The 115,343-nt window shown below is 44.2% G+C and carries 105 protein-coding genes, 14 tRNA genes, 9 rRNA genes, 1 other RNA gene and 3 other annotated features (2 of these 132 only partly in view); of the genes, 123 read left to right on the forward strand and 6 right to left on the reverse strand.

The features are described 5' to 3' along the window. On the reverse strand, positions 1–28 hold the beginning of the coding sequence (locus tag M1D98_RS00065) for a YaaC family protein (protein ID WP_268574221.1). 920 nt of this gene lie to the left of the window's left edge; only the first 28 of its 948 coding nucleotides appear in the window; it begins with the start codon at positions 26–28; its stop codon lies off the left edge, out of view. 120 nt (positions 29–148) lie between these two features. Between M1D98_RS00065 and guaB the strand changes: the two genes are divergently transcribed. The 6 genes from guaB to M1D98_RS00095 all read left to right on the forward strand — a co-directional run bounded on the left by guaB (position 149) and on the right by M1D98_RS00095 (position 6,618). Continuing rightward, entirely contained in the window at positions 149–1,615 is a 1,467-nt protein-coding gene (gene guaB / locus M1D98_RS00070) for an IMP dehydrogenase (protein WP_121641660.1), read from the forward strand. A gap of 153 nt (positions 1,616–1,768) precedes the next feature. Continuing rightward, the gene (dacA, locus tag M1D98_RS00075) at positions 1,769–3,100 is read left to right on the forward strand and encodes a D-alanyl-D-alanine carboxypeptidase (RefSeq protein WP_121641661.1); all 1,332 of its coding nucleotides are present in this window, start codon (positions 1,769–1,771) and stop codon (positions 3,098–3,100) included. 196 nt (positions 3,101–3,296) lie between these two features. Continuing rightward, positions 3,297–4,181, forward strand: a complete 885-nt coding sequence (pdxS, locus tag M1D98_RS00080) for a pyridoxal 5'-phosphate synthase lyase subunit PdxS (RefSeq protein ID WP_003225444.1) — start codon at positions 3,297–3,299, stop codon at positions 4,179–4,181. Positions 4,182–4,202: 21 nt separating this feature from the next. Then, entirely contained in the window at positions 4,203–4,793 is a 591-nt protein-coding gene (gene pdxT / locus M1D98_RS00085) for a pyridoxal 5'-phosphate synthase glutaminase subunit PdxT (protein WP_010330216.1), read from the forward strand. A gap of 52 nt (positions 4,794–4,845) precedes the next feature. Continuing rightward, positions 4,846–5,058, forward strand: a binding site (T-box leader). Between the two features lie 54 nt (positions 5,059–5,112). Continuing rightward, positions 5,113–6,390: a serine--tRNA ligase gene (gene serS / locus M1D98_RS00090; protein WP_100741358.1), complete on the forward strand. Its 1,278-nt coding sequence runs from the start codon at positions 5,113–5,115 to the stop codon at positions 6,388–6,390. Positions 6,391–6,525: 135 nt separating this feature from the next. Further along, positions 6,526–6,618 (forward strand) — tRNA-Ser (locus tag M1D98_RS00095). A 111-nt stretch (positions 6,619–6,729) separates the two neighbouring features. Here the strand turns inward: M1D98_RS00095 and dck are convergent. From dck to M1D98_RS00115, 4 genes are all read right to left on the reverse strand, one after another. Continuing rightward, a complete protein-coding gene (gene dck / locus M1D98_RS00100) occupies positions 6,730–7,383 on the reverse strand; it encodes a deoxyadenosine/deoxycytidine kinase (RefSeq protein WP_010330214.1) in 654 nt (217 codons plus the stop codon). Next, a complete protein-coding gene (gene dgk / locus M1D98_RS00105; protein WP_010330213.1) occupies positions 7,380–8,003 on the reverse strand; it encodes a deoxyguanosine kinase in 624 nt (207 codons plus the stop codon). The genes dck and dgk overlap by 4 nt, the downstream gene beginning before the upstream one ends. A gap of 98 nt (positions 8,004–8,101) precedes the next feature. Continuing rightward, complete coding sequence (locus M1D98_RS00110) at positions 8,102–9,385, reverse strand: glycoside hydrolase family 18 protein (RefSeq protein WP_121641663.1); 1,284 nt, start codon at positions 9,383–9,385, stop codon at positions 8,102–8,104. 69 nt (positions 9,386–9,454) lie between these two features. Next, entirely contained in the window at positions 9,455–10,000 is a 546-nt protein-coding gene (locus tag M1D98_RS00115; protein ID WP_121641664.1) for an isochorismatase family cysteine hydrolase, read from the reverse strand. An 85-nt stretch (positions 10,001–10,085) separates the two neighbouring features. Between M1D98_RS00115 and tadA the strand changes: the two genes are divergently transcribed. The 25 genes from tadA to rsmI all read left to right on the forward strand — a co-directional run bounded on the left by tadA (position 10,086) and on the right by rsmI (position 29,023). Continuing rightward, a complete protein-coding gene (gene tadA / locus M1D98_RS00120; protein WP_121641665.1) occupies positions 10,086–10,571 on the forward strand; it encodes a tRNA adenosine(34) deaminase TadA in 486 nt (161 codons plus the stop codon). Between the two features lie 82 nt (positions 10,572–10,653). After that, an RNA gene (gene ffs / locus M1D98_RS00125) (signal recognition particle sRNA large type) lies at positions 10,654–10,918 on the forward strand. A 129-nt stretch (positions 10,919–11,047) separates the two neighbouring features. After that, complete coding sequence (dnaX, locus tag M1D98_RS00130) at positions 11,048–12,739, forward strand: DNA polymerase III subunit gamma/tau (RefSeq protein ID WP_121641666.1); 1,692 nt, start codon at positions 11,048–11,050, stop codon at positions 12,737–12,739. Positions 12,740–12,762: 23 nt separating this feature from the next. Beyond that, positions 12,763–13,086 carry a YbaB/EbfC family nucleoid-associated protein gene (locus M1D98_RS00135; protein ID WP_010330208.1) on the forward strand — a complete coding sequence of 108 codons (324 nt, stop codon included), beginning with the start codon at positions 12,763–12,765 and terminating at the stop codon, positions 13,084–13,086. Between the two features lie 14 nt (positions 13,087–13,100). Beyond that, positions 13,101–13,697, forward strand: coding sequence for a recombination protein RecR (recR, locus tag M1D98_RS00140; protein WP_121641667.1), 597 nt, complete (start codon positions 13,101–13,103; stop codon positions 13,695–13,697). 17 nt (positions 13,698–13,714) lie between these two features. Continuing rightward, on the forward strand, positions 13,715–13,939 hold the full coding sequence (locus M1D98_RS00145) for a YaaL family protein (protein ID WP_010330206.1): 225 nt from the start codon (positions 13,715–13,717) through the stop codon (positions 13,937–13,939). Between the two features lie 66 nt (positions 13,940–14,005). Next, complete coding sequence (bofA, locus tag M1D98_RS00150) at positions 14,006–14,269, forward strand: sigma-K factor-processing regulator BofA (protein ID WP_435576227.1); 264 nt, start codon at positions 14,006–14,008, stop codon at positions 14,267–14,269. Positions 14,270–14,512: 243 nt separating this feature from the next. Further along, positions 14,513–16,062: ribosomal RNA gene (locus M1D98_RS00155) — 16S ribosomal RNA — on the forward strand. A 100-nt stretch (positions 16,063–16,162) separates the two neighbouring features. Further along, a tRNA-Ile gene (locus M1D98_RS00160) sits at positions 16,163–16,239 on the forward strand. 11 nt (positions 16,240–16,250) lie between these two features. Further along, positions 16,251–16,326 (forward strand) — tRNA-Ala (locus tag M1D98_RS00165). A gap of 81 nt (positions 16,327–16,407) precedes the next feature. Beyond that, positions 16,408–19,335 (forward strand): 23S ribosomal RNA (locus M1D98_RS00170). A gap of 127 nt (positions 19,336–19,462) precedes the next feature. Further along, a 5S ribosomal RNA gene (gene rrf, locus M1D98_RS00175) occupies positions 19,463–19,578 on the forward strand. The 16S, 23S and 5S rRNA genes sit together here with 2 tRNA genes alongside, the layout of an rRNA operon. A 177-nt stretch (positions 19,579–19,755) precedes the next feature. Next, positions 19,756–19,950: an anti-sigma-G factor gene (gene csfB / locus M1D98_RS00180; RefSeq protein WP_121641669.1), complete on the forward strand. Its 195-nt coding sequence runs from the start codon at positions 19,756–19,758 to the stop codon at positions 19,948–19,950. 132 nt (positions 19,951–20,082) lie between these two features. Next, the gene (locus M1D98_RS00185) at positions 20,083–20,697 is read left to right on the forward strand and encodes a 5-bromo-4-chloroindolyl phosphate hydrolysis family protein (RefSeq protein ID WP_435576157.1); all 615 of its coding nucleotides are present in this window, start codon (positions 20,083–20,085) and stop codon (positions 20,695–20,697) included. 18 nt (positions 20,698–20,715) lie between these two features. Further along, entirely contained in the window at positions 20,716–21,864 is a 1,149-nt protein-coding gene (locus M1D98_RS00190; protein WP_039076468.1) for a toxic anion resistance protein, read from the forward strand. Positions 21,865–21,945: 81 nt separating this feature from the next. After that, a complete protein-coding gene (locus tag M1D98_RS00195; protein ID WP_039076467.1) occupies positions 21,946–23,385 on the forward strand; it encodes an aminotransferase class I/II-fold pyridoxal phosphate-dependent enzyme in 1,440 nt (479 codons plus the stop codon). Further along, entirely contained in the window at positions 23,382–24,020 is a 639-nt protein-coding gene (gene tmk, locus M1D98_RS00200; protein WP_039076466.1) for a dTMP kinase, read from the forward strand. Before M1D98_RS00195 ends, tmk begins: the two co-directional genes overlap by 4 nt. A 74-nt stretch (positions 24,021–24,094) precedes the next feature. Then, positions 24,095–24,424 carry a cyclic di-AMP receptor DarA gene (gene darA / locus M1D98_RS00205; protein ID WP_003218295.1) on the forward strand — a complete coding sequence of 110 codons (330 nt, stop codon included), beginning with the start codon at positions 24,095–24,097 and terminating at the stop codon, positions 24,422–24,424. A gap of 12 nt (positions 24,425–24,436) precedes the next feature. Next, on the forward strand, positions 24,437–24,877 hold the full coding sequence (locus M1D98_RS00210; RefSeq protein ID WP_039076465.1) for a YaaR family protein: 441 nt from the start codon (positions 24,437–24,439) through the stop codon (positions 24,875–24,877). A gap of 11 nt (positions 24,878–24,888) precedes the next feature. Beyond that, positions 24,889–25,878 carry a DNA polymerase III subunit delta' gene (holB, locus tag M1D98_RS00215; protein WP_121641672.1) on the forward strand — a complete coding sequence of 330 codons (990 nt, stop codon included), beginning with the start codon at positions 24,889–24,891 and terminating at the stop codon, positions 25,876–25,878. A 2-nt stretch (positions 25,879–25,880) separates the two neighbouring features. After that, a complete protein-coding gene (gene ricT, locus M1D98_RS00220; protein WP_003242158.1) occupies positions 25,881–26,708 on the forward strand; it encodes a competence/sporulation regulator complex protein RicT in 828 nt (275 codons plus the stop codon). Between the two features lie 14 nt (positions 26,709–26,722). Further along, positions 26,723–27,082 (forward strand): replication initiation-control protein YabA, encoded by a 360-nt coding sequence (gene yabA, locus M1D98_RS00225; protein WP_039076463.1) that lies wholly within the window; start codon positions 26,723–26,725, stop codon positions 27,080–27,082. A gap of 58 nt (positions 27,083–27,140) precedes the next feature. Beyond that, positions 27,141–27,884, forward strand: a complete 744-nt coding sequence (locus M1D98_RS00230) for a tRNA1(Val) (adenine(37)-N6)-methyltransferase (protein WP_129550828.1) — start codon at positions 27,141–27,143, stop codon at positions 27,882–27,884. Further along, positions 27,871–28,170, forward strand: a complete 300-nt coding sequence (locus M1D98_RS00235; RefSeq protein WP_129550827.1) for a GIY-YIG nuclease family protein — start codon at positions 27,871–27,873, stop codon at positions 28,168–28,170. The genes M1D98_RS00230 and M1D98_RS00235 overlap by 14 nt, the downstream gene beginning before the upstream one ends. Beyond that, positions 28,145–29,023, forward strand: a complete 879-nt coding sequence (rsmI, locus tag M1D98_RS00240; protein WP_121641675.1) for a 16S rRNA (cytidine(1402)-2'-O)-methyltransferase — start codon at positions 28,145–28,147, stop codon at positions 29,021–29,023. Before M1D98_RS00235 ends, rsmI begins: the two co-directional genes overlap by 26 nt. A 48-nt stretch (positions 29,024–29,071) precedes the next feature. On the opposite strand, the gene abrB is transcribed toward rsmI, so the two are convergent. After that, positions 29,072–29,356 (reverse strand): transition state genes transcriptional regulator AbrB, encoded by a 285-nt coding sequence (gene abrB, locus M1D98_RS00245; RefSeq protein WP_039076459.1) that lies wholly within the window; start codon positions 29,354–29,356, stop codon positions 29,072–29,074. Positions 29,357–29,857: 501 nt separating this feature from the next. Here abrB and metG point away from each other — a divergent pair. From metG to fusA, 92 genes are all read left to right on the forward strand, one after another. Beyond that, on the forward strand, positions 29,858–31,852 hold the full coding sequence (metG, locus tag M1D98_RS00250) for a methionine--tRNA ligase (protein WP_121641676.1): 1,995 nt from the start codon (positions 29,858–29,860) through the stop codon (positions 31,850–31,852). 78 nt (positions 31,853–31,930) lie between these two features. Then, positions 31,931–32,698 carry a TatD family hydrolase gene (locus M1D98_RS00255; RefSeq protein ID WP_121641677.1) on the forward strand — a complete coding sequence of 256 codons (768 nt, stop codon included), beginning with the start codon at positions 31,931–31,933 and terminating at the stop codon, positions 32,696–32,698. A 155-nt stretch (positions 32,699–32,853) separates the two neighbouring features. After that, positions 32,854–34,167 carry a ubiquitin-like domain-containing protein gene (locus tag M1D98_RS00260; protein WP_121641678.1) on the forward strand — a complete coding sequence of 438 codons (1,314 nt, stop codon included), beginning with the start codon at positions 32,854–32,856 and terminating at the stop codon, positions 34,165–34,167. 144 nt (positions 34,168–34,311) lie between these two features. After that, positions 34,312–34,872, forward strand: coding sequence for a ribonuclease M5 (gene rnmV, locus M1D98_RS00265; protein ID WP_039076455.1), 561 nt, complete (start codon positions 34,312–34,314; stop codon positions 34,870–34,872). After that, entirely contained in the window at positions 34,865–35,743 is an 879-nt protein-coding gene (rsmA, locus tag M1D98_RS00270) for a 16S rRNA (adenine(1518)-N(6)/adenine(1519)-N(6))-dimethyltransferase RsmA (RefSeq protein WP_268559224.1), read from the forward strand. Before rnmV ends, rsmA begins: the two co-directional genes overlap by 8 nt. Positions 35,744–35,903: 160 nt before the next feature. After that, the gene (prtG, locus tag M1D98_RS00275) at positions 35,904–36,776 is read left to right on the forward strand and encodes a sporulation-specific protease PrtG (RefSeq protein ID WP_252687964.1); all 873 of its coding nucleotides are present in this window, start codon (positions 35,904–35,906) and stop codon (positions 36,774–36,776) included. Between the two features lie 209 nt (positions 36,777–36,985). Beyond that, on the forward strand, positions 36,986–37,246 hold the full coding sequence (veg, locus tag M1D98_RS00280; protein WP_003218330.1) for a biofilm formation stimulator Veg: 261 nt from the start codon (positions 36,986–36,988) through the stop codon (positions 37,244–37,246). A gap of 159 nt (positions 37,247–37,405) precedes the next feature. Then, complete coding sequence (locus M1D98_RS00285; RefSeq protein WP_003218333.1) at positions 37,406–37,591, forward strand: small, acid-soluble spore protein, alpha/beta type; 186 nt, start codon at positions 37,406–37,408, stop codon at positions 37,589–37,591. 146 nt (positions 37,592–37,737) lie between these two features. Then, complete coding sequence (gene ispE / locus M1D98_RS00290; RefSeq protein ID WP_456280210.1) at positions 37,738–38,607, forward strand: 4-(cytidine 5'-diphospho)-2-C-methyl-D-erythritol kinase; 870 nt, start codon at positions 37,738–37,740, stop codon at positions 38,605–38,607. Positions 38,608–38,662: 55 nt separating this feature from the next. Then, positions 38,663–39,520, forward strand: a complete 858-nt coding sequence (purR, locus tag M1D98_RS00295) for a pur operon repressor (protein WP_121641681.1) — start codon at positions 38,663–38,665, stop codon at positions 39,518–39,520. Beyond that, on the forward strand, positions 39,517–39,894 hold the full coding sequence (ridA, locus tag M1D98_RS00300; protein ID WP_039076450.1) for a 2-iminobutanoate/2-iminopropanoate deaminase: 378 nt from the start codon (positions 39,517–39,519) through the stop codon (positions 39,892–39,894). The genes purR and ridA overlap by 4 nt, the downstream gene beginning before the upstream one ends. A 196-nt stretch (positions 39,895–40,090) precedes the next feature. After that, a complete protein-coding gene (spoVG, locus tag M1D98_RS00305; protein ID WP_003218346.1) occupies positions 40,091–40,384 on the forward strand; it encodes a septation regulator SpoVG in 294 nt (97 codons plus the stop codon). 191 nt (positions 40,385–40,575) lie between these two features. Then, a complete protein-coding gene (gene glmU / locus M1D98_RS00310; protein WP_121641684.1) occupies positions 40,576–41,946 on the forward strand; it encodes a bifunctional UDP-N-acetylglucosamine diphosphorylase/glucosamine-1-phosphate N-acetyltransferase GlmU in 1,371 nt (456 codons plus the stop codon). Between the two features lie 21 nt (positions 41,947–41,967). Next, positions 41,968–42,921, forward strand: coding sequence for a ribose-phosphate diphosphokinase (locus M1D98_RS00315; protein ID WP_064814082.1), 954 nt, complete (start codon positions 41,968–41,970; stop codon positions 42,919–42,921). An 84-nt stretch (positions 42,922–43,005) separates the two neighbouring features. Beyond that, positions 43,006–43,623: a 50S ribosomal protein L25/general stress protein Ctc gene (locus tag M1D98_RS00320; RefSeq protein ID WP_129550820.1), complete on the forward strand. Its 618-nt coding sequence runs from the start codon at positions 43,006–43,008 to the stop codon at positions 43,621–43,623. 106 nt (positions 43,624–43,729) lie between these two features. Beyond that, positions 43,730–44,296 carry an aminoacyl-tRNA hydrolase gene (pth, locus tag M1D98_RS00325; RefSeq protein WP_268526564.1) on the forward strand — a complete coding sequence of 189 codons (567 nt, stop codon included), beginning with the start codon at positions 43,730–43,732 and terminating at the stop codon, positions 44,294–44,296. Positions 44,297–44,355: 59 nt separating this feature from the next. Further along, positions 44,356–44,586, forward strand: a complete 231-nt coding sequence (gene fin, locus M1D98_RS00330; RefSeq protein WP_121641687.1) for an anti-sigma-F factor Fin — start codon at positions 44,356–44,358, stop codon at positions 44,584–44,586. Between the two features lie 69 nt (positions 44,587–44,655). Then, positions 44,656–48,189, forward strand: coding sequence for a transcription-repair coupling factor (gene mfd, locus M1D98_RS00335; RefSeq protein WP_121641688.1), 3,534 nt, complete (start codon positions 44,656–44,658; stop codon positions 48,187–48,189). 135 nt (positions 48,190–48,324) lie between these two features. Then, positions 48,325–48,861: a stage V sporulation protein T gene (gene spoVT / locus M1D98_RS00340; RefSeq protein ID WP_039076443.1), complete on the forward strand. Its 537-nt coding sequence runs from the start codon at positions 48,325–48,327 to the stop codon at positions 48,859–48,861. A 181-nt stretch (positions 48,862–49,042) separates the two neighbouring features. Then, positions 49,043–50,641 (forward strand): oligosaccharide flippase family protein, encoded by a 1,599-nt coding sequence (locus M1D98_RS00345; RefSeq protein ID WP_435576161.1) that lies wholly within the window; start codon positions 49,043–49,045, stop codon positions 50,639–50,641. Beyond that, positions 50,631–52,100: a bifunctional methyltransferase/pyrophosphohydrolase YabN gene (gene yabN, locus M1D98_RS00350; protein ID WP_129550816.1), complete on the forward strand. Its 1,470-nt coding sequence runs from the start codon at positions 50,631–50,633 to the stop codon at positions 52,098–52,100. Before M1D98_RS00345 ends, yabN begins: the two co-directional genes overlap by 11 nt. Before the next feature lie 2 nt (positions 52,101–52,102). Then, positions 52,103–52,363, forward strand: a complete 261-nt coding sequence (locus M1D98_RS00355; RefSeq protein WP_039076440.1) for an RNA-binding S4 domain-containing protein — start codon at positions 52,103–52,105, stop codon at positions 52,361–52,363. Between the two features lie 78 nt (positions 52,364–52,441). Then, complete coding sequence (yabP, locus tag M1D98_RS00360; RefSeq protein WP_039076439.1) at positions 52,442–52,744, forward strand: sporulation protein YabP; 303 nt, start codon at positions 52,442–52,444, stop codon at positions 52,742–52,744. After that, complete coding sequence (yabQ, locus tag M1D98_RS00365; protein ID WP_121641692.1) at positions 52,741–53,376, forward strand: spore cortex biosynthesis protein YabQ; 636 nt, start codon at positions 52,741–52,743, stop codon at positions 53,374–53,376. Before yabP ends, yabQ begins: the two co-directional genes overlap by 4 nt. 17 nt (positions 53,377–53,393) lie before the next feature. Continuing rightward, on the forward strand, positions 53,394–53,771 hold the full coding sequence (divIC, locus tag M1D98_RS00370; protein WP_121641693.1) for a cell division protein DivIC: 378 nt from the start codon (positions 53,394–53,396) through the stop codon (positions 53,769–53,771). A gap of 80 nt (positions 53,772–53,851) precedes the next feature. Then, positions 53,852–54,238, forward strand: a complete 387-nt coding sequence (locus tag M1D98_RS00375) for a S1 domain-containing RNA-binding protein (protein WP_003218379.1) — start codon at positions 53,852–53,854, stop codon at positions 54,236–54,238. A 167-nt stretch (positions 54,239–54,405) separates the two neighbouring features. Beyond that, positions 54,406–54,482, forward strand: a tRNA-Met gene (locus M1D98_RS00380). 9 nt (positions 54,483–54,491) lie between these two features. Continuing rightward, a tRNA-Glu gene (locus M1D98_RS00385) sits at positions 54,492–54,563 on the forward strand. 200 nt (positions 54,564–54,763) lie between these two features. Continuing rightward, a complete protein-coding gene (gene spoIIE / locus M1D98_RS00390) occupies positions 54,764–57,247 on the forward strand; it encodes a stage II sporulation protein E (protein WP_129550814.1) in 2,484 nt (827 codons plus the stop codon). An 84-nt stretch (positions 57,248–57,331) separates the two neighbouring features. Continuing rightward, positions 57,332–58,069, forward strand: a complete 738-nt coding sequence (locus M1D98_RS00395; RefSeq protein WP_456279898.1) for a VWA domain-containing protein — start codon at positions 57,332–57,334, stop codon at positions 58,067–58,069. Then, positions 58,035–59,051, forward strand: a complete 1,017-nt coding sequence (locus tag M1D98_RS00400; RefSeq protein WP_121641696.1) for a protein kinase domain-containing protein — start codon at positions 58,035–58,037, stop codon at positions 59,049–59,051. Before M1D98_RS00395 ends, M1D98_RS00400 begins: the two co-directional genes overlap by 35 nt. Positions 59,052–59,154: 103 nt before the next feature. Beyond that, entirely contained in the window at positions 59,155–60,573 is a 1,419-nt protein-coding gene (gene tilS, locus M1D98_RS00405; protein ID WP_456279899.1) for a tRNA lysidine(34) synthetase TilS, read from the forward strand. Then, positions 60,570–61,112: a hypoxanthine phosphoribosyltransferase gene (gene hpt, locus M1D98_RS00410; protein ID WP_019713025.1), complete on the forward strand. Its 543-nt coding sequence runs from the start codon at positions 60,570–60,572 to the stop codon at positions 61,110–61,112. Before tilS ends, hpt begins: the two co-directional genes overlap by 4 nt. A 97-nt stretch (positions 61,113–61,209) precedes the next feature. Further along, entirely contained in the window at positions 61,210–63,123 is a 1,914-nt protein-coding gene (gene ftsH / locus M1D98_RS00415) for an ATP-dependent zinc metalloprotease FtsH (protein ID WP_121641698.1), read from the forward strand. Between the two features lie 192 nt (positions 63,124–63,315). Next, positions 63,316–64,092: a type III pantothenate kinase gene (locus tag M1D98_RS00420; RefSeq protein ID WP_039076431.1), complete on the forward strand. Its 777-nt coding sequence runs from the start codon at positions 63,316–63,318 to the stop codon at positions 64,090–64,092. 11 nt (positions 64,093–64,103) lie between these two features. After that, a complete protein-coding gene (gene hslO, locus M1D98_RS00425; protein ID WP_129550811.1) occupies positions 64,104–64,979 on the forward strand; it encodes a redox-regulated molecular chaperone HslO in 876 nt (291 codons plus the stop codon). A 48-nt stretch (positions 64,980–65,027) separates the two neighbouring features. Beyond that, complete coding sequence (locus M1D98_RS00430) at positions 65,028–65,921, forward strand: peptidyl-prolyl cis-trans isomerase (RefSeq protein ID WP_435576164.1); 894 nt, start codon at positions 65,028–65,030, stop codon at positions 65,919–65,921. A 75-nt stretch (positions 65,922–65,996) separates the two neighbouring features. Further along, complete coding sequence (cysK, locus tag M1D98_RS00435; RefSeq protein ID WP_268522481.1) at positions 65,997–66,923, forward strand: cysteine synthase A; 927 nt, start codon at positions 65,997–65,999, stop codon at positions 66,921–66,923. A gap of 162 nt (positions 66,924–67,085) precedes the next feature. Further along, the gene (locus tag M1D98_RS00440) at positions 67,086–68,516 is read left to right on the forward strand and encodes an anthranilate synthase component I family protein (RefSeq protein ID WP_268529124.1); all 1,431 of its coding nucleotides are present in this window, start codon (positions 67,086–67,088) and stop codon (positions 68,514–68,516) included. After that, a complete protein-coding gene (gene pabA, locus M1D98_RS00445; protein ID WP_121641703.1) occupies positions 68,513–69,097 on the forward strand; it encodes an aminodeoxychorismate/anthranilate synthase component II in 585 nt (194 codons plus the stop codon). Before M1D98_RS00440 ends, pabA begins: the two co-directional genes overlap by 4 nt. After that, entirely contained in the window at positions 69,097–69,978 is an 882-nt protein-coding gene (gene pabC / locus M1D98_RS00450; protein ID WP_456280211.1) for an aminodeoxychorismate lyase, read from the forward strand. The genes pabA and pabC overlap by 1 nt, the downstream gene beginning before the upstream one ends. After that, positions 69,960–70,817 carry a dihydropteroate synthase gene (folP, locus tag M1D98_RS00455; protein WP_129550807.1) on the forward strand — a complete coding sequence of 286 codons (858 nt, stop codon included), beginning with the start codon at positions 69,960–69,962 and terminating at the stop codon, positions 70,815–70,817. The genes pabC and folP overlap by 19 nt, the downstream gene beginning before the upstream one ends. Continuing rightward, positions 70,810–71,172: a dihydroneopterin aldolase gene (gene folB, locus M1D98_RS00460; RefSeq protein WP_039076423.1), complete on the forward strand. Its 363-nt coding sequence runs from the start codon at positions 70,810–70,812 to the stop codon at positions 71,170–71,172. The genes folP and folB overlap by 8 nt, the downstream gene beginning before the upstream one ends. Further along, entirely contained in the window at positions 71,169–71,672 is a 504-nt protein-coding gene (gene folK / locus M1D98_RS00465) for a 2-amino-4-hydroxy-6-hydroxymethyldihydropteridine diphosphokinase (protein WP_456279900.1), read from the forward strand. Before folB ends, folK begins: the two co-directional genes overlap by 4 nt. Continuing rightward, on the forward strand, positions 71,624–71,842 hold the full coding sequence (locus M1D98_RS00470; RefSeq protein WP_039076421.1) for a helix-turn-helix domain-containing protein: 219 nt from the start codon (positions 71,624–71,626) through the stop codon (positions 71,840–71,842). Before folK ends, M1D98_RS00470 begins: the two co-directional genes overlap by 49 nt. Before the next feature lie 16 nt (positions 71,843–71,858). Further along, positions 71,859–72,860 (forward strand): tRNA dihydrouridine synthase DusB, encoded by a 1,002-nt coding sequence (gene dusB / locus M1D98_RS00475; protein WP_100739311.1) that lies wholly within the window; start codon positions 71,859–71,861, stop codon positions 72,858–72,860. 91 nt (positions 72,861–72,951) lie between these two features. Further along, the gene (gene lysS / locus M1D98_RS00480; RefSeq protein WP_121641707.1) at positions 72,952–74,451 is read left to right on the forward strand and encodes a lysine--tRNA ligase; all 1,500 of its coding nucleotides are present in this window, start codon (positions 72,952–72,954) and stop codon (positions 74,449–74,451) included. A gap of 309 nt (positions 74,452–74,760) precedes the next feature. Then, positions 74,761–76,310 (forward strand): 16S ribosomal RNA (locus M1D98_RS00485). 170 nt (positions 76,311–76,480) lie between these two features. Continuing rightward, a 23S ribosomal RNA gene (locus M1D98_RS00490) occupies positions 76,481–79,408 on the forward strand. A gap of 128 nt (positions 79,409–79,536) precedes the next feature. Next, positions 79,537–79,652: ribosomal RNA gene (rrf, locus tag M1D98_RS00495) — 5S ribosomal RNA — on the forward strand. Positions 79,653–79,674: 22 nt separating this feature from the next. Continuing rightward, positions 79,675–79,750, forward strand: a tRNA-Val gene (locus M1D98_RS00500). 4 nt (positions 79,751–79,754) lie between these two features. Beyond that, positions 79,755–79,830: transfer RNA gene (locus M1D98_RS00505), tRNA-Thr, on the forward strand. Positions 79,831–79,867: 37 nt separating this feature from the next. Beyond that, a tRNA-Lys gene (locus M1D98_RS00510) sits at positions 79,868–79,943 on the forward strand. 7 nt (positions 79,944–79,950) lie between these two features. Further along, a tRNA-Leu gene (locus M1D98_RS00515) sits at positions 79,951–80,033 on the forward strand. Between the two features lie 40 nt (positions 80,034–80,073). After that, positions 80,074–80,148, forward strand: a tRNA-Gly gene (locus M1D98_RS00520). 14 nt (positions 80,149–80,162) lie between these two features. Next, positions 80,163–80,248 (forward strand) — tRNA-Leu (locus M1D98_RS00525). A 9-nt stretch (positions 80,249–80,257) separates the two neighbouring features. Then, positions 80,258–80,334 (forward strand) — tRNA-Arg (locus tag M1D98_RS00530). Positions 80,335–80,356: 22 nt separating this feature from the next. Then, positions 80,357–80,433, forward strand: a tRNA-Pro gene (locus tag M1D98_RS00535). Between the two features lie 7 nt (positions 80,434–80,440). Beyond that, positions 80,441–80,516: transfer RNA gene (locus M1D98_RS00540), tRNA-Ala, on the forward strand. Between the two features lie 170 nt (positions 80,517–80,686). Beyond that, positions 80,687–82,236, forward strand: a 16S ribosomal RNA gene (locus M1D98_RS00545). 170 nt (positions 82,237–82,406) lie between these two features. Next, a 23S ribosomal RNA gene (locus tag M1D98_RS00550) occupies positions 82,407–85,334 on the forward strand. 127 nt (positions 85,335–85,461) lie between these two features. Beyond that, a 5S ribosomal RNA gene (gene rrf / locus M1D98_RS00555) occupies positions 85,462–85,577 on the forward strand. A gap of 249 nt (positions 85,578–85,826) precedes the next feature. After that, complete coding sequence (gene ctsR, locus M1D98_RS00560; protein ID WP_010327701.1) at positions 85,827–86,291, forward strand: transcriptional regulator CtsR; 465 nt, start codon at positions 85,827–85,829, stop codon at positions 86,289–86,291. A gap of 13 nt (positions 86,292–86,304) precedes the next feature. Next, positions 86,305–86,862 (forward strand): protein-arginine kinase activator protein McsA, encoded by a 558-nt coding sequence (gene mcsA, locus M1D98_RS00565; RefSeq protein WP_010327702.1) that lies wholly within the window; start codon positions 86,305–86,307, stop codon positions 86,860–86,862. Beyond that, positions 86,862–87,953, forward strand: a complete 1,092-nt coding sequence (locus tag M1D98_RS00570) for a protein arginine kinase (RefSeq protein ID WP_121641708.1) — start codon at positions 86,862–86,864, stop codon at positions 87,951–87,953. Before mcsA ends, M1D98_RS00570 begins: the two co-directional genes overlap by 1 nt. Beyond that, positions 87,950–90,382, forward strand: coding sequence for an ATP-dependent protease ATP-binding subunit ClpC (gene clpC, locus M1D98_RS00575; RefSeq protein ID WP_121641709.1), 2,433 nt, complete (start codon positions 87,950–87,952; stop codon positions 90,380–90,382). The genes M1D98_RS00570 and clpC overlap by 4 nt, the downstream gene beginning before the upstream one ends. 91 nt (positions 90,383–90,473) lie before the next feature. Further along, positions 90,474–91,850, forward strand: a complete 1,377-nt coding sequence (gene radA / locus M1D98_RS00580; protein ID WP_121641710.1) for a DNA repair protein RadA — start codon at positions 90,474–90,476, stop codon at positions 91,848–91,850. 3 nt (positions 91,851–91,853) lie between these two features. Continuing rightward, positions 91,854–92,936, forward strand: a complete 1,083-nt coding sequence (gene disA, locus M1D98_RS00585; protein WP_039076376.1) for a DNA integrity scanning diadenylate cyclase DisA — start codon at positions 91,854–91,856, stop codon at positions 92,934–92,936. Between the two features lie 114 nt (positions 92,937–93,050). Beyond that, entirely contained in the window at positions 93,051–94,151 is a 1,101-nt protein-coding gene (locus M1D98_RS00590; protein ID WP_010327707.1) for a PIN/TRAM domain-containing protein, read from the forward strand. Between the two features lie 14 nt (positions 94,152–94,165). Continuing rightward, positions 94,166–94,864 (forward strand): 2-C-methyl-D-erythritol 4-phosphate cytidylyltransferase, encoded by a 699-nt coding sequence (gene ispD, locus M1D98_RS00595; RefSeq protein ID WP_456279901.1) that lies wholly within the window; start codon positions 94,166–94,168, stop codon positions 94,862–94,864. Then, a complete protein-coding gene (gene ispF, locus M1D98_RS00600) occupies positions 94,857–95,333 on the forward strand; it encodes a 2-C-methyl-D-erythritol 2,4-cyclodiphosphate synthase (RefSeq protein ID WP_010327709.1) in 477 nt (158 codons plus the stop codon). Before ispD ends, ispF begins: the two co-directional genes overlap by 8 nt. 89 nt (positions 95,334–95,422) lie before the next feature. Further along, positions 95,423–96,874 carry a glutamate--tRNA ligase gene (gene gltX / locus M1D98_RS00605; protein WP_456279902.1) on the forward strand — a complete coding sequence of 484 codons (1,452 nt, stop codon included), beginning with the start codon at positions 95,423–95,425 and terminating at the stop codon, positions 96,872–96,874. 2 nt (positions 96,875–96,876) lie between these two features. Continuing rightward, positions 96,877–97,107: a binding site (T-box leader), on the forward strand. A 70-nt stretch (positions 97,108–97,177) separates the two neighbouring features. After that, a complete protein-coding gene (gene cysE / locus M1D98_RS00610) occupies positions 97,178–97,831 on the forward strand; it encodes a serine O-acetyltransferase (protein ID WP_010327711.1) in 654 nt (217 codons plus the stop codon). After that, on the forward strand, positions 97,828–99,228 hold the full coding sequence (cysS, locus tag M1D98_RS00615; RefSeq protein WP_010327712.1) for a cysteine--tRNA ligase: 1,401 nt from the start codon (positions 97,828–97,830) through the stop codon (positions 99,226–99,228). Before cysE ends, cysS begins: the two co-directional genes overlap by 4 nt. Positions 99,229–99,232: 4 nt before the next feature. Next, positions 99,233–99,664, forward strand: a complete 432-nt coding sequence (locus M1D98_RS00620; RefSeq protein WP_010327713.1) for a mini-ribonuclease 3 — start codon at positions 99,233–99,235, stop codon at positions 99,662–99,664. Further along, positions 99,648–100,397, forward strand: a complete 750-nt coding sequence (rlmB, locus tag M1D98_RS00625) for a 23S rRNA (guanosine(2251)-2'-O)-methyltransferase RlmB (RefSeq protein WP_003225755.1) — start codon at positions 99,648–99,650, stop codon at positions 100,395–100,397. The genes M1D98_RS00620 and rlmB overlap by 17 nt, the downstream gene beginning before the upstream one ends. A gap of 6 nt (positions 100,398–100,403) precedes the next feature. After that, positions 100,404–100,916, forward strand: a complete 513-nt coding sequence (rae1, locus tag M1D98_RS00630; protein ID WP_010327714.1) for a ribosome-dependent mRNA decay endonuclease Rae1/YacP — start codon at positions 100,404–100,406, stop codon at positions 100,914–100,916. A gap of 62 nt (positions 100,917–100,978) precedes the next feature. Further along, the gene (gene sigH, locus M1D98_RS00635) at positions 100,979–101,635 is read left to right on the forward strand and encodes an RNA polymerase sporulation sigma factor SigH (protein WP_010327715.1); all 657 of its coding nucleotides are present in this window, start codon (positions 100,979–100,981) and stop codon (positions 101,633–101,635) included. Between the two features lie 93 nt (positions 101,636–101,728). Continuing rightward, a complete protein-coding gene (rpmG, locus tag M1D98_RS00640; RefSeq protein ID WP_003156421.1) occupies positions 101,729–101,878 on the forward strand; it encodes a 50S ribosomal protein L33 in 150 nt (49 codons plus the stop codon). A 32-nt stretch (positions 101,879–101,910) separates the two neighbouring features. Next, on the forward strand, positions 101,911–102,090 hold the full coding sequence (secE, locus tag M1D98_RS00645) for a preprotein translocase subunit SecE (protein WP_010327716.1): 180 nt from the start codon (positions 101,911–101,913) through the stop codon (positions 102,088–102,090). A 176-nt stretch (positions 102,091–102,266) separates the two neighbouring features. Then, on the forward strand, positions 102,267–102,800 hold the full coding sequence (nusG, locus tag M1D98_RS00650; protein ID WP_010327717.1) for a transcription termination/antitermination protein NusG: 534 nt from the start codon (positions 102,267–102,269) through the stop codon (positions 102,798–102,800). Between the two features lie 167 nt (positions 102,801–102,967). Then, positions 102,968–103,393 (forward strand): 50S ribosomal protein L11, encoded by a 426-nt coding sequence (rplK, locus tag M1D98_RS00655; protein ID WP_003156430.1) that lies wholly within the window; start codon positions 102,968–102,970, stop codon positions 103,391–103,393. A gap of 94 nt (positions 103,394–103,487) precedes the next feature. After that, positions 103,488–104,186, forward strand: coding sequence for a 50S ribosomal protein L1 (gene rplA / locus M1D98_RS00660; RefSeq protein WP_010327718.1), 699 nt, complete (start codon positions 103,488–103,490; stop codon positions 104,184–104,186). A gap of 45 nt (positions 104,187–104,231) precedes the next feature. Beyond that, positions 104,232–104,372: a sequence feature (ribosomal protein L10 leader region), on the forward strand. 65 nt (positions 104,373–104,437) lie between these two features. After that, complete coding sequence (gene rplJ / locus M1D98_RS00665; RefSeq protein WP_010327719.1) at positions 104,438–104,938, forward strand: 50S ribosomal protein L10; 501 nt, start codon at positions 104,438–104,440, stop codon at positions 104,936–104,938. Between the two features lie 45 nt (positions 104,939–104,983). Further along, a complete protein-coding gene (gene rplL / locus M1D98_RS00670) occupies positions 104,984–105,355 on the forward strand; it encodes a 50S ribosomal protein L7/L12 (RefSeq protein ID WP_003156436.1) in 372 nt (123 codons plus the stop codon). A gap of 89 nt (positions 105,356–105,444) precedes the next feature. Next, positions 105,445–106,050, forward strand: coding sequence for a class I SAM-dependent methyltransferase (locus M1D98_RS00675; protein ID WP_010327720.1), 606 nt, complete (start codon positions 105,445–105,447; stop codon positions 106,048–106,050). A gap of 245 nt (positions 106,051–106,295) precedes the next feature. After that, a complete protein-coding gene (gene rpoB, locus M1D98_RS00680) occupies positions 106,296–109,877 on the forward strand; it encodes a DNA-directed RNA polymerase subunit beta (protein ID WP_039076386.1) in 3,582 nt (1,193 codons plus the stop codon). A gap of 61 nt (positions 109,878–109,938) precedes the next feature. Continuing rightward, positions 109,939–113,538, forward strand: a complete 3,600-nt coding sequence (rpoC, locus tag M1D98_RS00685) for a DNA-directed RNA polymerase subunit beta' (RefSeq protein WP_039076387.1) — start codon at positions 109,939–109,941, stop codon at positions 113,536–113,538. A gap of 177 nt (positions 113,539–113,715) precedes the next feature. After that, positions 113,716–113,964, forward strand: coding sequence for a 50S ribosomal protein L7ae-like protein (locus M1D98_RS00690; RefSeq protein WP_039076388.1), 249 nt, complete (start codon positions 113,716–113,718; stop codon positions 113,962–113,964). 113 nt (positions 113,965–114,077) lie between these two features. Then, the gene (gene rpsL / locus M1D98_RS00695; RefSeq protein ID WP_003156445.1) at positions 114,078–114,494 is read left to right on the forward strand and encodes a 30S ribosomal protein S12; all 417 of its coding nucleotides are present in this window, start codon (positions 114,078–114,080) and stop codon (positions 114,492–114,494) included. A 41-nt stretch (positions 114,495–114,535) separates the two neighbouring features. After that, the gene (gene rpsG, locus M1D98_RS00700) at positions 114,536–115,006 is read left to right on the forward strand and encodes a 30S ribosomal protein S7 (RefSeq protein WP_003156447.1); all 471 of its coding nucleotides are present in this window, start codon (positions 114,536–114,538) and stop codon (positions 115,004–115,006) included. Between the two features lie 51 nt (positions 115,007–115,057). Next, on the forward strand, positions 115,058–115,343 hold the 5' end (the start) of the coding sequence (gene fusA / locus M1D98_RS00705) for an elongation factor G (RefSeq protein ID WP_039076389.1). Its footprint extends 1,793 nt past the window's final position; 286 of the gene's 2,079 nt are visible here — the first part of the coding sequence; it begins with the start codon at positions 115,058–115,060; its stop codon lies beyond the right edge, outside the window.

Here is a 115,343-nt window from a genome sequence, read left to right on the forward strand (position 1 = left end):
CTAAGTCTTTCCACTTATGATATGTCATATGTATTTCTTTATCCTTTCCATTATCTAAATATTTCAACTCTTTTCCGCTTCCTTGACATGCTCTTGGCTAGTTGATAATCTACATATAATATTTTGCCGAAAAGAGGGGGATTTACTAATGTGGGAAAGTAAATTTTCAAAAGAAGGCTTAACGTTCGACGATGTGCTGCTTTTGCCAGCCAAGTCAGAGGTGCTTCCGCGTGATGTGGATTTATCTGTAGAACTTACAAAAACGTTAAAGCTGAATATTCCTGTCATCAGCGCAGGTATGGACACTGTAACAGAATCAGCAATGGCGATTGCAATGGCTAGACAGGGCGGCTTGGGCATCATTCATAAAAACATGTCCATTGAACAACAGGCTGAACAAGTTGATAAAGTTAAGCGTTCTGAGCGCGGCGTTATCACAAATCCCTTCTTTTTAACTCCTGATCACCAAGTATATGATGCGGAGCATTTGATGGGGAAATACAGAATTTCCGGTGTTCCGATTGTAAATAACGAAGAAGATCAAAAGCTCGTCGGAATTATTACAAACCGTGATCTTCGTTTTATTTCTGACTACTCTATGAAAATCAGCGATGTCATGACGAAAGAAGAACTCGTCACTGCACCTGTAGGAACGACTTTGGATGAGGCTGAAAAGATTTTGCAGAAACATAAAATTGAAAAGCTTCCTCTCGTTGATGACCAGAATAAATTAAAAGGTCTTATCACAATTAAAGACATTGAAAAAGTTATTGAGTTCCCGAACTCATCTAAAGACGTTCACGGCCGTCTGATCGTTGGTGCAGCAGTTGGCGTAACTGGCGATACAATGACTCGTGTCAAAAAGCTTGTCGAAGCCAATGTTGATGTCATTGTTATCGACACAGCTCACGGACACTCTCAAGGGGTAGTAAACACAGTAACAAAAATTCGTGAAACGTATCCTGAATTAAATATTATTGCTGGAAACGTGGCAACAGCTGAAGCGACAAGAGCTCTTATCGAAGCTGGAGTAGACGTTGTCAAAGTTGGAATCGGACCTGGTTCAATTTGTACTACACGCGTGGTGGCGGGTGTCGGTGTTCCGCAAATTACAGCGATTTATGATTGTGCGACTGAAGCAAGAAAACACGGCAAGACAATCATTGCAGACGGCGGAATTAAATTCTCTGGCGATATCACGAAAGCATTGGCAGCCGGCGGACATGCTGTTATGCTCGGCAGCTTGCTTGCAGGCACGTCAGAAAGTCCTGGGGAAACTGAAATCTACCAAGGCAGAAGATTTAAAGTTTACCGCGGTATGGGATCAGTTGCTGCAATGGAAAAAGGAAGTAAAGACCGTTACTTCCAAGAAGAAAACAAAAAATTTGTTCCTGAAGGAATTGAAGGACGCACACCTTACAAAGGACCAGTTGAAGAAACTGTTTATCAGCTAGTCGGCGGTCTTCGTTCCGGTATGGGATATTGCGGATCCAAAGATCTTCTAGCTTTAAGAGAAGAAGCTCAGTTCATTCGCATGACTGGCGCAGGACTTCGTGAAAGCCATCCGCACGATGTGCAGATTACAAAAGAATCACCGAACTATACAATTTCATAATAAAATGTTACAAATTAAAAACATTTGACAGGGTCTCTGACTCTGTCTATTTTTTTAATCCTGATTATGATAAAATTTATACTGTTGTGCTTTAAAAATGTCCTTTAACGGCTTAATTATAGATGAAGAAAATGAAATACGGAGGTCATACGATTGAACATCATGAAATGTAAACGGATATTGATGTCATTGGTTATATTAACACTATTTGTGACTTGCCTGGCTCCGATGTCAAAAGCAAATGCAGCCAGCGATCCAATTGATATCAATGCATCAGCTGCTATTATGATCGAAGCTTCTTCAGGTAAAATTCTGTACAGTAAAAATGCAGATGAAAGATTGCCAATTGCAAGTATGACAAAAATGATGACAGAGTATCTGTTATTAGAAGCAATTGACCAAGGAAAAGTAAAATGGGACCAAACCTATACGCCTGATGATTATGTGTATGAGATTTCCCAAGATAACAGCTTATCAAACGTTCCTCTTCGTAAGGACGGGAAGTACACAGTAAAAGAACTTTATCAAGCTACAGCAATTTATTCTGCAAATGCCGCTGCTATCGGGATTGCAGAAATCGTTGCGGGTTCTGAAACTGAGTTTGTTAAAAGAATGAATGCAAAAGCGAAAGAACTTGGCTTAACAGATTACAAATTTGTTAACGCAACAGGTCTTGAAAACAAAGATCTTCACGGGCATCAGCCTGAGGGGACAAGCGCAGATGAAGAAAGTGAAGTTTCTGCTAAGGATATGGCGATTCTTGCAGATCATTTGATTACTGACTACCCTGAGGTTTTGGAGACTTCCAGTATCGCCAAAACGAAGTTCAGAGAGGGCACTGATGATGAAATGGACATGCCCAACTGGAACTTCATGCTGAAAGGGCTCGTCAGCGAGTATAAAAAAGCGACTGTGGATGGATTGAAAACAGGTTCTACAGACTCTGCGGGTTCATGCTTCACAGGAACAGCTGAACTCAACGGAATGCGCGTCATTACTGTTGTGTTGAACGCAAAGGGCAACCTTCACACAGGCCGTTTCGATGAGACGAAAAAAATGTTCGATTATGCTTTCGACAATTTCTCCATGAAAGAAATTTACGCTGAAGGCGATCAAGTAAAAGGCCACAAAACGATTTCAGTTGATAAGGGTAAAGAGAAAGAAGTAGGCATTGTGACAAACAAAGCATTCTCTCTTCCTGTCAAGAATGGTGAAGAAAAGAATTACAAGGCGAAGGTCACATTAAATAAAGATACGCTAACCGCTCCTGTGAAAAAAGGAACGAAGGTTGGGAAACTGACTGCTGAATATACAGGTGATGAAAAGGATTACGGATTCCTTAACGGCAATCTGGCTGGTGTAGACCTTGTTACAAAAGAAAAAGTAGAAAAAGCAAACTGGTTTGTTCTGACAATGCGCAGTATCGGCGGATTTTTCGCTGGCATTTGGGGAAGTATTGTTGATACGGTAACCGGCTGGTTTTAATCAATTGAAAGAGCTCTGATTTGTATTAGGGCTCTTTCGCTTAATATACTGAAAAAACCCAATTTTTAATAAAAAATGATTTTCAAAGCGCTAAAAACCGAATAAAATGATATATATCCATATGAATTATTGGATTTCTAGGATACAATAAGGACTAGAAATCATATAACTATACCTTGATTAGGGGGACCAAGAAATGGCTCAAACAGGTACTGAACGTGTAAAACGCGGAATGGCAGAAATGCAAAAGGGCGGCGTCATCATGGACGTCATCAATGCGGAACAAGCGAAAATTGCTGAAGAAGCTGGAGCTGTCGCTGTAATGGCGCTGGAGCGTGTACCAGCTGATATTCGCGCGGCTGGAGGAGTTGCCCGTATGGCTGACCCTACAATCGTGGAAGAAGTAATGAATGCAGTATCTATCCCGGTAATGGCAAAAGCGCGTATCGGACATATTGTTGAAGCGCGTGTGCTGGAAGCTATGGGTGTTGACTATATTGATGAAAGTGAAGTTCTGACTCCGGCTGACGAAGAATTTCATTTAAATAAAAATGAATACACAGTTCCTTTCGTCTGCGGCTGCCGTGATCTTGGTGAAGCAACGCGCCGTATCGCTGAAGGTGCTTCTATGCTTCGTACGAAAGGTGAGCCTGGAACAGGGAACATCGTTGAAGCTGTTCGCCATATGCGCAAAGTAAACGCTCAAGTTCGCAAAGTCGTTGCGATGAGTGAAGATGAACTCATGACAGAAGCGAAAAACTTAGGCGCTCCTTACGAGCTTCTCCTTCAAATTAAAAAAGACGGCAAGCTTCCTGTCGTGAACTTTGCGGCCGGCGGCGTAGCAACTCCTGCTGATGCTGCTCTCATGATGCAGCTTGGTGCTGACGGAGTATTTGTTGGCTCTGGTATTTTTAAATCAGACAACCCTGCTAAATTTGCGAAAGCAATTGTCGAAGCAACAACTCACTACACTGATTACAAATTGATTGCTGAGCTTTCTAAAGAGCTTGGTACTGCAATGAAAGGGATTGAAATCTCAAACTTACTTCCAGAACAGCGTATGCAAGAACGCGGCTGGTAGGAATATAGGAGCGCTGCTGACATGTTAACAATAGGAGTACTAGGACTTCAAGGAGCAGTTAGAGAGCATATCCGTGCAATTGAAGCATGCGGCGTGGCTGGTCTTGTCGTTAAACGTCCGGAGCAGCTGAATGAAGTTGACGGGCTGATTTTGCCTGGTGGAGAAAGCACAACGATGCGCCGTTTGATTGATACGTATCAATTCATGGAGCCTCTTCGTAAATTTGCTGCTCAGGGAAAACCAATGTTTGGAACATGCGCTGGATTAATTATATTAGCAAAAGAAATTGCTGGTTCAGATAATCCTCATTTAGGTCTGCTGAATGTGGTTGTTGAACGCAATTCATTTGGCCGGCAGGTTGACAGTTTTGAAGCTGATTTAACAATCAAGGGGCTGGACAAGCCTTTTACTGGGGTATTCATCCGTGCGCCGCATATTTTAGAAGCTGGTGAAAATGTCGAAGTTCTTTCGGAGCATAATGGCCGTATTGTAGCTGCTAAACAGGATCAATTCTTGGGCTGCTCGTTCCATCCGGAGCTGACAGAAGATCACCGAGTGACACAGCTGTTTGTTCAAATGGTTGAGGAATACAAGCAGAAAGCACTTGTATAAAACAGTTGAAAGCTGTGGAAACTTATAGTACATTATAAGCACAAATAAAGATCGAAAAGCGTTGATTGGAACTAGTAAGAAGCCCCTCTTTCTAAGAGAGCCGATGGTTGGTGCGAATCGGTGAAAGATGCTGTCTGAATCCATCCTTGAGCGAAATGCTGAAATAAGTAGGCATTTACGGGATAACCGTTATGTGTGAAAGTGGAAAACGAGTCTCTGGCTTGTTTTCAATCAGGGTGGCAACGCGAGAGCTCTCGTCCCTTTATGGGGATGAGGGCTCTTTTTATTTTCGACTCATTTTATAAAAGGAGTGTTTCGCATGCTTGATACAAAGATGCTAAGAGCAAATTTTCAAGACATTAAAGCCAAGCTTGTACACAAAGGCGAAGACTTAACTGATTTTGATAAGTTTGAGGCGCTGGACGATAGAAGACGAGAGCTTATCGGTAAAGTTGAAGAGTTAAAAGGAAAACGGAATGAAGTATCTCAGCAGGTTGCTGTACTGAAACGTGAGAAAAAAGACGCGGATCACATCATTAAAGAAATGCGTGAAGTCGGCGAGGACATTAAACAACTTGATGAAGAGTTAAGAACAGTGGAATCGGAGCTTGATCATATCCTTCTTTCTATCCCAAACATTCCGCATGAGTCTGTCCCTGTCGGTGAAACAGAAGACGACAATATAGAAGTTCGTCAATGGGGCGAAAAGCCTTCTTTTGCTTACGAGCCGAAGCCGCACTGGGATATCGCAGACGAGCTGGGGATTCTTGACTTTGAACGTGCAGCAAAAGTAACAGGAAGCCGTTTCGTCTTCTATAAAGGGTTAGGTGCCCGTCTGGAGCGTGCACTGTATAACTTTATGCTTGATCTGCATGTAGATGAGTATAACTATACTGAAGTAATCCCGCCTTATATGGTGAACCGCGCAAGCATGACGGGAACGGGTCAGCTTCCTAAATTCGAAGAGGATGCGTTTAAAATCAGAGAAGAAGATTACTTCTTAATTCCGACAGCGGAAGTACCGATTACAAACATGCATCGTGATGAAATCCTTTCAGGTGACAGCCTGCCTATTAACTATGCGGCATTCAGTGCCTGCTTCCGTTCTGAAGCGGGTTCAGCGGGGCGTGATACACGCGGATTAATCCGTCAGCACCAATTTAATAAAGTTGAGCTTGTGAAGTTTGTGAAGCCTGAAGATTCTTATGATGAATTAGAGAAGCTCACAAACCAAGCAGAACGAGTACTTCAGCTGCTTGAGCTTCCGTACCGTGTCATGAGCATGTGTACGGGTGATCTAGGCTTTACGGCGGCGAAAAAATACGATATCGAAGTTTGGATTCCAAGCCAGGACACGTATCGTGAAATCTCTTCTTGCAGCAACTTCGAAGCATTTCAGGCAAGACGTGCGAACATTCGTTTTAGACGTGAAGCGAAAGGCAAGCCTGAGCATGTACACACACTGAATGGTTCAGGTCTGGCAGTTGGAAGAACAGTTGCCGCTATCCTAGAAAATTATCAGCAGGAAGACGGAAGTGTCGTCATTCCGAAAGTGCTTCGCCCTTATATGGGGAATAAAGAAGTATTGAAACCGTAAATTCCCGAAAAGGTGTGCCTGACAAGGTACGCCTTTTTGCCTGTATAAACAGGACATTTTTATAAAAACAAAAAAAGTTTTTGAAAATGCTTGACCATATAAGAACATTCATGATATAGTAAGTCTTGTCGATACGGAGGAATACCCAAGTCCGGCTGAAGGGATCGGTCTTGAAAACCGACAGGGGTGTCAAAGCCCGCGGGGGTTCGAATCCCTCTTCCTCCGCCATATTGATTTTAATTCTAATGAAACACAAGCATATATTGGAGATTGTTTTATCCATTGCATTCGATGCAATGGATTTTTTATTATAATGAAAAAGTGAATCTCAGTTGAGATTCACTTTATTTGATTTTCAGAAATAACTGAAGCGATTTGATCGACAATGTTTTCAATTGAGCTTTCGTCGTTCAGCAGATCATAATCCTCAATGCGAAGCTTTAAAACAGGGCAGGCGTTAAAACCACTTATCCAGTTTTCATAGCGCGTATGCATTTCTTCCCAATAAGAACGGTTTGTCTGAAGCTCCATTTCACGGCCCCGTTCTTCAATCCGGTTTAAAACGTTGTCCAGATCTCCCTCCAAATAGATCAATACATCTGGATGTGGGAAATACGGTGTCATAACCATTGCTTCGAAAAGGCTTGTGTAGGTTTTGTAATCAATCTTTGACATAGTCCCTTTGTCAGCATGCATTTTCGCGAATATTCCTGTGTCTTCATAAATAGAACGATCCTGTACAAATCCTCCGCCAGCTTCAAAAATCGTTTTCTGTTCTTTGAATCGTTCAGCTAAGAAGTAAATTTGCAGATGAAAACTCCAACGTTCAAAATCATGATAGAACTTTTCTAAGTATGGATTATGATCGACTTCCTCTAAAGAGGTTTTAAATCCAAGCCTTTTAGCCAAAGCTTTTGTTAAAGTCGATTTTCCGACACCTACTGTTCCGGCTACTGTGATAATTGAATTTTTAGGGATATGATGGTCTTTCATATGATAAGCTCCTTTACATGGGCGGCAATGCGTTCAAAGTCGCTCTTATTCAAAACGAAGTCTTTTGAATCACCATCTATCGTTAACACTGTAAGTTCAGGGTCTGCCTCCTGCAGTTGTTTGATGGCGACTTCATAATCTGCGATCAGCTGCTCTAAATAGCTTGTTTCAATTTTTTTCTCAAAGGGACGTCCGCGTTTTTCAATGCGATGTAACAATGTGGGCAGACTAGCCTTTATGTAAATGATGAAATTCGGCTTTGGCAGATCATCTGTTAGCAGGCGATAAATCTTTTTGTATTTTTCCAGCTGATGTTGAGACAGGGTGCGTTCCGCAAAAATGACATTTTTATAAATGTGATAATCAGCTATCACAGGCTGTCCCTTTTTTAAAAAGTGATTACTGGTGTCTTCAAGCTGTTTGTATCTGTGACAGAGAAAAAACATCTCAAGCTGGAAACTCCATTCCTCGATATTGTCATAAAACTTATCAAGGTACGGGTTATCCTCAACAATCTCATTGATCATAGGGAATCCAAGCTCTTGTGAGAGCATCGTTGCGAGGGTTGTTTTTCCTGCCCCGATAGGACCTTCTATTGCGATAAAAGGGGCTGTATTCATCGGAATCCTCCTTATTTCTGAAAAACGTTCGTCAGTTACCGACCTTCATATTGTATCACAACGCTCGGGTGCCCCTATGAAAAAAAGACGTTTCCAAATTATCGAAACGTCTTTTTGACAATATTGAATTGATCAGACAGCAACAGCCAGTTTTGCGGGAAAGATAGACCAAGCTTCCAATAGCTGATCCCTCTTAAATTCAACTCTTTAATGAGATTAAATTTTGCTTGGATTGAGCGGGCATCCTCAAACCATACCTCGTGTCTTCTGTTTTCTGCATCAGTATAGCGGAAGAAAGGCGCTTGAGCGGTTTGGTCATACTGAATGGCGGCATTATTTTGATTGGCTATGACAATGGCTTGCTGGGGGCTTATCGCTCTTGCTGGAGTTCCCCCTGCTGTATAAGGAAGCGTCCAGTCATACCCATATAAATTCTGGCCCATGACAATTTTATTTGCAGGCATTTCAGTCAAAGCATATTCAATCACATCCCGAACAGGCCCGATTGGAGAAACGGCTTGAGCCGGGCCCCCGCTATATCCCCATTCATATGTCATGAGAACAACAAAGTCTACAATTTGGCCATGTGCCCTGTAATCATGAGCTTCGTACCATCTGCCTTGCTGTGTTGCGCTTGTTTTAGGGGCAAGCGCAGTAGAAATTTCAAAACCTTCTCGATGGAAAAGATCCCTTGCTTCACGGAGAAATTGATTATAGGCTTCTCTATCCTGAGGCCGCAAATATTCAAAGTCAAAATGAATATCATAGAACCCATATCTTCTGGCATTCTCGACTATTTCATTTAAAAGTCTTCTTTTCACAGCATTGTCGTTTAAGATGATCCGGCCGAGCTCATCGCTGAATGCCTGATTTTCAAGGTTCGTTATAATCATCATCAATGTCGTGTTTTGATTCTCCGCAATGCTTCTTAAGTTCGTTAAAGGCGGGGCGACTAAGGTCCCGTCACGCTGTGCCTGAAAACTGAATGCGCCAAGATACGTTAAGTAGGGTGACGCTTCCCGGGCCGCCTGCTGAAGATTTTCGCTGATTTGATTTCCGCGTGGTTCAAGATAAGCATTTGACTCGATGTCTTGTTTAGGAATGGGTGGAATGTATAAACGGAAACCAATCTGCAGCACGGTGTTTAACTGGATGCGGTTAATCCTGGCAAGCTCGGCTGCTGTAGTATTGAACCGCCGCGCGATGGACGTCAGGGTATCACCTTGTTGGACATCATAGAACTGGCCGGCTATTGGAATGACAACGGTTTGTCCGACAACAAGGCTGTCGGGATTCGGTATTTCATTCGTTTCTGCGATCTCATTTACAGTTGTTCTGTAGCGTGAAGCGATACCAGAAAGAGTGTCGCCTTGTTTCACCACATAAATTTGAATGAAAAACGCCTCCTTTCATATCGCTATCAATGTATGAAAGAAAGACGCTGATCATGTTTATTTTTCTGTAATTTGTTCTTCCGTCGTGATTTTTGCCAAAAGAACATTCTCCATCATGGTTAAGGCAAATTCGGTATCTTCGTCACGATTTGAGGCGATGCAATCCTTAGGAATCGTGATATTGTATTCTCTCATGTATGCGTCATTGGCGGTAAACAGCACGCAAATATTACCGGCTATGCCTGTTAAGATAATATGCTTCACTTGTAATTCGGTAAGGAGAGTGTGGAGTGCTGTTTCGTAAAAAGCGGAATGCTTCGGTTTGATTAAAAAATAATCAGCATCATCCGGCGCGACTTTTGTGATGACTTCCTTGCTTCTTTCATTTGTACATTCTCGCTGAATATTTTTGATATCAGCTTGCCAAAGCCCGTAATGATCATTAATGTAAATAATCGGCCAGTCATTTTGTCTCGCATGCTCCTTTAATGATAAAATATGAGGAACGATTTTTTCTGTTTTTTTAGCAAGGCTTTCTCCCATATCAAACTCAAAATTATTGATCATGTCTACAATGAGAAGAGCTGTGTCTGTTTTGGACAATCGACAGTCTCCTTTCCGTTTTCGTTATAGTTAGTATGTAGCCTTTTTTGGCAATGAAAAAACTTTGAAAAGAGAGCTTACCCTTATGACACAAGATGAACTTTATATGAAAGAAGCAATGAAAGAAGCGAAAAAAGCTGAAGAGAAAGGTGAAGTGCCGATTGGCGCTGTGCTTGTCGTCAATGACAAAGTCGTAGCGCGTGCACATAATTTAAGAGAGACGGAGCAGCGGTCAATCGCACATGCGGAAATGCTTGTGATCGATGAAGCGTGTAAGGCACTGGGGACGTGGCGGCTGGAAGAGGCAACTCTCTATGTGACGCTAGAGCCTTGTCCGATGTGTGCTGGTGCCGTCGTGCTTTCGCGAGTGGAAAAAGTGGTATTCGGTGCGTTTGACCCTAAAGGCGGCTGTTCAGGCACACTTATGAACCTTTTGCAGGAAGAGCGCTTTAACCATCAGGCTGAAGTGGTAAGCGGGGTGCTTGAGGAGGAATGCGGAGAAATGCTCAGTTCGTTTTTTAAAGAACTGCGAAAAAAGAAGAAAGCCTTTAGGAAAAACTTGTCTGAGTAGTCCGGTTGCAATTTTTAGGGGGAAACGATATACTTATGTATGCATCACAATAGATGCGATATAAAATTTGATATTTATTTTGCCGTGCTAAGCGGGGAGGTAGCGGTGCCCTGTACCTGCAATCCGCTCTAGCAGGGCCGAATCCCTTCTCGAGGTTCGTTTACTTTAAGGTCTGCCTTAAGTAAGTGGTGTTGACGTTTGGGTCCTGCGCAATGGGAATTCATGAACCATGTCAGGTCCGGAAGGAAGCAGCATTAAGTGAAACCTCTCATGTGCCGCAGGGTTGCCTGGGCTGAGCTAACTGCTTAAGTAACGCTTAGGGTAGCGAATCGACAGAAGGTGCACGGTAAATCAATCATCAAATTTTCAAACTCACCTATTATTAGGTGAGTTTTTTGTTATGTGAAAAGAGCTTTTGGAATCGAAACAAGGTTCATGTATAATGGGAATGATGAATAACGGAGGAGGGCAAACCCGTGAGTTACCAAGCTTTATATCGAGTATTCAGGCCTCAGCGCTTTGAAGATGTGGTGGGACAAGAACACATTACAAAAACGCTGCAAAATGCCCTTTTGCAAAAGAAGTTTTCTCACGCCTATTTGTTTTCCGGGCCGAGGGGAACGGGAAAAACCAGTGCAGCCAAAATATTTGCCAAAGCTGTCAACTGTGAACATGCGCCTGTTGATGAGCCATGCAACGAATGTGCGGCCTGTAAAGGGATAACAAACGGGTCAATATCCGATGTCATAGAAATTGACGCCGCATCCAATAACGGTGTTGATGAGATTCGTGACATACGCGATAAGGTGAAGTTTGCCCCGTCGGCCGTCACATATAAGGTATATATCATAGATGAGGTGCATATGCTTTCTATCGGCGCCTTTAACGCATTGCTAAAAACACTAGAAGAGCCGCCAGAGCATTGTATTTTCATTTTAGCAACAACCGAACCGCACAAAATCCCTTTAACCATTATCTCCAGATGTCAGCGTTTTGATTTTAAACGAATTACGTCCCAAGCGATTGTCGGCCGTATGAACAAAATTGTTGATGCTGAACAGCTGCAAGTGGAGGAAGGATCGCTTGATATTATCGCGAGTGCTGCAGACGGCGGGATGAGAGATGCCCTGAGCCTTCTTGATCAGGCGGTGTCATTTAGCGGCGAGGAGCTCAAAGTCGATGATGCGCTTCTGATTACTGGAGCAGTTTCTCAATTTTATATAGGAAAGCTTGCACAATCCTTGCATGATAAAAACGTTTCTGATGCACTGGAAACATTAAACGAACTGCTGCAGCAAGGGAAAGACCCAGCTAAGCTGATAGAGGATATGATTTTCTATTTTAGGGACATGCTGCTGTACAAAACAGCCCCAGGCTTAGAAGGGGTGCTTGAAAAAGTAAAAGTCGATGAAACGTTCCGGGGACTCAGCGAACAGATTCCGACGCAGGCCATATATGAAATGATTGATATTCTGAACAAGAGTCATCAAGAAATGAAATGGACAAATCATCCCCGTATCTTTTTTGAAGTGGCAGTGGTGAAGATTTGCCAAACGTCTCATCAATCAGCAGCTGAGCTTCCGGAAGTCGATATGCTAATGAATAAAATTCAACAACTCGAGCAGGAAGTGGAGCGGCTCAAAACAACAGGCATTAAAGCGGCGGCGGAAAGCCCGAAAAAAGAAGCACCGCGTGCGCCAAAGGGCGGGAAATCGAATTACAAAGCGCCAGTAGGCAGAATTCATGAAATTTTGAAGGAAGCGACGAGACCGGATCTTGATCAGCTCAAAAACACCTGGGGCAAACTTCTTGCCCATCTCAAACAGCAAAACAAAGTTTCGCATGCGGCTTTGCTGAATGACAGTGAACCTGTGGCTGCAGCCTCAGCGGCATTTGTCCTGAAATTCAAATATGAAATTCATTGTAAAATGGTTGCCGAAGACAACAACGGAGTCCGAACCAATCTTGAGCAGATTTTAGAATCGATGCTCGGAAAAAGAATGGATTTGATTGGCGTTCCAGAAGCACAATGGGGTAAAATAAGAGAAGAATTTTTAGTGGATCATCAGCAGGAAAATGAAGGATCAAATGAACCGGCTGAAGAAGACCCGCTTATTGCCGAGGCGAAAAAGCTTGTCGGAGCGGATTTAATTGAAATAAAAGACTAACAAAATGAAAGAGAGTGAATGCTATGCGTGGTGGAATGGGAAATATGCAAAAAATGATGAAACAAATGCAAAAAATGCAAAAGGATATGGCGAAGGCTCAAGAAGAGCTTGCAGAACAGGTTATTGAAGGGTCTGCGGGCGGCGGTATGGTTACAGTAAAAGCAAACGGCCAAAAAGAAATCCTGGATGTCATCATCAAAGAAGAAGTCGTTGATCCCGAAGATATCGATATGCTTCAGGATTTAGTGCTCGCTGCAACGAATGAAGCTTTGAAAAAAGTTGACGAGATCACAAACGAAACAATGGGTCAATTTACAAAAGGAATGAACATGCCAGGTTTATTCTAGGGGGATAAAAGAACATGCAATATCCTGAACCAATATCAAAGCTGATAGACAGCTTTATGAAATTGCCAGGGATCGGACCGAAAACAGCGGTTCGTCTGGCTTTTTTTGTTCTAGGTATGAAAGAAGATGTGGTATTAGATTTTGCGAAAGCATTAGTAAATGCGAAACGCAATCTGACATATTGTTCAGTTTGCGGGCATATCACAGATCAGGACCCATGCTATATTTGCCAAGATACGCGCAGGGATAAGTCTGTTATCTGTGTTTTGCAAGACCCTAAGGATGTAATCGCTATGGAGAAAATGAAGGAATACAACGGACAGTACCACGTTCTCCACGGCGCCATTTCTCCAATGGACGGCATCGGACCAGAGGATATTAAAATACCAGAATTGTTAAAACGATTACAGGATGATCAAGTGACAGAAGTGATTCTCGCGACAAACCCTAATATAGAAGGGGAAGCAACGGCGATGTATATATCAAGGCTCTTGAAGCCGTCTGGTATTAAACTCTCCCGTATTGCCCATGGACTGCCTGTCGGCGGTGATTTGGAATACGCGGATGAGGTCACTCTTTCTAAAGCACTTGAAGGAAGACGTGAATTGTAAGGAGGAAAAAGCGATCCATGGGTTTTCTTCGCAGGAAAACATTAAGAAGAGAGTTTGATGAAAAACTAATTGAACAGCTTTTTAAACAAAAGGAAGAATGGAACAGGCAGAAAAAGCTGGTTGAAAAAAGCTTAGAACCATCTGATGAAGTGTTGTACGAACTGAAAGTAGCTGAAGCGAAGTATTTTTTTTACCTGAGGGAAGCAAAGCAGCGTAATTTAAAAATCAGCCGGTGGAAGTAAGTGGTCTAAACTCCTGGGTCTTCTCATAAGCTTGTACTAGAATAAGCAAAGGAGATGAGAAGATTCATGGAGCCTATTTTGATTATAGGGATTATTTTAGGACTGGTTGTTCTTCTATTTTTATCAGGTTCATCTGCAAAACCTTTAAAGTGGATTGGCATCACAGCTGTTAAATTTGTGGCGGGCGCTTTGCTGCTGGTTTGTGTAAATATGTTTGGCGGCAGTCTTGGCATTCATGTGCCGATCAACCTTGTCACTACAATGATCAGTGGGATTTTAGGAGTGCCGGGAATAGCGGCATTAGTCGTCATTAAACAATTCATCATTTAATGAAATTATATGTTGACTTTAGTTACCTAAGGTGTTATTCTAATATACGTCGCTGATGACGAAACACTTTTTCGACATTAAGTCATTGAAAAAAGTTATTGACGAAAGCGACAGGAAATGATATGATTATAAAGTCGCTTAAAGAGCGGCAGTAAAGTTCTTTGAAAACTAAACAAGACAAAACGTACCTGTTAATTCAGTTTTAAACAAATCGCACAGCGATGTGCGTAGTCAGTCAAACTTTTATCGGAGAGTTTGATCCTGGCTCAGGACGAACGCTGGCGGCGTGCCTAATACATGCAAGTCGAGCGAACAGATGGGAGCTTGCTCCCTGATGTTAGCGGCGGACGGGTGAGTAACACGTGGGTAACCTGCCTGTAAGACTGGGATAACTCCGGGAAACCGGGGCTAATACCGGATGCTTGTTTGAACCGCATGGTTCAAACATAAAAGGTGGCTTCGGCTACCACTTACAGATGGACCCGCGGCGCATTAGCTAGTTGGTGAGGTAATGGCTCACCAAGGCAACGATGCGTAGCCGACCTGAGAGGGTGATCGGCCACACTGGGACTGAGACACGGCCCAGACTCCTACGGGAGGCAGCAGTAGGGAATCTTCCGCAATGGACGAAAGTCTGACGGAGCAACGCCGCGTGAGTGATGAAGGTTTTCGGATCGTAAAGCTCTGTTGTTAGGGAAGAACAAGTGCCGTTCGAATAGGGCGGCACCTTGACGGTACCTAACCAGAAAGCCACGGCTAACTACGTGCCAGCAGCCGCGGTAATACGTAGGTGGCAAGCGTTGTCCGGAATTATTGGGCGTAAAGGGCTCGCAGGCGGTTTCTTAAGTCTGATGTGAAAGCCCCCGGCTCAACCGGGGAGGGTCATTGGAAACTGGGGAACTTGAGTGCAGAAGAGGAGAGTGGAATTCCACGTGTAGCGGTGAAATGCGTAGAGATGTGGAGGAACACCAGTGGCGAAGGCGACTCTCTGGTCTGTAACTGACGCTGAGGAGCGAAAGCGTGGGGAGCGAACAGGATTAGATACCCTGGTAGTCCACGCCGTAAACGATGAGTGCTAAGTGTTAGGGGGTTTCCGCCCCTTAGTGCTGCAGCTAACGCATTAAGCACTCCGCCTGGGGAGTACGGTCGCAAGACTGAAACTCAAAGGAATTGACGGGGGCCCGCACAAGCGGTGGAGCATGTGGTTTAATTCGAAGCAACGCGAAGAACCTTACCAGGTCTTGACATCCTCTGACAATCCTAGAGATAGGACATCCCCTTCGGGGGCAGAGTGACAGGTGGTGCATGGTTGTCGTCAGCTCGTGTCGTGAGATGTTGGGTTAAGTCCCGCAACGAGCGCAACCCTTGATCTTAGTTGCCAGCATTCAGTTGGGCACTCTAAGGTGACTGCCGGTGACAAACCGGAGGAAGGTGGGGATGACGTCAAATCATCATGCCCCTTATGACCTGGGCTACACACGTGCTACAATGGACAGAACAAAGGGCAGCGAAACCGCGAGGTTAAGCCAATCCCACAAATCTGTTCTCAGTTCGGATCGCAGTCTGCAACTCGACTGCGTGAAGCTGGAATCGCTAGTAATCGCGGATCAGCATGCCGCGGTGAATACGTTCCCGGGCCTTGTACACACCGCCCGTCACACCACGAGAGTTTGTAACACCCGAAGTCGGTGAGGTAACCTTTTAGGAGCCAGCCGCCGAAGGTGGGACAGATGATTGGGGTGAAGTCGTAACAAGGTAGCCGTATCGGAAGGTGCGGCTGGATCACCTCCTTTCTAAGGATATATTACGGAATATAAGACCTTGGGTCTTATAAACAGAACGTTCCCTGTCTTGTTTAGTTTTGAAGGAACTTTGTTCCTTATAAGTTAAGATGGGCCTGTAGCTCAGCTGGTTAGAGCGCACGCCTGATAAGCGTGAGGTCGGTGGTTCGAGTCCACTCAGGCCCACCATCTTAAATATTGGGGCCTTAGCTCAGCTGGGAGAGCGCCTGCTTTGCACGCAGGAGGTCAGCGGTTCGATCCCGCTAGGCTCCACCAACGTGTTCTTTGAAAACTAGATAACAGTAGACATCACATTCAATTAGTAAGACAAGATATCACATAGTGATTCTTTTTAACGGTTAAGTTAGAAAGGGCGCACGGTGGATGCCTTGGCACTAGGAGCCGATGAAGGACGGGACGAACACCGATATGCTTCGGGGAGCTGTAAGCAAGCTTTGATCCGGAGATTTCCGAATGGGGAAACCCACCACTCGTAATGGAGTGGTATCCATATCTGAATTCATAGGATATGAGAAGGCAGACCCGGGGAACTGAAACATCTAAGTACCCGGAGGAAGAGAAAGCAAATGCGATTCCCTGAGTAGCGGCGAGCGAAACGGGATTAGCCCAAACCAAGAGGCTTGCCTCTTGGGGTTGTAGGACACTCTGTACGGAGTTACAAAGGAACGAGGTAGATGAAGAGGTCTGGAAAGGCCCGCCATAGGAGGTAACAGCCCTGTAGTCAAAACTTCGTTCTCTCCTGAGTGGATCCTGAGTACGGCGGAACACGTGAAATTCCGTCGGAATCCGGGAGGACCATCTCCCAAGGCTAAATACTCCCTAGTGACCGATAGTGAACCAGTACCGTGAGGGAAAGGTGAAAAGCACCCCGGAAGGGGAGTGAAAGAGATCCTGAAACCGTGTGCCTACAAGTAGTCAGAGCCCGTTAACGGGTGATGGCGTGCCTTTTGTAGAATGAACCGGCGAGTTACGATCCCGTGCAAGGTTAAGCAGAAGATGCGGAGCCGCAGCGAAAGCGAGTCTGAATAGGGCGCATGAGTACGTGGTCGTAGACCCGAAACCAGGTGATCTACCCATGTCCAGGGTGAAGTTCAGGTAACACTGAATGGAGGCCCGAACCCACGCACGTTGAAAAGTGCGGGGATGAGGTGTGGGTAGGGGTGAAATGCCAATCGAACCTGGAGATAGCTGGTTCTCTCCGAAATAGCTTTAGGGCTAGCCTCAAGGTAAGAGTCTTGGAGGTAGAGCACTGATTGGACTAGGGGCCCCTACCGGGTTACCGAATTCAGTCAAACTCCGAATGCCAATGACTTATCCTTGGGAGTCAGACTGCGAGTGATAAGATCCGTAGTCGAAAGGGAAACAGCCCAGACCGCCAGCTAAGGTCCCAAAGTATACGTTAAGTGGAAAAGGATGTGGAGTTGCTTAGACAACCAGGATGTTGGCTTAGAAGCAGCCACCATTTAAAGAGTGCGTAATAGCTCACTGGTCGAGTGACTCTGCGCCGAAAATGTACCGGGGCTAAACGTATCACCGAAGCTGCGGACTGTTCTTCGAACAGTGGTAGGAGAGCGTTCTAAGGGCTGTGAAGCCAGACCGGAAGGACTGGTGGAGCGCTTAGAAGTGAGAATGCCGGTATGAGTAGCGAAAGAGGGGTGAGAATCCCCTCCACCGAATGCCTAAGGTTTCCTGAGGAAGGCTCGTCCGCTCAGGGTTAGTCGGGACCTAAGCCGAGGCCGAAAGGCGTAGGCGATGGACAACAGGTTGATATTCCTGTACCACCTCCTCACCATTTGAGCAATGGGGGGACGCAGGAGGATAGGGTAAGCGCGGTATTGGATATCCGCGTCCAAGCAGTTAGGCTGGGAAATAGGCAAATCCGTTTCCCATAAGGCTGAGCTGTGATGGCGAGCGAAATATAGTAGCGAAGTTCCTGATTCCACACTGCCAAGAAAAGCCTCTAGCGAGGTGAGAGGTGCCCGTACCGCAAACCGACACAGGTAGGCGAGGAGAGAATCCTAAGGTGATCGAGAGAACTCTCGTTAAGGAACTCGGCAAAATGACCCCGTAACTTCGGGAGAAGGGGTGCTCTGTTAGGGTGCAAGCCCGAGAGAGCCGCAGTGAATAGGCCCAGGCGACTGTTTAGCAAAAACACAGGTCTCTGCGAAGCCGTAAGGCGAAGTATAGGGGCTGACGCCTGCCCGGTGCTGGAAGGTTAAGAGGAGCGCTTAGCGTAAGCGAAGGTGCGAATTGAAGCCCCAGTAAACGGCGGCCGTAACTATAACGGTCCTAAGGTAGCGAAATTCCTTGTCGGGTAAGTTCCGACCCGCACGAAAGGCGCAACGATCTGGGCACTGTCTCAACGAGAGACTCGGTGAAATTATAGTACCTGTGAAGATGCAGGTTACCCGCGACAGGACGGAAAGACCCCGTGGAGCTTTACTGCAGCCTGATATTGAATGTTGGTACAGCTTGTACAGGATAGGTAGGAGCCTTGGAAACCGGAGCGCCAGCTTCGGTGGAGGCATCGGTGGGATACTACCCTGGCTGTATTGACCTTCTAACCCGCCGCCCTTATCGGGCGGGGAGACAGTGTCAGGTGGGCAGTTTGACTGGGGCGGTCGCCTCCTAAAAGGTAACGGAGGCGCCCAAAGGTTCCCTCAGAATGGTTGGAAATCATTCGCAGAGTGTAAAGGCACAAGGGAGCTTGACTGCGAGACCTACAAGTCGAGCAGGGACGAAAGTCGGGCTTAGTGATCCGGTGGTTCCGCATGGAAGGGCCATCGCTCAACGGATAAAAGCTACCCCGGGGATAACAGGCTTATCTCCCCCAAGAGTCCACATCGACGGGGAGGTTTGGCACCTCGATGTCGGCTCATCGCATCCTGGGGCTGTAGTCGGTCCCAAGGGTTGGGCTGTTCGCCCATTAAAGCGGTACGCGAGCTGGGTTCAGAACGTCGTGAGACAGTTCGGTCCCTATCCGTCGCGGGCGCAGGAAATTTGAGAGGAGCTGTCCTTAGTACGAGAGGACCGGGATGGACGCACCGCTGGTGTACCAGTTGTTCTGCCAAGGGCATCGCTGGGTAGCTATGTGCGGACGGGATAAGTGCTGAAAGCATCTAAGCATGAAGCCCCCCTCAAGATGAGATTTCCCATTCCGCAAGGAAGTAAGATCCCTGAAAGATGATCAGGTTGATAGGTCTGAGGTGGAAGTGTGGCGACACATGGAGCTGACAGATACTAATCGATCGAGGACTTAACCACATTTTGATTGATGTCACATCTGTTATCTAGTTTTGAGAGAACACTCTCTAAAAGGCGGAAAGAAACTCCGCTAAGGGCTCTCACATCCTGTGAGAGACGCCCAGTACCTTCATCCTGAAGGCATTTGTTTGGTGGCGATAGCGAAGAGGTCACACCCGTTCCCATGCCGAACACGGAAGTTAAGCTCTTCAGCGCCGATGGTAGTCGGGGGTTTCCCCCTGTGAGAGTAGGACGCCGCCAAGCAAGGTAAAACCCAGCTCATTGAGCTGGGTTTTTTGTTTGTTCACAATTGGTAAAATCAATAAATACAAACACCGACAGCTTATATAGCCCATATACTGATTTCAAGTTTCAAAAAGATCTAAATAGTGTATACAATAGATGATTTAAGGAAAGGCTAATTGTACGGAGGTGGGGACGATGGACGAAACAGGTAAACTAAATCATACATGTGTAATTTGTGATCAAGAGAAGGATAGAGGCATTCATCTTTATACGAAATTCATATGCTTAGATTGTGAGAGAAAAGTAATTTCTACATCAACTTCAGATCCTGACTATGCCTTTTATGTAAAAAAGCTTAAAAGCATTCATACACCGCCATTATATTCTTAAGACCTGAAGAGGTCTTTTTTTGTATTCTTTTAAAAGAAATGAGTTAATAAAAAGTAATGAAACTTGTTTAGGGATTGATCGTAGTAGATAATAATATTAAAACTGAGAATATACACAGGAGTCGATGATCTCATGCAGAGATTTCTTCACTTTTTAATATGGAGTTTCACGAGCAGTGCGACTTTTGTTTTCATAGGAATACTGTGCTTTTTCGGTCTGAATCAGCCTCTTTTTTTATCATTTGTATATGGGCTCGCTTCAGGACTAGTCGTATATACAACTGGTGTTTGGAATTCAAGGCGGTTGTTTCTCAAGAAGCATGGACTGACAGGAAGAGAATATGCCTATATAAAGAAAAACCTAGAGGAAGCAAGGCATAAAATCATACGCCTTCGAAAAGCTTTATTTCAAGCGAAAAGCATACAAATGTTTAAACAAAATGCAGAAATGCTGAGACTTGTCAGAAGGATTTATATTCTTGCAAAAAAAGAACCGAAGCGGTTTTATCAGGCTGAGCGATTTTTTTACCAAACGCTCGATTCAGTTGTTGAACTGACAGAGAAGTATGCCTTTTTATCATCACATCCGAAAAAAAGCAAAGAGCTGGCGACGTCACTGAGTGAGGCACGCATCACACTCGCTGAACTGGCAAAGCGTTTAGAGGAAGATTTAACTCAATTAATGGGTGATGATATTGACGAACTGCAATTTGAATTAGATGCAGCGAAGCATTCATTAAAGAAATAATGGAAGAGGGTAAGAGCGATGGACCGAGATCAAAGCGACCTTCATATCGATGAGTTATTGGCGGACCCTTTTGGAGAAATAGAGGCGGAGGCAGTAAAAGCGGAGAAGCAGCAAGTGCGCCTTATTGATGTTCTTCCCGAGGAAAACAAGGAAAAAGCAATTCAGCTTGCTGGGCAGATCGATCATAAAAATATGCAAAGTATTGTCTTATACGGTTCACAAGCTCAGTCCAAACTGCTGAATTTTTCTCATACTATGATTGATCATGTTCAAAAGAAGGATGTCGGGGAGATTGGTGAAATACTTGGAGAGCTGATGAAAAAGCTGGAGCAAGTAAATCCCGATGATCTTCAGTCTAGGAAAAAAGGATTTTTTTCGCGCGTGTTTGGAAGAGTGTCGAATTCTCTTCAGGAGGTGCTGTCTAAATATCAAAAGACCAGCGTACAGATAGACAGAATCAGCTTGAAGCTGGAACACTCTAGAAATGCTTTAATCAGTGACAATAAGCTGTTAGAGCAGCTATACGAAAAAAATAAAGAGTATTTCACGGCGTTGAATGTATATATTGCTGCGGGAGAACTGAAGCTGGAGGAATTAAAAACAAAAACAATCCCTCAACTAAAGCAAAAGGCTGAATCAAGCGAGCACAATCAAATGGCAGTTCAAGAAGTAAACGATTTGGTTCAATTTGCTGACCGTTTAGATAAAAGGGTGCATGATTTGCTGCTCAGCAGGCAAATCACAATCCAAAGTGCCCCGCAAATCAGGCTGATTCAGAATACAAATCAAGCGTTAGCTGAAAAAATTCAGTCATCCATTGTGACAGCGATTCCGCTTTGGAAAAACCAAGTAGCGATTGCGCTGACGCTTTTAAGGCAGCGCAATGCAGTAGATGCCCAACAAAAAGTATCAGATACAACCAACGAGCTCTTGCTGAAAAATGCGGAGCTTTTGAAGACCAATACAATTGAAACTGCGAGGGCGAATGAACGAGGCCTTGTAGATATCGATACGTTAAAAAAGGTGCAGGAAAGCTTAATCAGCACGCTTGAAGAAACGCTGACCATACAAGAAGAAGGACGAATCAAACGCCGTCGGGCAGAAGAAGAACTCATGGTGATGGAAGACGATCTGAAGCATAAGCTGCTTACGATGAAGGAAAGGTAGTTACCAGTAAGTCTTATCTTTAAGTTCTGTCAGAGGCACGATATAATAAGGATAAGAAAACACATTCAAAGGATTGTTTTAATGAACACACCTTTATATAAAGCACTGATTCATCATGCGAGAAGAGATTCTCATTCATTTCATGTTCCGGGACATCACAATGGAGATGTCTTTTTTGATGACGCTAAGTCGTTATTCGGTCCGCTTCTTACCATTGATGTAACTGAACTGACAGGACTGGATGACCTCCATCATCCTTCTGGGGTAATTAAGGAAGCACAGGAGCTTGTCAGTCAATTATATAGATCAACGGAAAGTTTTTTTCTGGTGAATGGAACAACTGTCGGGAACCTAGCGATGATCTTATCTGTTTGTGAACCGGGTGATATAATTCTGGTTCAAAGAAACTGTCATAAATCTGTGTTTCATGCTGTTGATATGGCTGGTGCTGAGCCAGTTTATCTTGCACCCGACATTGATTCAGCGATGCATGTGCCTACTCATGTTCCGTTAAAAACAGTTAAAGAAGCCTTGGCAGCATATCCAGATGCGAAAGGCTTGGTGCTGACCCATCCGACATATTACGGGCATAGTGCTGATTTGACCGAAATCATTTCAGAGGCCCATCATTACGGGATTCCTGTTTTAGTCGATGAAGCGCATGGCGCACATTTTATTTTAGGGGAGCCTTTTCCGTCCTCAGCTTTAACGATGGGGGCAGATATCGTTGTTCAGTCGGCTCATAAAACGCTGCCTGCCATGACGATGGGTTCTTATTTGCACCTTAACAGCAGCAGAGTTGACCGGAATCGGGTGGCAGAGTATTTAAATCGATTACAAAGCAGCAGCCCTTCTTATCCGATTATGGCTTCGTTAGACATTGCCCGCGCTTATGTACAGCATATAATAGAAGAACAAAAGCTTTCTGACATTCTGCAGCGAATACAATTACTTAAACAAACGTTTGATTCACTTAGAAATGCAGAAGCTGTCAAGCCGGCCGATCCACGGATGATTACGGATCCCCTCAAGCTTACATTACGTTCAAAACGTGGGCATTCAGGGTATACGCTGCAAAACATATTAGAACGTGCCAACATATTCACTGAGCTTGCGGATGAAAATCAAGTCTTGCTCGTTCTTCCATTGGGAGGAAATCGCAGAATAAGCGCTGAAACGATAAAATTCATTGATGAAGAGATTGAAAAAACGCCTCCCGATCAGGTGTTTGTTTCTGGAGAATGGGCAACGCGGCCTGTTACTGTCTTGCCTTATCAAAAAAAAGAGCTGCAAACGTTCAAAAAAGAATATGTGGACTTTGATGAAGCGGCAGGCCGGCTGAACGCAGAGGATGTCATTCCTTATCCTCCGGGTATTCCGATGATTATGGCGGGAGAAAGAATGACAAAAGAAAGTGTGCAAAAGCTCAGCCGCTTGATCAGCATGAAAATGCATGTTCAAGGGAATACGAAAATCAAAGAGAAACAACTACTTGTTTATATAGAAGAGGAGAAATCATGAGCGGTTTATTTATTACATTCGAAGGTCCAGAAGGTGCGGGGAAAACGACTGTTCTGCAGGAAATCAACAACATACTGACAGCAGAGGGCCTTCAGGTTACAGCAACTCGAGAGCCAGGCGGCATAGATATTGCAGAACAAATTCGAGAGGTCATTCTGAATGAGAACAACACATTAATGGACCCAAAAACAGAAGCTCTCTTATATGCGGCTGCAAGACGCCAGCATTTAGTTGAAAAAGTAAAACCAGCATTGGAACAGGGGCACGTCGTTCTTTGTGACAGATTCATAGACAGCTCGCTTGCATACCAAGGATATGCCAGAGGACTTGGGATTGATGAGGTTCTGTCAATTAATGAGTTTGCTATCGGCGATATGATGCCCCATGTAACGGTTTATTTTTCAATTAGTCCGGAAGAAGGACTGAAGCGCATTTACGCAAACGGCTCGCGGGAGAAAAACAGGCTCGATTTAGAAAAATTAAGCTTCCATACAAAGGTACAGGAAGGTTATCAAGAGCTGATGAAACGATTCCCGGAAAGATTTCACTCTGTTGATGCCAGCCAATCCAAAGACCTCGTTGTTCAGGACGTTATGAAGGTGATCAATGAAGCGTTGAAAAAAATTCAATTGTGACCTGTTTACCAATAGTTGATATAATAATGTAAACGAGATCATTGTTGTTTCCAATCTAAAGGAGGCCTTCACAGATGAAATTGATAGTGGCAGTTGTACAAGATCAGGACAGCAACCGGCTTTTGAAAACCTTAACGGATCACAACTTTAGAGTGACAAAGCTTGCGACGACGGGAGGATTTCTAAAATCAGGTAATACAACGTTTATGATTGGTGTCGAAGATATACGCGTCGATAAAGCATTGAGCCTCATTAAAGAAAACGGACAGAAACGTGATCAGATGATTGCGCCTGTATCTCCAATGGGTGGAAATGCTGATTCATATGTCCCTTATCCAGTCGAAGTGGAAGTTGGCGGAGCGACAGTATTTGTCCTTCCAGTCGATGAATTTCATCAATTTTAAGGATTTGAAACTGTGAAAATTAATAAAGATATACGTACATTTATAGATAATAAACAGCTTCCTTCTGTGAAAACATCTGAGATGACAGCGTCGTTTAAAACATCGATGGAAAACCAAAGCAGCAAATTGAAATTTGATCAGCTCACTCGGCTGTTATCAGATATCGAGGCATTTGGAAAAAGGTTGACGAAATCCCGCAATTTTAAAGACTTGGCGAGGTTCAAAGGACAGGTGAAGCGTTTTGTCAAAGAGGCCGTAGACAGCGGGCTTTCACATGAAACATCGAAAAGCTTTGACCTATATGGCAACAGCAGAACGCTGGGACTTGTAAAAGAAATCGACGACAAATTGATACAGCTTACGGAAGAGATGATGGATCAGGAAAAACCGGCAATTGATTTGCTGGAGCGTATTGGCGAAATAAAAGGTTTATTGATTAACCTTTACACATAGAGAGTGATATAATGGCAATATCTTGGAATGAAATGAACGAGCTTCAGCCCAGAGTGATGAAGCTTTTATATAATAGTATTGAGAAGGACAGACTATCACACGCTTATTTGTTTGAGGGAAAAAAAGGAACAGGCAAGCTTGATGCCGCGCTGCTTCTTGCGAAAAGCTTTTTTTGCCTGGAGGTTGGCGCGGAGCCTTGTGAGAGCTGCCGAAACTGTAAACGGATTGAGTCAGGGAACCACCCTGATCTCCATCTTGTCCAGCCTGATGGTTTATCGATCAAAAAGGCGCAAATTCAAGCGCTACAAGAGGAGTTTTCTAAGACAGGGCTTGAATCGCATAAAAAGCTGTATATTATTTCTCATGCAGATCAAATGACAGCGAATGCGGCGAACAGCCTGCTGAAATTTTTAGAAGAACCGAATAAAGATACAATGGCCATCCTCATCACGGAGCAGCCCCAACGGTTATTGGATACCATCATTTCAAGGTGCCAAACCCTTCCCTTTCAGCCTTTGCAGCCCAAAGCAATTGAAGATAGACTCATCGAACAAGAGGTCTCGCCTCATATGGCAAGGCTTCTGGCCAACATGACCAATAATGTAGCAGAAGCAGTCGAATTGAGTCGAAATGATGAGTTTGCAGAGTCTAGAGCGAAAGTGATAAAATTGTATGAAGTCCTACACCAGCGGAAAGGACATGCTTTTTTCTTTATTCAAGATCAATGGATGCCCTTTTTCAAAGAAAAAACCCATCAAGAAATGGGTCTTGATATGCTCTTATTGATATATCGCGATGTGTTGTCCATCCAAATAGGAAATGAAGATAAATTGATTTATCAAGACTTATTCCAATCAATAAAACAGCATGCGTTACAATCGACACAACAAAGCGTTACGAATCAGATTCTTGCTGTTTTAGAAGCAAAGAAACGGCTTCATTCCAATGTGAATGTACAAGGATTAATGGAGCACTTGGTGTTAATGTTGCAGGAGGGATAAGCTTGTACAATGTAATTGGAGTCCGCTTTAAGAAAGCGGGTAAAATATATTATTTTGATCCAAATGGATTTCATATAGAACATGACAGCTGCGTTATTGTAGAAACTGTCAGAGGCGTTGAGTACGGCCAGGTCGTGATTGCGAATAAACAGGTGGATGAGCACGACGTCGTGCTGCCCCTTCGAAAAGTGATACGTGTGGCTGACGAGCGTGACCTTCTCATCGTAGAAGAAAACAAACAGGAAGCTTTATCAGCATTTGACATCTGTCAAAAGAAAGTGGCTGAACATGGCTTGGATATGAAGCTGGTCGATGTTGAATTTACGTTTGACCGCAATAAAGTTATTTTTTACTTCACTGCTGACGGTCGGGTAGACTTTAGAGAGCTTGTAAAAGATTTGGCCTCTATCTTTAAAACAAGAATTGAGCTGCGTCAAATCGGAGTAAGGGATGAGGCGAAAATGCTCGGAGGAATCGGTCCTTGCGGAAGAATGCTTTGCTGTTCAACGTTCCTTGGAGATTTTGAACCTGTTTCCATTAAAATGGCCAAGGACCAAAACTTGTCTTTAAATCCTACGAAGATTTCAGGTCTTTGCGGACGTCTGATGTGCTGTTTAAAATATGAGAACGATGAGTATGAGACGGCCAAAGAACAGCTTCCGGATATAGGAGAAATGATTACGACAGCCAACGGCCCTGCAAAGGTCGTCGGACTTAATATTCTGGAACGGGTGCTTCAGGTGGAACTGATAAACCGTGAAAAAGTGATAGAATATACTTGGGAAGAGCTCTTGGAAGAGGGCGTCGTATCCGCACAAACCACAGATTAACGAGGTGTGGAACCTTGGATAAAAAAGAGTTATTTGATACCGTCATTAACTTAGAAGAACAAATTGGCTCACTGTACCGACAGCTGGGGGATTTGAAGCAGCATATCGGTGAGATGATTGAAGAAAATCATCATTTACAGCTTGAAAACAAGAATTTGCGCAAACGGCTGGACGATACGACGCAGCAGATTGAAAAGTTCAAAGCTGATAAAAAAGAATCAAAAACACAGAAGACAGAGCAAACTGATATAGGGGAAGGATATGATAATCTGGCACGTCTGTATCAAGAAGGATTTCATATCTGCAATGTTCACTATGGAAGTGTTCGAAAAGAAGATTGTCTGTTCTGTCTGTCATTCTTAAATAAAAAATAAGGAAAAGGCTTCCGCATAAGACGGGAGCCTTTTTCAAAGGTACTGAAAGGATAAGAAGATGGTTTCATTACGTGATGATGAAAGATTAGATTATTTGCTGGCAGAGGACATGAAAATCATACAAAGTCCAACGGTGTTTGCATTTTCATTGGACGCTGTGCTGCTGTCCAAGTTTGCCTACGTTCCAATTCAAAAAGGAAAAATCGTTGATCTATGCTCAGGCAATGGCATTGTGCCGCTGCTGCTCAGCACAAGATCAAAAGCGGACATTCTTGGAGTTGAAATTCAAGAAAGGCTCCATGATATGGCTGTTCGCAGTGTGGAGTATAATCAGCTACAGGATCAGATTCAAATGATACATGAGGATTTGAAAAACATGCCGGAGAAGCTGGGACATAATCGATATGATGTTGTCACCTGCAATCCGCCGTATTTTAAAACGCCGAAGCAAACAGAACAAAATATGAATGAGCATCTTAGAATCGCAAGACATGAAATTCACTGCACATTGGAGGATGTCATTTCAGTCAGCAGCAAGCTGCTCAAGCAAGGGGGAAAGGCAGCCCTTGTTCACCGGCCGGGACGGCTATTAGAGATTTTTGAACTGATGAAGGCTTACCAAATCGAGCCGAAGCGTGTGCAATTTGTCTATCCGAAGCAAGGGAAAGAAGCCAATACCATTTTGGTTGAAGGCATTAAAGGCGGACGTCCGGATTTAAAAATACTCCCCCCTTTGTTCGTTTATAATGAACAAAATGAATACACAAAAGAAATCAGGACCATTTTATATGGAGACAAATAACCATTTTTTCTACGTTGTGAAATGTAAAGACAATAGTTGGTATGCCGGGTATACCAACGATCTGCAGAAACGAGTAAAAACACATAATGATGGGAAGGGCGCAAAGTATACAAAAGTAAGACGTCCAGTTGAATTGATTTTTGCCGAAGCTTTCTCAACGAAGCGGGAAGCGATGCAGGCGGAATATTATTTCAAAAAAATGACTCGGAAGAAAAAAGAGCTTTATATAGAAGAAAAGCGGAACAGCAAGGAGGCTGTATATGTTAAGACGCCAAATGAGCTTTAATGGAAAGTCAGACATGGGAATTCTATATTTGGTCCCAACACCAATCGGAAATTTAGAGGATATGACATTCCGGGCGATAGACACCCTGAAATCAGTGGATGCAATTGCTGCGGAAGATACGAGACAAACGAAAAAGCTTTGTCATGTATACGAAATTGAAACACCGCTCGTTAGTTATCACGAACATAATAAAGAAAGCAGCGGACACAAAATCATTGAATGGCTGAAAACCGGAAAAAACATTGCCCTTGTCAGTGATGCTGGGCTGCCGACCATCTCTGATCCGGGAGCGGAAATCGTGAAGGATTTTACGGAGATAGGCGGTTATGTTGTGCCGCTGCCGGGAGCAAATGCTGCATTAACGGCTCTAATCGCTTCTGGTATTGTCCCGCAGCCTTTCTTCTTTTACGGTTTTCTGAACAGGCAGAAAAAAGAAAAGAAGAAGGAGCTGGAAAGTCTGAAAAAACGGCAGGAAACGATCATCTTTTATGAAGCGCCTCACAGACTTAAGGAAACCTTGTCAGCGATGGCAGAGGTATTAGGAGATCGAGAAATTGCTGTGACGCGTGAGCTTACCAAGAAATATGAAGAGTTCATCAGAGGCACGATATCTGAGGTTATCGAATGGGCAAACGAGGATCAGATACGCGGTGAGTTTTGCCTCGTCGTAGAAGGCAATAAAAATGAAGAATCAGATGAGGAAGCACAATGGTGGGAGCCCCTCACGCCTAAAGCACATGTCGAGCATTACATCGCGAAAGGCGCTACATCTAAAGAGGCTATAAAAAAAGCAGCAGTTGATCGCAATGTTCCAAAGCGTGAAGTGTACGATGCTTACCATATTCAGCAATAAAAAAACGTTCTTGTGTCATAACAAGAACGTTTTTTGTAAAAGAAATGATTATTTAAGGTTTTGAAGCTGGTTTTGGATTTCGCTGATGATTTGTTCAGCGCCTTCTTTACTAAGAACCAATTTACCGTTAGCAAGTTTAAGATTATCATCAGAAACTTCACCTGTTACTTGGCAAGTCATGTTTGGTTTATATTTTTTAAGGATGATTTTTTCATCATCAACATAAATTTCAAGAGCATCTTTTTCTGCGATTCCAAGAGTACGACGCAACTCGATAGGAATAACTACACGTCCTAATTCATCAACTTTACGTACAATACCAGTAGATTTCATAAACTTTCTCCTCCCAAGAGATGATTATTTGGTTGAATTATATTTTTCTTCGTCATTATTCGACAAAATCCTTACCTTCATAGCATAACAAGGTTTCCAATAATCGTCAATCATTTTGTTTGCTATTGATTGTAAGAATTAGTTCTTATAGTCAGTAATGTATCAGAAACTACTGAAATAACAGCTTTTTATAAACTTTTAATAAAGCTATTATCCTACTAAAAATCCTTTTAAATCAAGACTTTTGAACTAAGGTTGTTTATTTTATTTGATTATATACGACAAAATTCGACATGAACAGACTTTTTTTACTTTCATAAAAGATTTTTCAAATTCATTATTCTTTTCCTTGGCACACGTATATATTCTTGATCTTAAAGGCTAAGATGGTATCATAGATAAAGGATAAATATAAATAATCATCATTTTATGATTTGCACTTATCGCCGCTCTCGTCCTTTGGGCGGGAGCTTTTTGACATTCTGATTGGGAGGTTTCAAGATGCCGCAAGAAAACAATACTTTTTACATTACAACACCGATTTATTATCCGAGCGGAAAATTACATATCGGCCATGCGTATACGACAGTCGCGGGAGATGCAATGGCGCGTTACAAAAGATTAAAAGGGTTTGATGTTCGTTATTTAACGGGAACGGACGAGCATGGACAAAAGATCCAACAAAAAGCTGAGCAGGAAAACATTACACCTCAGGAGTATGTGGATCGCGCAGCGGCAGATATTCAAAAACTTTGGAAACAACTTGAAATCTCAAACGACGATTTTATCCGTACGACAGAAAAACGGCATAAAGTTGTCATTGAAAAGGTCTTTCAAAAACTCCTTGATAATGGGGACATCTATCTTGATCAATATGAAGGCTGGTACAGTATCCCTGATGAAACATTCTACACGGAAACTCAGCTCGTTGATATCGAACGGAATGAAAAGGGAGAGGTCATTGGCGGAAAAAGCCCTGACAGCGGTCATCCGGTGGAATTAATCAAAGAGGAATCTTATTTCTTCCGTATGGGGAAATATGCCGATCGCCTTCTAAAGTTCTATGAAGAAAATCCAACATTCATCCAGCCGGAATCACGTAAAAATGAAATGATTAACAACTTCATCAAGCCTGGACTTGAGGATTTAGCTGTATCACGTACCACGTTTGATTGGGGCGTGAAGGTGCCGGAAAATCCAAAACATGTTGTATATGTATGGATCGATGCACTATTTAACTATTTAACAGCACTCGGTTATGATACAGAAAATGATGAGCTTTATCAAAAATATTGGCCTGCCGATGTTCATTTAGTCGGTAAGGAGATTGTGCGATTCCACACCATTTATTGGCCAATTATGTTGATGGCACTCGATCTGCCGCTGCCGAAGCAAGTATTTGCGCATGGCTGGCTTTTGATGAAGGACGGAAAAATGTCGAAATCAAAAGGGAACGTTGTAGATCCGGTTACATTAATTGAACGGTACGGTTTAGATGAGCTACGTTATTACCTGCTTCGCGAAGTGCCATTCGGATCTGACGGCGTATTCACGCCGGAAGGATTTGTTGAGCGGATTAACTATGATCTAGCAAATGATTTAGGAAACCTATTGAATCGTACTGTTGCGATGATCAATAAGTATTTCGACGGACAAATCGGTTCTTACAAAGGTACTGTAACAGAATTTGACCAAACGCTCGCTTCAGTCGCTGAAGAAACAGTAAAGAATTACGAGAAGGCAATGGAAAACATGGAGTTCTCAGTAGCTCTTTCAACGTTATGGCAGCTGATCAGCCGTACAAATAAATATATTGATGAGACAGCTCCATGGGTGCTTGCGAAGGATCCGGACAAAGAAGAAGAACTTCATTCAGTTATGTATCATTTGGCAGAGTCATTGCGTATTTCAGCAATACTGCTTCAGCCGTTCCTCACAAAAACACCGGAGAAAATGTTTGAGCAGCTGGGCATTACGGATGAAGCGTTGAAATCATGGGACAGCATTACAGCTTTCGGCCAACTGAAAGATGCAAAAGTGCAAAAAGGCGAGCCGTTATTCCCACGTTTAGAGGCAGAAGAAGAAATTGCTTATATCAAAGACAAGATGCAAGGCTCGGCGCCAGCTAAAGAAGAAACAAAAGAAGAAGAGCCGCAAGAGGTTGATCGCTTACCGGAAATTACGATTGATCAATTCATGGATGTAGAGCTTCGTGTGGCAGAGGTCATCGAGGCTGAGCCTGTGAAAAAAGCAGACCGTTTATTGAAGTTGCAGCTGGATCTAGGTTTTGAAAAACGCCAAGTTGTTTCAGGTATCGCGAAGCATTATACACCTGAAGAGCTTATTGGCAAAAAACTCGTATGTGTAACAAATCTAAAGCCGGTTAAGCTGAGAGGAGAGCTTTCTCAAGGCATGATTCTTGCAGGGGAAGCAGACGGCGCATTAAAAGTCGTATCTATCGATCAGTCATTACCGACAGGCACAAGAATTAAATAATGATAAACAAAAGGTGTTTCACGTGTAACAATTCGTCGAACACCTTTTGTGTTTCGACAAGAAAGGAGTTTTTTACTTATGTTGTTTGACACACACGCGCATTTAAATGCAGAACAATATGATACTGATTTAGAAGAGGTGATTGAACGGGCAAAAGCTGAACAAGTAGAACGAATTGTCGTAGTTGGATTTGATCGTCCGACCATTACCCGTGCGATGGAAATGATAGAGGAGTATGATTTTATTTATGCAGCCATCGGCTGGCACCCTGTTGACGCGATTGACATGACAAAAGAAGATTTAGCATGGATCAAAGAGCTCTCTGCTCATGAAAAAGTGGTGGCGATCGGTGAAATGGGACTGGATTATCATTGGGATAAATCTCCTAAAGACGTTCAAAAAGAGATATTCAGAAAACAAATCGCCTTAGCAAAAGAGGTCAATTTGCCTATTATCATTCATAACCGTGATGCAACGGAGGATGTCGTGTCCATTTTGAAAGAGGAAGGCGCAGAAACTGTTGGCGGAATCATGCACTGCTTTACAGGAAGTGCGGAAGTGGCGAGAGAATGCATGAAAATGAATTTTTATTTATCATTCGGGGGACCGGTGACATTCAAAAATGCGAAGAAGCCGAAGGAAGTTGTGAAGGAAATTCCGAATGACCGTTTGCTGATTGAAACGGACTGCCCGTTTCTTACACCTCATCCTTTCCGCGGGAAAAGAAATGAGCCAAGCTATGTAAAATATGTGGCTGAGCAAATTGCTGAATTAAAAGGAATGACTTATGAAGAGGTTGCTTCAATCACGACTGAAAATGCAAAAAGACTTTTCCGTATAAACTGACAAAAAACGTTAGCGGGTTTTGTAAGAGCTTGTCCTTTTCAGCGCTTATTCATAAAAGTTCTACATGCTTTCTTCTCCTCATAGGATAGGTTTGTCGACAAGTCTTTCTTCCGTTTCTCAGTGTATTTCAGGATAATGAAGAAGACACTGGGCTTTTGGGAGAAAGAGAGAGGAGGGTTGACAGCCTTTTAGATACTCTATATAATCTCTCCGAGGAGAAGGAGGCGTTTTTCATCACACAAAAAATGAAAAAGCTGTTTTCCGTAAAGCTTAGCAAAAGCAAAGTCATTCTGGTTGCTGCTTGTTTGCTTTTGGCAGGAAGCGGGACTGCGTACGCGGCTCATGAGCTGACGAAACAATCAGTCTCAGTTTCTATCAATGGCAAAAAGAAACATATACGCACACATGCAAAAACAGTCGGTGATCTTTTGGAGACGCTTGATATAGAGACAAGAGACGAAGACAAGATCACACCTGCTAAACAGACAAAGATCACAGCAGATATGGACGTTGTGTATGAGGCTGCAAAACCTGTCAAGCTTACAATAAACGGGAAAGAAAAGACATTATGGTCAACAGCAAAAACGGTCGGTGCATTACTGGACGAACAAGATGTTGATGTGAAAGAACACGATCAAATTGATCCCGCAATAGATACAGATATTTCGAAAGACATGCAGATTAACATAGAGCCCGCATTCCAGGTGACTGTGAATGATGCAGGAAAACAAAAGAAGATCTGGACGACTTCGACTACCGTCGCTGACTTTTTAAAACAGCAAAAGATGAACATAAAAGACGAAGATAAAATCAAGCCTGCGTTAGATGCAAAGCTGACGAAAGGAAAGGCTGATATTACAATTACTCGTATCGAAAAGGTCACCGATGTAGTTGAAGAGAAAATCGCGTTCGATGTGAAAAAGCAAGAAGACGCTTCTCTTGAAAAAGGGGAAGAAAAAGTCGTCCAAAAAGGAAAAGAAGGCAAGCTTAAAAAACATTTCGAAGTCGTTAAAGAAAACGGCAAAGAAGTGTCCAGAGAGCTTGTAAAAGAAGAAACGGCTGAACAAAGCAAGGATAAAGTGATTGCTGTCGGCACGAAGCAAAGCAGTCCAAAAGTTGAAAAGGTCAGTGCTTCTGGTGATTCAAAAACAGTTGTGTCCCGCAGCAATGAATCAACTGGCAAAGTCATGACTGTTTCATCTACGGCTTATACGGCAAGCTGCAGCGGTTGTTCAGGTCATACAGCTACAGGCGTTAATTTAAAAAATAATCCGAATGCGAAAGTCATCGCTGTAGATCCCAATGTCATTCCGCTAGGCACCAAAGTCCACGTTGAAGGCTATGGATATGCGATTGCTGCAGATACTGGTTCAGCGATTAAAGGGAACAAAATAGACGTCTTTTTCCCAGAAAAATCATCAGCGTACCGATGGGGAAATAAAACAGTCAAAATTAAAATTTTAAATTAATATATACTTATGTATTCAGAGGGTTTTGCGCCCTCTGTTTTTTTCGTTATAATAAACAAAGTGTATTTTCTGTTTATTAGACGCTCGAGATAAGAAAAAGTTTCATAAATATACAAAAGTTTTTATTTTGTTTTGGAGGCAATAATGAAAATTAAAGAGATTATTGTGGTCGAGGGACGTGACGATACGGCCCGCATCAAATTGGCTGTTGATGCAGACACAATTGAAACAAATGGTTCAGCCATCGATGCTCATGTGATTGACCAAATCAGGTTGGCCCAGAAGACCAGAGGCGTCATTATTTTAACGGACCCGGACTTTCCGGGAGAGAAGATTCGCAAAACCATTTCAGAGGCTGTATCCGGCTGCAAGCATGCATTTTTGCCAAAGCATCTTGCCAAACCTAAAAACAAGCGGGGAATCGGTGTGGAGCACGCATCGATTGAAAGCATTAGGGCATGTTTAGAAAACGTGCATGAAGAAATGGAAGCCCAGCCGAGTGACATCTCAGCTGAGGATCTGATCCATGCAGGGCTGATTGGCGGATCTGCGGCCAAACGCCGCCGCGAACGTCTGGGCGATCTGTTGAAAATCGGCTATACAAATGGCAAACAGCTTCAAAAACGGCTGCAAATGTTTCAAATTAAAAAAAGTGATTTTATGAGTGCGCTCGATACCGTTATGCGGGAGGAACAGAATGAATAAAGATATTGCGACACCGATAAGAACCAAAGAGATACTGAAAAAATACGGTTTTTCTTTTAAAAAGAGCTTAGGACAGAATTTCTTAATTGATACGAACATTTTAGACAGAATTGTCGATCACGCGGAAGTGACGGAGAAAACAGGGGTCATTGAAATCGGCCCGGGAATCGGGGCTTTGACCGAGCAGCTCGCCAAGCGGGCAAAAAAGGTCGCGGCATTTGAAATTGACCAGCGATTATTGCCTATTTTAAAGGATACGCTGTCTCCTTACGACAATGTCACCATCATTCATCAGGACGTATTAAAGGCTGATGTCAAATCAGTTATTGAAGAACAATTTCAAGGCTGTGATGAGATCATGGTTGTAGCCAATCTTCCTTATTATGTGACAACGCCGATTATCATGAAATTGCTTGAAGAACATCTTCCGCTGAAAGGCATTGTGGTCATGCTGCAAAAAGAAGTGGCAGAGCGCATGGCGGCAGACCCTTCATCTAAGGAATACGGCTCGCTTTCAATCGCAGTGCAATTTTATACTGAAGCCAAAACGGTGATGACCGTTCCGAAAACTGTGTTTGTTCCTCAGCCTAATGTTGATTCCGCAGTCATTCGGCTGATTCTCCGCGACGGCCCGGCAGTGGACGTGGAAAACGAGGCATTTTTCTTTCAGTTAATCAAGGCAAGCTTTGCTCAGCGCCGGAAAACGCTGCTCAATAACTTAGTCAATAACCTGCCTGAAGGAAAAGCGCAAAAGCCAGTGATTGAACAAGTGCTGGAAGAGATAAATATTGACGGTAAGCGCCGTGGAGAATCCCTGTCTATTGAGGAGTTTGCAGCGCTATCTAATGGATTGTATAAAGCCCTTTTCTAAAAGGGCTTTTTGTTTTGCGCACCACTTGGACTGCCGCTACATAGGCTAGAGAAGGACCTTTCATTCAATGAGAAGAAAAACTTGGACTCAGCGAAAAAAGGCGCTTTCTCAAGGCTCTTTCTTTCATGATGAGGCTTAGTCTATGTGTGGAGTGAGGAACTTGCAATTTCAAATAGGAGATATGGTAGCCAGAAAATCCTATCAAATGGATGTTTTGTTTCGCATTATAGGAATAGAGCAAACAAGCAAAGGAAATTCAATCGCTATTTTGCATGGTGATGAAGTCAGGCTGATTGCTGATGCGGATATTTCTGATCTTGTAGCAGTAAAAAAAGATGAGCAAATGATGCGGAAAAAGAAAGATGAGAGCAGAATGAATGAATCGCTCGAATTGCTCCGCCAGGATTATAAGCTGCTCAGAGAAAAGCAGGAGTACTATGCGACAAGCCAGTATCAGCATGAGGAGCATTATTTTCATATGCCGGGCAAAGTGCTTCATTTGGACGGGGATGAAGCATATCTGAAAAAATGCCTGAGTGTCTATAAGAAAATTGGAGTGCCGGTCTATGGCATCCATTGTCATGAAAAGAAAATGTCTGCTTCTATTGAAGAATTACTCGACAAATATCGACCTGATATCTTGGTGATAACAGGTCATGATGCGTACTCAAAGCAAAAGGGCAACATTGATGATTTGAACGCGTACAGACATTCAAAGCATTTTGTTGAAACGGTTCAAAACGCACGAAAAAAAATCCCTCACTTAGATCAGCTTGTTATTTTTGCCGGGGCCTGCCAATCTCACTTTGAATCGCTGATAAAGGCGGGGGCGAATTTCGCGAGTTCACCATCAAGAGTTAACATTCATGCGCTTGATCCGGTGTATATCGTTGCGAAAATCAGTTTTACGCCGTTTATGGAACGAATCAATGTATGGGAAGTGCTCCGTAATACGCTGACAAGAGAGAAAGGGCTTGGAGGTATAGAAACACGAGGAGTGCTGAGAATTGGAATGCCTTATAAGTCAAATTAACAAATGAATACCTGCATAGGAAACTATGCGGGTTTTTTATTTTACATAATGATACATATTTTACCGAAACTTGCGGAAAATAATTGAGGAATCATAGAATTTTGTCAAAATAATTTTGTTGACAACGTCTTATTAACGTTGATATAATTTAAATTTTATTTGACAAAAATGGGCTCGTGTTGTACAATAAATGTAGTGAGGTGGATGCAATGGCGAAGACGTTGTCCGATATTAAAAGATCGCTTGATGGGAATTTAGGTAAAAGGCTGACGTTAAAAGCAAACGGTGGCCGCCGAAAAACAATTGAGCGTTCGGGCATTTTAGCTGAGACGTACCCTTCTGTTTTTGTGATACAACTAGATCAAGACGAGAATTCGTTTGAAAGAGTTTCATACAGTTATGCTGATATTTTGACTGAGACTGTTGAGTTGACATTTAATGATGACGCCGCAAGCTCAGTGGCATTTTAACGGGCAGTGAACCTTTTGTTTACTGCTTTTTGTTTTGCCTTTTTTGGTTTCCAGTAATTATGACGAAAGTTCCGCCTGATATAACAAAAGATAAAACAGTCACATATTTATCGTGGCGTGCACGAATGGCTATCACTTCTAAAAAAGGGGTTGTTTCGTTTGGGCAGACGTCGTGGAGTTATGTCAGATGAGTTTAAATATGAGCTGGCTAAAGACCTTGGTTTTTATGACACAGTGAAAAATGGCGGCTGGGGCGAAATTCGCGCCCGCGATGCCGGTAACATGGTAAAGCGCGCCATTGAAATCGCTGAACAGCAAATGGCTCAGAATCAGAATAACCGATAAGGATGTGACCCGGGGGACGTGCTGTTCCCCGGTTTTTATTTTGGATATAAATACGTAATGGGCTGCAATATGGATATGTTCATCCTGCACTTCAAATGTGATACAATGTTCATACTTATGTTTAGATGGAGAAGTAGGTGAAAGCTATGCGTATTTTAGAAAAAGCGCCAGCGAAGATCAATTTGTCACTTGATGTCACCCGAAAACGCCCGGATGGCTATCACGAAGTCGAAATGATCATGACGACGATTGATTTAGCGGATCGGATTGAATTGACGGAGCTGGCAGAGGATGAAGTGAGGGTCTCTTCTCATAACCGTTTTGTGCCCGACGATCAAAGAAACTTAGCTTATCAGGCTGCCAAGCTGATCAAGGACAGATACAACGTAAAAAAGGGAGTTTCCATCATGATTACGAAGGTGATTCCGGTGGCTGCCGGTCTTGCCGGCGGAAGCAGTGATGCGGCAGCAACGCTTAGAGGGCTGAACAGACTGTGGAATTTAAATCTTTCTGCAGAAACGCTTGCTGAGCTTGGAGCGGAAATTGGCTCTGACGTTTCATTTTGTGTCTATGGCGGAACGGCACTGGCAACAGGCCGCGGCGAGAAAATTAAACATATCAGCACGCCACCCCACTGCTGGGTCATTTTAGCGAAGCCGACAATCGGTGTTTCAACTGCTGAAGTGTATAGACAGCTGAAGCTGAATGATGTAGAGCATCCCGATGTTCATGGCATGATTGAGGCTATAGAGGAAAAGAATTTTCAAAAGATGTGCAGCCGTTTAGGCAATGTGCTTGAATCTGTTACGCTTGATATGCATCCTGAAGTTGCCATGATCAAAAACCAGATGAAACGCTTTGGGGCAGATGCCGTGCTAATGAGCGGGAGCGGCCCGACAGTGTTTGGGCTGGTTCAGTATGAGTCGAAGGTGCAGAGAATTTATAACGGGTTAAGAGGCTTCTGTGATCAGGTTTATGCGGTGAGAATGATCAGCGAACAGAACGCTCTTGATTAAATCCGTATGTTAAGTTATATTGATCTTAAAATATTCGGATTTTGGGGGTAAGTTCATGAAGTTTCGTCGCAGCGGCAGATTGGTGGACTTAACAAATTACTTGTTAACCCATCCGCACGAGTTAATACCGCTAACCTTTTTTTCAGAGCGGTATGAATCTGCAAAATCATCGATCAGTGAAGATTTAACAATTATTAAGCAAACCTTTGAGCAGCAGGGGATTGGTACTTTGCTTACTGTTCCCGGCGCTGCCGGGGGCGTCAAATATATACCGAAAATGAAGCAGGCTGAAGCTGAAGAGTTTGTGCAGACACTTGGACAGTCGCTGGCAAATCCTGAGCGTATCCTTCCGGGCGGTTATGTATATTTAACGGATATCTTAGGAAAACCATCTGTACTCTCCAAGGTAGGGAAGCTGTTTGCTTCTGTGTTTGCAGACCGCGAAATTGATGTTGTCATGACCGTTGCCACCAAAGGCATCCCTCTGGCATACGCAGCTGCGAGCTATCTGAATGTGCCTGTCGTCATCGTTCGCAAAGATAACAAGGTAACAGAAGGCTCTACAGTCAGCATTAATTACGTCTCAGGCTCCTCAAACCGCATTCAAACAATGTCACTTGCGAAAAGAAGCATGAAAACAGGCTCAAACGTACTCATTATTGATGACTTTATGAAAGCGGGCGGCACCATTAATGGCATGATTAGCCTGTTGGATGAGTTTAACGCAAATGTGGCAGGAATCGGCGTCTTGGTTGAAGCCGAAGGAGTAAATGAACGTCTTGTTGATGAATATATGTCACTTCTTACTCTTTCAACCATTAACATGAAAGAGAAGTCCATTGAAATTCAGAATGGCAATTTTCTGCGTTTTTTTAAAGAGAATCTTTTAAAGAATGGAGAGACAGAATCATGACAAAAGCAGTCCATACAAAGCATGCCCCAGCGGCAATCGGGCCTTATTCACAAGGGATGATTGTAAATAATATGTTTTACAGCTCAGGCCAAATCCCTTTGACTCCTTCAGGAGAAATGGTGAACGGAGATATTAAGGAGCAGACACATCAAGTATTCAGTAACTTAAAAGCGGTGCTGGAAGAAGCAGGTGCTTCTTTAGAAACAGTTGTAAAAGCAACTGTATTTATCGCGGACATGGAACAGTTTGCGGAAGTAAACGAAGTGTACGGGCAATATTTTGACACGCACAAACCGGCAAGATCTTGTGTGGAAGTTGCGAGATTGCCGAAGGATGCGCTAGTTGAGATCGAAGTTATTGCATTGGTGAAATAATAATAAAAAGTGATTCTGGGTGAACCTCGGAATCACTTTTTTATTTACCTTATGCCCGAAATAAAAGCGTTATGACCTAATTGTGTAACTATATCCTATTTTTTCAAAAAATATTTTAAAAACGAGAAGGATTTCAGAAAGAATCGTGGAATTGATACACTAATGCTTTTATATAGGGAAAAGGTGGTGAACTACTGTGGAAGTTACTGACGTAAGATTACGCCGCGTGAATACCGATGGTCGCATGAGAGCGATTGCATCCATCACGCTGGATCACGAATTTGTTGTTCATGACATTCGTGTGATTGATGGAAACAATGGTCTTTTCGTTGCGATGCCGAGTAAACGCACCCCTGATGGAGAGTTCCGCGATATCGCTCATCCTATTAATTCAAGCACGCGAGGTAAGATTCAAGATGCCGTGTTAAATGAGTATCATCGTCTGGGTGACACTGAAGCATTAGAATTCGAAGAAGCTGGAGCTTCTTAAAAAATAACCAAAAGCAAGGACTGCTGAAAGGGCTGACAAAAGCCTTTTGCCGGCGGTCCTTTTTTAATTCTGATTTTTCAAACTTAATTGCACTCGATAGAAAATTCTTGCACATCATCAAGTCTCCTTGAAATCAGAAGATATTTAGGATATATTTTTCTATGGATAAAAGGGATATTGGAGGCCAATAAATGGATAAGCGGTATGCAGTTGTTTTAGCGGCTGGACAAGGAACGAGAATGAAATCAAAGCTTTATAAAGTCCTTCATCCAGTTTGCGGTAAGCCTATGGTAGAACACGTCGTGGACGAAGCCTTAAAGCTATCTTTATCGAAGCTTGTCACGATTGTCGGACATGGTGCGGAAGAAGTGAAAAAGCAGCTTGGTGATAAAAGCGAGTACGCGCTTCAAGCAGAACAGCTTGGCACTGCTCATGCTGTAAAACAGGCACAGCCATTTCTTGCTGACGAAAAAGGCGTCACAATTGTCATTTGCGGAGATACGCCTCTTTTAACAGCAGAGACAATGGAACAGATGGTGAAAGAACATACACAAAGAGAAGCGAAAGCGACGATTTTAACTGCGGTTGCAGAAGATCCAACCGGATACGGCCGTATTATTCGCGGCGAAAACGGAGCGGTTCAAAAAATCGTTGAGCACAAGGACGCCTCTGAAGAAGAACGTCTTGTAACCGAGATCAATACTGGTACGTATTGTTTTGACAATGAAGCGTTATTCCGGGCCATTGATCAGGTGTCTAATGACAATGCTCAAGGTGAGTATTATTTGCCGGATGTCATAGAAATTCTTAAAAACGAAGGCGAAACTGTTGCCGCTTACCAGACTGGTAATTTCCAAGAAACGCTCGGAGTTAATGATAGAGTCGCTCTTTCTCAGGCAGAACAATTTATGAAAGAGCGTATTAATAAACGGCATATGCAAAATGGCGTAACGCTGATTGATCCGTTGAACACGTATATTTCTCCTGACGCTGTCATCGGAAGCGATACTGTGATTTATCCTGGGACTGTGTTGAAAGGTGAGGTGCAAATCGGAGAAGATACGATTATCGGACCTCATACGGAGATCATGAATAGTTCCATTGGCAGCCGTACGGTTATTAAACAATCGGTAGTCAATCACAGTAAAGTGGGGAATGATGTAAACATAGGACCTTTTGCTCACATCAGACCTGATTCTGTCATCGGGAATGAAGTGAAGATCGGGAATTTTGTTGAAATCAAAAAGACTCAATTCGGAGACCGAAGCAAGGCTTCTCATTTAAGCTATGTCGGTGATGCTGAGGTAGGCACAGATGTAAACCTGGGCTGCGGTTCAATAACTGTCAATTATGATGGAAAGAATAAATATTTGACAAAAATTGAAGACGGCGCGTTTATCGGCTGCAACTCCAACTTGGTTGCCCCTGTCACAGTCGGAGAAGGCGCTTATGTGGCGGCAGGTTCAACTGTTACGGAAGATGTACCTGGAAAAGCGCTTGCTATTGCCAGAGCGAGACAAGTAAATAAAGACGATTATGTGAAAAAAATTCATAAAAATTAATCCTAAATTCGGAGGTTTACCATGTCTAATCAATACGGAGATAAGAATTTAAAGATTTTTTCTTTGAATTCGAATCCAGAGCTTGCAAAAGAAATCGCAGATATAGTTGGAGTTCAGTTGGGAAAATGTTCTGTCACAAGATTTAGTGACGGGGAAGTCCAAATTAATATCGAAGAAAGTATTCGCGGATGTGATTGTTATATCATCCAGTCTACAAGTGCCCCTGTTAACGAGCATATTATGGAACTGCTGATTATGGTAGACGCGTTAAAACGCGCTTCTGCAAAAACGATTAACATCGTGATTCCTTATTACGGTTATGCGCGCCAAGACAGAAAAGCGAGATCCCGTGAGCCAATCACAGCAAAACTTTTCGCAAACCTGCTTGAAACAGCCGGTGCTACTCGCGTAATTGCACTTGATCTGCATGCGCCGCAAATCCAAGGATTCTTTGATATACCGATTGACCACTTAATGGGTGTTCCGATTTTAGGAGAATATTTTGAGGGCAAAAACCTTGAAGATATCGTCATTGTTTCACCAGACCACGGCGGTGTGACACGCGCCCGCAAACTGGCTGACCGACTAAAAGCGCCGATTGCGATTATCGATAAACGCCGTCCTCGTCCAAACGTGGCGGAAGTCATGAATATTGTAGGTAATATCGAAGGGAAGACCGCTATCCTGATCGATGACATTATTGATACTGCAGGCACCATTACACTTGCTGCCAATGCGCTCGTTGAAAACGGGGCGAAAGAAGTATATGCATGCTGTACACATCCTGTGCTTTCAGGCCCTGCTGTTGAACGGATTAATAACTCAACAATCAAAGAGCTTGTTGTGACAAACAGCATCAAGCTTCCTGAAGAAAAGAAAATTGAACGGTTTAAGCAGCTTTCAGTCGGACCGCTTCTGGCTGAAGCCATTATTCGTGTTCATGAGCAGCAATCAGTCAGCTATCTCTTCAGCTAAATCGATTTTTAAAGGTTTAGATCCTTGTCGTTATGGGTATTGTTTGTAATAGGACAATAAAACGATAATAGGATGGTGCTGAATATGGCAACTTTAACGGCAAAAGAAAGAACGGACTTTACTCGTTCGTCTCTTCGGAATATCCGTACTTCAGGACATGTTCCAGGTATCATATATGGGAAAGACACGGGAAACAAACCTGTATCATTAGACAGTGTGGAGCTGATCAAAACGCTGAGGGACGAAGGGAAAAACACAGTCCTCACGCTTGACGTCAGCGGAGAGAAACATTCTGTCATGGTAACAGACCTGCAAACGGACCCGCTGAAAAATGAAATCACGCACGCTGACTTTCAAGTGGTCAATATGAGTGAAGACATTGAGGTGGAAGTTCCGATCCATCTGACCGGAGAAGCCATTGGAGTGAAAAACGGAGGCGTATTGCAGCAGCCGCTGTATGCACTTACTGTAAAGGCTAAGCCAAAAGCCATTCCGCAAACGATAGAGGCTGATATTTCAAACCTCGATGTAAATGAAGTACTGACGATTGCGGATTTGCCTGCTGGCGATGACTATTCCTTTCATCATGAATCAGATGAAGTCGTGGCTTCTATCCTTCCTCCGCAACAGCAGGAAGCAGCTGAGATAGATGAAGAGGAATCTGCCGATGCCCAGCCTGAAGGTGAAAACAAAGAACAATAGCAGCTTAAGGCGTAACCCTCCCGCGGTTACGTCTTTTGTGCTAGAATGAGAAGAATTATAGCCCGCTATGCAGACGGGAGTTTATGTGACTAAGGGAGGATTCGCCATGCTTGTGATCGCCGGTCTCGGAAACCCGGGGAAGAACTATGAAAACACACGGCATAATGTCGGATTTATGGTGATAGATCAGCTTGCAAAGGAATGGAATATTGAGCTGAATCAAAATAAATTTAATGGATTATACGGAACCGGATTTGTTTGCGGCAAAAAGGTTCTACTCGTTAAACCGCTTACATATATGAATTTATCAGGAGAATGTTTGCGGCCTTTAATGGACTATTATGATGTCGAAAATGATGATGTAACAGTCATTTACGACGATCTCGATCTTCCGGCTGGCAAGATCCGTTTAAGAACAAAAGGAAGCGCCGGAGGGCACAATGGCATCAAATCACTGATCCAGCATCTTGGAACATCCGAGTTTGACCGTATCCGCATTGGAATCGGCCGGCCTGTAAACGGTATGAAGGTCGTTGACTATGTGTTAGGCTCTTTCACCAAGGAGGAGGCACCTGATATTGGTGAAGCGATCGCAAAGTCTGTGAAGGCTTGTGAAGCTTCTCTGAGTAAACCATTTTTGGAAGTCATGAACGAATTTAACGCAAAGGTATAAAATGAATTAACAAAGCCCATACTACACCAAAATGACTTTTTCATCAGGAGGTCCCTTGTATGGCTTTGCATTATTATTGTCGTCATTGCGGAGTGAAAGTAGGCAGTCTCGAATCTTCCACGGTATCGACTGACTCACTCGGATTTCAGCACTTAACAAACCAAGAAAGAAACGATATGATTTCTTATAAAGAAAATGGAGATGTCCATGTATCGACGATATGTGAAGATTGCCAAGAGGCGCTTGACCGAAATCCGCATTACCACGAACATCACACATTTATTCAATAAAAAGCTTTGGTGTAGACACTAGACCAAAGCGTTTTTCTGTTCTCACAGGAAACAGAGAGGAGGGGCCATATGGACAATATTCAAACCTTTATAAAAGAAAGCGATGACTTTAAATCCATCATCAACGGTTTACACGAGGGGCTGAAGGAACAGCTGCTCGCGGGTCTTTCGGGTTCCGCGCGTTCTGTTTTCACTTCTGCCCTGGCTAATGAAACGAATAAGCCTATCTTTCTCATCACTCATAATTTGTATCAAGCCCAGAAAGTAACGGATGATCTGACTGCACTTTTAGAGGATCAGTCTGTTCTTTTGTACCCCGTCAACGAACTCATTTCATCAGAAATCGCAGTCGCAAGCCCTGAATTGAGAGCGCAGCGATTAGATGTCATTAATAGATTAACGAATGGAGAAGCGCCAATTGTTGTTGCGCCTGTAGCTGCGATCAGAAGAATGCTGCCGCCTGTAGAGGTGTGGAAAAACAGTCAAATGCGCATTCAAACAGGCCATGATATCGAACCTGATCAGCTTGCATCACGGCTTGTAGAGATCGGTTATGAGCGCTCTGATATGGTTGCTTCACCCGGGGAATTCAGCATTCGCGGAGGAATCATCGACATATACCCGCTGACTTCAGAGCATCCGGTGAGAATTGAGCTTTTTGACACCGAAGTGGATTCAATTCGCAGCTTTAACTCGGATGATCAGCGGTCAATTGAGACTCTTTCCTCGATCAATATCGGTCCTGCGAAGGAATTGATTATCAGGCCTGAAGAAAAAGTTCGGGCGATGGAGAAAATGGATAAAGGTCTTGCCGCAAGCCTGAAAAAATTAAAGCAAGACAAGCAAAAAGAAATTCTTCATACAAATATTTCTCATGACAAAGAACGCTTGTCTGAAGGTCAGACAGATCAGGAGCTGGTGAAGTATCTCTCGTATTTCTATGAAAAGCCTGCTAGTTTACTAGATTATACACCTGATAATACTCTTCTGATTTTGGATGAAGTCAGCCGTATTCATGAGATGGAAGAACAGCTTCAAAAAGAAGAAGCCGAGTTCATAACAAACCTTCTCGAGGAAGGGAAGATTTTGCATGACATCAGTTTGTCATTCAGCTTCCAAAAAATAGTGGCTGAACAAAAACGCTCTCTGCTGTACTATTCTTTATTTTTACGGCATGTACACCATACGAGTCCGCAAAATATCGTCAATGTGTCAAGCAGGCAAATGCAAAGCTTCCATGGCCAAATGAATGTGCTTGCGGGAGAAATGGAGCGCTTTAAAAAATCCAACTTCACCGTTGTATTCTTAGGTGCAAATAAGGAACGTACGCAGCGGTTATCTTCTGTTCTGGCTGATTACGAAATCGAAGCCGCCGTGACGGACAGCAAAAAAGCGCTTGTTCAGGGACAGGTTTATATCATGGAAGGCGAGCTCCAATCCGGTTTTGAGCTGCCGTTAATGAAGCTTGCCGTTATTACGGAAGAAGAACTATTCAAAAATCGCGTAAAAAAGAAGCCACGTAAACAGAAGCTTACAAATGCAGAGCGCATCAAGAGCTATTCCGAGCTGCAAATCGGTGATTATGTCGTTCATATTAATCACGGGATCGGGAAATATTTAGGGATTGAAACCTTAGAAATCAACGGAATCCACAAAGACTATTTAAACATTCATTATCAGGGAAGCGACAAGCTCTACGTCCCTGTTGAACAAATTGATCAGGTGCAAAAATATGTTGGCTCTGAAGGGAAAGAGCCAAAGCTGTATAAATTAGGCGGAAGCGAATGGAAGCGGGTCAAGAAAAAAGTAGAGACATCGGTTCAAGATATTGCTGATGACTTAATTAAGCTATATGCCGAAAGGGAAGCGAGCAAGGGCTATGCGTTTACGCCTGATCATGAGATGCAGCGTGAATTTGAGTCGGCGTTTCCTTATCAAGAGACTGAGGATCAGCTTCGTTCCATTCACGAAATCAAAAAGGACATGGAACGAGAACGTCCGATGGACCGCTTGCTATGCGGAGATGTGGGTTATGGCAAAACAGAGGTTGCCATACGTGCTGCATTTAAGGCGATAGGTGATGGGAAACAGGTAGCGCTGCTTGTTCCGACAACAATTTTGGCACAGCAGCACTATGAAACCATTACTGAGCGCTTTCAGGACTACCCGATTAACATCGGCCTGCTCAGCAGATTCAGAACGAGGAAAGAAGCGAACGAAACGCTCAAAGGATTAAAAAACGGTACTGTTGATATCGTCATCGGGACGCACCGGCTATTATCCAAAGATGTCGTTTATAAAGACTTAGGGCTCCTTATCATTGATGAAGAGCAGCGTTTCGGTGTAACCCATAAAGAGAAGATCAAGCAAATCAAAGCCAATGTGGATGTATTAACATTAACTGCGACGCCTATTCCGCGTACGCTGCATATGTCTATGCTTGGCGTAAGGGATCTTTCAGTCATCGAGACTCCGCCGGAAAACCGCTTCCCCGTGCAGACGTATGTTGTGGAATACAACGGCGCCCTTGTCAGAGAGGCGATTGAACGTGAGCTAGCGCGCGGAGGCCAGGTCTATTTCTTGTACAACCGGGTAGAGGATATTGAACGGAAAGCGGATGAGATCTCTATGCTTGTCCCTGACGCGAAGGTAGCGTATGCACATGGGAAAATGACAGAAAACGAACTAGAAACCGTTATGCTGAATTTTCTTGAAGGAGAATCAGACGTTCTCGTCAGCACAACCATTATCGAAACCGGCGTAGACATCCCGAACGTCAATACGCTCATTGTATTTGACGCAGACAAGATGGGGCTTTCTCAGCTTTATCAGCTGCGGGGGCGTGTTGGCCGTTCTAATCGTGTGGCGTATGCTTACTTTACGTACCGTCGGGATAAAGTGCTGACAGAAGTGGCTGAGAAAAGGCTGCAGGCCATTAAAGAATTCACAGAGCTTGGTTCCGGTTTTAAAATTGCAATGCGTGACTTAACGATCCGCGGAGCAGGGAACCTTCTCGGCGCCCAGCAGCACGGATTTATCGACTCAGTCGGATTTGATCTCTATTCACAAATGCTGAAGGAGGCTATTGAGGAGCGTAAAGGAGACACAGCGAAAACGGAGAAGTTTGAAACAGAAATTGATGTCGAGCTTGATGCCTATATTCCTGAAACCTATATTCAAGACGGCAAACAGAAAATTGATATGTATAAACGCTTTAGGTCTGTGGCTACACTCGAAGAAAAGAATGAACTTCAAGACGAAATGATCGACCGGTTTGGAAACTACCCTAAAGAAGTCGAGTACTTGTTTACTGTTGCTGAAATGAAGGTTTATGCGAGACATGAACGTGTTGAGCTGATTAAGCAGGATAAAGATGCGGTCAGATTGACGATTTCTGAAGAAGCAAGTGCTGATATTGACGGCCAGAAGCTGTTTGAGCTGGGCAATAAATATGGCAGGCAAATCGGATTGGGAATGGAAGGCAAAAAGCTCAAAATCTCCATACAGACAAAAGGCCGGAGTGCAGATGAATGGCTCGAAACAGTGCTGGGCATGCTGAAAGGCTTAAAAGATGTGAAAAAGCAAACCATTTCATCAACGTAAAATTTGTTACTCTCTGGTGTATATTACATTTGATGTGACGGATACTAATTTCAAGCGAGGCGGAAGGTACATAAAGTAACTGCTTTAGGTCTTTCCCACATGTATATACCATCAAATGAAAGAGAGGCACCAGAGATGAAAGCAACCGGTATCGTACGTCGTATTGATGACTTAGGTCGGGTCGTGATTCCTAAAGAAATTCGCAGAACTCTGAGAATCAGGGAAGGCGATCCGCTTGAGATTTTTGTAGATCGTGACGGAGAAGTTATTTTGAAAAAGTACTCTCCGATCAGTGAGCTTGGAGACTTTGCAAAGGAGTATGCGGACGCGCTTTACGATAGTCTCGGCCATTCAGTGCTGATTTGTGACCGCGATGTATATATTGCCGTGTCCGGCAGCTCGAAAAAAGACTATTTAAACAAGCCAATCAGCGAAATGCTGGAAAAAACAATGGATCAGCGCAGTTCCGTGCTTGAGAGTGACACGAAATCAGTGCAGCTTGTTAATGGCATAGATGAGGACATGAATTCTTATACTGTCTGCCCAATTGTGGCGAATGGTGATCCGATAGGCGCCGTGGTTATTTTTTCAAAGGATCAGACAATGGGCGAAGTAGAGCATAAAGCCGTTGAGACAGCAGCTGGATTCTTGGCTCGTCAAATGGAACAGTAGGTCTTATTCCTCTTATCAAAAATAGGTATGAAAAGAACAGCTCTCTTTGGGACGCTGTTCTTTTTTGTGCATGCCGATAAAGGATTCCAAGGGTTGGGATATGGTATAATAACCTCGTTTTTATTTATGCCGCGGCAATACGTGAACCGTATAGCCCCTGACGTTGGGAAGGAGCTTTTGGATGGACGATTCAATAGGCGTCAAACGGCATTGGATTTGGCAGGGGGCATTTGTTTTAATTCTGGCAGGCGTCATCTCAAAAATACTAAGCGCCGTTTACAGAGTCCCGTTTCAAAACATTGTCGGCGATGTTGGATTTTATATATATCAGCAGGTATACCCCTTTCTTGGTATTGCGGTCATGCTGTCCACTTCAGGATTTCCGGTCATTATCTCGAAACTGATGAATGATTATAGTGAAAAAAGCCATCGCAACATATTAAAAATATCAGCGTTGTTTTTGTCGTTAATCGGCATTTTATTATTTCTTTGCTTATATATGGGTGCTGTTCCAATCGCACGTTTTATGGGAGATTCACATCTCGCTGTTTTAATTCAAATGACTGCGTTTGCGTTTCTGCTCTTCCCGTTTGTCGCACTGCTTAGAGGCGCTTTTCAAGGGCGGCAAGATATGTTCCCGTCAGCTTTATCGCAGATGACAGAGCAGTTTCTGCGTGTTGCGGTGCTCCTGGGCTTATCATATTGGCTCGTCAAACAGGGGGCTTCGCTCTATACTGCGGGAGCGGCCGCGGCTTCAGGGTCTCTTGCCGGAAGTTTCGTTGGGTTAATCATACTTGCTTTTCTTTGGTTCAAAGTGAAAAGAGACAACCAAACGAGTAGCCACAATGAAAATGTCATTACAACAAAAGAACTGATAAAAAAACTGCTCTTGTATTCGGTTACAATTTGTGTAAGCAGTTTGCTGCTTTTGCTGGTCCAGCTTGTCGATGCGTTGAATTTATATGCTCTGCTTTCGGGCGGTCAGGCAAGCGAAGAAGCGAAACGCCTAAAGGGAATTTATGATCGGGGGCAGCCCTTGCTGCAGCTCGGTTCAGTTTTCGCGGTGAGCATCGCGACATCACTCGTTCCGTATATTTCAAAGGCCGTAAAGAACAAAGAGCTGAAGATCATGAAAGAAAAAGTCACATCATCTTTAAAATTATGTCTTGTACTGGGTACAGGGGCGTCGGCTGGGTTGATTTGCATTCTTGAGCCGGTCAACATCATGCTGTTTCAAAATAGTGAAGGGACAGCCGCGTTACAAGTATTCAGCAGCTCCATCTTGTTTGCATCCTTGGCGGTCACGGCAGCCGCAGTTTTGCAGGGAGCGGGCTACACTGTTTTTCCTGCGATAGCGGTGGGCGCGGGTCTTGCAGTAAAATGGGTGTTAAACACTCTTTTAGTACCGCGCTATGGGATTGAAGGGGCATCACTTGCAACGGCTGCTTCCTTTGCGGCTGTCGCCGGCCTTAACTTGTATAAGCTTCGGCAAAAGGAATGGCTGGGTAAGCTCAAAGGCATTTTGATTCCGATGATTGGATCTGCCCTTTTAATGGCGGCAGTCTTGTTTACATATTTGCGACTCTGGGCTTTTTTGCTCCCTGCAGCAGGAAGAGGAGCATCTGCGATTGAAAGTTTTTCTGCTGTTGCTATTGGTGGCGCGGTGTTCATTTATTGTATGATGAAATTGGGAATATTTACAGATGAAGAGCTGAACAGTGTGCCTTTTGGCAGCAAGTTAAGCAAAATCATCAGAAGGAGAGAACAAAATGGCGGGTAATATTACAGTCGTCGGACTTGGTGCCGGAGACATGGACCAATTGACAATTGGGATACATAAGCTGCTGACGAAGGCAGATACGCTTTATGTCAGAACCAAGGATCATCCCTTAATTCAGGAGCTTGAAAAAGATACGAAGACTATCCGTTTTTTTGATGATATATATGAGAAACACGACCAGTTCGATGCCGTATACGAAGAAATTGCTGATATCCTGTTTGAAGCGGCGCAACATGAGGACGTGGTTTATGCTGTGCCGGGACACCCCTTTGTAGCGGAAAAAACAGTACAGCTGCTGACGGAGCGGCAGGAAGAGGAACATGTTCAAGTAAACGTCGCGGGAGGACAAAGTTTTCTTGATGCCACATTCAATGCCTTGCAAATCGACCCGATTGAAGGTTTTCAATTTGTGGATGCCGGCACGTTGTCCGCGGATGAGCTTGAGCTTAGACATCACCTGATCATATGTCAGGTTTACGACCAAATGACGGCTTCTGAAGTCAAACTGACATTGATGGAGAAGCTTCCAGACGATTATGAGGTTGTAATCGTGACTGCGGCGGGGAGCCGTGACGAGGAAATCCAGCCAGTGCCTTTATTTGAGCTGGACCGCAATGTCGCCTTGAATAACTTAACAAGTGTGTATATTCCGCCGATTAAAGAAGAGAAGCTGCTTTATCACGAATTTTCCGCGTTCCGAAGCATTATCAGAGAGCTTCGCGGGCCTAATGGATGTCCGTGGGATAAAAAGCAGACTCATCAGTCATTAAAACAATACATGATTGAAGAATGTTATGAACTTCTCGAAGCAATTGACGAAGAAGACACAGACCATATGATCGAAGAGCTCGGCGACGTTTTGCTTCAGGTCTTACTCCACGCACAAATAGGTGAAGATGAAGGTTATTTCACTATTGATGATGTCATAAAAGGAATCAGTGAGAAAATGATCCGAAGACATCCCCATGTGTTTAAAGATGCTAAGGTTCAGGATGAAAACGATGTTTTGGCAAATTGGGAAGACATAAAAAAAGCCGAAAAAAGCACACCGGAAGCATCCTTATTAGACAGCGTGCCGAAAACACTTCCAGCTCTTTCAAAAGCCGCTAAACTCCAGAAAAAAGCAGCGAAGGTCGGTTTTGATTGGGAAGACGTCAGCGATATTTGGGAAAAGGTAAGCGAGGAAATGAAAGAATTTTCTTCTGAGGTTTCTGAAGATCCTCATGAACACAATCTCAAGGCTGAGTTTGGCGACGTATTGTTCGCACTGGTGAATGTAGCCCGCTTCTACAAAATAGAGCCTGAGGAAGCACTGGCGATGACCAATGACAAATTCCGGAGACGCTTCTCTTATATTGAGAAAACAGCGAAGGAACAGGAAATTGAGCTGGCTGATATGTCTCTTGAAGACATGGACAAACTGTGGAATGAAGCAAAAGAAACTGAGAGGAGATCATAAATATGAGATTAGATAAATTTTTGAAAGTATCACGGCTGATTAAGCGACGTACATTAGCAAAGGAAGTAGCTGACCAAGGACGAATCTCTATTAACGGAAACCAGGCTAAAGCAAGCTCTGACGTGAAACCCGGAGATGAACTAACGGTCCGCTTCGGCCAAAAGCTTGTAACAGTTCAAATAAATGAGTTGAAAGACACGACGAAAAAAGAAGAAGCTGCAAACATGTATACAATCCTAAAGGAAGAAAAACTCGGCGAATAGGCTTGTTCTAAAAACATCCCCCGCCTCATACAATGCAGTAATAATGCTAAAAGTATCGAGGATATGGGGGCTGAATAGATGAATTCATATTACGATCAAAAAGGTTCTTCGTCTGTTCCGGAAGAGCATGATGTGACAATGAAAGGCCGGAAGCATTTAGATATTTCTGGGGTTAAGCATGTGGAGAGCTTTGATAATGAAGAGTTCCTTCTGGAAACGGTGATGGGGATGCTCTCAGTCAGAGGCCAAAACTTGCAGATGAAAAATTTAGATGTGGAAAAAGGGATTGTATCTATTAAAGGCAGGGTATTTGATTTAGTGTACTTAGACGAACAACAAGGGGATAAAGCTAAAGGGTTTTTTAGCAAGTTGTTTAAATGACGCTGACGACACAATTCTATACAATGCTGGCGATGTCCGGTATGGGGCTCTGGCTCGGCGCATCGCTTGATACATACCGGCTCTTTGTCATTCGTGCCAAAACTGCCAGATGGCTATTATTTATTCATGATCTTCTTTTCTGGATTGTGCAGGGGCTGCTTTTCTTTTATGTTTTGCTTCATGTAAATGAGGGAGAATTCAGGCTGTACATCTTTTTAGCGGTTCTGCTGGGCATTGCGACGTATCAGAGCCTTTGCAAGCGAATCTATATAAAAATACTGAAATTCGTCATTTACCTTGTTGTTTCTGTTTATCAATTCTTCAAAAAACTCATTCAGCACGTGTTATTTCGTCCTGTTTTATGGACATGCGGAGCGATCATTTGGCTGGCGTCGTTTTTATTAAAGAAAACATACCGCCTGATCGTTTTTCTCTTGTTGTGTCTATATAAAATAGCCATGGTTCTGTGTTTTCCGATCCGTTTTATCGCAAAACAATGTTTGAAACTTCTTCCTGAAAAAATACGTCTAACTATGAGACGTTATTTTGAAAAAGGTGCAGGATTTCTCAAAAAGAAGAAGAAACTATTGGTAACCATAAGAACGACCATCACACGTTTTTTGAAGAGATGAAAGGAGGACCGTCTGGTTTGAACTTTTCCAGTGAACGAACGATAACTGAAATACAAAACGACTATAAAGAACAAGTAGAGCGGCAGAATCAGCTGAAGAAAAGAAGGCGTAAAGGGCTGTACAGGCGGTTGACTGTATTCGGCGCCCTCGTATTTCTGACGGCAATAGTGCTGGCGAGCTCTGTATGGTCTCAAACATCTTCCCTTAGCGCAAAAGAAGAAAAGAAAGAACAGCTTGAAAAAGAACTAAAAAGTTTAAAGACAAAACAAGCAGATTTAAAAGAAGAAATATCCAAATTGAAGGATGAGGATTACGTCACAGAGCTTGCCAGACGGGACTTATTCATGTCCGGAGACGGAGAAATTATCTTCAATGTGGAGAAGAAGAGCAAGTAGCCTTGTTGACACTTAAATTTTTATTTAGGTATAATTAAGCAAACGATCTTTTTATAAGCCTAAGGAGGAGCACTTTTTTTATGTCGATTGAAGTTGGCAGCAAGTTGCAAGGGAAAATTACAGGTATTACAAATTTTGGAGCATTTGTTGAATTGCCTGGAGGCTCAACCGGTCTCGTTCACATCAGTGAGGTAGCTGATAACTATGTCAAAGACATTAACGACCACTTAAAAGTCGGCGACCAAGTTGAAGTGAAAGTCATCAACGTTGAAAAAGACGGGAAAATTGGTTTATCTATTAAAAAAGCTAAAGACCGTCCGCAAGCCAGACCTAGAAATGATTTCCGTCCGAAAGAATCTTTTGAACAGAAAATGAATAAGTTTTTAAAAGACAGCGAAGATCGCTTGTCATCTTTAAAGCGTAATACGGAATCAAAACGTGGAGGGCGCGGAGCAAGAAGAGGATAACTTGCTGCTTTCTATAAATAAACGAAGCATCCGTTCATCCCGACGGATGCTTTTTAATTATCCTCTCCTGCTTTTAAAATCAGAAAATTATAACATTAAAGTTTCTGTTGACGAAAAGGATAAACCTTTGTATTATATAACTTGTGCTCAAACGCACAAAACAATATGGCGGTGTAGCTCAGCTGGCTAGAGCGTACGGTTCATACCCGTGAGGTCGGGGGTTCGATCCCCTCCGCCGCTACCATATTTGTTTGGCCCGTTGGTCAAGCGGTTAAGACACCGCCCTTTCACGGCGGTAACACGGGTTCGAATCCCGTACGGGTCATCCTAAGAAAACCGGTTTCTCTTGTAGAAACCGGTTTTTTTCATTTTTAGACAACATTCCGGATATTCTTTTGATAAATGAATATCTAGGCAGAAACCGTCGAAGACTTCTTTAGTATTGTTCCCTTCTTTTGACAAAATCCTATCTGTGCTTTCGCTATAATGACAGGCAACGAATATAACAGGTGGGAGATGAGAGGGATGGAAAAAGCAGAAAGAAGAGTGAACGGGCCAATGGCGGGACAAGCTTTGGAAAAACTCCAATCGTTTTTTAACAGGGGCGCGAAGCTGGTGACTCATCATTTGCATTCACTGTTTTTCTACAAAGGATTCATTTATGTCGTCATCGGATTTTTGCTTGGACGGGCTTTCATATTATCCGAGGTGCTTCCTTTCGCACTTCCTTTCTTTGGGGCAATGCTTCTGATCAGAAGAGATAAGGCGCTTTATGCAGTGCTGGCTGTACTTGCGGGTGCGCTAACCATTTCTCCAAAGCACTCATTGCTCATATTAGCGGCATTACTGGCATTCTTCGTATGTTCTAAAGTGGCCGCCTTCATCACCGATGATCGTGTGAAAGCACTTCCGATTGTTGTGTTTTTCTCCATGGCTATAGCAAGAGCCGGGTTTGTTTACGCCCAAAGTGGCGTGTTTACAACTTATGATTATGTAATGGCTGTCGTTGAAGCTGGACTATCCTTTATTTTGACGCTGATTTTCCTTCAGAGCCTTCCGGTTTTTACCGTAAAAAAAGTGAAACAGTCATTGAAGATAGAAGAAATCATTTGTTTTATGATCCTTATCGCTTCTGTTTTGACGGGGCTTGCCGGCTTGTCCTATCAAGGGATGCAGGCAGAACATATATTGGCTCGTTATGTTGTATTGAGTTTCTCCTTTATTGGCGGTGCAAGCATTGGCTGTACCGTTGGTGTCGTGACCGGCCTGATCCTTGGTTTGGCGAATATCGGAAATCTCTATCAAATGAGCCTGCTTGCTTTTTCCGGTTTATTAGGCGGTTTGCTGAAGGAAGGAAAAAAAGCGGGCGCAGCAGTCGGTCTGATCGTTGGATCTCTTCTTATTTCTTTATATGGTGAAGGTTCCGCTGGTCTAATGACGACGCTTTATGAGTCATTAATCGCAGTCGGCCTGTTTTTGCTTACACCTCAATCGATTACAAAGAAGGTGGCGAGATATATTCCGGGAACGGTGGAGCATCTTCAAGAGCAGCAGCAATATGCCAGGAAAATCAGAGATGTCACGGCTCAAAAGGTAGACCAGTTCTCCAATGTATTCCACGCGCTGTCTGAAAGCTTTGCAACCTTTTACCAAACATCAGAAGAACAGACAGATGACAGCGAAGTTGATTTGTTTTTAAGCAAGATCACAGAGCATTCCTGTCAGACGTGCTACAAGAAAAACAGGTGCTGGGTACAGAACTTTGATAAAACATATGACTTAATGAAACAAGTTATGCTTGAAACAGAAGAAAAAGAATATGCATCTAACCGAAGGCTTAAAAAAGAGTTTCATCAGCATTGCTCTAAATCAAAGCAGGTTGAAGAGCTGATTGAGGATGAACTCGCGCATCATCATGCCCATTTGACGCTGAAGAAAAAGGTACAGGACAGCAGGCGTCTTGTTGCTGAACAGCTTTTAGGTGTTTCTGAGGTCATGGCAGACTTTTCTCGGGAAATAAAAAGAGAGCGGGAACAGCACTTTCTGCAGGAAGAGCAAATCATAGAAGCGCTTCAGCATTTCGGAATCGAGATTCAACATGTGGAGATCTATAGTCTTGAACAAGGAAATATCGATATCGAAATGACGATTCCATTCAGCGGCCATGGAGAAAGTGAAAAAATCATTGCCCCTATGCTTTCCGACATTTTGGAAGAACAAATTCTTGTGAAAGCCGAACAGCACTCCCCGCACCCGAATGGATACAGCCATGTTGCCTTTGGATCAACAAAATCATATAGGGTATCTACAGGTGCCGCTCACGCTGCGAAAGGCGGCGGCCTTGTCTCCGGCGACAGCTACAGCATGATAGAGCTTGGAGCCAGAAAATATGCAGCGGCCATCAGTGACGGGATGGGCAATGGTGCAAGAGCGCATTTCGAAAGCAATGAAACGATCAAGCTTCTTGAAAAAATCCTTGAATCCGGCATTGATGAAAAAATAGCAATTAAAACAATCAACAGCATATTGTCCCTGAGGACAACTGACGAGATTTATTCCACGCTTGACCTATCTATTATCGATCTTCAAGATGCCAGCTGCAAATTTTTGAAGGTTGGATCGACGCCTAGTTTTATCAAAAGGGGTGATCAGGTAATGAAAGTTCAAGCGAGCAATCTGCCAATCGGCATTATTAATGAATTCGATGTGGAGGTTGTGAGTGAGCAGCTAAAAGCGGGTGACCTCTTGATCATGATGAGTGATGGTATTTTTGAGGGGCCAAAACATGTAGAAAATCATGATTTATGGATGAAACGCAAAATGAAGGATTTAAAAACAGATGACCCGCAGGAGATTGCTGATTTGCTTATGGAGGAAGTCATTCGCACGAGATCCGGCCAGATCGAGGACGATATGACGGTGGTTGTCGTCCGGATTGACCACAATACACCAAAGTGGGCATCGATTCCTGTTCCGGCCATCTTTCAAAACAAACAAGAAATTTCATAATGCTTCAGTATAAATCAAATTTCTTCTGGCGATGATGAGAATATATGAATCTGAGAATCCTCGTATTCTCCAGGAGGAATGAATGTGAACAACGGACATTTAAATCAAATTTTGTTGATAACGGATGGCTGCTCGAATCATGGGGAAGACCCGCTAGCAATGGCTGCTTATGCTAAGGAGCAGGGGATTACGGTAAATGTGATAGGTATAATGGAAGAAAATCAAATTGACCCAGAGGCAATGAAGGAAGTTGAAGGAATTGCGCTTGCCGGGGGCGGCGTGCATCAAGTCGTTTATGCGTCCCAGCTTTCACAAACGGTGCAAATGGTAACAAAAAAAGCGATGACGCAAACCTTGCAAGGTGTAGTCAATCAAGAGCTGAAACAAATCCTTGGAAAGAATGTGGAGATGGAGGAGCTTTCACCGGAAAAACGCGGCGAAGTGATGGAAGTGGTAGACGAGCTTGGAGAAACGGTGCATCTTCAGGTGTTGGTTCTTGTCGATACAAGCGCGAGTATGGCGCCTAAGCTTCCAACTGTAAAAGAGGCATTGATTGATTTGTCTGTCAGTCTCAATTCCCGAATCGGGAATAACGAATTTGCGATGTGTATATTTCCCGGGAAACAACAAGAGGTCGAGCTTGTGCTGAACTGGACACCGAAGCTGCAATCTCTTTCCACTCTCTTTGCAAAGTTGTCGACAGGCGGCATCACGCCTACAGGCCCAGCGATACGCGAAGCGACAATGCAGTTTGAAAAAATCCGCTCAAGAAGGAGCATGCTGGCAGATGATGAACGACGCTTTAACGAGTTTGGCATGTAGCCTCAAGCCGGGTACGGCAATCAAAGGCAAGTGGAACGGAAACACTTATACGCTGCGTAAACAGCTTGGAAAAGGGGCCAATGGAATTGTGTATTTGGCAGAAGCATCAGATGGACATGTTGCCTTAAAGGTGAGTGATGACAGCTTGTCTATTACTTCTGAAGTGAATGTCTTGAAATCTTTCTCAAAGGCCCAGTCCGTTACAATGGGGCCTTCTTTTTTTGATACAGATGATGCCTATATCCCCAGTGCAAATACGAAGGTTTCATTTTATGCAATGGAATACATAAAAGGCCCGCTGCTTTTGAATTATGTCAGTGATAAAGGAGCAGAATGGATACCGGTATTGATCATTCAACTTTTATCCAGCTTATCGGTGCTTCACCAGCAAGGATGGATATTCGGCGATCTTAAACCTGACAATCTGATCGTAACCGGTCCGCCAGCAAGAATCCGCTGCATTGATGTAGGCGGCACGACAAAGGCAGGCCGGGCGATAAAAGAGTATACCGAGTTTTACGACAGAGGCTATTGGGGGTATGGAACGAGAAAAGCAGAGCCATCCTACGACCTGTTTGCTGTTGCCATGATTATGGTCAACAGCGTGCATAAAAAAGAATTCAAGAAGTCAAATCAGCCTAAGGAACAGCTTAGATCTCTAATCGAAGGACACCCGCTGCTGAAAAAGTATAAAAAAGTGCTTATTTCAGCATTGAATGGGGCTTATCAATCCGCAGATGAAATGAAGAAAGATATGCTCGACACTGGGCAAAGGACAGTGCAGGGAAAACAAGCTGCTAAAGCACCGGCGCAGCCTGCCATAAGACAAAGGCAGCAAAAAACGCGCCAAGGGAAAGTAACGAAGACACGATACACCCCAAAACAGAAGGCCGCTAAGTCGGGGGGATTATTTGAAACAACGCTTATCGTGATCAGCGTTTTAGCACTTTATTTCGCCTACATTATCTTTTTCTTAATCTGAATGGCTTAATCTGCTAAGCCTATGCTTCTTCTTTGCTTGGAAGGATTGAAAGTGATAGGATATGAATATCTTTAAAAAACCTGCTCATTGCGAGGAGGACATTGTGAAAAGTGTCAAAGATTTTTTTCATAAACACAATCTTGAGTTAAAAGGGGCGACAATCATTGTAGGCGTTTCCGGTGGTCCGGATTCAATAGCTCTTCTTCACGCGTTGCATACGTTATGCGGACGTTCAGCAAATATCATTGCGGCTCATGTCGACCATCGGTTCAGGGGCCCGGAATCCGAGGAGGACATGCGTTTTGTCCAAGCTTATTGCAAGGCTGAGCAGCTCGCGTGTGAAACGGCTCAGATTCATGTAACTGCATATGCGCAGGAAAAAGGTCTCAATAAGCAGGCCGCCGCACGTGATTGCCGCTACCAGTTCTTTGAGGACGTCATGTCGAAGCATCAAGCGGACTATCTGGCGCTTGCGCATCATGGTGATGACCAGGTTGAAACGATGCTTATGAGACTTGCTAAGGGCACACTTGGAGCGGGACTTGCAGGAATTCAGCCCGTCAGACGTTTTGGGACGGGACGAATCATTAGGCCGCTCTTACCCATTACAAAGGAAGAGATCCTTCACTACTGCCATCAAAACGGCTTGAGCTACCGGACGGATGAAAGCAACGCCAAAGATGACTACACAAGAAACAGATTTAGAAAAACAGTGCTCCCGTTTCTGAAACAGGAGTCGCCGGATGTGCATAAAAGGTTTCAGAAAGTAAGTGAAGCACTGACGGAAGATGAGCATTTCTTACAGTCATTAACGAAAGAAGAAATGAATAAAGTAATCACAAGCCAGTCTAATACATCAGTTGAAATTAATTCCTCTCAATTGCTTGCCCTCCCGATGCCTTTACAAAGAAGAGGAGTTCAACTAATATTAAACTATCTTTATGAAAACGTTCCATCCTCCTTTTCAGCTCATCACATTCAGCAGTTTCTCGAATGGGCGGAAAAGGGCGGTCCTTCAGGAGTATTGAACTTTCCGAAAGGGCTGAAGGTGGTCAAATCATATCAGACATGTTTGTTTACATTTGAACAATGGCAGTGCAAAAATGTTCCCTTTGAATACCAAATAAGCGGAGCTGCTGATGAAACGGAAGTGCTCCCCAATGGATTTCTGATAGAGGCAAAGCGATATGTGGAATCGCCTGAAGAACATGGGAATGCTGTTTTTATTACAAGTGAAAAAATGGTGAGTTTTCCCTTGACGATTCGGACAAGAAAAGCTGGAGACCGGATCAAACTAAAAGGGATGAACGGCTCGAAAAAGGTAAAGGATATATTTATTGATAAGAAATTGCCTCTCAGGGAAAGAGACAACTGGCCGATTGTGACAGACGCAAGCGGTGAAATTATCTGGATACCGGGCTTGAAAAAATCAATTTTTGAAGATCTTGTGATTCCAAATAGCGACCGCATTGTATTACAATATAGACAGCATGAAAAGTGTAGGGGGCAAGCAAAATCATGATGAAACATGATATCGAGAAAGTACTGATCTCTGAGGAAGAGATACAAGAGAAAGTAAAAGAGTTAGGCGCAGAACTAACAAGCGAGTATCAAGATACATTTCCGTTGGCAATCGGCGTGTTAAAAGGAGCGCTTCCTTTTATGGCGGATCTTATCAAACATATTGATACATATTTGGAAATGGATTTCATGGATGTATCAAGCTACGGAAACTCCACGGTTTCTTCTGGAGAAGTAAAAATCATCAAAGATTTGGATACATCTGTAGAGGGCCGGGACATCTTAATTATTGAAGATATCATCGACAGTGGGTTAACCTTAAGTTATCTAGTAGAGCTCTTCCGATACCGTAAAGCAAAATCAATTAAGATTGTTACCCTTTTGGATAAACCGAGCGGAAGAAAAGCGGACATTAAAGCAGACTTTGTAGGCTTTGAAGTTCCTGACGCGTTTGTAGTGGGTTACGGACTTGATTATGCTGAGCGCTATCGCAATCTGCCTTATATCGGAGTGTTAAAACCGGCAGTTTATGAAAGCTGATCGGCAGCCTGCTTCCGAGATGGTTATTGTTTGTATTGGAATGATTTTCTATGGTACTATTGAACATAGTTGTGCTTACTGTGGGAGGAGGTAAGGAATGAATCGGGTCTTCCGTAATACCATTTTTTATTTACTTATTTTATTAGTAGTAATCGGGGTTGTGAGCTACTTCCAGACCTCAAATCCGAAAACAGAAAATATGTCGTACAGTACGTTTATCAAAAACCTGGATGACGGGAAAGTTGATAGCGTATCGGTTCAGCCTGTCAGAGGTGTTTATGAGGTAAAAGGGCAGCTGAAAAACTACGACAAAGATCAATACTTCTTGACTCATGTTCCTGAAGGAAAGGGAGCAGACCAGATATTTAATGCTTTGAAAAAGACAGACGTAAAGGTTGAGCCCGCTCAAGAAACAAGCGGTTGGGTGACGTTCTTGACGACCATCATCCCGTTTGTCATTATCTTTATTCTGTTTTTCTTCCTGCTCAATCAGGCTCAAGGCGGCGGCAGCCGTGTCATGAACTTTGGGAAGAGCAAGGCGAAGCTGTATACAGAGGAAAAGAAACGCGTCAAATTTAAAGACGTTGCAGGGGCTGACGAAGAAAAACAAGAACTCGTTGAAGTTGTTGACTTTCTGAAAGATCCCCGCAAGTTTGCCGAACTTGGCGCAAGAATACCAAAAGGCGTGCTGTTAGTCGGACCTCCGGGTACCGGTAAAACATTGCTTGCCAAAGCTTGTGCGGGTGAAGCTGGCGTACCTTTCTTCAGCATCAGCGGATCTGATTTCGTTGAAATGTTTGTAGGTGTCGGTGCTTCCCGTGTGCGTGACTTGTTTGAAAATGCGAAAAAGAATGCGCCTTGTTTGATTTTCATTGATGAGATTGACGCAGTCGGACGCCAGCGTGGAGCGGGTCTCGGCGGCGGACACGATGAACGTGAACAGACGCTAAACCAATTGCTTGTTGAAATGGACGGATTCAGCGCCAATGAAGGAATCATCATCATTGCTGCGACGAACCGTGCGGACATCTTGGACCCAGCCTTACTTCGTCCGGGACGTTTTGACCGTCAAATCACAGTGGACCGCCCAGATGTCATTGGCCGTGAAGCTGTATTGAAAGTCCATGCGAGAAATAAACCGCTGGACGAAACGGTTAACTTGAAATCAATCGCCATGAGAACACCTGGATTCTCAGGCGCTGACTTAGAAAATCTTTTGAATGAAGCTGCTCTTGTGGCGGCTCGTCAAAACAAGAAAAAAATCGATGCGCGTGATATTGACGAAGCGACGGACCGCGTAATTGCCGGACCTGCTAAGAAAAGCCGCGTCATCTCCAAAAAAGAACGCAATATCGTGGCTTATCACGAAGGCGGACACACCGTGATCGGACTCGTTTTAGATGAGGCTGATATGGTTCATAAAGTAACGATTGTTCCTCGGGGCCAGGCTGGCGGTTATGCTGTTATGCTTCCAAGAGAAGACCGTTACTTCCAGACAAAGCCGGAGCTGCTTGATAAAATTGTCGGCCTCTTGGGCGGGCGTGTCGCTGAAGAAATCATTTTCGGTGAAGTCAGCACAGGGGCGCACAATGACTTCCAGCGTGCGACGAATATTGCAAGACGAATGGTTACAGAATTCGGTATGTCAGAAAAACTGGGTCCGTTGCAATTTGGACAGTCTCAGGGCGGCCAAGTATTCTTAGGCCGTGATTTCAACAACGAACAGAACTACAGTGATCAAATCGCTTACGAAATTGACCAGGAAATTCAGCGTATCATTAAAGAATGTTATGAGCGCGCGAAACAAATCCTGACTGAAAATCGTGACAAGCTTGAATTGATTGCTCAAACGCTTCTGAAAGTTGAAACACTGGATGCTGAACAAATCAAACATCTTGTCGATCATGGATCGTTACCTGAACGCAATTTCTCTGATGAAGAGAAGAACGATGACGTGAAAGTAAACATTCTGACAAAAACAGAAGAAAAGAAAGACGATACAACAGAGTAATTCGCTTTCTTTCTAAAAACTGCCGGCTGACGCCGGCAGTTTTTTTATGTAAATCATCAGTTAGGTCGCGGCTTTTACAATCATCCAGTTCTGGTATCGTTTTGTTTACAAATAAGCCGCTGATCGTGTATGGTATTGTAGAATGTTTGTAAAAAGTAAAGTAGAGAAACTATTCAAAAGTGGTGATAGAGGTTGTTACTGGTTATCGATGTGGGGAACACCAATACTGTACTTGGTGTATATCATGATGGGAAATTAGAATATCACTGGCGTATAGAGACAAGCAGGCATAAAACAGAAGATGAGTTTGGAATGATTTTACGCTCTTTATTTGAGCATTCCGGGCTTATGTTTGAACAGATAGATGGCATTATTATTTCATCTGTTGTGCCGCCAATTATGTTTGCGTTAGAAAGAATGTGCACAAAATACTTTCATATCGAGCCGCAAATTGTCGGACCGGGTATGAAAACAGGTTTGAATATAAAATATGACAATCCGAAAGAAGTGGGAGCAGACAGAATCGTAAATGCAGTTGCTGCGATACATCTATACGGCAATCCGTTAATTGTCGTTGATTTTGGAACTGCCACAACGTATTGCTATATTGATGAAAACAAACAATATATGGGCGGAGCAATTGCTCCTGGGATTACGATTTCAACAGAGGCGCTTTATTCGCGTGCGGCAAAGCTTCCTCGTATCGAAATCACCCGGCCTGACAATATTATTGGAAAAAACACGGTTAGCGCGATGCAATCTGGAATTTTATTTGGCTATGTCGGACAAGTAGAAGGAATTGTAAAGCGAATGAAATGGCAGGCAAAACAGGAACCAAAGGTCATTGCGACCGGAGGCCTTGCGTCGCTCATTGCAAATGAATCAGATTGCATAGATATCGTAGATCCATTCTTGACTTTAAAAGGGCTGGAATTGATTTATGAACGAAACCGCGTAGGAAGTGTATAGGAGGTTTTGGAATGGATTATTTAATAAAAGCACTTGCGTATGACGGAAAAGTGCGCGCTTATGCAGCGAGAACAACTGATATGGTAAACGAAGGACAAAAACGACATGGCACGTGGCCGACAGCATCCGCCGCACTGGGCCGTACAATGACAGCTTCGCTTATGCTCGGCGCTATGCTGAAGGGCGAAGATAAGCTGACAGTGAAAATCGAGGGCGGAGGCCCGATCGGTGCTATTGTAGCTGATGCTAACGCAAAAGGAGAAGTCAGAGCATACGTCTCTAACCCGCAAGTTCATTTTGATTTAAATGAACAAGGCAAGCTTGATGTCAGACGTGCGGTTGGAACAAGCGGAACGTTAAGTGTCGTAAAAGATTTAGGATTGCGCGAGTTCTTTACAGGACAAACAGAAATTGTTTCAGGAGAATTGGGAGATGATTTCACCTACTATCTTGTGTCATCTGAGCAGGTTCCTTCATCGGTAGGCGTCGGTGTGCTCGTGAATCCTGATAATACCATTCTTGCGGCGGGCGGCTTTATTATTCAGCTTATGCCGGGAACAGATGATGAAACCATCACAAAAATTGAAGAACGTCTATCCCAAGTAGAGCCGATTTCAAAGCTCATCCAAAAAGGACTGACACCAGAAGAAATTTTAGAAGAAGTTCTAGGCGAGAAGCCTGAGATTTTGGAAACGATGCCTGTTCAATTCCATTGTTCTTGTTCAAAAGAACGTTTTGAAACAGCCATTTTAGGGCTAGGCAAAAAAGAAATACAAGATATGATAGAAGAAGATGGACAAGCCGAAGCAGTATGCCATTTTTGTAATGAAAAGTACTTATTTACAAAAGAAGAGCTGGAAGGGCTTCGTGACCAAACTACCCGCTAAGCTCTTTAGCGGGTTTTTTACATTTCAATAAAGGAGCTGAAAGCAGGTTTGAAATCAAGAACAATGTGGACCGTTATTTTAGGGGCGCTGTTGGTTTGCTGTATTGCCGTTGCATATACGCTGACGAAATCCCAAGCCGGCGCATCGCCATCCGGGGAGTCTATTGCGACTGTCGGAAGCAAAAGCGTGACGAGACAAGAGTGGCTGAAAGAAATGGAAGATCAATATGGAAAGTCGACACTTGAAGATATGATCAATGCCCGAGTCGTTGAGCAGCTCGCCAAAAAGAACAATCTCAAAGTGTCTAAAAACGAAATTGATCGTGAGTTTTTGTTGATTAAGGCGGTTAACAATTCTTTTTACGAAGACGAACGTACAACAGAAAAAGAGTGGAAAGACCAAATTCGTTATAATATTCTCCTTGAGGAACTGTTAACAAAGGATATTGATATTTCAAATAAAGAAATGAAATCATTCTACAATAAAAATAAAGAGCTGTATCAGTTTGATGATTCGTATCGAATTCGTCACATTGTGGTAAAAGATGAAGAAGAAGCGAGAGAAGTCCTGAAAGAGCTGAAAGGCGGCTCAAGCTTTGAAGCTGTAGCGGCGGAAAGGTCTGCAGACAGATACACATCACCATACGGCGGAGATTTAGGCTTTGTCACAGAAGCATCAGACAACATTCCGTCAGCATACATTGAAGAAGCAAAAACAATTAAAGAGGATGAATGGTCTGACGAACCGATAAAGGTAAGTAACGGATACGCCGTTATTCAGCTGAAAGAAAAACTAAGGGCGAGAACATTCTCATATGATGAAGTGAAGGATCAGATCAGACGGCAAATCGCAATGGATCAGTTAGGTGATAAAGCGACAGTCAAAACGCTTTGGAAAGAAGCCGATGTATCTTGGTTTTATGGGGAAAAAAGTACTAAGTGATTGACAAAAAATTTTGAAATTGATAGATTATATACATAATACCAATACAAATAGTCGGAAATTGAGGTGTCGAGAATGGTACGTGTAGCAAACTCCATTACTGAATTAATAGGGAATACGCCAATCGTTAAATTAAATCGCCTTGCAGATGAGAATAGCGCAGATGTATATCTAAAGCTTGAATACATGAACCCTGGAAGCAGTGTAAAAGACCGTATCGGATTAGCCATGATTGAAGCTGCTGAAAGAGAAGGGAAATTAAAAGCTGGTGACACAATCATTGAACCGACAAGCGGAAATACCGGAATCGGGCTTGCGATGGTTGCTGCTGCTAAAGGATTAAAAGCCATATTGGTTATGCCTGATACAATGAGCATGGAGCGCCGCAACCTTCTTCGCGCATATGGTGCTGAGCTTGTGCTGACTCCGGGTGCGGAAGGAATGAAAGGTGCCATTAAGAAAGCTGAAGAGCTTGCTGAAAAGCACGGATACTTTGTGCCGCAACAGTTTAATAACCCTTCTAATCCAGAAATTCACCGCCAAACAACGGGTAAAGAAATCGTTGAGCAATTTGGCGATGACCAGCTTGATGCATTTGTAGCCGGTATCGGCACAGGCGGAACAATTACAGGAGCGGGCGAGATTCTGAAGGAAGCATACCCTTCCATCAAAATTTACGCTGTTGAACCGTCAGACTCTCCTGTTCTTTCAGGAGGAAAACCGGGCCCCCACAAAATTCAGGGAATCGGAGCTGGATTTGTGCCGGACATCTTAAACACAGAAGTATACGATGAAATCTTCCCTGTAAAGAATGAAGAGGCATTCGAATATGCACGCAGAGCTGCACGTGAAGAAGGAATTCTCGGAGGCATCTCATCAGGCGCGGCAATTTATGCTGCTCTTCAAGTAGCGAAAAAGCTTGGAAAAGGCAAAAAAGTATTGGCCGTCATTCCAAGTAACGGCGAACGTTATCTGAGCACGCCGCTGTATCAATTCGATTAAAAAGCCAAACTCCCGGCCCGCCGGGAGTTTTTTTGTATTTCTGCATCAAATATGCCGTGTCTGTTTCGAATGATATTCTTGGAAGAGAAATTCACTTTTTTCACCAACAAGATTGCTTTACAATAAAAATCAAGCAAAAAAGAAAATAGAGGAATGATATAAATGGCACAACGCAGACCGGCAGGCAAAAAAGTACCTTTTCTAAAAGACTCATTCTTACAACAATTTGAGAAACTTGCACAAACCAAAAAACATCATGTGCTGCTTGAAAGCGCGAGAGGCGGCAGATACAGTATAGCCGGTCTTGATCCAATTGCGACTGTAAAAGGAAAAGACGGGATGACGACTATTAAGCATGGTGATGAGATACTGTTTAAAGAAGGTGACCCATTACGCGCCTTCCACAGCTGGTTTAAAACGCTGGAAACAGAAACAAATCATGAGCTTCCGGATTTTCAAGGCGGGGCAATCGGTTTCCTCAGCTATGATTACGCACGTTACATTGAAAATTTTAAAATGCTGTCACTAGATGATTTGGAAACGCCAGATATTTATTTTCTTGTATTTGATGATATAGCAGTTTATGACCATCAAGAAGAGTCTCTGTGGCTGATTACTCATGTTAATGATTCTGATCACGCATCCGCTGACGCGAAGTTATCTGGGCTGGAACAGATGTGGCTGACTGAGCTTCCGGCTATTCCTTCGCGAGAGATAAAGCATGAAACGGACGGTTCCTTCGCGGCGCCATTTACTGAGGATGGATTCTCGCAGGCTGTAGAGAAAATCAAACAATACATCGCCAGCGGAGATGTGTTTCAGGTTAATCTATCAGTAAGGCAGTCACAGTCACTGTCTGCCCACCCATATCAAGTTTACAAAACCCTGAGAGAAGTAAATCCTTCTCCTTATATGGCTTATTTAGAGACACCTGATTTCCAGATCATTTGCGGATCGCCTGAACTTCTTGTCAGCAAAAAGGGTAAACGATTAGAGACGAGACCGATTGCAGGCACCCGTTCAAGAGGGAAAACTGATGAAGAAGATAAGGCGCTCGCAAACGAATTGATCCATAATGAAAAAGAACGCGCTGAACATGTCATGCTGGTTGATCTTGAGCGAAATGATTTAGGGAGAGTATCAAGGTACGGGTCTGTGAACGTGAACGAGTTTATGGCCATCGAAAAATACTCGCATGTGATGCACATCGTATCTAACGTTCAAGGGGAACTGCAGGATGGGTACGATGCTGTAGATATTATTCATGCCGTATTTCCCGGAGGAACCATTACAGGTGCTCCCAAAGTAAGAACGATGGAAATTATAGAAGAACTTGAGCCGACACGCCGCGGGCTTTATACTGGATCTATAGGGTGGTTTGGATATAACAACGATCTTCATTTTAATATCGTCATCCGAACCATTTATGCAACCGGAGGGCAGGCATTCATGCAGTCCGGCGCAGGAGTTGTGATTGATTCTGTTCCAAAGCACGAATACAGGGAATCATTCAAAAAAGCTTTTGCGATGCAAAAGGCGTTAGAGCTGAGCAAAGAAGAGACCAAAAATGAGATGAGGAGAGCTGAGACATGATTTTAATGATTGATAACTACGATTCATTCACGTACAACTTGGTGCAGTATTTAGGCGAGCTTGGGGAAGAATTGATTGTGAAACGCAATGACGACATCACGATTGAAGAAATTGAAGATCTGTCTCCGGATTTTCTGATGATTTCACCCGGACCGTGCAGCCCCGATGAGGCAGGGATTAGCCTAGAAGCAATTAAACATTTTGCAGGAAGAATCCCCATTTTCGGTGTTTGTCTCGGACATCAGTCCATCGCACAAGTGTTTGGTGGTGACGTGGTGAGAGCAGAGCGGCTGATGCACGGAAAAACCTCGAATATCGAGCATGACGGCAAGACAATCTTTGAAGGTTTGAAAAATCCCCTTGTTGCGACTCGTTATCACTCGCTAATCGTAAAACCTGAGACACTGCCAAGCTGTTTTACAGTAACAGCACAAACGAAAGAAGGAGAAATCATGGCCATTCGCCACAATGACCTCCCGATTGAGGGCGTGCAATTTCACCCGGAATCCATTATGACCTCATTTGGGAAAGAAATGCTCAGAAATTTCATTGAGACATACCGCAAGGAAGTTATTGCGTGATGATATATGTTAACGGCCGGTATATAGAGGAGAAAGATGCAGTTCTTTCTCCTTTTGACCATGGTTTTTTATATGGGATCGGTGTTTTCGAAACCTTCAGGCTCTACGAAGGGTGTCCGTTTTTACTTGATTGGCATATAGAAAGGCTTGAGCGTGCGCTCTTAGATCTGCAAATCGAATATACTGTTTCAAAGCATGAGGTTCTTGAGATGCTGGACAAGCTGCTTTGGCTGAATGATATCAGGGATGGCGATGCCCGCGTCAGATTGAACATATCAGCCGGCATCAGCGATAAAGGCTTTGTTGCCCAGACTTACGATAGCCCCACTGTTTTATGTATTGTGAACCAGCTGAACCCAGAAAGCCTTCCTATGCAAAAAGAAGGTAAGGTTTTATCAATAAGGAGAAACACACCAGAGGGCACGTTCCGATTAAAATCTCATCATTATTTAAATAATATGTATGCGAAAAGGGAAATCGGAAATGATCCGCGTATCGAAGGGATTTTCTTGACGGACGATGGAGCTGTTGCAGAAGGCATCATATCAAATGTTTTCTGGAGAAAAGGCAGCTGCATTTACACTCCGTCTATTGATACAGGTATTCTGGACGGCGTCACGAGACGTTTTGTCATTGAAAATGCAAAGAAATTAGGACTGGAGCTCAAAACGGGCCGATACGCGCTGGAAGCTCTTTTGACAGCTGATGAAGCGTGGATGACAAACTCGGTTCTGGAAATCATCCCATTTACTAAAATAGAAAATGCAAGCTATGCGGGTCAAAGCGGAGAAGCGTTCTCTGCACTTCAAATGCTTTACAAAAAAGAAATAAAGAACATGATTCATGAAAAGAGGGGAAGAGAATGGCGCAGCAAACAATAGACCAAACACAAGTAATCCACACCAAGCCCAGCGCTTTATCATATAACGAGAAGACACTGGTGATGGGGATTTTAAACGTAACGCCTGACTCTTTCTCGGACGGCGGAAAATATGACAGCTTGGACAAAGCGTTGCTGCACGCGAAAGAGATGATCGATGACGGTGCCCATATCATTGACATCGGAGGAGAATCCACAAGGCCCGGCGCCGAGTATGTGTCAGAGGATGAGGAAATGTCCAGAGTGATTCCTGTAATTGAGCGTATCACAAAAGAACTGGGCGTGCCGATTTCTGTAGATACGTACAAGGCTTCTGTCGCAGATGAAGCTGTTAAAGCCGGCGCATCTATCATCAATGATATTTGGGGAGCGAAACATGACCCGAAGATGGCATCTGTTGCAGCCGAACACAACGTTCCGATTGTTCTCATGCATAACCGCCCAGAGAGGAATTACAATGACTTATTGCCGGATATGTTATCGGACTTATTGGAGAGTGTGAAAATCGCTGTTGAGGCCGGTGTGGAGGAGAAGAACATTATTCTTGATCCTGGAATTGGTTTCGCAAAAACCTATCACGATAATTTGGCAGTGATGAACAAACTCGAGATTTTCAGCGGACTGGGGTATCCGGTTCTTTTGGCAACCTCCCGAAAAAGATTCATCGGACGTGTGTTGGATCTTCCGCCTGAGGAGCGGACTGAGGGCACAGGTGCAACTGTGTGTCTCGGGATTCAAAAAGGCTGCGACATCGTCAGGGTCCATGATGTAAAACAAATTGCCAGAATGGCGAAAATGATGGACGCAATGCTGAATAAGGGAGGGAAGCACCATGGATAAAGTCTATGTAGAAGGAATGGAGTTTTACGGATATCACGGTGTGTTCAAAGAGGAAAACAAGCTTGGTCAGCGGTTTAAAGTTGATCTAACCGCTGAGCTGGATTTAAGCAAAGCCGGACAAACAGACGACCTTGAGGAAACGATCAACTACGCTGAGCTCTATCACGTATGTAAAGATATCGTAGAAGGGGAACCTGTGAAATTGGTGGAAACACTGGCGGAACGTATTGCTGAATCTGTCCTTAACAAATTTAAGCCAGTAAAGCAATGTACTGTGAAAGTCATTAAGCCCGATCCGCCAATTCCCGGACACTATAAATCAGTAGCGATTGAAATCACGAGAAAAAAATCATGAACAATATAGCTTATATTGCGCTTGGGTCGAACATTGGAGATAAAGAAAAGTATTTAAGGCGAGCGGTGACATTGTTGCATCAACATGATGAGGTGACAGTTACTAAAGTATCCTCTATTTACGAAACTGATCCGGTCGGATACGAAGATCAAGCTGAATTCTTGAATATGGCTGTTGAAATCACGACATCGATGAACCCTTTTGAACTTCTAGAACTGACACAGCATATAGAATATGAGTTAGGCAGAACAAGGGAAGTAAGATGGGGACCGCGGACGGCAGACCTTGACATTTTGCTGTTTAATCGTGAAAATATTGAAACAGAGCAACTAATTGTTCCGCATCCGAGAATGTATGAGCGTTTGTTTGTCCTTGTGCCGCTCGCGGAGATTTGCCAGCAGGTTGAAGAAGAGGCAATAAGCGCGGAAACAGACCAAGAAGGTGTAAGAGTATGGAAGCAGATATCTGGGGTAGACGAATTCGTGCATTCAGAAAGCTGAAAGGTTATACTCAAGAAGGATTTGCAAAAGCATTAGGTATATCAGTTTCTATTCTCGGCGAAATTGAACGCGGAAACCGATTGCCGTCAGCTGACATCATTCAAGGTGCAGCAGATGTTTTAAATATAAGCGTGGACGAATTAGCGCCGTCAGAAAAAGATAACAAATGATGAAGGGAGGTCAAATATGTTTAAAATCGGAGATATTCAATTGAAAAACCGGGTTGTCCTTGCCCCGATGGCTGGTGTCTGCAACTCGGCATTCAGGTTGACTGTAAAGGAATTCGGTGCTGGGTTGGTATGCGCTGAAATGGTCAGTGACAAAGCGATCCTTTACAACAATGCAAGAACCATGGGGATGCTTTACATTGATGAACGCGAAAAACCGCTCAGCCTTCAAATCTTTGGAGGAAAAAAGGAAACCCTTGTGGAAGCGGCGAAATTTGTAGACCAAAACACAACTGCTGATATTATTGATATTAATATGGGATGCCCTGTACCGAAGATTACAAAATGTGACGCGGGAGCGAAATGGCTTCTCGATCCTGATAAGATTTACGAAATGGTTTCTGCAGTAGTGGATGCCGTTGATAAACCAGTTACAGTAAAAATGAGAATGGGTTGGGATGAAGACCACATTTTCGCAGTGAAAAACGCACAGGCTGTAGAACGTGCCGGCGGAAAAGCAGTTGCGCTCCACGGCCGTACAAGAGTTCAAATGTACGAAGGAACCGCAAACTGGGACATCATTAAAGAAGTAAAACAATCAGTATCAATTCCGGTTATCGGAAACGGCGATGTTAAGACGCCGCAGGATGCTAAGCGTATGCTCGATGAAACAGGAGTAGACGGTGTCATGATTGGTCGCGCTGCATTGGGCAATCCGTGGATGATTTACCGTACGGTTCAGTACCTTGAAACAGGTGAATTGAAAGAAGAGCCGCAAGTACGCGAAAAGATGGCTGTATGCAAACTGCACCTTGACCGCCTGATTGACTTAAAAGGTGAAAACGTAGCGGTAAGAGAAATGAGAAAGCACGCTGCATGGTATCTGAAAGGCGTAAGAGGCAATGCGAATGTTCGTAATGACATCAATCATTGCGAGACAAGAGAAGAGGTTGTGCAGCTTTTAGATGCATTTACTGTTGAAGTTGAGGCAAAAGAGCTTCAAAACGCAAAAGTAGGATAATACTCACCTCTATTTGCTGCTCACTGCCAGTTTTATGCTGGCAGTTTTTCTGCTTTTTTCATGAAACAATATCTGTAATGGAGTGATAACAATGAGTCAAGAAGAGCAAAACCATGAAGAATTGAATGACCAGCTGCAAGTCAGACGCGATAAAATGAACCAGCTGAGAGATAACGGCATTGATCCGTTCGGCGCACGTTTTGAAAGAACTCATCAATCTCAGGAAGTTATTTCAGCATATCAAGAACTAACCAAAGAAGAGTTAGAAGAAAAAGCGATTGAAGTCACAATCGCAGGCCGCATGATGACAAAACGAGGTAAAGGAAAAGCTGGTTTTGCCCATCTTCAGGACTTAGAAGGCCAAATCCAAATCTATGTACGAAAAGACAGTGTCGGTGATGACCAATACGAAATCTTCAAGTCTTCTGACCTCGGGGATCTTATCGGTGTAACCGGAAAAGTCTTCAAAACAAATGTAGGCGAATTGTCTGTTAAAGCAACTTCTTTTGAATTGCTGACAAAAGCGCTTCGTCCGCTTCCTGACAAATACCATGGTTTAAAAGACGTTGAGCAGCGCTACCGCCAGCGCTATCTGGATCTTATCGTAAATCCAGACAGCAAACATACGTTCATCGCACGAAGCAAGATCATTCAAGCTATGAGAAGATACCTTGATGATCACGGATACTTAGAAGTAGAAACACCGACAATGCATAGCATTCCTGGGGGCGCTTCTGCACGCCCGTTTATCACCCATCACAATGCATTGGATATTCCGCTCTACATGCGTATTGCAATTGAACTGCACCTAAAACGTCTGATTGTCGGCGGATTAGAAAAGGTTTATGAAATCGGCCGTGTTTTCCGTAATGAAGGTGTCTCTACACGCCATAACCCTGAATTCACGATGATTGAGTTATATGAAGCATATGCGGACTATAAAGATATCATGAGCTTAACTGAAAACCTCGTTGCTCATATTGCCCAAGAAGTGCTTGGTACGACTACGATCCAATACGGTGAAGAACAAATCGACCTTAAACCTGAATGGAAAAGAATCCATATGGTTGACGCAGTCAAAGAAGCGACTGGTGTTGATTTTTGGGAAGAAGTTAATGTTCAACAAGCGCGTGAATACGCAAAAGAACATGGCGTAGAGATAAAAGATTCTATGACGGTAGGCCATATCATCAACGAATTCTTCGAACAAAAAATCGAAGAAACGCTGATTCAGCCAACGTTTATTTACGGACATCCTGTAGAAATCTCTCCTCTAGCCAAGAAAAATCCAGAGGACCCGCGTTTTACAGATCGTTTTGAACTGTTTATCGTTGGCCGTGAACATGCAAACGCGTTTACAGAGCTGAATGATCCTATTGATCAAAGAGAACGTTTTGAAGAGCAATTAAAAGAACGTGAAGCTGGTAACGATGAAGCTCATTTAATGGATGAAGACTTTGTTGAAGCTCTGGAATACGGCATGCCGCCAACAGGAGGCTTAGGAATTGGTATCGACCGTCTGGTTATGCTGCTGACGAATGCACCTTCTATTCGTGATGTGCTGTTATTCCCGCAAATGAGACAGCGCTAATAAAGAAGAGCGGCATCCTTCAAGTGAAAGGATGCCGCTCTTTTTAAATCCTTAAGTATTTCTTCAAAAAAACTATTGCACTATTATTTACAAGGTGGTATATTATTATTCGTTGCCGCTAAACAAGGCAATGATCAAAAAAGAAATTCAAAAAAGTTATTGACTTCACTGAGTCAGCGAGTTATAATAATAAAGTCGCTTAAACGAAGTCGACGAACAAAATGATCTTTGAAAACTAAACAAGACAAAACGTACCTGTTAATTCATTTTTTATAAATCGCACAGCGATGTGCGTAGTCAGTCAAACTTTTATCGGAGAGTTTGATCCTGGCTCAGGACGAACGCTGGCGGCGTGCCTAATACATGCAAGTCGAGCGGACAGATGGGAGCTTGCTCCCTGATGTTAGCGGCGGACGGGTGAGTAACACGTGGGTAACCTGCCTGTAAGACTGGGATAACTCCGGGAAACCGGGGCTAATACCGGATGCTTGTTTGAACCGCATGGTTCAAACATAAAAGGTGGCTTCGGCTACCACTTACAGATGGACCCGCGGCGCATTAGCTAGTTGGTGAGGTAATGGCTCACCAAGGCAACGATGCGTAGCCGACCTGAGAGGGTGATCGGCCACACTGGGACTGAGACACGGCCCAGACTCCTACGGGAGGCAGCAGTAGGGAATCTTCCGCAATGGACGAAAGTCTGACGGAGCAACGCCGCGTGAGTGATGAAGGTTTTCGGATCGTAAAGCTCTGTTGTTAGGGAAGAACAAGTGCCGTTCGAATAGGGCGGCACCTTGACGGTACCTAACCAGAAAGCCACGGCTAACTACGTGCCAGCAGCCGCGGTAATACGTAGGTGGCAAGCGTTGTCCGGAATTATTGGGCGTAAAGGGCTCGCAGGCGGTTTCTTAAGTCTGATGTGAAAGCCCCCGGCTCAACCGGGGAGGGTCATTGGAAACTGGGGAACTTGAGTGCAGAAGAGGAGAGTGGAATTCCACGTGTAGCGGTGAAATGCGTAGAGATGTGGAGGAACACCAGTGGCGAAGGCGACTCTCTGGTCTGTAACTGACGCTGAGGAGCGAAAGCGTGGGGAGCGAACAGGATTAGATACCCTGGTAGTCCACGCCGTAAACGATGAGTGCTAAGTGTTAGGGGGTTTCCGCCCCTTAGTGCTGCAGCTAACGCATTAAGCACTCCGCCTGGGGAGTACGGTCGCAAGACTGAAACTCAAAGGAATTGACGGGGGCCCGCACAAGCGGTGGAGCATGTGGTTTAATTCGAAGCAACGCGAAGAACCTTACCAGGTCTTGACATCCTCTGACAATCCTAGAGATAGGACGTCCCCTTCGGGGGCAGAGTGACAGGTGGTGCATGGTTGTCGTCAGCTCGTGTCGTGAGATGTTGGGTTAAGTCCCGCAACGAGCGCAACCCTTGATCTTAGTTGCCAGCATTCAGTTGGGCACTCTAAGGTGACTGCCGGTGACAAACCGGAGGAAGGTGGGGATGACGTCAAATCATCATGCCCCTTATGACCTGGGCTACACACGTGCTACAATGGACAGAACAAAGGGCAGCGAAACCGCGAGGTTAAGCCAATCCCACAAATCTGTTCTCAGTTCGGATCGCAGTCTGCAACTCGACTGCGTGAAGCTGGAATCGCTAGTAATCGCGGATCAGCATGCCGCGGTGAATACGTTCCCGGGCCTTGTACACACCGCCCGTCACACCACGAGAGTTTGTAACACCCGAAGTCGGTGAGGTAACCTTTTAGGAGCCAGCCGCCGAAGGTGGGACAGATGATTGGGGTGAAGTCGTAACAAGGTAGCCGTATCGGAAGGTGCGGCTGGATCACCTCCTTTCTAAGGATATATTACGGAATATAAGACCTTGGGTCTTATAAACAGAACGTTCCCTGTCTTGTTTAGTTTTGAAGGATCATTCCTTCGAAACGTGTTCTTTGAAAACTAGATAACAGTAGACATCACATTCAATTAGTAAGACAAGATATCACATAGTGATACTTTTTAACGGTTAAGTTAGAAAGGGCGCACGGTGGATGCCTTGGCACTAGGAGCCGATGAAGGACGGGACGAACACCGATATGCTTCGGGGAGCTGTAAGCAAGCTTTGATCCGGAGATTTCCGAATGGGGAAACCCACCACTCGTAATGGAGTGGTATCCATATCTGAATTCATAGGATATGAGAAGGCAGACCCGGGGAACTGAAACATCTAAGTACCCGGAGGAAGAGAAAGCAAATGCGATTCCCTGAGTAGCGGCGAGCGAAACGGGATTAGCCCAAACCAAGAGGCTTGCCTCTTGGGGTTGTAGGACACTCTGTACGGAGTTACAAAGGAACGAGGTAGATGAAGAGGTCTGGAAAGGCCCGCCATAGGAGGTAACAGCCCTGTAGTCAAAACTTCGTTCTCTCCTGAGTGGATCCTGAGTACGGCGGAACACGTGAAATTCCGTCGGAATCCGGGAGGACCATCTCCCAAGGCTAAATACTCCCTAGTGACCGATAGTGAACCAGTACCGTGAGGGAAAGGTGAAAAGCACCCCGGAAGGGGAGTGAAAGAGATCCTGAAACCGTGTGCCTACAAGTAGTCAGAGCCCGTTAACGGGTGATGGCGTGCCTTTTGTAGAATGAACCGGCGAGTTACGATCCCGTGCAAGGTTAAGCAGAAGATGCGGAGCCGCAGCGAAAGCGAGTCTGAATAGGGCGCATGAGTACGTGGTCGTAGACCCGAAACCAGGTGATCTACCCATGTCCAGGGTGAAGTTCAGGTAACACTGAATGGAGGCCCGAACCCACGCACGTTGAAAAGTGCGGGGATGAGGTGTGGGTAGGGGTGAAATGCCAATCGAACCTGGAGATAGCTGGTTCTCTCCGAAATAGCTTTAGGGCTAGCCTCAAGGTAAGAGTCTTGGAGGTAGAGCACTGATTGGACTAGGGGCCCCTACCGGGTTACCGAATTCAGTCAAACTCCGAATGCCAATGACTTATCCTTGGGAGTCAGACTGCGAGTGATAAGATCCGTAGTCGAAAGGGAAACAGCCCAGACCGCCAGCTAAGGTCCCAAAGTATACGTTAAGTGGAAAAGGATGTGGAGTTGCTTAGACAACCAGGATGTTGGCTTAGAAGCAGCCACCATTTAAAGAGTGCGTAATAGCTCACTGGTCGAGTGACTCTGCGCCGAAAATGTACCGGGGCTAAACGTATCACCGAAGCTGCGGACTGTTCTTCGAACAGTGGTAGGAGAGCGTTCTAAGGGCTGTGAAGCCAGACCGGAAGGACTGGTGGAGCGCTTAGAAGTGAGAATGCCGGTATGAGTAGCGAAAGAGGGGTGAGAATCCCCTCCACCGAATGCCTAAGGTTTCCTGAGGAAGGCTCGTCCGCTCAGGGTTAGTCGGGACCTAAGCCGAGGCCGAAAGGCGTAGGCGATGGACAACAGGTTGATATTCCTGTACCACCTCCTCACCATTTGAGCAATGGGGGGACGCAGGAGGATAGGGTAAGCGCGGTATTGGATATCCGCGTCCAAGCAGTTAGGCTGGGAAATAGGCAAATCCGTTTCCCATAAGGCTGAGCTGTGATGGCGAGCGAAATATAGTAGCGAAGTTCCTGATTCCACACTGCCAAGAAAAGCCTCTAGCGAGGTGAGAGGTGCCCGTACCGCAAACCGACACAGGTAGGCGAGGAGAGAATCCTAAGGTGATCGAGAGAACTCTCGTTAAGGAACTCGGCAAAATGACCCCGTAACTTCGGGAGAAGGGGTGCTCTGTTAGGGTGCAAGCCCGAGAGAGCCGCAGTGAATAGGCCCAGGCGACTGTTTAGCAAAAACACAGGTCTCTGCGAAGCCGTAAGGCGAAGTATAGGGGCTGACGCCTGCCCGGTGCTGGAAGGTTAAGAGGAGCGCTTAGCGTAAGCGAAGGTGCGAATTGAAGCCCCAGTAAACGGCGGCCGTAACTATAACGGTCCTAAGGTAGCGAAATTCCTTGTCGGGTAAGTTCCGACCCGCACGAAAGGCGCAACGATCTGGGCACTGTCTCAACGAGAGACTCGGTGAAATTATAGTACCTGTGAAGATGCAGGTTACCCGCGACAGGACGGAAAGACCCCGTGGAGCTTTACTGCAGCCTGATATTGAATGTTGGTACAGCTTGTACAGGATAGGTAGGAGCCTTGGAAACCGGAGCGCCAGCTTCGGTGGAGGCATCGGTGGGATACTACCCTGGCTGTATTGACCTTCTAACCCGCCGCCCTTATCGGGCGGGGAGACAGTGTCAGGTGGGCAGTTTGACTGGGGCGGTCGCCTCCTAAAAGGTAACGGAGGCGCCCAAAGGTTCCCTCAGAATGGTTGGAAATCATTCGCAGAGTGTAAAGGCACAAGGGAGCTTGACTGCGAGACCTACAAGTCGAGCAGGGACGAAAGTCGGGCTTAGTGATCCGGTGGTTCCGCATGGAAGGGCCATCGCTCAACGGATAAAAGCTACCCCGGGGATAACAGGCTTATCTCCCCCAAGAGTCCACATCGACGGGGAGGTTTGGCACCTCGATGTCGGCTCATCGCATCCTGGGGCTGTAGTCGGTCCCAAGGGTTGGGCTGTTCGCCCATTAAAGCGGTACGCGAGCTGGGTTCAGAACGTCGTGAGACAGTTCGGTCCCTATCCGTCGCGGGCGCAGGAAATTTGAGAGGAGCTGTCCTTAGTACGAGAGGACCGGGATGGACGCACCGCTGGTGTACCAGTTGTTCTGCCAAGGGCATCGCTGGGTAGCTATGTGCGGACGGGATAAGTGCTGAAAGCATCTAAGCATGAAGCCCCCCTCAAGATGAGATTTCCCATTCCGCAAGGAAGTAAGATCCCTGAAAGATGATCAGGTTGATAGGTCTGAGGTGGAAGTGTGGCGACACATGGAGCTGACAGATACTAATCGATCGAGGACTTAACCACATTTTGATTGATGTCACATCTGTTATCTAGTTTTGAGAGAACATCTCTCTAAAAGGCGGAAAGAAACTCCGCTAAGGGCTCTCACATCCTGTGAGAAACGCCCAGTACCTTCATCCCGAAGGCATTTGTTTGGTGGCGATAGCGAAGAGGTCACACCCGTTCCCATGCCGAACACGGAAGTTAAGCTCTTCAGCGCCGATGGTAGTCGGGGGTTTCCCCCTGTGAGAGTAGGACGCCGCCAAGCAGTTGCACGCTAGTGCAATAATGGAGGATTAGCTCAGCTGGGAGAGCATCTGCCTTACAAGCAGAGGGTCGGCGGTTCGAGCCCGTCATCCTCCACCATTTTGCCGGTGTAGCTCAATTGGTAGAGCAACTGACTTGTAATCAGTAGGTTGGGGGTTCAAGTCCTCTTGCCGGCACCACTTTTATATGATATAATACTCAAGTCTCTTCTAAGAAGAGCCATTAGCTCAGTTGGTAGAGCATCTGACTTTTAATCAGAGGGTCGAAGGTTCGAGTCCTTCATGGCTCACCATTTTTACGCGGGTGTGGCGGAATTGGCAGACGCGCTAGACTTAGGATCTAGTGTCTTTATGACGTGGGGGTTCAAGTCCCTTCACCCGCATTATATAGGATAACAGTTATCAAAACTGGACATCCTGTCTGCGGAAGTAGTTCAGTGGTAGAACACCACCTTGCCAAGGTGGGGGTCGCGGGTTCGAATCCCGTCTTCCGCTCCAACTATACCATCCACGCCGGGGTGGTGGAATTGGCAGACACACAGGACTTAAAATCCTGCGGTAGGTGACTACCGTGCCGGTTCAAGTCCGGCCCTCGGCATTAAATTTTGCGCCCGTAGCTCAATTGGATAGAGCGTTTGACTACGGATCAAAAGGTTAGGGGTTCGACTCCTCTCGGGCGCGCCATTATTTTAATGGAATAGACAATCGGGAAGTAGCTCAGCTTGGTAGAGCACATGGTTTGGGACCATGGGGTCGCAGGTTCGAATCCTGTCTTCCCGACCATTTCAATGGGGCCTTAGCTCAGCTGGGAGAGCGCCTGCTTTGCACGCAGGAGGTCAGCGGTTCGATCCCGCTAGGCTCCACCAAATGTTTTTAAAAAAGTTGTTGACTTTGAAGAAGTAACGTTATATACTAATAAAGTTACTTTAACAAAGCGCACAAACAAAATGATCTTTGAAAACTAAACAAGACAAAACGTACCTGTTAATTCATTTTTTATAAATCGCACAGTGATGTGCGTAGTCAGTCAAACTTTTTATCGGAGAGTTTGATCCTGGCTCAGGACGAACGCTGGCGGCGTGCCTAATACATGCAAGTCGAGCGGACAGATGGGAGCTTGCTCCCTGATGTTAGCGGCGGACGGGTGAGTAACACGTGGGTAACCTGCCTGTAAGACTGGGATAACTCCGGGAAACCGGGGCTAATACCGGATGCTTGTTTGAACCGCATGGTTCAAACATAAAAGGTGGCTTCGGCTACCACTTACAGATGGACCCGCGGCGCATTAGCTAGTTGGTGAGGTAATGGCTCACCAAGGCAACGATGCGTAGCCGACCTGAGAGGGTGATCGGCCACACTGGGACTGAGACACGGCCCAGACTCCTACGGGAGGCAGCAGTAGGGAATCTTCCGCAATGGACGAAAGTCTGACGGAGCAACGCCGCGTGAGTGATGAAGGTTTTCGGATCGTAAAGCTCTGTTGTTAGGGAAGAACAAGTGCCGTTCAAATAGGGCGGCACCTTGACGGTACCTAACCAGAAAGCCACGGCTAACTACGTGCCAGCAGCCGCGGTAATACGTAGGTGGCAAGCGTTGTCCGGAATTATTGGGCGTAAAGGGCTCGCAGGCGGTTTCTTAAGTCTGATGTGAAAGCCCCCGGCTCAACCGGGGAGGGTCATTGGAAACTGGGGAACTTGAGTGCAGAAGAGGAGAGTGGAATTCCACGTGTAGCGGTGAAATGCGTAGAGATGTGGAGGAACACCAGTGGCGAAGGCGACTCTCTGGTCTGTAACTGACGCTGAGGAGCGAAAGCGTGGGGAGCGAACAGGATTAGATACCCTGGTAGTCCACGCCGTAAACGATGAGTGCTAAGTGTTAGGGGGTTTCCGCCCCTTAGTGCTGCAGCTAACGCATTAAGCACTCCGCCTGGGGAGTACGGTCGCAAGACTGAAACTCAAAGGAATTGACGGGGGCCCGCACAAGCGGTGGAGCATGTGGTTTAATTCGAAGCAACGCGAAGAACCTTACCAGGTCTTGACATCCTCTGACAATCCTAGAGATAGGACGTCCCCTTCGGGGGCAGAGTGACAGGTGGTGCATGGTTGTCGTCAGCTCGTGTCGTGAGATGTTGGGTTAAGTCCCGCAACGAGCGCAACCCTTGATCTTAGTTGCCAGCATTCAGTTGGGCACTCTAAGGTGACTGCCGGTGACAAACCGGAGGAAGGTGGGGATGACGTCAAATCATCATGCCCCTTATGACCTGGGCTACACACGTGCTACAATGGACAGAACAAAGGGCAGCGAAACCGCGAGGTTAAGCCAATCCCACAAATCTGTTCTCAGTTCGGATCGCAGTCTGCAACTCGACTGCGTGAAGCTGGAATCGCTAGTAATCGCGGATCAGCATGCCGCGGTGAATACGTTCCCGGGCCTTGTACACACCGCCCGTCACACCACGAGAGTTTGTAACACCCGAAGTCGGTGAGGTAACCTTTTAGGAGCCAGCCGCCGAAGGTGGGACAGATGATTGGGGTGAAGTCGTAACAAGGTAGCCGTATCGGAAGGTGCGGCTGGATCACCTCCTTTCTAAGGATATATTACGGAATATAAGACCTGGGGTCTTATAAACAGAACGTTCCCTGTCTTGTTTAGTTTTGAAGGATCATTCCTTCGAAACGTGTTCTTTGAAAACTAGATAACAGTAGACATCACATTCAATTAGTAAGACAAGATATCACATAGTGATTCTTTTTAACGGTTAAGTTAGAAAGGGCGCACGGTGGATGCCTTGGCACTAGGAGCCGATGAAGGACGGGACGAACACCGATATGCTTCGGGGAGCTGTAAGCAAGCTTTGATCCGGAGATTTCCGAATGGGGAAACCCACCACTCGTAATGGAGTGGTATCCATATCTGAATTCATAGGATATGAGAAGGCAGACCCGGGGAACTGAAACATCTAAGTACCCGGAGGAAGAGAAAGCAAATGCGATTCCCTGAGTAGCGGCGAGCGAAACGGGATTAGCCCAAACCAAGAGGCTTGCCTCTTGGGGTTGTAGGACACTCTGTACGGAGTTACAAAGGAACGAGGTAGATAAAGAGGTCTGGAAAGGCCCGCCATAGGAGGTAACAGCCCTGTAGTCAAAACTTCGTTCTCTCCTGAGTGGATCCTGAGTACGGCGGAACACGTGAAATTCCGTCGGAATCCGGGAGGACCATCTCCCAAGGCTAAATACTCCCTAGTGACCGATAGTGAACCAGTACCGTGAGGGAAAGGTGAAAAGCACCCCGGAAGGGGAGTGAAAGAGATCCTGAAACCGTGTGCCTACAAGTAGTCAGAGCCCGTTAACGGGTGATGGCGTGCCTTTTGTAGAATGAACCGGCGAGTTACGATCCCGTGCAAGGTTAAGCAGAAGATGCGGAGCCGCAGCGAAAGCGAGTCTGAATAGGGCGCATGAGTACGTGGTCGTAGACCCGAAACCAGGTGATCTACCCATGTCCAGGGTGAAGTTCAGGTAACACTGAATGGAGGCCCGAACCCACGCACGTTGAAAAGTGCGGGGATGAGGTGTGGGTAGGGGTGAAATGCCAATCGAACCTGGAGATAGCTGGTTCTCTCCGAAATAGCTTTAGGGCTAGCCTCAAGGTAAGAGTCTTGGAGGTAGAGCACTGATTGGACTAGGGGCCCCTACCGGGTTACCGAATTCAGTCAAACTCCGAATGCCAATGACTTATCCTTGGGAGTCAGACTGCGAGTGATAAGATCCGTAGTCGAAAGGGAAACAGCCCAGACCGCCAGCTAAGGTCCCAAAGTATACGTTAAGTGGAAAAGGATGTGGAGTTGCTTAGACAACCAGGATGTTGGCTTAGAAGCAGCCACCATTTAAAGAGTGCGTAATAGCTCACTGGTCGAGTGACTCTGCGCCGAAAATGTACCGGGGCTAAACGTATCACCGAAGCTGCGGACTGTTCTTCGAACAGTGGTAGGAGAGCGTTCTAAGGGCTGTGAAGCCAGACCGGAAGGACTGGTGGAGCGCTTAGAAGTGAGAATGCCGGTATGAGTAGCGAAAGAGGGGTGAGAATCCCCTCCACCGAATGCCTAAGGTTTCCTGAGGAAGGCTCGTCCGCTCAGGGTTAGTCGGGACCTAAGCCGAGGCCGAAAGGCGTAGGCGATGGACAACAGGTTGATATTCCTGTACCACCTCCTCACCATTTGAGCAATGGGGGGACGCAGGAGGATAGGGTAAGCGCGGTATTGGATATCCGCGTCCAAGCAGTTAGGCTGGGAAATAGGCAAATCCGTTTCCCATAAGGCTGAGCTGTGATGGCGAGCGAAATATAGTAGCGAAGTTCCTGATTCCACACTGCCAAGAAAAGCCTCTAGCGAGGTGAGAGGTGCCCGTACCGCAAACCGACACAGGTAGGCGAGGAGAGAATCCTAAGGTGATCGAGAGAACTCTCGTTAAGGAACTCGGCAAAATGACCCCGTAACTTCGGGAGAAGGGGTGCTCTGTTAGGGTGCAAGCCCGAGAGAGCCGCAGTGAATAGGCCCAGGCGACTGTTTAGCAAAAACACAGGTCTCTGCGAAGCCGTAAGGCGAAGTATAGGGGCTGACGCCTGCCCGGTGCTGGAAGGTTAAGAGGAGCGCTTAGCGTAAGCGAAGGTGCGAATTGAAGCCCCAGTAAACGGCGGCCGTAACTATAACGGTCCTAAGGTAGCGAAATTCCTTGTCGGGTAAGTTCCGACCCGCACGAAAGGCGCAACGATCTGGGCACTGTCTCAACGAGAGACTCGGTGAAATTATAGTACCTGTGAAGATGCAGGTTACCCGCGACAGGACGGAAAGACCCCGTGGAGCTTTACTGCAGCCTGATATTGAATGTTGGTACAGCTTGTACAGGATAGGTAGGAGCCTTGGAAACCGGAGCGCCAGCTTCGGTGGAGGCATCGGTGGGATACTACCCTGGCTGTATTGACCTTCTAACCCGCCGCCCTTATCGGGCGGGGAGACAGTGTCAGGTGGGCAGTTTGACTGGGGCGGTCGCCTCCTAAAAGGTAACGGAGGCGCCCAAAGGTTCCCTCAGAATGGTTGGAAATCATTCGCAGAGTGTAAAGGCACAAGGGAGCTTGACTGCGAGACCTACAAGTCGAGCAGGGACGAAAGTCGGGCTTAGTGATCCGGTGGTTCCGCATGGAAGGGCCATCGCTCAACGGATAAAAGCTACCCCGGGGATAACAGGCTTATCTCCCCCAAGAGTCCACATCGACGGGGAGGTTTGGCACCTCGATGTCGGCTCATCGCATCCTGGGGCTGTAGTCGGTCCCAAGGGTTGGGCTGTTCGCCCATTAAAGCGGTACGCGAGCTGGGTTCAGAACGTCGTGAGACAGTTCGGTCCCTATCCGTCGCGGGCGCAGGAAATTTGAGAGGAGCTGTCCTTAGTACGAGAGGACCGGGATGGACGCACCGCTGGTGTACCAGTTGTTCTGCCAAGGGCATCGCTGGGTAGCTATGTGCGGACGGGATAAGTGCTGAAAGCATCTAAGCATGAAGCCCCCCTCAAGATGAGATTTCCCATTCCGCAAGGAAGTAAGATCCCTGAAAGATGATCAGGTTGATAGGTCTGAGGTGGAAGTGTGGCGACACATGGAGCTGACAGATACTAATCGATCGAGGACTTAACCACATTTTGATTGATGTCACATCTGTTATCTAGTTTTGAGAGAACACTCTCTAAAAGGCGGAAAGAAACTCCGCTAAGGGCTCTCACATCCTGTGAGAAACGCCCAGTACCTTCATCATGAAGGCATTTGTTTGGTGGCGATAGCGAAGAGGTCACACCCGTTCCCATGCCGAACACGGAAGTTAAGCTCTTCAGCGCCGATGGTAGTCGGGGGTTTCCCCCTGTGAGAGTAGGACGCCGCCAAGCACAAGTAATTGAAAAAGAGCAGCTCATCAGAGCTGCTCTTTTTTGTGTTCTAGTTTGTTGTATCATAAAATTTGATTTGATTGTATAATATAATAACTTTACCCTGAATTTTAAACCGGCAATCAGGTTTTATAGGCCGGTAAAGTGGAAATAATAAAGGATAGAGCGAGAAAGTTGAAAATTCTCGAGAAACGCCTTATAGTAAGATTAAAGTCAAATATAGTCAAAGTCAGTAAAGGAGGGGGTTGAGTGGGACATAATATTTCTGACATCATTGAGCAATATTTAAAACGCGTGTTAGATCAAAATGGCAAGGAAATTTTAGAGATTAAACGAAGCGAAATTGCAGATAAATTTCAATGCGTTCCTTCCCAAATAAATTATGTCATCAACACCAGATTTACAAGCGAGAGAGGATATATCGTTGAGAGCAAACGCGGGGGCGGCGGTTACATCAGAATCATTAAGATTAAAATGAATAGTGAAGTTGTCCTGATCAATAATATTATTTCACAAATTAATACCCATTTGTCTCAAGCAGCCTCTGATGACATTATTTTAAGGCTATTAGAAGACAAGGTGATTTCAGAAAGAGAAGCAAAAATGATGGTCAGCGTGATGGACCGCTCGGTTTTACACATTGACTTGCCTGAACGTGATGAATTAAGAGCGAGAATGATGAAGGCTATGCTGACTTCTTTAAAATTAAAATAAGCAGGTGAAAAGATTGATTTGTCAAGAGTGCCACGAGAGACCAGCCACTTTTCACTTTACAAAGGTTGATAACGGAGAGAAAAAAGAAGTTCATATTTGTGAACAATGTGCCAAAGAAAATAGTGATTCATATGGTATAAGTGCAAATCACGGTTTCTCTATTCATAATTTACTTTCAGGTTTGCTGAACATGGATTCTTCATTCCAAAAAGCAGGAACTCAAATGTTCAGTCAATCAGAACAAATATCTGCTTGTCCAAAATGCGGAATGACCTTTCAGCAGTTTAGAAAAACGGGCCGTTTTGGATGCTCTGAATGTTATAAAACATTTCATAGCAACATTACACCTATCTTACGTAAAGTACACAGCGGAAACACCGTTCATGCTGGGAAAATACCGAAACGCATTGGAGGCAATCTTCATGTCAGACGGCAGATTGACATGCTGAAAAAAGAATTAGAATCCTTAATTCACCAAGAAGAATTTGAAAACGCAGCTCATGTGAGAGATCAAATTCGTTCATTAGAACAATCACTCAAGAGTACAGATAGTGAGGAGGAACAGGGGTAATGTCGCTAAAGCATTTTATTCAGGACGCACTGAGCAGTTGGATGAAGCAGAAAGGACCTGAAAGTGACATTGTACTCAGCAGCCGCATACGTTTAGCAAGGAACTTTGAACAAATACGGTTCCCTACGCGGTATTCCAATGAAGAGGCCTCATCCATCATACAGCAGTTTGAAGATCAGTTTTCAGAACAAGAAATTCCCGGAATCGGCAAATTCGTTCTGATCAGAATGCATGATGCACAGCCTTTAGAAAAGCGTGTACTTGTTGAAAAACATCTCATCAGTCCGAATCTGACAGAATCTCCATTTGGCGGTTGTTTGCTTTCTGAAAATGAAGAAGTAAGCGTCATGTTAAATGAAGAGGACCATATTAGAATTCAGTGTCTTTTTCCCGGGTTTCAGCTTTTAGAAGCAATGAAAGCCGCAAACCAGGTTGACGACTGGATTGAAGAAAAAGTTGATTATGCATTCAATGAACAAAGAGGATACTTAACCAGCTGTCCTACAAATGTAGGTACGGGTTTAAGGGCTTCAGTCATGATGCATCTGCCGGCATTGGTTTTGACTAGGCAAATAAATCGAATTATACCGGCAATTAATCAATTAGGCTTAGTTGTTAGAGGAATTTATGGGGAAGGCAGCGAAGCAGTAGGAAATATCTTTCAAATTTCAAATCAGATCACGCTTGGTAAGTCAGAACAGGATATTGTAGATGACCTTAACAGTGTTGCTGCCCAGCTGATTGAACAAGAACGTTCTGCCCGAGAAGCCCTTTATCAAACCTCTAAGATTGAACTTGAGGATCGTGTGTATCGATCTTACGGAGTCTTGTCCAATTGCCGGATGATAGAAACGAAAGAAACTGCAAAGTGCCTTTCAGATGTCCGGTTAGGCATAGATCTAGGCATTATTAAAGGACTTTCAAGCAACATACTTAATGAACTAATGATTTTGACACAGCCAGGATTTTTACAGCAGTATTCGGGAGGCGCTTTGCGTCCAAATGAAAGGGACATTCGAAGAGCAGCTCTTATCAGAGAACGGCTTCACTTGGAAATGAATGGGAAAAGACAGGAGGATGAATCGATATGATGTTTGGAAGATTTACAGAACGAGCTCAAAAAGTATTGGCGCTTGCACAGGAAGAAGCACTTCGATTAGGTCATAATAACATTGGCACTGAGCATATTTTATTAGGACTGGTACGAGAAGGAGAAGGGATTGCTGCTAAAGCTCTAGAAGCGCTTGGACTTGGTTCAGATAAAATTCAAAAAGAAGTTGAAAGTTTGATCGGTCGCGGACAGGAAATGTCCCAAACGATTCATTACACTCCTAGAGCTAAGAAAGTCATTGAGCTTTCAATGGATGAGGCAAGAAAACTCGGTCATTCGTATGTTGGAACAGAACATATTCTTCTTGGGCTGATTCGCGAAGGAGAAGGTGTTGCTGCAAGAGTTCTGAATAATCTTGGTGTCAGCTTAAATAAAGCAAGACAGCAAGTCCTCCAGCTTCTTGGAAGCAATGAAACAGGATCATCAGCGACAGGAACAAACAGCAATGCGAATACGCCTACGCTTGATAGCTTGGCAAGGGACTTAACTGCTATTGCGAAGGAAGACAGCCTAGATCCTGTAATCGGGAGAAGCAAGGAAATTCAGCGTGTGATCGAAGTGTTAAGCCGCAGAACGAAAAACAACCCTGTACTCATTGGTGAGCCAGGTGTAGGTAAAACGGCAATCGCGGAAGGGTTGGCACAGCAAATTATTAATAACGAGGTTCCAGAAATCTTACGTGATAAACGTGTGATGACATTAGACATGGGAACAGTTGTTGCCGGCACTAAATATCGCGGTGAATTTGAGGATCGCCTGAAGAAAGTCATGGATGAAATTCGCCAGGCAGGAAACATCATTCTATTCATCGATGAGCTCCATACCTTAATCGGAGCGGGCGGAGCAGAGGGTGCCATTGATGCATCTAACATTTTAAAACCTTCACTTGCTCGCGGCGAACTTCAATGTATTGGCGCGACGACTCTTGATGAATACCGTAAATATATTGAAAAAGATGCAGCATTGGAACGACGTTTTCAGCCGATCCAGGTTGATCAGCCATCTGCAGATGAAAGTATTCAAATTTTACAAGGTCTGCGTGACAGATATGAAGCCCACCACCGTGTTTCTATCACTGATGATGCCATTGAAGCTGCGGTTAAGCTTTCCGATAGATATATTTCTGACCGCTTCCTTCCAGATAAAGCAATTGACTTGATTGACGAAGCGGGCTCGAAGGTTAGACTCCGCTCCTTTACAACGCCTCCTAACTTAAAAGAGCTTGAACAGAAGCTTGATGAGGTTCGTAAAGAGAAGGATGCGGCCGTCCAAAGCCAAGAGTTTGAAAAAGCGGCTTCCTTGCGTGATACTGAGCAGCGCTTGCGCGAGCAAGTAGAGGATACGAAAAAATCATGGAAAGAGAAGCAAGGGCAGGAAAACTCAGAGGTTACTGTTGATGATATTGCGATGGTTGTAGCCAGCTGGACTGGGGTGCCTGTATCTAAAATCGCCCAAACGGAAACAGATAAGCTTCTCAATATGGAGAGCATTCTTCACTCCCGTGTCATCGGCCAGGATGAAGCGGTTGTCGCCGTTGCAAAAGCAGTCAGACGCGCAAGAGCAGGGTTAAAAGACCCTAAACGCCCAATCGGCTCATTCATTTTCTTAGGCCCTACAGGTGTGGGGAAAACAGAGCTTGCGCGAGCACTTGCTGAATCTATTTTCGGTGATGAAGAAGCCATGATCAGAATTGATATGTCGGAATACATGGAAAAACACTCTACTTCAAGACTTGTCGGTTCACCTCCGGGATATGTGGGATATGATGAAGGCGGCCAATTAACAGAGAAAGTCAGAAGAAAACCTTACTCTGTCGTGCTTCTTGATGAGATTGAAAAAGCACACCCTGATGTCTTCAATATTCTGCTGCAAGTTCTTGAAGATGGGCGATTGACGGATTCTAAAGGACGTACAGTCGATTTCCGCAACACGATCCTGATTATGACGTCAAACGTCGGGGCAAGTGAGCTGAAACGCAATAAATATGTCGGCTTTAATGTTCAAGATGAGACGCAAAATCATAAAGACATGAAAGATAAAGTGATGGGTGAACTGAAACGCGCGTTCAGACCGGAGTTTATCAACCGGATTGATGAAATCATCGTCTTCCATTCACTTGAGAAAAAACACCTGACTGAAATCGTTTCATTAATGTCTGATCAATTGACGAAACGCTTGAAAGAGCAGGACCTTTCTATCGAATTGACAGATGCTGCAAAAGCAAAAGTAGCGGAAGAGGGTGTTGATCTGGAATACGGTGCCCGTCCGTTAAGAAGAGCTATCCAAAAACATGTCGAGGACCGTTTATCTGAAGAACTCCTAAGAGGAAATATTCATAAAGGACAGCACATCGTTCTCGATGTAGAAGACGGCGAATTTGTCGTAAAAACGACTGCTAAAACGAATTAATATAGAAGACGAAAATGAGGCATACAGCATGTAAGTGTATGCCTCACTTTCATATCATGAAATAGAACAAGGGAGAGGTCTTACACTATATATGGCTAAAACAAAATCGAAATTCATCTGCCAATCCTGCGGTTACGAGTCTCCAAAATGGATGGGGAAATGTCCGGGCTGCGGTGCTTGGAATACAATGGTGGAAGAAATGATGAAAAAGGCACCGGCCAATCGGAGAGCGGCTTTTTCTCATTCTGTTCAAACTGTACAGAAACCTTCACCTATTACAACAATTGAAACATCAGAAGAACCCCGTGTTAAAACCCAGCTTGGCGAATTTAACAGGGTGCTCGGCGGGGGAGTCGTTAAAGGCTCACTCGTGTTAATCGGCGGTGACCCCGGTATCGGAAAGTCCACGTTGTTACTGCAAGTTTCAGCTCAATTATCAGATTCATCGAACAGTGTGTTGTACATTTCGGGAGAAGAATCGGTTAAACAAACGAAACTGAGAGCAGATCGTCTCGGCATTAATAATCCGTCGCTGCATGTTTTATCTGAAACCGATATGGAGTATATTTCGTCTGCTATAGAAGAGATGAATCCAGCGTTTGTCGTTGTTGACTCTATTCAAACGGTTTACCAAAGCGATATCACATCGGCTCCCGGCAGTGTGTCACAGGTCAGAGAGTGTACGGCTGAGCTGATGAAAATTGCCAAAACAAAAGGCATTCCGATCTTTATCGTAGGACACGTAACAAAAGAAGGGTCTATTGCAGGGCCGAGATTGCTGGAGCATATGGTTGACACTGTTTTATACTTTGAAGGAGAACGTCACCATACTTTTCGTATATTGAGAGCAGTAAAAAACCGTTTTGGTTCTACAAACGAAATGGGTATTTTCGAAATGCGTGAAGAGGGACTCACCGAGGTTTTGAACCCTTCAGAAATTTTCTTGGAAGAGCGCTCAGCAGGATCTGCTGGCTCGAGCATAACTGCCTCTATGGAAGGCACGAGGCCGATTCTCGTTGAAATTCAGGCGCTCATCTCGCCGACAAGTTTTGGAAATCCGCGGCGTATGGCAACGGGTATAGACCATAACAGGGTTTCGCTGTTAATGGCTGTGTTAGAAAAAAGAGTTGGGCTGCTGCTGCAAAATCAGGATGCCTATTTGAAAGTAGCTGGCGGCGTAAAGCTTGATGAACCGGCAATTGATCTTGCCATTGCGATCAGCATCGCGTCCAGCTTTAGAGACACACCCCCAAATCCTGCCGATTGTTTTATAGGTGAAGTGGGGTTAACCGGAGAAGTCCGGCGGGTTTCTAGAATTGAACAGCGTGTGAAAGAAGCGGCTAAGCTTGGTTTCAAACGCATGATCATACCCGCGGCAAATCTGGAAGGCTGGACAAAACCAAAAGGGATTGAGGTTATCGGAGTAGCAAATGTTGCAGAGGCGCTTCGTACTTCATTAGGAGGATAATAGATGGAAAAAGAGAAAAAAGGGGCGAAACAAGAGTTAGACCTGTCATCTATATTGCAGTTTGTTGCTCCGGGCACACCGCTCAGAGCGGGTATGGAAAACGTTTTGAGGGCAAATACAGGCGGTCTGATTGTTGTTGGTTATAATGATAAAGTAAAAGAAGTGGTGGACGGCGGTTTTCACATAAACACGGCTTTTTCTCCTGCTCACTTATATGAGCTGGCTAAAATGGATGGAGCGATCATTTTAAGTGATTCCGGGCAAAAAATCCTCTATGCCAATACACAGCTAATGCCTGATGCCACAATTTCTTCGTCAGAAACAGGAATGCGGCACCGTACTGCCGAAAGAGTAGCTAAGCAAACCGGCTGTCTCGTGATCGCCATTTCTGAAAGAAGAAATGTTATAACCTTATATCAGGAAAACATGAAGTATACATTAAAAGACATAGGATTTATTTTAACCAAAGCGAACCAAGCTATACAAACCCTTGAAAAATATAAGACAATCCTCGACAAAACGATTAACGCACTGAATGCATTGGAATTTGAGGAGCTTGTTACCTTCAGTGATGTCTTGTCTGTCATGCATCGTTATGAAATGGTGCTGCGAATCAAAAATGAAATCAACATGTATATCAAAGAGCTGGGAACAGAAGGCCATTTGATCAAACTGCAAGTCATTGAATTGATTACGGATATGGAAGAAGAGGCCGCTTTATTTATCAAGGATTATGTAAAAGAAAAAATTAAAGATCCATTTGTTCTCTTGAAAGAGCTGCAGGATATGTCCAGTTATGATCTGCTGGATGATTCCATTGTTTATAAACTGCTCGGCTATCCAGCTTCTACAAATCTTGATGATTATGTATTGGCTAGAGGATACAGGCTGTTAAATAAAATTCCGCGTCTTCCAATGCCGATTGTTGAAAATGTTGTAGAAGCGTTTGGTGTTCTCCCAAGGATTATTGAGGCGAGTGCAGAAGAATTAGATGAAGTAGAGGGAATCGGTGAAGTACGAGCCCAAAAGATTAAAAAAGGATTAAAACGGCTGCAAGAGAAGCATTATTTAGACAGACAGCTGTGATTTCGGTTAAAACCTTATGAATACGGGTATATTACTGTTGGTTTTTGTTTATTCTGATATTCGTAGGATGAATAAAGCCTTGTGAAAATAAAATGTTAAAAAGGAGGTGGGGGTATGTTAAAACGAATAGTTCAGGCGTTCTTCATTATTTTCGGCGGCGTTGTTGGTATATTTTTAATACCTGAATTGTTTGTACTGTTAAGTATACAGGACATACCTTTAATAACAAACGCATATACGTCTGCGGCAATAGGAGCAATTATCTTTTTTCTCATCAGTATATGGGGTACAGATTATGTTGTGAACTGGATGAAGTGGGTAGAGGATTCATTGTTAAAGGCGCCGGTTCCAGATTTGTTGTTTGGAAGCCTTGGCCTGGTTTTTGGACTTATAATCGCTTATCTTATCGTAAATGTTATCCCTTTAGACAATATACCTTACCGCATATTCAGTACAATCATCCCTGTGTTTTTGGCTTTCTTCCTCGGTTATCTAGGCTTCCAGGTGGGCTTTAAGAAGAAGGATGAATTGATCAGCCTGTTTTCCATTTCCGCCAGAATGCAAAAGAAAAAAGGGACAGCAGATGAAGAACATGAGGTTCAGGACAAGAAGCTGAAAATTTTGGACACAAGTGTTATTATTGATGGGAGAATTGCGGATATTTGTCAGACTGGGTTTTTAGAGGGAATTATTGTGATTCCGCAGTTTGTCCTTGAGGAATTGCAGCATATTGCTGATTCTTCAGATGTTCTAAAACGGAACAGAGGACGCCGCGGTCTTGATATCCTGAACCGCATTCAGAAAGAATTAGACATTGAAGTTGAAATTTATGAAGGCGACTTTGAAGATATTCAGGAGGTTGACAGCAAGCTCGTCAAACTCGCTAAGCTGACATCCGGGGTCGTCGTGACGAATGATTTTAATTTAAATAAAGTATGCGAGCTTCAGAAGGTAGCGGTATTAAACATTAATGACCTTGCCAATGCGGTCAAGCCTGTCGTGCTTCCTGGCGAGGAAATGAATGTTCAGGTCATTAAGGACGGGAAAGAGCATAATCAGGGAGTTGCCTACTTGGATGACGGTACGATGATTGTCGTTGAAGAAGGACGCAATTATATCGGCAAGCATATTGATGTACTCGTTACAAGTGTGCTGCAGACAGCAGCGGGACGAATGATTTTTGCCAAGCCCAAGCTGTTGGAGAAGGCGCTGTAAAGGGAGAAAAAACAATGAGTTATGATGTCGTGATTCTTGCAGCCGGACAGGGAAAACGGATGAAGGCAGGGAGAAATAAACTGTTCATCGAGCTGAAAGGAGCCCCTGTGATCATACACACGTTAAGGGTGTTTGACAGCCACCGGCCGTGCGAAAAAATCATTTTGGTGATTAACGAGCGGGAGCGGGAGGATTTTCAGCAATTGCTGACCAATTATCCGTTTCAAACCGCTATTGAGCTTGTTGCAGGCGGAGATGAGCGTCAGCACAGTGTTTATAAGGGGCTGAAAGCCGTGAAACAAGAAAAGATAGTCCTCGTTCACGACGGCGCCCGGCCTTTTATAAAGCATGAACAAATTGACGAACTGATCGCTAAAGCGGTACAGGCAGGAGCGGCCATCCTTGCTGTTCCGGTAAAAGATACGATTAAACGCGTTCAAGATTTACAAGTCAGAGAGACGATTGAACGTTCAAGCTTGTGGGCTGTCCAAACTCCACAAGCTTTTCGTCTTTCTTTATTGATAAAGGCTCATGCTGAGGCCGAACACAAGGGATTTTTAGGGACGGATGACGCCAGCCTCGTTGAAGAGATGGAAGGCGGATCGGTCCGTGTTGTAGAAGGCAGCTATACAAATATTAAGTTGACGACGCCAGACGACTTGACGTCAGCTGAAGCGATCATGGAATCAGAAAGTGGGAATAAATATGTTTAGAATCGGACAAGGATTTGATGTGCATCAATTAGTGGCGGACCGTCCTCTGATAATTGGCGGAATCGAAATCCCATATGAAAAAGGGCTGCTCGGCCATTCTGACGCAGATGTCTTGCTGCATACCGTTGCTGATGCTTGCCTCGGAGCTGTTGGAGAAGGCGACATAGGCAAGCATTTTCCTGACACTGATCCCGAGTTCAAGGACGCTGACTCTTTCAAATTACTTCAGCATGTCTGGGGGATCGTGAAACAGAAGGGGTATGTTCTTGGAAACATTGACTGCACCATTATTGCACAAAAGCCGAAGATGCTGCCATACATAGAAGATATGAGAAAAAGGATCGCTGAAGGCCTTGAAGCAGACGTTTCTCAAGTGAATGTAAAAGCAACAACGACAGAAAAGCTTGGATTTACAGGCCGAGCGGAAGGAATAGCGGCTCAAGCGACAGTACTGATACAAAAAGGCTAACTTGCTTTGATGCCGGGTCTATTTGGTGGTAGAATAGATTCATACATTTAGCCAGAGGCCATACATGACATGAAAGGAAGTATTTGAAAATGGGAAACGAAGTACGCGTCCGTTATGCACCGAGTCCAACAGGACATTTGCATATTGGAAATGCCAGAACGGCGCTTTTTAATTATTTATTTGCCCGCAATCAAGGCGGTAAGTTTATTATCCGTGTTGAGGACACTGATAAAAAGCGCAATATTGAGGGCGGAGAACAAAGCCAGCTGAATTATCTGAAATGGCTCGGTATTGACTGGGATGAGAGTGTCGATGTCGGCGGTGAATACGGTCCATATCGTCAGTCAGAGCGTAACGATATTTATAAAGTATACTATGAAGAGCTTCTTGAAAAAGGGCTTGCTTATAAATGTTACTGTACGAAAGAAGAGCTTGAAAAAGAACGTGAAGAACAGATTGCCCGCGGAGAAATGCCGCGCTATTCCGGGAAACACAGAAACCTGACTCAGGAAGAACAAGATACATTTATTGCTGAAGGCAGAAAGCCAAGTATTCGTTTCCGCGTGCCGGAAGGAAAAATCATCGCCTTCAACGATATTGTTAAAGGCGAAATTACTTTCGAGACAGATGGCATCGGCGACTTTGTTATTGTCAAAAAGGACGGAACACCAACCTATAACTTCGCGGTAGCGATTGATGACTACTTAATGAAAATGACACACGTGCTGCGCGGTGAGGATCACATTTCTAACACACCGAAACAGATTATGATCTATCAAGCATTCGGATGGGATATTCCTCAGTTCGGACACATGACGCTAATCGTAAATGAAAGCCGTAAAAAGCTCAGCAAACGCGATGAGTCTATTATTCAATTCATCGAACAGTATAAAGAGCTTGGCTACTTGCCAGAAGCGCTGTTCAACTTTATCGGCCTGCTTGGCTGGTCACCGGTTGGAGAAGAAGAGCTATTCACAAAAGAACAGTTTATTGACATTTTTGATGTAAACCGTTTATCTAAATCACCAGCTTTGTTTGATATGCATAAGCTAAAATGGGTCAACAACCAATACGTGAAGAAACTGGATCTTGATCAGGTTGTTGAATTGACGCTTCCGCATTTGCAAAAGGCCGGAAAAGTCGGCGCTGAGCTTTCTGCTGAAGAACAAGAATGGGTTCGTAAACTGATTTCCCTTTATCATGAGCAATTAAGCTACGGAGCGGAAATTGTTGAGCTGACTGATTTGTTCTTTACTGATAAGATCGAGTATAATCAAGAAGCAAAAGCTGTTCTGGAAGAGGAACAGGTTCCTGAGGTGCTCAGCACATTCGCTGCGAAGCTTGAAGAGCTTGAGGAGTTCACTCCGGATAACATCAAAGCATCGATCAAAGCAGTGCAGAAAGAAACTGGCCATAAAGGTAAAAAACTGTTTATGCCGATCCGTGTTGCTGTAACGGGTCAGACTCACGGTCCAGAACTGCCGCAATCCATTGAATTGATCGGAAAAGAGATCGCGATTCAGCGTTTAAAAAACATCTAAATAGATGATTGTTGACAGGGAAGAGTATAAAGCTTTAGGCCATTACAGAAAGGATCTTCATTGGCTGAGAGAGATCCATGAGCCGGGTTTTAGAAGTGCGCCCTTAAGACCTTTGAAGAACATTTTTCGAAATCAGTATTCAAAGGCGGCCGCCGCCGTTACAGGCTGAAGTTGGGAGAGCAGAAGTCTGCTTTTCAAACAGAGTGGAACCGCGCGGTTAAAGCGTCTCTGTCATGTTTACATGCAGAGGCGCTTTTTTTATTGGCGATAGAGGAAATCAGATAGAGAAACGGGGGGAAGCATGTGTTTTTTAAAATGCTCAAAGAAGACATTGATACAGTGTTCGATCAAGATCCTGCAGCAAGAAGCTATTTTGAAGTGATTTTAACTTATTCCGGTTTACATGCTATATGGGCTCATCGGATTGCACATGCTTTATATAAACGAAAATTTTATTTCCTTGCACGCCTAATATCTCAAGTAAGCCGATTTTTTACCGGGATCGAAATCCATCCCGGCGCTACAATTGGGAGGAAATTTTTCATAGATCACGGTATGGGAGTTGTCATTGGGGAGACATGTGAAATCGGCAATAACGTCACCGTTTTTCAGGGGGTTACCCTCGGGGGGACGGGGAAAGAAAAGGGAAAAAGACACCCAACGATTAAAGATGACGCATTGATAGCCACAGGTGCTAAAGTGCTTGGTTCAATTACTGTCGGTGAAGGCTCAAAAATTGGTGCCGGTTCAGTAGTGCTGCATGATGTTCCTGATTTTTCAACAGTTGTCGGCATCCCTGGACGGGTCGTTGTACAAAATGGCAAGAAAGTAAGACGCGACTTGAACCATCAGGATTTGCCCGATCCGGTTGCTGATCGATTTAAATTTTTGGAAGAGCAGATTTCAGAGCTGAAGGCAGAAATTGAAGACAGAAAAGAAAGGATCAATCAAAAATGACAATCACTCTTTATAATACATTGACTAGACAGAAGGAAACGTTTGTTCCTCTTGAAGAGGGAAAAGTGAAAATGTACGTGTGCGGCCCGACGGTTTACAATTACATTCACATCGGGAACGCGCGTCCGGCTATTGTTTATGATACAGTTCGAAACTATCTGGAATATAAAGGATACGATGTGCAGTATGTTTCTAACTTTACAGACGTAGACGATAAATTAATTAAAGCAGCGAATGAACTTGGTGACGATGTACCTGCCATTTCAGAGCGTTTTATTAAAGCATACTTTGAAGATGTAGGTGCGCTCGGATGCCGTAAAGCCGACCTTCATCCGCGAGTGATGGAAAACATGGATGCGATTATCGAATTCGTAGATCAGCTCGTGAAAAAGGGCTACGCTTATGAATCAGAAGGTGACGTTTATTTCAAAACACGAGCATTTGAAGGGTACGGAAAGCTTTCTCAGCAATCAATTGATGAACTGAGATCAGGTGCACGCATCCGGGTCGGCGAGAAAAAAGAAGATGCTCTTGATTTTGCGCTGTGGAAAGCGGCAAAAGACGGAGAAATCTCTTGGGAAAGCCCTTGGGGTAAAGGGCGTCCGGGCTGGCATATTGAATGCTCAGCGATGGTGAAAAAGTATCTGGGTGACCAAATTGATATTCATGCGGGCGGTCAGGATTTAACATTCCCACACCATGAAAACGAAATCGCGCAATCTGAGGCACTGACAGGCAAAACATTTGCGAAGTACTGGCTTCATAATGGCTATATCAATATTGATAATGAAAAAATGTCAAAATCACTAGGCAACTTTGTGCTTGTGCATGACATCATTAAACAGCATGATCCGAAGCTTTTGAGATTTTTTATGCTATCTGTTCATTATCGTCATCCGATTAACTATTCAGAAGAGCTTTTAGAGAATACAAAAAGTGCGTTCAACCGATTAAAAACAGCATACAGCAACCTTAAGCACCGTCTGAACAGCAGTACGAATTTAACGGAAGATGACGATCAATGGCTTGAGAAAGTAGAGGACCACCGCAAAGCATTCGAAGAAGCGATGGACGATGATTTTAATACAGCGAATGCCATTTCTGTTTTATTCGACTTGGCGAAGCATGCTAATTATTATCTTCAGAAGGATCATACGGCTGATCATGTGATTACAGCATTTGTTGAGATGTTTGACCGCATTGTTGCTGTCCTCGGCTTTTCATTGGGTGAGCAGGAACTGCTTGATCAAGAGATTGAAGACTTAATTGAAAAAAGAAATGAAGCGCGCCGGAACCGCGATTTTGCATTATCAGATCAGATCCGCGACCAGCTGAAAAGCATGAATATCATTCTTGAAGATACGGCTCAAGGCACTCGCTGGAAACGGGGAGAATAGTCGGATGCTTGATTTTGAGACGATAAAAGATTCAAAGCAGCTCAACGGTCTTGCGCTTGCTTATATAGGTGATGCCATATTTGAAGTGTATGTCAGGCATCACCTGCTTAAGCAGGGCTTGACGAAACCAAATGATCTTCATAAGAAATCAAGCCGGATCGTTTCGGCAAAGTCACAGGCTGAAATCCTGTTCTTTCTGCAGGATCAATCATTTTTTACGGAAGAAGAGGAAGCGGTGCTGAAAAGGGGCAGAAATGCCAAGTCGGGAACGACACCTAAAAATACAGATGTTCAAACGTATCGCTACAGTACAGCATTTGAAGCGCTGCTGGGTTACCTTTTTCTGGAGAAAAAAGAAGAAAGACTTAGTCAGCTCGTTGCCGAAGCTATACAATTCGGGACGTCAGGGAGGAAAACAAATGAGTCAGCAACATGATTACGTCATAGGGAAAAATGCAGTGATCGAGACGTTAAAATCAGATCGTAAGCTGTATAAGCTGTGGATGGCGGAAAACACCGTAAAGGGACAAGCACAGCAGGTGATTGAGCTTGCGAAAAAGCAGGGAATCACGATTCAATATGTCCCGAGAAAAAAACTCGATCAAATGGTGACAGGGCAGCATCAAGGCGTAGTGGCACAGGTTGCTGCTTATGAATATGCGGAACTGGATGATTTATATAAAGCGGCCGAAGAAAGAAATGAACAGCCTTTCTTCCTCATTTTGGACGAGCTTGAAGATCCTCATAATCTTGGTTCGATTATGAGAACAGCCGATGCGGTCGGCGCCCACGGCATCGTGATTCCAAAACGGAGAGCTGTCGGGCTGACAACAACAGTGGCCAAAGCTTCAACAGGGGCAATTGAGCACATCCCTGTCGCAAGAGTCACCAATTTGGCGCGGACGTTAGAAGAAATGAAAGAGCGGGGTATCTGGGTTGTCGGAACGGATGCATCAGCACGCGAAGACTACCGCAATATGGACGGCAATATGCCTTTGGCATTAGTTATCGGAAGTGAAGGAAAAGGGATGGGCCGCCTCGTGAAAGAAAAGTGTGATTTTCTCATTAAACTCCCGATGGCCGGGAAGGTAACTTCACTGAATGCATCTGTCGCGGCGGGTCTTTTGATGTATGAAGTATACCGGAAGCGAAACCCTCTGGGAGAATAAAGACCCATGGATATCCTGTTAGTAGACGGATACAACATGATTGGAGCTTGGCCGCAGCTGAAGGATTTAAAAGCGAACAGTTTTGAAGAGGCGAGAAACGTACTGATTCAGAAAATGGCGGAATATCAATCGTATACAGGAAACAGGGTTATTGTTGTTTTTGACGCGCATCTCGTAAAAGGGCTTGAGAAAAAACAGACCAATCACAGAGTTGAAGTGATTTTTACAAAAGAAAATGAGACGGCTGATGAGCGGATAGAAAAGCTTGCTCAGGCCTTGAATAATATTGCGACTCAGATTCATGTTGCGACCTCTGACTACACTGAGCAGTGGGCGATTTTCGGACAGGGAGCATTGCGGAAATCGGCCCGGGAGCTTTTGAGAGAGGTTGAAGCGATTGAAAGGCGAATACAGAGACGGGTCAGAAAAATCACTTCCGAAAAGCCGGCGGGTAAAATTGCTTTATCGGAAGAGGTTTTGAAAACGTTTGAAAAGTGGAGGCGGGGGGACTTAGATTAAGTTGACGCTTTTTTGCCCAATACTGTATAATATTTCTATCTACGTGCGCCGGGGGGATCGGAGTGAATCTACAGAACAACAAGGGAAAATTCAACAAAGAGCAGTTTTGCCAGTTGGAGGACGAGCAGGTCATTGAAAAGGTTCATGTTGGGGACAGTGATGCGTTAGATTACTTGATTACGAAGTACCGAAATTTTGTTCGGGCAAAAGCAAGATCCTATTTTTTAATAGGAGCGGACAGAGAGGATATTATTCAGGAAGGTATGATAGGCCTCTATAAGTCTATTCGCGACTTTAAGGAGGACAAGCTTACCTCATTCAAAGCTTTCGCAGAATTATGTATTACCCGCCAAATTATTACCGCAATAAAGACAGCTACTCGCCAGAAACACATTCCTTTGAATTCCTACGTCTCATTAGATAAACCGATTTTTGATGAAGAATCAGACCGAACGCTGCTTGATGTCATTTCAGGAGCGAAAACTTTAAATCCTGAAGAAATGATTATCAATCAGGAAGAATTTGATGATATTGAAATGAAAATGGGAGAACTATTAAGTGATTTAGAGAGAAAAGTACTGGTTTTATATCTTGATGGAAGAAGTTACCAAGAGATTTCTGATGAATTGAATCGGCATGTGAAATCGATTGATAACGCCCTTCAGCGTGTGAAACGCAAACTGGAGAAGTACTTGGAAATTCGCGAAATTAGTTTGTGACAGGGATTTACGTTATATTGACAGTATTTTTCTGACTATGATATGTTACTAACGATAAGAACTAATGTCTATTTAGGAAAAAGGTGTAATGACATGAGAAAAAAGATTACGCTAGCATGCAAGACATGCGGAAACCGTAATTATACGACAATGAAGAGCTCTGCATCAGCGGCTGAGCGATTAGAAGTAAAGAAATACTGCAGTACTTGCAATTCACATACAGCTCATCTTGAAACAAAATAGTTTTTCGCTTTTAAATTGTGGAGGTCTTTTACATGCGTATTATGAGATTCTTTAAAGATGTTGGGAAAGAAATGAAAAAGGTAAGCTGGCCTAAAGGAAAAGAGTTAACGCGTTATACCATTACGGTAATTTCAACAGTTATCTTTTTTATTATCTTTTTTGCCCTCCTTGACACAGGAATTTCTCAATTAATTCGTTTAATAGTTGAATAATGATCAGCAATACGTGCTATAATAGATCATAATATCACTTGCCAAAACCCGTTCAGCGGGTTTTTTATTGTGGCTTAAAATGAAAGTTATCATAGGCTTGCCGCCTATTTTTGAGCGTTATGGTAATTCACTAAAACCAAATGCGGGGAGGGAAGGACTGGACAGTCCTGAAGAGAATGGAAAAGAATTGGTATGTTGTTCACACGTACTCTGGTTACGAGAATAAAGTAAAAGCCAACTTGGAAAAACGTGTTGAATCAATGGGGATGCAAGATAAAATTTTCCGTGTAGTCGTACCTGAAGAAGAAGAAACAGATATCAAAAACGGCAAGAAAAAAGTTGTGAAAAAGAAAGTATTCCCTGGTTATGTGCTTGTTGAAATTGTAATGACAGACGACTCTTGGTATGTTGTCCGCAACACGCCGGGCGTTACTGGTTTCGTAGGATCTGCCGGCTCTGGTTCAAAACCGACGGCGCTTCTCCCGGGCGAAGCAGAAACCATTCTGAAGAGAATGGGCATGGACGAACGCAAAACGGACATTGACTTTGAACTGAAAGAGACAGTAAAAGTAATAGACGGGCCTTTTGCTAACTTTACTGGATCAATTGAAGAGATTGATTATGATAAAAACAAGGTCAAAGTTTTCGTTAATATGTTCGGCCGCGAAACGCCGGTTGAGCTGGAATTTACCCAAATCGATAAATTGTAATGTGAAAAAACTTGAAATTGCTATATATAAATGATAATATAGCAAAGGTACGTCTTGGACTTATCCAAGGCAACTAGCTTGATATTTCGTCATTCATATAAAGAATGAAACCTTGAGTGGGAGGGTTTACCCTATTACCACATCACGGACTTAAGGAGGTGTGTCTCGTGGCTAAAAAAGTAGTTAAAGTTGTAAAATTGCAAATTCCTGCTGGAAAAGCTAACCCAGCACCACCAGTTGGACCTGCACTTGGTCAAGCCGGTGTTAACATCATGGGATTCTGTAAGGAGTTTAACGCTCGTACAGCTGACCAAGCTGGTTTAATCATTCCTGTTGAAATTTCGGTTTACGAAGACCGTTCATTTACATTTATTACAAAAACTCCACCTGCTGCAGTATTGCTTAAAAAAGCAGCTGGAATTGAGTCTGGTTCTGGTGAACCAAACCGTAATAAAGTGGCAACCGTTAAGCGCGATAAAGTACGCGAAATCGCTGAAACAAAAATGCCTGACTTAAACGCAGCAGACGTTGAAGCGGCAATGCGCATGGTTGAAGGTACTGCCCGCAGTATGGGTATTGTAATCGAGGATTAATTTGTTTCTTGTCGGGTTGCGAGTTTTAACAAGTTCGCAACCCTTATTCGTGGGAGGTTATTCCGCTATAACCACATAAGGAGGAAATTTTAAAATGGCTAAAAAAGGTAAAAAGTACGCTGAAGCTGCTAAGCTTGTAGATCGTTCAAAAGCTTACGACGTTTCTGAAGCAGTAGCTCTCGTTAAAAAAACAAACACAGCTAAATTCGACGCTACAGTTGAAGTGGCTTTCCGTCTAGGGGTCGACCCTCGTAAAAACGACCAGCAAATCCGTGGAGCAGTTGTTCTTCCAAACGGAACTGGTAAAACTCAGCGCGTTCTCGTTTTCGCAAAAGGCGAAAAAGCGAAAGAAGCTGAAGCTGCTGGTGCAGATTTCGTTGGCGATACTGACTACATCAACAAAATTCAACAAGGTTGGTTCGATTTCGATGTAATCGTAGCTACACCTGACATGATGGGTGAAGTTGGTAAAATCGGTCGTGTGCTTGGACCAAAAGGTTTAATGCCAAACCCTAAAACTGGAACAGTTACTTTTGAAGTTGAAAAAGCAATTGGCGAAATCAAAGCTGGTAAAGTTGAATACCGTGTTGATAAAGCTGGAAACATTCATGTTCCTATCGGTAAAGTTTCTTTCGAGGATGAAAAACTTGTTGAGAACTTCACAACTATGTACGATACAATCCTGAAAGCAAAACCTGCTGCAGCAAAAGGCGTTTACGTGAAAAATGTTGCCGTTACTTCTACTATGGGACCTGGTGTCAAAGTAGACTCTTCAACTTTTAACGTAAAATAATATTGACACGATATCAACATTCTGATATGATTCAAAATGTTGTAAAATAGAATATCATTTATACCGCAGACAGTAGGGGCCTGACGGCTTAATTATCCTACCGAGGTGTATATTATCACAGCTATTACGTTACGTATGCTTGTATATACAGCCTCCATGTCTCATGGAGGCTTTTTATATGGAATCCGTCGTCTCGGTCGTGATCACCTAACGGTATAAGTGTTACACAAGAATCTACAGGAGGTGTAACCATGAGCAGCGCAATTGAAACAAAAAAAGTTGTTGTTGAAGAAATTGCTTCTAAACTGAAAGAAAGTAAATCAACGATCATCGTTGACTATCGCGGACTTAGCGTTTCTGAAGTAACAGAACTTCGTAAACAGCTTCGCGAAGCTAACGTTGAGTTCAAAGTTTACAAAAATACGATGACTCGCCGTGCAGTTGAACAAGCTGAGCTTAATGGTTTGAATGATTTCTTAACTGGACCGAACGCGATCGCATTCAGCACTGAAGATGTTGTCGCTCCGGCTAAAGTTCTTAATGAGTTCGCTAAAAACCACGAAGCTCTTGAAATCAAAGCTGGCGTTATCGAAGGTAAAGTCTCTACTGTTGAAGAAGTGAAAGCTCTTGCTGAACTTCCATCACGCGATGGCTTGCTTTCTATGTTGCTTAGCGTACTTCAAGCTCCAGTTCGCAACTTTGCTCTTGCTGCAAAAGCTGTGGCAGAACAAAAAGAAGAACAAGGCGCTTAATCTAATCAGTTTTTCATAAATTAAAACAAAATGGAGGAATTACAAATGGCTTTAAATATCGAAGAAATCATTGCTTCCGTTAAAGAAGCGACTGTACTTGAATTGAACGACCTAGTAAAAGCAATCGAAGAAGAATTTGGCGTAACTGCTGCTGCTCCTGTAGCTGTAGCTGGCGGAGCTGCTGCTGGCGGAGCTGCTGAAGAGCAAAGCGAATTCGACCTTATCCTTGCTGGTGCAGGATCTCAAAAAATCAAAGTTATCAAAGTTGTACGTGAAATCACTGGTCTTGGCTTGAAAGAAGCTAAAGAACTTGTTGACAACACTCCAAAACCACTTAAAGAAGGTATTGCTAAAGAAGAAGCTGAAGAGCTTAAAGCTAAACTTGAAGAAGTTGGCGCTTCTGTAGAAGTTAAGTAATCTTCACTTACCTGTAGAGGGAGCTCGCTTTTATGAGGCGGGCTTTTTCTTTGCCATTCTTTATGCCATAACAAAGGGAGGTTCTAATAATGAGTGAGCACTATTATTCAGATAAACCTTCAGTGAAAAGCAACAAGCAAACCTGGTCTTTTAGGCTTCGTAATAAAGATTTCACGTTTACCAGCGACAGCGGGGTTTTTTCTAAAAAGGAAGTTGATTTCGGCTCCCGTCTGCTGATTGATTCTTTTGAAGAGCCTGAAGTTGAGGGCGGCATTCTGGATGTTGGCTGTGGATATGGCCCGATTGGTTTATCGATAGCCAGCGCCTTTAAAGACCGGACCATCCACATGATTGATGTTAATGAGAGAGCCGTAGAGTTATCAAATGAAAATGCGGAACAAAACGGAATAACAAACGTTAAGATTTATCAGAGTGATTTGTTTTCGAACGTTGATTCTGCTCAAACATTTGCTTCTATTCTTACAAATCCCCCAATCCGAGCCGGAAAAAAAGTTGTCCATGCTATCTTTGAGAAAAGCGCTGAACACTTAAAAACTTCAGGTGAGTTGTGGATCGTCATACAGAAAAAACAAGGCGCGCCTTCTGCCATTGAAAAGCTCGAGGAACTGTTCGATGAAGTTTCTGTCGTTCAAAAAAAGAAAGGCTATTATATCATAAAAGCAAAAAAAGTTTGACTCGGTATTTTAGCTATGTTAATATTATAAAATGCCAATGTATATATTTTGCTTGATATGATCTATTGTCAATATCTATGTATAAATTATACAAGTATGGAAATGCTAATAAAATCGGTATTTGTTTTTGGATGTGGTTTTCTTAATTAGAAACCCTTTTTTCTTTTGTCTTGTAAAAGTATTTTCTTTCTTTGAAAGAAATGCTTATTACACATATAATACGCATGATTTGAGGGGTGAATCAGTTGACAGGTCAACTAGTTCAGTATGGACGACACCGCCAGCGCAGAAGCTATGCTCGCATTAGCGAAGTGTTAGAATTACCAAATCTCATTGAAATTCAAACCTCTTCTTATCAGTGGTTTCTTGATGAGGGTCTTAGAGAGATGTTTCAAGACATATCGCCAATTGAGGATTTCACTGGTAACCTCTCTCTTGAGTTCATTGATTATAGTTTAGGCGATCCTAAATATCCTGTAGAGGAATCAAAAGAACGTGATGTGACTTACTCAGCTCCGCTAAGAGTGAAGGTTCGTTTAATTAACAAAGAAACTGGAGAGGTAAAAGACCAAGATGTCTTCATGGGTGATTTCCCGATTATGACAGATACAGGTACTTTTATCATTAATGGTGCGGAACGCGTAATCGTTTCTCAGCTTGTTCGGTCTCCAAGTGTATATTTCAGTGGTAAAGTAGACAAAAACGGTAAAAAAGGTTTTACCGCAACTGTCATTCCAAACCGTGGCGCATGGTTAGAATACGAAACTGATGCGAAAGATGTTGTTTATGTCCGCATTGATCGCACACGTAAGTTGCCGGTTACGGTTCTTTTGCGTGCTCTCGGCTTCGGTTCCGATCAAGAGATTCTTGATCTCGTAGGAGAAAATGAATATCTGCGAAATACGCTTGATAAAGATAACACAGAAAATAGCGACAAAGCGTTGCTTGAAATTTACGAACGTCTCCGTCCTGGAGAGCCGCCTACAGTAGAAAATGCGAAAAGCTTGCTTGATTCTCGTTTCTTTGATCCGAAACGATACGATCTTGCCAATGTAGGACGCTATAAAATTAATAAAAAACTTCATATCAAGAATCGCCTCTTTAATCAGAGACTTGCAGAAACGCTTGTTGATCCTGAAACAGGAGAAATCCTGGCTGAAAAAGGCCAGATCCTTGATAGAAGAACACTTGATAAAGTACTGCCATACTTAGAAAACGGAATCGGTTTCAGAAAGCTGTATCCGAATGGCGGCGTTGTTGAAGATGAAGTAACTCTTCAATCGATTAAAATCTTTGCTCCGACTGATCAAGAAGGAGAACAGGTTATTAATGTAATCGGAAATGCTTACACCGAAGAAGAGATTAAAAACATTACGCCTGCTGATATTATTTCTTCTATCAGCTACTTCTTCAACCTGCTGCACGGGGTAGGCGACACAGATGATATCGATCATCTTGGGAACCGCCGTTTACGTTCTGTAGGTGAGCTTCTCCAGAACCAATTCCGTATCGGTTTAAGCCGTATGGAGCGTGTGGTTCGTGAGAGAATGTCAATTCAAGATACGAATACAATTACACCTCAGCAGCTGATCAATATTCGTCCTGTTATTGCGTCCATTAAAGAGTTCTTTGGAAGCTCTCAGCTTTCTCAATTCATGGACCAGACGAACCCGCTAGCTGAATTAACGCATAAGCGCCGTCTGTCAGCATTAGGACCGGGCGGATTGACACGTGAGCGTGCCGGAATGGAAGTGCGTGACGTTCACTACTCCCACTATGGCCGTATGTGTCCGATCGAAACGCCTGAGGGTCCGAACATCGGTTTGATCAACTCACTTTCATCTTATGCAAAAGTAAACCGTTTTGGCTTTATCGAAACACCATATCGCCGTGTTGACCCTGAAACAGGGAAGGTAACGGGCAGAATCGATTACTTAACTGCTGATGAAGAGGATAACTATGTTGTCGCTCAAGCGAACGCTCGTCTTGATGACGATGGCTCATTTATTGATGACAGCATCGTAGCCCGTTTCCGAGGGGAAAACACCGTTGTTTCCAGAAACCGTGTGGACTACATGGATGTATCACCTAAACAGGTTGTTTCTGCTGCGACAGCATGTATCCCGTTCCTGGAAAACGATGACTCCAACCGTGCCCTAATGGGAGCGAACATGCAGCGTCAGGCTGTGCCTTTGATGCAGCCGGAAGCGCCATTCGTTGGAACTGGTATGGAATACGTATCAGGTAAAGACTCTGGGGCCGCTGTTATTTGTAAACACCCTGGTATCGTTGAACGCGTAGAAGCGAAAAACGTTTGGGTTCGCCGTTATGAAGAAGTAGACGGTCAAAAGGTAAAAGGAAACCTGGATAAATACAGCATGCTGAAATTTGTCCGCTCCAACCAAGGTACTTGCTACAACCAGCGCCCGATCGTAAGTGTCGGCGATGAAGTGGTAAAAGGAGAAATCCTTGCTGACGGTCCTTCTATGGAGCTTGGTGAACTTGCGCTTGGCCGTAACGTAATGGTCGGCTTCATGACATGGGATGGTTACAACTATGAGGATGCCATCATCATGAGTGAACGCCTTGTGAAGGATGATGTTTATACATCTATCCACATTGAAGAATATGAATCAGAAGCACGCGATACGAAACTTGGACCTGAAGAAATCACTCGCGATATTCCAAACGTCGGTGAAGATGCGCTTCGCAATCTTGATGACCGCGGAATCATTCGTATTGGGGCAGAAGTGAAAGACGGAGATCTTCTTGTTGGTAAAGTAACGCCTAAAGGTGTAACAGAACTGACTGCTGAAGAACGCCTGCTTCACGCCATCTTTGGTGAAAAGGCCCGCGAGGTTCGTGATACTTCTCTTCGTGTGCCTCACGGCGGCGGCGGAATTATCCACGACGTTAAAGTCTTCAACCGTGAAGACGGAGATGAACTTCCTCCAGGCGTTAACCAATTGGTACGTGTGTATATCGTTCAGAAACGTAAGATTTCTGAAGGGGATAAAATGGCCGGTCGTCACGGTAACAAAGGTGTTATCTCTAAGATTCTTCCTGAAGAGGATATGCCTTACCTTCCTGACGGTACACCAATTGATATCATGCTTAACCCGCTGGGCGTACCATCACGTATGAACATCGGGCAGGTACTGGAGCTTCACATGGGGATGGCCGCTCGTTATCTCGGCATCCACATTGCGTCACCGGTATTTGACGGTGCGCGTGAAGAGGATGTTTGGGAAACACTTGAAGAAGCCGGTATGTCTCGCGACGCCAAAACCGTTCTTTACGATGGGCGTAGCGGAGAGCCGTTTGATAACCGTGTGTCTGTCGGTATCATGTATATGATTAAACTGGCCCACATGGTTGATGATAAACTTCATGCGCGTTCTACAGGTCCTTACTCACTTGTTACGCAGCAGCCTCTCGGCGGTAAAGCGCAATTTGGCGGACAGCGTTTTGGTGAGATGGAGGTTTGGGCACTTGAAGCTTACGGTGCGGCTTACACTCTTCAAGAGATTCTGACTGTTAAGTCTGATGACGTGGTCGGACGTGTGAAAACATACGAAGCCATCGTTAAAGGCGACAACGTTCCTGAACCAGGTGTTCCGGAATCATTCAAAGTATTAATCAAAGAACTTCAAAGCTTAGGTATGGATGTGAAAATCCTTTCCGGTGATGAAGAAGAAATAGAAATGAGAGATTTAGAAGACGAAGAAGATGCGAAACAAGCTGACGGCCTGGCATTATCAGGTGATGAAGAGCCGGAGGAAACAGCATCAGCAGACGTTGAACGAGATGTAGTAACAAAAGAATAATCTCTAGTTATAAAGGCAAGTGACATCGGTTAATCCGAAGATAAAAAGGGAGGTAGGCCCCTTGCTAGATGTGAACAATTTTGAGTATATGAACATCGGTCTTGCTTCACCGGATAAAATCCGTTCATGGTCTTTTGGTGAAGTGAAAAAGCCTGAAACGATAAACTATCGTACGTTAAAACCTGAAAAGGACGGTCTATTCTGCGAACGCATTTTCGGACCGACTAAAGACTGGGAATGTCATTGCGGGAAGTACAAGCGAGTTCGTTATAAAGGCGTAGTTTGTGACCGCTGCGGAGTCGAAGTAACACGGGCTAAAGTCCGTCGTGAGAGAATGGGGCACATTGAACTGGCTGCCCCAGTTTCCCACATTTGGTATTTCAAAGGTATTCCAAGCCGTATGGGTCTTGTGCTGGATATGTCACCTCGTGCTTTAGAAGAAGTCATTTACTTTGCTTCTTACGTTGTAACTGACCCGGCAAACACACCGCTTGAAAAGAAACAGCTTCTGTCTGAGAAAGAATACCGTGCTTATCTCGATAAATACGGTAATAAATTCCAAGCGTCTATGGGTGCAGAGGCGATTCATAAACTTCTTCAAGATATTGATCTTGTAAAAGAAGTAGATATGTTAAAAGAAGAGCTAAAAACATCACAAGGACAACGCCGTACTCGTGCGATCAAGCGCCTTGAAGTTTTAGAAGCCTTCCGTAACTCAGGTAACAAGCCTTCTTGGATGATCCTTGATGTGCTTCCTGTTATCCCTCCTGAGCTTAGACCGATGGTTCAGCTTGATGGCGGACGTTTTGCGACTTCTGATTTGAACGATCTTTATCGTCGTGTCATCAACCGTAACAATCGTTTGAAACGCCTTTTGGACCTTGGTGCGCCTAGCATTATTGTTCAAAATGAGAAGCGTATGCTTCAAGAGGCTGTCGATGCCTTAATTGACAACGGCCGCCGCGGACGTCCTGTGACAGGTCCTGGTAACAGGCCGTTAAAATCTCTTTCTCACATGCTGAAAGGGAAGCAAGGCCGTTTCCGTCAAAACCTTCTTGGTAAACGTGTCGATTACTCTGGACGTTCTGTAATCGTTGTTGGCCCTCATTTGAAAATGTACCAATGCGGATTACCGAAGGAAATGGCGCTTGAACTTTTCAAACCTTTCGTTATGAAAGAGCTTGTTGAAAAAGGTCTTGCTCACAACATTAAGAGTGCGAAACGCAAAATTGAGCGTGTACAGCCTGAAGTGTGGGATGTGCTAGAGTCAGTTATCAAGGAGCATCCGGTACTTCTGAACCGTGCCCCTACGCTTCACAGATTAGGTATCCAAGCGTTTGAACCAACACTTGTTGAAGGACGCGCGATCCGTCTTCATCCGCTCGTATGTACAGCTTATAACGCTGACTTTGATGGTGACCAAATGGCGGTTCACGTACCATTATCTGCAGAAGCTCAAGCTGAAGCACGCATCTTGATGCTTGCCGCTCAGAACATCTTGAACCCTAAAGATGGTAAACCGGTTGTAACACCGTCTCAGGATATGGTACTGGGTAACTATTACCTGACACTTGAGCGTGCCGGTGCTGTCGGTGAAGGTATGGTTTTCAAAAATACAGACGAGGCGCTGCTCGCTTATCAAAATGGATATGTACACCTTCATACGAGAGTAGCTGTTGCAGCCAACTCCCTTAAGAATGTGACATTTACAGAAGAACAGCGCTCAAAATTGTTAATTACAACTGTCGGTAAGCTTGTCTTCAATGAAATTCTTCCGGAATCATTCCCTTACATGAATGAACCGACGAAGAGCAACATTGAAGAAAAAACACCTGACCGTTTCTTCTTAGAAAAAGGTGCCGATGTTAAAGCTGCCATTGCAGAGCAGCCAATCAATGCACCGTTTAAAAAAGGTATTCTCGGTAAAATCATCGCGGAAATCTTTAAACGATTCCATATCACGGAAACGTCTAAAATGCTTGACCGCATGAAAAACCTAGGCTTTAGATACTCTACAAAAGCTGGTATTACAGTTGGGGTTTCTGACATCGTCGTTCTCGATGATAAGCAAGAAATTCTTGAAGAAGCACAAGGCAAAGTTGATAACGTCTTGAAGCAATTCCGACGTGGTCTAATCACTGAAGAAGAACGCTATGAGAGAGTTATTTCTATCTGGAGTGCTGCGAAAGACGTTATCCAGGGCAAACTGATGCAATCACTGGATGAGCTTAACCCGATCTACATGATGAGTGACTCTGGTGCCCGTGGTAACGCGTCTAACTTTACACAGCTTGCCGGAATGCGCGGTCTGATGGCCAACCCGGCTGGACGTATCATTGAGTTGCCGATCAAATCAAGTTTCCGTGAAGGTCTGACGGTATTGGAGTACTTTATCTCCACTCACGGTGCGCGTAAAGGTCTGGCCGATACCGCACTTAAAACCGCTGACTCAGGTTACCTTACACGTCGACTCGTTGACGTTGCACAGGATGTTATCATCCGTGAAACGGATTGTGGAACTGACCGAGGCATCCTCGCTCAGCCCCTTAAAGAAGGAACTGAAACAATTGAGCGCTTAGAAGAACGCTTAATCGGCCGTTTTGCACGAAAACAAGTAAAGCACCCTGAAACAGGTGAAGTACTTATCAATGAAAACGAACTGATCGATGAAGATAAAGCATTAGAGATTGTAGAAGCCGGCATTGAAGAAGTGTGGATCCGTTCTGCCTTCACATGCAATACGCCTCATGGTGTATGTAAACGATGCTATGGCCGAAATCTTGCAACTGGCTCTGATGTTGAAGTCGGTGAGGCTGTCGGTATCATTGCTGCCCAATCAATCGGTGAGCCTGGTACACAGTTAACAATGCGTACATTCCATACAGGCGGGGTTGCCGGAGACGATATCACACAGGGTCTTCCGCGTATCCAAGAGCTATTCGAAGCGCGTAATCCGAAAGGTCAGGCAACAATTACAGAAATCGACGGTACAGTCGTTGAGATCAATGAAGTTCGTGATAAACAACAGGAAATTGTGGTTCAAGGCGCAGTGGAAACACGTTCATATACGGCACCTTATAACTCCCGCTTGAAAGTAGCGGAAGGAGACAAAATTACTCGAGGCCAAGTGCTGACAGAGGGTTCAATCGATCCGAAAGAGCTTCTGAAAGTGACTGACCTGACGACTGTTCAAGAGTATCTTCTCCATGAGGTTCAAAAGGTTTACCGTATGCAGGGTGTTGAAATCGGTGATAAACACGTAGAAGTTATGGTTCGCCAGATGCTTCGCAAAGTCCGCGTGATTGACGCCGGTGACACTGATGTGCTTCCAGGTACATTGCTTGATATTCACCAATTTACTGAAGCGAACAAAAAGGTACTGCTTGAAGGCAATCGTCCTGCTACAGGCCGTCCTGTCTTACTCGGTATTACAAAAGCTTCTCTTGAAACTGATTCATTCTTATCTGCTGCCTCCTTCCAGGAAACAACACGTGTTCTTACAGATGCAGCGATCAAAGGTAAGCGTGATGAGCTTCTCGGCTTGAAAGAGAATGTAATCATCGGTAAGCTTGTTCCGGCTGGTACTGGTATGATGAAATACCGTAAAGTAAAACCAGTTTCAAATGTTCAGCCGACTGATGACATGGTTCCGGTTGAATAACTGATTTAAGCTGCTGAAAGACTGTCAAAACAGTCTTTCAGCAGATATATTTAATAAAATATTACGCTATGAGAAGAACGAAACTAAAAAATGTCATACCATGTTGACAATCGTCTCCTAGAATGATAATATAACCAAGGTGCTCGAAATAAACCTGTTACTTTGGAGGATATGTTCATGTCTTATGATAAAGTATCACAGGCCAAATCAATTATTATTGGTACGAAGCAAACAGTGAAAGCTCTAAAACGAGGTTCAGTAAAGGAAGTAGTCGTTGCAAAAGATGCAGATCCAGTGCTCACGACAAGTGTTGTTTCACTTGCGGAAGATCAAGGTATCTCTGTCTTAATGGTTGAATCCATGAAAAAGCTCGGCAAAGCCTGCGGAATTGAAGTAGGAGCAGCCGCTGTTGCCATTATTTTATAGCGTACTTTTGTTTTTGCATAAGATTTCATCTTGTGTAAAGACATTGTTTTTTGCCTTTTAATGAACCACCTGGGTATGTGGGTTATAAAACGTAATGAAGGGAGGAAAAAATAATGCCTACAATTAATCAGCTAATTCGCAAAGGACGCGTGAGTAAAGTAGAAAACTCAAAGTCTCCTGCACTTAACAAAGGATACAACAGCTTTAAAAAAGAGCACACTAACGTATCTTCTCCACAAAAACGCGGGGTATGTACTCGTGTTGGTACAATGACACCGAAAAAACCGAACTCAGCACTTCGTAAATATGCTCGTGTTCGTTTGACTAACGGAATCGAGGTTACGGCTTACATTCCTGGTATCGGTCACAACCTGCAAGAGCACAGCGTTGTACTCATCCGTGGCGGACGTGTAAAAGACTTACCAGGGGTACGTTACCACATCGTTCGTGGTGCGCTTGACACTGCTGGAGTAGAAAACCGTGCGCAAGGCCGTTCTAAATACGGAACTAAACGCCCTAAAGCAAAATAATAAACATAAAAACGTAAAATTAATGAAGGGAGGATATTCAGATGCCACGTAAAGGTCCTGTAGCAAAAAGAGATGTTTTACCTGATCCGCTTTATAATTCTAAGCTTGTATCACGTCTAATCAACAAAATGATGATCGATGGTAAAAAAGGTAAGTCTCAAACAATCCTATACAAGTCATTCGATATCATTAAAGAACGTACTGGCAATGATGCAATGGAGGTTTTTGAACAAGCATTGAAAAACATCATGCCTGTACTTGAAGTTAAAGCACGCCGTGTGGGTGGTGCAAACTACCAAGTTCCTGTAGAAGTTCGTCCTGAACGTCGTACTACTCTCGGACTTCGCTGGTTAGTAAACTATGCTCGTCTTCGTGGAGAAAAAACGATGGAAGAGCGTTTGGCTAACGAAATCCTTGACGCAGCTAACAATACTGGTGCTGCTGTTAAGAAACGCGAAGATACTCATAAGATGGCTGAAGCAAACAAAGCATTTGCTCACTATCGCTGGTAGGATTTATATACTAAAAACACAATTTCCTAATAAGGAAGGAGAAATTACCCAATGGCAAGAGAGTTCTCCTTAGATAAAACTCGTAATATCGGGATCATGGCTCACATTGATGCCGGTAAAACGACTACTACAGAACGTATCTTGTTCTACACAGGCCGTATCCACAAAATTGGCGAAACTCATGAAGGAGCTTCCCAAATGGACTGGATGGAGCAGGAACAAGAACGCGGTATCACAATCACATCCGCTGCGACAACTGCACAGTGGAAAGGATACCGCGTAAACATCATCGATACTCCAGGACACGTAGACTTCACAGTTGAAGTTGAACGTTCTC

It is taken from the genome of Bacillus sp. K7 (assembly GCF_053903245.1).

Excerpts from the sequence above, each read along its gene's own strand:
- guaB (WP_121641660.1), top strand. The coding sequence starts at position 149 with ATGTGGGAAAGTAAATTTTCAAAAGAAGGCTTAACGTTCGACGATGTG.
- pdxS (WP_003225444.1), top strand. The coding sequence starts at position 3,297 with ATGGCTCAAACAGGTACTGAACGTGTAAAACGCGGAATGGCAGAAATG.
- pdxT (WP_010330216.1), top strand. The coding sequence starts at position 4,203 with ATGTTAACAATAGGAGTACTAGGACTTCAAGGAGCAGTTAGAGAGCAT.
- serS (WP_100741358.1), top strand. The coding sequence starts at position 5,113 with ATGCTTGATACAAAGATGCTAAGAGCAAATTTTCAAGACATTAAAGCC.
- dck (WP_010330214.1), bottom strand. The coding sequence starts at position 7,383 with ATGAAAGACCATCATATCCCTAAAAATTCAATTATCACAGTAGCCGGA.
- dgk (WP_010330213.1), bottom strand. The coding sequence starts at position 8,003 with ATGAATACAGCCCCTTTTATCGCAATAGAAGGTCCTATCGGGGCAGGA.
- tadA (WP_121641665.1), top strand. The coding sequence starts at position 10,086 with ATGACACAAGATGAACTTTATATGAAAGAAGCAATGAAAGAAGCGAAA.
- M1D98_RS00135 (WP_010330208.1), top strand. The coding sequence starts at position 12,763 with ATGCGTGGTGGAATGGGAAATATGCAAAAAATGATGAAACAAATGCAA.
- recR (WP_121641667.1), top strand. The coding sequence starts at position 13,101 with ATGCAATATCCTGAACCAATATCAAAGCTGATAGACAGCTTTATGAAA.
- M1D98_RS00145 (WP_010330206.1), top strand. The coding sequence starts at position 13,715 with ATGGGTTTTCTTCGCAGGAAAACATTAAGAAGAGAGTTTGATGAAAAA.
- bofA (WP_435576227.1), top strand. The coding sequence starts at position 14,006 with ATGGAGCCTATTTTGATTATAGGGATTATTTTAGGACTGGTTGTTCTT.
- csfB (WP_121641669.1), top strand. The coding sequence starts at position 19,756 with ATGGACGAAACAGGTAAACTAAATCATACATGTGTAATTTGTGATCAA.
- M1D98_RS00185 (WP_435576157.1), top strand. The coding sequence starts at position 20,083 with ATGCAGAGATTTCTTCACTTTTTAATATGGAGTTTCACGAGCAGTGCG.
- M1D98_RS00190 (WP_039076468.1), top strand. The coding sequence starts at position 20,716 with ATGGACCGAGATCAAAGCGACCTTCATATCGATGAGTTATTGGCGGAC.
- M1D98_RS00195 (WP_039076467.1), top strand. The coding sequence starts at position 21,946 with ATGAACACACCTTTATATAAAGCACTGATTCATCATGCGAGAAGAGAT.
- tmk (WP_039076466.1), top strand. The coding sequence starts at position 23,382 with ATGAGCGGTTTATTTATTACATTCGAAGGTCCAGAAGGTGCGGGGAAA.
- darA (WP_003218295.1), top strand. The coding sequence starts at position 24,095 with ATGAAATTGATAGTGGCAGTTGTACAAGATCAGGACAGCAACCGGCTT.
- holB (WP_121641672.1), top strand. The coding sequence starts at position 24,889 with ATGGCAATATCTTGGAATGAAATGAACGAGCTTCAGCCCAGAGTGATG.
- M1D98_RS00230 (WP_129550828.1), top strand. The coding sequence starts at position 27,141 with ATGGTTTCATTACGTGATGATGAAAGATTAGATTATTTGCTGGCAGAG.
- M1D98_RS00235 (WP_129550827.1), top strand. The coding sequence starts at position 27,871 with ATGGAGACAAATAACCATTTTTTCTACGTTGTGAAATGTAAAGACAAT.
- rsmI (WP_121641675.1), top strand. The coding sequence starts at position 28,145 with ATGTTAAGACGCCAAATGAGCTTTAATGGAAAGTCAGACATGGGAATT.
- abrB (WP_039076459.1), bottom strand. The coding sequence starts at position 29,356 with ATGAAATCTACTGGTATTGTACGTAAAGTTGATGAATTAGGACGTGTA.
- metG (WP_121641676.1), top strand. The coding sequence starts at position 29,858 with ATGCCGCAAGAAAACAATACTTTTTACATTACAACACCGATTTATTAT.
- M1D98_RS00255 (WP_121641677.1), top strand. The coding sequence starts at position 31,931 with ATGTTGTTTGACACACACGCGCATTTAAATGCAGAACAATATGATACT.
- rnmV (WP_039076455.1), top strand. The coding sequence starts at position 34,312 with ATGAAAATTAAAGAGATTATTGTGGTCGAGGGACGTGACGATACGGCC.
- rsmA (WP_268559224.1), top strand. The coding sequence starts at position 34,865 with ATGAATAAAGATATTGCGACACCGATAAGAACCAAAGAGATACTGAAA.
- veg (WP_003218330.1), top strand. The coding sequence starts at position 36,986 with ATGGCGAAGACGTTGTCCGATATTAAAAGATCGCTTGATGGGAATTTA.
- ispE (WP_456280210.1), top strand. The coding sequence starts at position 37,738 with ATGCGTATTTTAGAAAAAGCGCCAGCGAAGATCAATTTGTCACTTGAT.
- purR (WP_121641681.1), top strand. The coding sequence starts at position 38,663 with ATGAAGTTTCGTCGCAGCGGCAGATTGGTGGACTTAACAAATTACTTG.
- ridA (WP_039076450.1), top strand. The coding sequence starts at position 39,517 with ATGACAAAAGCAGTCCATACAAAGCATGCCCCAGCGGCAATCGGGCCT.
- glmU (WP_121641684.1), top strand. The coding sequence starts at position 40,576 with ATGGATAAGCGGTATGCAGTTGTTTTAGCGGCTGGACAAGGAACGAGA.
- M1D98_RS00315 (WP_064814082.1), top strand. The coding sequence starts at position 41,968 with ATGTCTAATCAATACGGAGATAAGAATTTAAAGATTTTTTCTTTGAAT.
- M1D98_RS00320 (WP_129550820.1), top strand. The coding sequence starts at position 43,006 with ATGGCAACTTTAACGGCAAAAGAAAGAACGGACTTTACTCGTTCGTCT.
- pth (WP_268526564.1), top strand. The coding sequence starts at position 43,730 with ATGCTTGTGATCGCCGGTCTCGGAAACCCGGGGAAGAACTATGAAAAC.
- fin (WP_121641687.1), top strand. The coding sequence starts at position 44,356 with ATGGCTTTGCATTATTATTGTCGTCATTGCGGAGTGAAAGTAGGCAGT.
- mfd (WP_121641688.1), top strand. The coding sequence starts at position 44,656 with ATGGACAATATTCAAACCTTTATAAAAGAAAGCGATGACTTTAAATCC.
- spoVT (WP_039076443.1), top strand. The coding sequence starts at position 48,325 with ATGAAAGCAACCGGTATCGTACGTCGTATTGATGACTTAGGTCGGGTC.
- M1D98_RS00345 (WP_435576161.1), top strand. The coding sequence starts at position 49,043 with ATGGACGATTCAATAGGCGTCAAACGGCATTGGATTTGGCAGGGGGCA.
- yabN (WP_129550816.1), top strand. The coding sequence starts at position 50,631 with ATGGCGGGTAATATTACAGTCGTCGGACTTGGTGCCGGAGACATGGAC.
- M1D98_RS00355 (WP_039076440.1), top strand. The coding sequence starts at position 52,103 with ATGAGATTAGATAAATTTTTGAAAGTATCACGGCTGATTAAGCGACGT.
- yabP (WP_039076439.1), top strand. The coding sequence starts at position 52,442 with ATGAATTCATATTACGATCAAAAAGGTTCTTCGTCTGTTCCGGAAGAG.
- yabQ (WP_121641692.1), top strand. The coding sequence starts at position 52,741 with ATGACGCTGACGACACAATTCTATACAATGCTGGCGATGTCCGGTATG.
- M1D98_RS00375 (WP_003218379.1), top strand. The coding sequence starts at position 53,852 with ATGTCGATTGAAGTTGGCAGCAAGTTGCAAGGGAAAATTACAGGTATT.
- spoIIE (WP_129550814.1), top strand. The coding sequence starts at position 54,764 with ATGGAAAAAGCAGAAAGAAGAGTGAACGGGCCAATGGCGGGACAAGCT.
- M1D98_RS00400 (WP_121641696.1), top strand. The coding sequence starts at position 58,035 with ATGATGAACGACGCTTTAACGAGTTTGGCATGTAGCCTCAAGCCGGGT.
- hpt (WP_019713025.1), top strand. The coding sequence starts at position 60,570 with ATGATGAAACATGATATCGAGAAAGTACTGATCTCTGAGGAAGAGATA.
- ftsH (WP_121641698.1), top strand. The coding sequence starts at position 61,210 with ATGAATCGGGTCTTCCGTAATACCATTTTTTATTTACTTATTTTATTA.
- hslO (WP_129550811.1), top strand. The coding sequence starts at position 64,104 with ATGGATTATTTAATAAAAGCACTTGCGTATGACGGAAAAGTGCGCGCT.
- cysK (WP_268522481.1), top strand. The coding sequence starts at position 65,997 with ATGGTACGTGTAGCAAACTCCATTACTGAATTAATAGGGAATACGCCA.
- M1D98_RS00440 (WP_268529124.1), top strand. The coding sequence starts at position 67,086 with ATGGCACAACGCAGACCGGCAGGCAAAAAAGTACCTTTTCTAAAAGAC.
- pabA (WP_121641703.1), top strand. The coding sequence starts at position 68,513 with ATGATTTTAATGATTGATAACTACGATTCATTCACGTACAACTTGGTG.
- pabC (WP_456280211.1), top strand. The coding sequence starts at position 69,097 with ATGATATATGTTAACGGCCGGTATATAGAGGAGAAAGATGCAGTTCTT.
- folP (WP_129550807.1), top strand. The coding sequence starts at position 69,960 with ATGGCGCAGCAAACAATAGACCAAACACAAGTAATCCACACCAAGCCC.
- folB (WP_039076423.1), top strand. The coding sequence starts at position 70,810 with ATGGATAAAGTCTATGTAGAAGGAATGGAGTTTTACGGATATCACGGT.
- folK (WP_456279900.1), top strand. The coding sequence starts at position 71,169 with ATGAACAATATAGCTTATATTGCGCTTGGGTCGAACATTGGAGATAAA.
- M1D98_RS00470 (WP_039076421.1), top strand. The coding sequence starts at position 71,624 with ATGGAAGCAGATATCTGGGGTAGACGAATTCGTGCATTCAGAAAGCTG.
- dusB (WP_100739311.1), top strand. The coding sequence starts at position 71,859 with ATGTTTAAAATCGGAGATATTCAATTGAAAAACCGGGTTGTCCTTGCC.
- lysS (WP_121641707.1), top strand. The coding sequence starts at position 72,952 with ATGAGTCAAGAAGAGCAAAACCATGAAGAATTGAATGACCAGCTGCAA.
- M1D98_RS00570 (WP_121641708.1), top strand. The coding sequence starts at position 86,862 with ATGTCGCTAAAGCATTTTATTCAGGACGCACTGAGCAGTTGGATGAAG.
- clpC (WP_121641709.1), top strand. The coding sequence starts at position 87,950 with ATGATGTTTGGAAGATTTACAGAACGAGCTCAAAAAGTATTGGCGCTT.
- radA (WP_121641710.1), top strand. The coding sequence starts at position 90,474 with ATGGCTAAAACAAAATCGAAATTCATCTGCCAATCCTGCGGTTACGAG.
- disA (WP_039076376.1), top strand. The coding sequence starts at position 91,854 with ATGGAAAAAGAGAAAAAAGGGGCGAAACAAGAGTTAGACCTGTCATCT.
- M1D98_RS00590 (WP_010327707.1), top strand. The coding sequence starts at position 93,051 with ATGTTAAAACGAATAGTTCAGGCGTTCTTCATTATTTTCGGCGGCGTT.
- ispD (WP_456279901.1), top strand. The coding sequence starts at position 94,166 with ATGAGTTATGATGTCGTGATTCTTGCAGCCGGACAGGGAAAACGGATG.
- ispF (WP_010327709.1), top strand. The coding sequence starts at position 94,857 with ATGTTTAGAATCGGACAAGGATTTGATGTGCATCAATTAGTGGCGGAC.
- gltX (WP_456279902.1), top strand. The coding sequence starts at position 95,423 with ATGGGAAACGAAGTACGCGTCCGTTATGCACCGAGTCCAACAGGACAT.
- cysS (WP_010327712.1), top strand. The coding sequence starts at position 97,828 with ATGACAATCACTCTTTATAATACATTGACTAGACAGAAGGAAACGTTT.
- M1D98_RS00620 (WP_010327713.1), top strand. The coding sequence starts at position 99,233 with ATGCTTGATTTTGAGACGATAAAAGATTCAAAGCAGCTCAACGGTCTT.
- rlmB (WP_003225755.1), top strand. The coding sequence starts at position 99,648 with ATGAGTCAGCAACATGATTACGTCATAGGGAAAAATGCAGTGATCGAG.
- rae1 (WP_010327714.1), top strand. The coding sequence starts at position 100,404 with ATGGATATCCTGTTAGTAGACGGATACAACATGATTGGAGCTTGGCCG.
- rpmG (WP_003156421.1), top strand. The coding sequence starts at position 101,729 with ATGAGAAAAAAGATTACGCTAGCATGCAAGACATGCGGAAACCGTAAT.
- secE (WP_010327716.1), top strand. The coding sequence starts at position 101,911 with ATGCGTATTATGAGATTCTTTAAAGATGTTGGGAAAGAAATGAAAAAG.
- nusG (WP_010327717.1), top strand. The coding sequence starts at position 102,267 with ATGGAAAAGAATTGGTATGTTGTTCACACGTACTCTGGTTACGAGAAT.
- rplA (WP_010327718.1), top strand. The coding sequence starts at position 103,488 with ATGGCTAAAAAAGGTAAAAAGTACGCTGAAGCTGCTAAGCTTGTAGAT.
- rplJ (WP_010327719.1), top strand. The coding sequence starts at position 104,438 with ATGAGCAGCGCAATTGAAACAAAAAAAGTTGTTGTTGAAGAAATTGCT.
- rplL (WP_003156436.1), top strand. The coding sequence starts at position 104,984 with ATGGCTTTAAATATCGAAGAAATCATTGCTTCCGTTAAAGAAGCGACT.
- M1D98_RS00675 (WP_010327720.1), top strand. The coding sequence starts at position 105,445 with ATGAGTGAGCACTATTATTCAGATAAACCTTCAGTGAAAAGCAACAAG.
- M1D98_RS00690 (WP_039076388.1), top strand. The coding sequence starts at position 113,716 with ATGTCTTATGATAAAGTATCACAGGCCAAATCAATTATTATTGGTACG.
- rpsL (WP_003156445.1), top strand. The coding sequence starts at position 114,078 with ATGCCTACAATTAATCAGCTAATTCGCAAAGGACGCGTGAGTAAAGTA.
- rpsG (WP_003156447.1), top strand. The coding sequence starts at position 114,536 with ATGCCACGTAAAGGTCCTGTAGCAAAAAGAGATGTTTTACCTGATCCG.